This window comes from Acetomicrobium flavidum, assembly GCF_900129645.1.
In the GTDB taxonomy this organism is placed as follows: Bacteria; Synergistota; Synergistia; order Synergistales; family Acetomicrobiaceae; genus Acetomicrobium; species Acetomicrobium flavidum.
Genome location: NZ_FSQZ01000001.1, coordinates 1,623,014 through 1,738,356, shown reverse-complemented (window position 1 = coordinate 1,738,356; position 115,343 = coordinate 1,623,014). Strand labels below are relative to the sequence as shown.

General features: G+C 45.7%; 111 protein-coding genes, 3 tRNA genes and 1 other RNA gene (2 of these 115 running past the window's edge). 21 read left to right on the top strand and 94 right to left on the bottom strand.

The genetic code is table 11. The features are described from left to right. The 5 genes in view from BUQ78_RS08610 to BUQ78_RS08590 are tightly spaced (at most 45 nt apart) and all read right to left on the bottom strand, a layout consistent with a single transcriptional unit that may run on beyond the window. On the bottom strand, positions 1–878 hold the 5' portion of the coding sequence (locus tag BUQ78_RS08610) for an HAL/PAL/TAL family ammonia-lyase (RefSeq protein WP_014807263.1). Its footprint begins 799 nt before the window's first position; the window shows 878 of its 1,677 coding nt (coding positions 1–878); the start codon lies at positions 876–878; the stop codon falls past the left edge of the window. Between the two features lie 45 nt (positions 879–923). Beyond that, positions 924–2,321, bottom strand: coding sequence for a YfcC family protein (locus BUQ78_RS08605; protein ID WP_074199927.1), 1,398 nt, complete (start codon positions 2,319–2,321; stop codon positions 924–926). Positions 2,322–2,347: 26 nt separating this feature from the next. Continuing rightward, positions 2,348–4,639 (bottom strand): xanthine dehydrogenase family protein molybdopterin-binding subunit, encoded by a 2,292-nt coding sequence (locus tag BUQ78_RS08600; protein ID WP_318259593.1) that lies wholly within the window; start codon positions 4,637–4,639, stop codon positions 2,348–2,350. After that, positions 4,627–5,493 (bottom strand): FAD binding domain-containing protein, encoded by an 867-nt coding sequence (locus BUQ78_RS08595; protein WP_084532315.1) that lies wholly within the window; start codon positions 5,491–5,493, stop codon positions 4,627–4,629. Before BUQ78_RS08595 ends, BUQ78_RS08600 begins: the two co-directional genes overlap by 13 nt. Further along, positions 5,484–5,957: a (2Fe-2S)-binding protein gene (locus BUQ78_RS08590; protein WP_074199925.1), complete on the bottom strand. Its 474-nt coding sequence runs from the start codon at positions 5,955–5,957 to the stop codon at positions 5,484–5,486. Before BUQ78_RS08590 ends, BUQ78_RS08595 begins: the two co-directional genes overlap by 10 nt. A gap of 250 nt (positions 5,958–6,207) precedes the next feature. Between BUQ78_RS08590 and BUQ78_RS08585 the strand changes: the two genes are divergently transcribed. Continuing rightward, the gene (locus BUQ78_RS08585) at positions 6,208–7,365 is read left to right on the top strand and encodes a DUF3798 domain-containing protein (protein ID WP_318259653.1); all 1,158 of its coding nucleotides are present in this window, start codon (positions 6,208–6,210) and stop codon (positions 7,363–7,365) included. 82 nt (positions 7,366–7,447) lie between these two features. On the opposite strand, the gene BUQ78_RS08580 is transcribed toward BUQ78_RS08585, so the two are convergent. From BUQ78_RS08580 to BUQ78_RS08535, 10 genes are all read right to left on the bottom strand, one after another. Further along, positions 7,448–7,524, bottom strand: a tRNA-Arg gene (locus BUQ78_RS08580). Between the two features lie 15 nt (positions 7,525–7,539). Then, positions 7,540–7,633: transfer RNA gene (locus BUQ78_RS08575), tRNA-Ser, on the bottom strand. A gap of 81 nt (positions 7,634–7,714) precedes the next feature. Continuing rightward, complete coding sequence (icd, locus tag BUQ78_RS08570) at positions 7,715–8,977, bottom strand: isocitrate dehydrogenase (NADP(+)) (protein ID WP_143228365.1); 1,263 nt, start codon at positions 8,975–8,977, stop codon at positions 7,715–7,717. 6 nt (positions 8,978–8,983) lie between these two features. Continuing rightward, the gene (locus tag BUQ78_RS08565; protein WP_074199923.1) at positions 8,984–10,921 is read right to left on the bottom strand and encodes an aconitate hydratase; all 1,938 of its coding nucleotides are present in this window, start codon (positions 10,919–10,921) and stop codon (positions 8,984–8,986) included. A gap of 54 nt (positions 10,922–10,975) precedes the next feature. Further along, positions 10,976–12,487, bottom strand: a complete 1,512-nt coding sequence (locus tag BUQ78_RS08560; RefSeq protein WP_074199922.1) for a tripartite tricarboxylate transporter permease — start codon at positions 12,485–12,487, stop codon at positions 10,976–10,978. Positions 12,488–12,504: 17 nt separating this feature from the next. Continuing rightward, positions 12,505–12,939, bottom strand: a complete 435-nt coding sequence (locus tag BUQ78_RS08555; protein ID WP_074199921.1) for a tripartite tricarboxylate transporter TctB family protein — start codon at positions 12,937–12,939, stop codon at positions 12,505–12,507. 68 nt (positions 12,940–13,007) lie between these two features. Further along, entirely contained in the window at positions 13,008–13,838 is an 831-nt protein-coding gene (locus BUQ78_RS08550; protein WP_318259592.1) for a tripartite tricarboxylate transporter substrate binding protein, read from the bottom strand. 213 nt (positions 13,839–14,051) lie between these two features. Further along, the gene (locus tag BUQ78_RS08545) at positions 14,052–14,384 is read right to left on the bottom strand and encodes a DUF4387 domain-containing protein (RefSeq protein WP_074199919.1); all 333 of its coding nucleotides are present in this window, start codon (positions 14,382–14,384) and stop codon (positions 14,052–14,054) included. Positions 14,385–14,386: 2 nt separating this feature from the next. After that, complete coding sequence (locus BUQ78_RS08540) at positions 14,387–15,742, bottom strand: acyclic terpene utilization AtuA family protein (protein ID WP_074199918.1); 1,356 nt, start codon at positions 15,740–15,742, stop codon at positions 14,387–14,389. Positions 15,743–15,747: 5 nt separating this feature from the next. Then, complete coding sequence (locus tag BUQ78_RS08535) at positions 15,748–16,461, bottom strand: GntR family transcriptional regulator (protein WP_074199917.1); 714 nt, start codon at positions 16,459–16,461, stop codon at positions 15,748–15,750. 168 nt (positions 16,462–16,629) lie between these two features. On the opposite strand from BUQ78_RS08535, the gene BUQ78_RS08530 reads away from it, so the two are divergent. Both BUQ78_RS08530 and BUQ78_RS08525 read left to right on the top strand, forming a co-directional pair. Continuing rightward, the gene (locus tag BUQ78_RS08530) at positions 16,630–18,507 is read left to right on the top strand and encodes a thiamine pyrophosphate-dependent enzyme (RefSeq protein ID WP_200779705.1); all 1,878 of its coding nucleotides are present in this window, start codon (positions 16,630–16,632) and stop codon (positions 18,505–18,507) included. Between the two features lie 34 nt (positions 18,508–18,541). Continuing rightward, positions 18,542–19,108, top strand: a complete 567-nt coding sequence (locus tag BUQ78_RS08525) for a 2-oxoacid:acceptor oxidoreductase family protein (RefSeq protein WP_074199916.1) — start codon at positions 18,542–18,544, stop codon at positions 19,106–19,108. 50 nt (positions 19,109–19,158) lie between these two features. On the opposite strand, the gene BUQ78_RS08520 is transcribed toward BUQ78_RS08525, so the two are convergent. Then, positions 19,159–20,271, bottom strand: coding sequence for a SurA N-terminal domain-containing protein (locus tag BUQ78_RS08520; RefSeq protein ID WP_074199915.1), 1,113 nt, complete (start codon positions 20,269–20,271; stop codon positions 19,159–19,161). A 155-nt stretch (positions 20,272–20,426) separates the two neighbouring features. Between BUQ78_RS08520 and BUQ78_RS08515 the strand changes: the two genes are divergently transcribed. Next, on the top strand, positions 20,427–21,911 hold the full coding sequence (locus BUQ78_RS08515; protein WP_074199914.1) for an ABC1 kinase family protein: 1,485 nt from the start codon (positions 20,427–20,429) through the stop codon (positions 21,909–21,911). 3 nt (positions 21,912–21,914) lie between these two features. Here BUQ78_RS08515 and polA read toward each other — a convergent pair whose 3' ends face one another. Beyond that, positions 21,915–24,479 carry a DNA polymerase I gene (gene polA / locus BUQ78_RS08510; RefSeq protein ID WP_074199913.1) on the bottom strand — a complete coding sequence of 855 codons (2,565 nt, stop codon included), beginning with the start codon at positions 24,477–24,479 and terminating at the stop codon, positions 21,915–21,917. A 134-nt stretch (positions 24,480–24,613) separates the two neighbouring features. Between polA and gltX the strand changes: the two genes are divergently transcribed. After that, positions 24,614–25,924 (top strand): glutamate--tRNA ligase, encoded by a 1,311-nt coding sequence (gene gltX / locus BUQ78_RS08505; protein ID WP_074199912.1) that lies wholly within the window; start codon positions 24,614–24,616, stop codon positions 25,922–25,924. A gap of 52 nt (positions 25,925–25,976) precedes the next feature. Here gltX and BUQ78_RS08500 read toward each other — a convergent pair whose 3' ends face one another. The 21 genes from BUQ78_RS08500 to BUQ78_RS08400 form a co-directional block, all read right to left on the bottom strand. Further along, a complete protein-coding gene (locus BUQ78_RS08500; RefSeq protein WP_014807275.1) occupies positions 25,977–26,384 on the bottom strand; it encodes a 4Fe-4S binding protein in 408 nt (135 codons plus the stop codon). Positions 26,385–26,396: 12 nt separating this feature from the next. Continuing rightward, positions 26,397–27,392, bottom strand: a complete 996-nt coding sequence (locus BUQ78_RS08495; protein ID WP_074199911.1) for a respiratory chain complex I subunit 1 family protein — start codon at positions 27,390–27,392, stop codon at positions 26,397–26,399. Further along, complete coding sequence (locus BUQ78_RS08490; RefSeq protein ID WP_074199910.1) at positions 27,389–28,624, bottom strand: hydrogenase large subunit; 1,236 nt, start codon at positions 28,622–28,624, stop codon at positions 27,389–27,391. The genes BUQ78_RS08495 and BUQ78_RS08490 overlap by 4 nt, the downstream gene beginning before the upstream one ends. A 14-nt stretch (positions 28,625–28,638) precedes the next feature. Next, positions 28,639–29,184 carry an NADH-quinone oxidoreductase subunit C gene (locus BUQ78_RS08485; RefSeq protein WP_074199909.1) on the bottom strand — a complete coding sequence of 182 codons (546 nt, stop codon included), beginning with the start codon at positions 29,182–29,184 and terminating at the stop codon, positions 28,639–28,641. Beyond that, positions 29,177–29,653: an NADH-quinone oxidoreductase subunit B family protein gene (locus BUQ78_RS08480; RefSeq protein ID WP_074199908.1), complete on the bottom strand. Its 477-nt coding sequence runs from the start codon at positions 29,651–29,653 to the stop codon at positions 29,177–29,179. Before BUQ78_RS08480 ends, BUQ78_RS08485 begins: the two co-directional genes overlap by 8 nt. 13 nt (positions 29,654–29,666) lie before the next feature. Continuing rightward, on the bottom strand, positions 29,667–30,008 hold the full coding sequence (locus BUQ78_RS08475) for a membrane-bound hydrogenase complex subunit MbhI (RefSeq protein ID WP_074199907.1): 342 nt from the start codon (positions 30,006–30,008) through the stop codon (positions 29,667–29,669). Further along, positions 30,005–31,567, bottom strand: a complete 1,563-nt coding sequence (locus BUQ78_RS08470; RefSeq protein WP_074199906.1) for a proton-conducting transporter transmembrane domain-containing protein — start codon at positions 31,565–31,567, stop codon at positions 30,005–30,007. The genes BUQ78_RS08475 and BUQ78_RS08470 overlap by 4 nt, the downstream gene beginning before the upstream one ends. Further along, entirely contained in the window at positions 31,564–31,911 is a 348-nt protein-coding gene (locus tag BUQ78_RS08465; protein WP_014807282.1) for a sodium:proton antiporter, read from the bottom strand. The genes BUQ78_RS08470 and BUQ78_RS08465 overlap by 4 nt, the downstream gene beginning before the upstream one ends. After that, positions 31,904–32,395 (bottom strand): MnhB domain-containing protein, encoded by a 492-nt coding sequence (locus BUQ78_RS08460; RefSeq protein ID WP_014807283.1) that lies wholly within the window; start codon positions 32,393–32,395, stop codon positions 31,904–31,906. Before BUQ78_RS08460 ends, BUQ78_RS08465 begins: the two co-directional genes overlap by 8 nt. A gap of 6 nt (positions 32,396–32,401) precedes the next feature. After that, positions 32,402–32,671: a hydrogen gas-evolving membrane-bound hydrogenase subunit E gene (mbhE, locus tag BUQ78_RS08455; RefSeq protein WP_014807284.1), complete on the bottom strand. Its 270-nt coding sequence runs from the start codon at positions 32,669–32,671 to the stop codon at positions 32,402–32,404. Further along, positions 32,658–32,933, bottom strand: a complete 276-nt coding sequence (locus BUQ78_RS08450) for a Na(+)/H(+) antiporter subunit B (RefSeq protein ID WP_074199905.1) — start codon at positions 32,931–32,933, stop codon at positions 32,658–32,660. The genes mbhE and BUQ78_RS08450 overlap by 14 nt, the downstream gene beginning before the upstream one ends. A 2-nt stretch (positions 32,934–32,935) precedes the next feature. After that, positions 32,936–33,304, bottom strand: a complete 369-nt coding sequence (gene mnhG, locus BUQ78_RS08445; RefSeq protein ID WP_014807286.1) for a monovalent cation/H(+) antiporter subunit G — start codon at positions 33,302–33,304, stop codon at positions 32,936–32,938. A 1-nt stretch (position 33,305) separates the two neighbouring features. Beyond that, positions 33,306–33,560, bottom strand: a complete 255-nt coding sequence (locus BUQ78_RS08440) for a monovalent cation/H+ antiporter complex subunit F (protein ID WP_014807287.1) — start codon at positions 33,558–33,560, stop codon at positions 33,306–33,308. Beyond that, the gene (locus BUQ78_RS08435; protein ID WP_014807288.1) at positions 33,557–34,045 is read right to left on the bottom strand and encodes a Na+/H+ antiporter subunit E; all 489 of its coding nucleotides are present in this window, start codon (positions 34,043–34,045) and stop codon (positions 33,557–33,559) included. The genes BUQ78_RS08440 and BUQ78_RS08435 overlap by 4 nt, the downstream gene beginning before the upstream one ends. Positions 34,046–34,246: 201 nt before the next feature. After that, on the bottom strand, positions 34,247–35,185 hold the full coding sequence (locus BUQ78_RS08430; protein ID WP_074199904.1) for an ABC transporter permease: 939 nt from the start codon (positions 35,183–35,185) through the stop codon (positions 34,247–34,249). An 8-nt stretch (positions 35,186–35,193) separates the two neighbouring features. Then, the gene (locus BUQ78_RS08425; RefSeq protein ID WP_074199903.1) at positions 35,194–36,126 is read right to left on the bottom strand and encodes an ABC transporter ATP-binding protein; all 933 of its coding nucleotides are present in this window, start codon (positions 36,124–36,126) and stop codon (positions 35,194–35,196) included. A 2-nt stretch (positions 36,127–36,128) separates the two neighbouring features. Continuing rightward, positions 36,129–37,394 (bottom strand): COG1470 family protein, encoded by a 1,266-nt coding sequence (locus tag BUQ78_RS08420; RefSeq protein ID WP_074199902.1) that lies wholly within the window; start codon positions 37,392–37,394, stop codon positions 36,129–36,131. Positions 37,395–37,538: 144 nt separating this feature from the next. Beyond that, positions 37,539–37,892, bottom strand: a transfer-messenger RNA (tmRNA) gene (gene ssrA, locus BUQ78_RS08415). Beyond that, positions 37,893–38,351, bottom strand: a complete 459-nt coding sequence (gene smpB / locus BUQ78_RS08410; RefSeq protein WP_014807292.1) for an SsrA-binding protein SmpB — start codon at positions 38,349–38,351, stop codon at positions 37,893–37,895. Positions 38,352–38,414: 63 nt separating this feature from the next. Further along, positions 38,415–38,492: transfer RNA gene (locus BUQ78_RS08405), tRNA-Pro, on the bottom strand. A gap of 94 nt (positions 38,493–38,586) precedes the next feature. Next, positions 38,587–39,915: a pyrimidine-nucleoside phosphorylase gene (locus BUQ78_RS08400; RefSeq protein WP_200779704.1), complete on the bottom strand. Its 1,329-nt coding sequence runs from the start codon at positions 39,913–39,915 to the stop codon at positions 38,587–38,589. Positions 39,916–40,075: 160 nt separating this feature from the next. On the opposite strand from BUQ78_RS08400, the gene BUQ78_RS08395 reads away from it, so the two are divergent. The 4 genes from BUQ78_RS08395 (at position 40,076) to nhaC (BUQ78_RS08380) (ending at position 44,406) form a co-directional block, all read left to right on the top strand. Beyond that, positions 40,076–40,459, top strand: coding sequence for a 4Fe-4S binding protein (locus BUQ78_RS08395; RefSeq protein ID WP_014807294.1), 384 nt, complete (start codon positions 40,076–40,078; stop codon positions 40,457–40,459). 18 nt (positions 40,460–40,477) lie between these two features. Next, complete coding sequence (locus BUQ78_RS08390; RefSeq protein ID WP_014807295.1) at positions 40,478–42,646, top strand: aldehyde ferredoxin oxidoreductase family protein; 2,169 nt, start codon at positions 40,478–40,480, stop codon at positions 42,644–42,646. Between the two features lie 12 nt (positions 42,647–42,658). Beyond that, a complete protein-coding gene (gene thiS, locus BUQ78_RS08385; protein WP_014807296.1) occupies positions 42,659–42,856 on the top strand; it encodes a sulfur carrier protein ThiS in 198 nt (65 codons plus the stop codon). Between the two features lie 125 nt (positions 42,857–42,981). Next, positions 42,982–44,406: a Na+/H+ antiporter NhaC gene (gene nhaC / locus BUQ78_RS08380; protein ID WP_074199901.1), complete on the top strand. Its 1,425-nt coding sequence runs from the start codon at positions 42,982–42,984 to the stop codon at positions 44,404–44,406. A gap of 46 nt (positions 44,407–44,452) precedes the next feature. Here nhaC (BUQ78_RS08380) and BUQ78_RS08375 read toward each other — a convergent pair whose 3' ends face one another. After that, positions 44,453–45,088, bottom strand: a complete 636-nt coding sequence (locus tag BUQ78_RS08375) for a hypothetical protein (RefSeq protein ID WP_014807298.1) — start codon at positions 45,086–45,088, stop codon at positions 44,453–44,455. Between the two features lie 139 nt (positions 45,089–45,227). On the opposite strand from BUQ78_RS08375, the gene BUQ78_RS08370 reads away from it, so the two are divergent. The 3 genes from BUQ78_RS08370 to BUQ78_RS08360 all read left to right on the top strand — a co-directional run bounded on the left by BUQ78_RS08370 (position 45,228) and on the right by BUQ78_RS08360 (position 47,853). Next, a complete protein-coding gene (locus BUQ78_RS08370) occupies positions 45,228–45,785 on the top strand; it encodes an isochorismatase family protein (RefSeq protein WP_074199900.1) in 558 nt (185 codons plus the stop codon). Between the two features lie 73 nt (positions 45,786–45,858). Beyond that, positions 45,859–46,596, top strand: coding sequence for an MBL fold metallo-hydrolase (locus tag BUQ78_RS08365; RefSeq protein WP_318259652.1), 738 nt, complete (start codon positions 45,859–45,861; stop codon positions 46,594–46,596). Between the two features lie 12 nt (positions 46,597–46,608). Continuing rightward, complete coding sequence (locus BUQ78_RS08360; protein WP_074199898.1) at positions 46,609–47,853, top strand: NAD(P)-dependent malic enzyme; 1,245 nt, start codon at positions 46,609–46,611, stop codon at positions 47,851–47,853. Here the strand turns inward: BUQ78_RS08360 and BUQ78_RS08355 are convergent. Genes BUQ78_RS08355 through BUQ78_RS08315 form a run of 9 tightly spaced genes read right to left on the bottom strand, consistent with a single transcriptional unit; the run spans position 47,830 to position 54,267 of the window. Continuing rightward, on the bottom strand, positions 47,830–48,342 hold the full coding sequence (locus tag BUQ78_RS08355; protein WP_074199897.1) for a methylated-DNA--[protein]-cysteine S-methyltransferase: 513 nt from the start codon (positions 48,340–48,342) through the stop codon (positions 47,830–47,832). The two genes, BUQ78_RS08360 and BUQ78_RS08355, sit on opposite strands and share 24 nt — an antisense overlap. A 3-nt stretch (positions 48,343–48,345) precedes the next feature. Next, positions 48,346–48,912, bottom strand: coding sequence for a methyltransferase family protein (locus tag BUQ78_RS08350; protein ID WP_318259589.1), 567 nt, complete (start codon positions 48,910–48,912; stop codon positions 48,346–48,348). Beyond that, positions 48,899–49,939 (bottom strand): lysylphosphatidylglycerol synthase transmembrane domain-containing protein, encoded by a 1,041-nt coding sequence (locus BUQ78_RS08345; protein ID WP_074199895.1) that lies wholly within the window; start codon positions 49,937–49,939, stop codon positions 48,899–48,901. The genes BUQ78_RS08350 and BUQ78_RS08345 overlap by 14 nt, the downstream gene beginning before the upstream one ends. A 57-nt stretch (positions 49,940–49,996) precedes the next feature. Then, complete coding sequence (locus BUQ78_RS08340) at positions 49,997–50,548, bottom strand: D-glycero-alpha-D-manno-heptose-1,7-bisphosphate 7-phosphatase (RefSeq protein ID WP_074199894.1); 552 nt, start codon at positions 50,546–50,548, stop codon at positions 49,997–49,999. A 4-nt stretch (positions 50,549–50,552) separates the two neighbouring features. After that, a complete protein-coding gene (locus BUQ78_RS08335) occupies positions 50,553–50,987 on the bottom strand; it encodes a DUF8042 domain-containing protein (protein WP_071778405.1) in 435 nt (144 codons plus the stop codon). Continuing rightward, the gene (locus BUQ78_RS08330) at positions 50,965–51,951 is read right to left on the bottom strand and encodes a GDP-mannose 4,6-dehydratase (protein ID WP_074199893.1); all 987 of its coding nucleotides are present in this window, start codon (positions 51,949–51,951) and stop codon (positions 50,965–50,967) included. Before BUQ78_RS08330 ends, BUQ78_RS08335 begins: the two co-directional genes overlap by 23 nt. A gap of 11 nt (positions 51,952–51,962) precedes the next feature. Beyond that, positions 51,963–52,691: a nucleotidyltransferase family protein gene (locus BUQ78_RS08325; protein WP_074199892.1), complete on the bottom strand. Its 729-nt coding sequence runs from the start codon at positions 52,689–52,691 to the stop codon at positions 51,963–51,965. Continuing rightward, on the bottom strand, positions 52,684–53,262 hold the full coding sequence (gene gmhA / locus BUQ78_RS08320) for a D-sedoheptulose 7-phosphate isomerase (RefSeq protein WP_014807309.1): 579 nt from the start codon (positions 53,260–53,262) through the stop codon (positions 52,684–52,686). The genes BUQ78_RS08325 and gmhA overlap by 8 nt, the downstream gene beginning before the upstream one ends. 12 nt (positions 53,263–53,274) lie before the next feature. Further along, the gene (locus BUQ78_RS08315; RefSeq protein ID WP_074199891.1) at positions 53,275–54,267 is read right to left on the bottom strand and encodes a glycosyltransferase family 9 protein; all 993 of its coding nucleotides are present in this window, start codon (positions 54,265–54,267) and stop codon (positions 53,275–53,277) included. Positions 54,268–54,415: 148 nt separating this feature from the next. Between BUQ78_RS08315 and fliD the strand changes: the two genes are divergently transcribed. Beyond that, a complete protein-coding gene (fliD, locus tag BUQ78_RS08310; protein WP_074199890.1) occupies positions 54,416–55,885 on the top strand; it encodes a flagellar filament capping protein FliD in 1,470 nt (489 codons plus the stop codon). 54 nt (positions 55,886–55,939) lie between these two features. Here fliD and BUQ78_RS08305 read toward each other — a convergent pair whose 3' ends face one another. The 6 genes from BUQ78_RS08305 to BUQ78_RS08280 all read right to left on the bottom strand — a co-directional run bounded on the left by BUQ78_RS08305 (position 55,940) and on the right by BUQ78_RS08280 (position 63,334). Then, positions 55,940–57,301 (bottom strand): sodium:solute symporter family protein, encoded by a 1,362-nt coding sequence (locus tag BUQ78_RS08305; protein WP_074199889.1) that lies wholly within the window; start codon positions 57,299–57,301, stop codon positions 55,940–55,942. A 197-nt stretch (positions 57,302–57,498) separates the two neighbouring features. Further along, positions 57,499–58,281 (bottom strand): SDR family NAD(P)-dependent oxidoreductase, encoded by a 783-nt coding sequence (locus tag BUQ78_RS08300; protein ID WP_074199888.1) that lies wholly within the window; start codon positions 58,279–58,281, stop codon positions 57,499–57,501. Positions 58,282–58,359: 78 nt separating this feature from the next. Beyond that, positions 58,360–59,472, bottom strand: a complete 1,113-nt coding sequence (locus BUQ78_RS08295) for an ATP-NAD kinase family protein (protein ID WP_074199887.1) — start codon at positions 59,470–59,472, stop codon at positions 58,360–58,362. Further along, positions 59,465–61,036 (bottom strand): aminomethyl-transferring glycine dehydrogenase subunit GcvPB, encoded by a 1,572-nt coding sequence (gene gcvPB / locus BUQ78_RS08290; protein WP_074199886.1) that lies wholly within the window; start codon positions 61,034–61,036, stop codon positions 59,465–59,467. The genes BUQ78_RS08295 and gcvPB overlap by 8 nt, the downstream gene beginning before the upstream one ends. Positions 61,037–61,115: 79 nt before the next feature. Beyond that, on the bottom strand, positions 61,116–62,516 hold the full coding sequence (gene gcvPA / locus BUQ78_RS08285) for an aminomethyl-transferring glycine dehydrogenase subunit GcvPA (RefSeq protein ID WP_074199885.1): 1,401 nt from the start codon (positions 62,514–62,516) through the stop codon (positions 61,116–61,118). Positions 62,517–62,686: 170 nt separating this feature from the next. Continuing rightward, positions 62,687–63,334 (bottom strand): GntR family transcriptional regulator, encoded by a 648-nt coding sequence (locus tag BUQ78_RS08280; protein WP_074199884.1) that lies wholly within the window; start codon positions 63,332–63,334, stop codon positions 62,687–62,689. Between the two features lie 70 nt (positions 63,335–63,404). On the opposite strand from BUQ78_RS08280, the gene BUQ78_RS08275 reads away from it, so the two are divergent. Then, positions 63,405–64,148, top strand: a complete 744-nt coding sequence (locus BUQ78_RS08275) for a tRNA 2-thiocytidine(32) synthetase TtcA (protein ID WP_014807318.1) — start codon at positions 63,405–63,407, stop codon at positions 64,146–64,148. Here the strand turns inward: BUQ78_RS08275 and cdd are convergent. From cdd to BUQ78_RS08250, 5 genes are all read right to left on the bottom strand, one after another. Further along, on the bottom strand, positions 64,138–64,524 hold the full coding sequence (cdd, locus tag BUQ78_RS08270) for a cytidine deaminase (RefSeq protein WP_074199883.1): 387 nt from the start codon (positions 64,522–64,524) through the stop codon (positions 64,138–64,140). The two genes, BUQ78_RS08275 and cdd, sit on opposite strands and share 11 nt — an antisense overlap. 6 nt (positions 64,525–64,530) lie before the next feature. Next, complete coding sequence (locus BUQ78_RS08265; protein ID WP_014807320.1) at positions 64,531–65,466, bottom strand: SufB/SufD family protein; 936 nt, start codon at positions 65,464–65,466, stop codon at positions 64,531–64,533. Beyond that, positions 65,453–66,205, bottom strand: a complete 753-nt coding sequence (locus tag BUQ78_RS08260) for an ATP-binding cassette domain-containing protein (RefSeq protein ID WP_014807321.1) — start codon at positions 66,203–66,205, stop codon at positions 65,453–65,455. Before BUQ78_RS08260 ends, BUQ78_RS08265 begins: the two co-directional genes overlap by 14 nt. Positions 66,206–66,278: 73 nt before the next feature. Next, positions 66,279–67,652 carry a glucose-6-phosphate isomerase gene (locus BUQ78_RS08255; RefSeq protein WP_074199882.1) on the bottom strand — a complete coding sequence of 458 codons (1,374 nt, stop codon included), beginning with the start codon at positions 67,650–67,652 and terminating at the stop codon, positions 66,279–66,281. Between the two features lie 28 nt (positions 67,653–67,680). Further along, positions 67,681–67,926: a glutaredoxin family protein gene (locus BUQ78_RS08250; protein WP_014807323.1), complete on the bottom strand. Its 246-nt coding sequence runs from the start codon at positions 67,924–67,926 to the stop codon at positions 67,681–67,683. 185 nt (positions 67,927–68,111) lie between these two features. On the opposite strand from BUQ78_RS08250, the gene nuoE reads away from it, so the two are divergent. Genes nuoE through BUQ78_RS08235 form a run of 3 tightly spaced genes read left to right on the top strand, consistent with a single transcriptional unit; the run spans position 68,112 to position 73,610 of the window. Beyond that, positions 68,112–68,600 carry an NADH-quinone oxidoreductase subunit NuoE gene (gene nuoE / locus BUQ78_RS08245; RefSeq protein ID WP_074199881.1) on the top strand — a complete coding sequence of 163 codons (489 nt, stop codon included), beginning with the start codon at positions 68,112–68,114 and terminating at the stop codon, positions 68,598–68,600. Positions 68,601–68,604: 4 nt separating this feature from the next. Then, positions 68,605–70,377: an NADH-quinone oxidoreductase subunit NuoF gene (gene nuoF, locus BUQ78_RS08240; protein WP_074199880.1), complete on the top strand. Its 1,773-nt coding sequence runs from the start codon at positions 68,605–68,607 to the stop codon at positions 70,375–70,377. Between the two features lie 17 nt (positions 70,378–70,394). Beyond that, a complete protein-coding gene (locus tag BUQ78_RS08235; protein ID WP_074199879.1) occupies positions 70,395–73,610 on the top strand; it encodes an FAD-dependent oxidoreductase in 3,216 nt (1,071 codons plus the stop codon). An 81-nt stretch (positions 73,611–73,691) separates the two neighbouring features. Here BUQ78_RS08235 and fusA read toward each other — a convergent pair whose 3' ends face one another. The 11 genes from fusA to miaB are packed head-to-tail and all read right to left on the bottom strand — an operon-like array spanning position 73,692 to position 87,789. Then, positions 73,692–75,788, bottom strand: coding sequence for an elongation factor G (gene fusA, locus BUQ78_RS08230; protein ID WP_014807327.1), 2,097 nt, complete (start codon positions 75,786–75,788; stop codon positions 73,692–73,694). A gap of 17 nt (positions 75,789–75,805) precedes the next feature. Further along, complete coding sequence (gene gatB / locus BUQ78_RS08225) at positions 75,806–77,266, bottom strand: Asp-tRNA(Asn)/Glu-tRNA(Gln) amidotransferase subunit GatB (RefSeq protein WP_074199878.1); 1,461 nt, start codon at positions 77,264–77,266, stop codon at positions 75,806–75,808. Further along, on the bottom strand, positions 77,263–78,744 hold the full coding sequence (gene gatA, locus BUQ78_RS08220) for an Asp-tRNA(Asn)/Glu-tRNA(Gln) amidotransferase subunit GatA (RefSeq protein WP_074199877.1): 1,482 nt from the start codon (positions 78,742–78,744) through the stop codon (positions 77,263–77,265). Before gatA ends, gatB begins: the two co-directional genes overlap by 4 nt. Continuing rightward, complete coding sequence (gene gatC, locus BUQ78_RS08215; protein ID WP_014807330.1) at positions 78,734–79,051, bottom strand: Asp-tRNA(Asn)/Glu-tRNA(Gln) amidotransferase subunit GatC; 318 nt, start codon at positions 79,049–79,051, stop codon at positions 78,734–78,736. The genes gatA and gatC overlap by 11 nt, the downstream gene beginning before the upstream one ends. A 17-nt stretch (positions 79,052–79,068) precedes the next feature. Further along, a complete protein-coding gene (gene ligA / locus BUQ78_RS08210; RefSeq protein WP_074199876.1) occupies positions 79,069–81,081 on the bottom strand; it encodes an NAD-dependent DNA ligase LigA in 2,013 nt (670 codons plus the stop codon). A gap of 5 nt (positions 81,082–81,086) precedes the next feature. Further along, positions 81,087–82,607, bottom strand: coding sequence for a lysine--tRNA ligase (gene lysS / locus BUQ78_RS08205; RefSeq protein ID WP_074199875.1), 1,521 nt, complete (start codon positions 82,605–82,607; stop codon positions 81,087–81,089). 15 nt (positions 82,608–82,622) lie between these two features. Then, positions 82,623–83,582, bottom strand: coding sequence for a tRNA dihydrouridine synthase (locus BUQ78_RS08200; RefSeq protein ID WP_074199874.1), 960 nt, complete (start codon positions 83,580–83,582; stop codon positions 82,623–82,625). Further along, on the bottom strand, positions 83,563–84,327 hold the full coding sequence (locus tag BUQ78_RS08195; protein WP_074199873.1) for a type III pantothenate kinase: 765 nt from the start codon (positions 84,325–84,327) through the stop codon (positions 83,563–83,565). Before BUQ78_RS08195 ends, BUQ78_RS08200 begins: the two co-directional genes overlap by 20 nt. 18 nt (positions 84,328–84,345) lie before the next feature. Then, the gene (locus tag BUQ78_RS08190; protein ID WP_074199872.1) at positions 84,346–85,755 is read right to left on the bottom strand and encodes a ComEC/Rec2 family competence protein; all 1,410 of its coding nucleotides are present in this window, start codon (positions 85,753–85,755) and stop codon (positions 84,346–84,348) included. Continuing rightward, positions 85,752–86,399 (bottom strand): helix-hairpin-helix domain-containing protein, encoded by a 648-nt coding sequence (locus BUQ78_RS08185; RefSeq protein ID WP_074199871.1) that lies wholly within the window; start codon positions 86,397–86,399, stop codon positions 85,752–85,754. The genes BUQ78_RS08190 and BUQ78_RS08185 overlap by 4 nt, the downstream gene beginning before the upstream one ends. A gap of 37 nt (positions 86,400–86,436) precedes the next feature. Then, positions 86,437–87,789, bottom strand: a complete 1,353-nt coding sequence (miaB, locus tag BUQ78_RS08180; RefSeq protein WP_074199870.1) for a tRNA (N6-isopentenyl adenosine(37)-C2)-methylthiotransferase MiaB — start codon at positions 87,787–87,789, stop codon at positions 86,437–86,439. Between the two features lie 424 nt (positions 87,790–88,213). Between miaB and greA the strand changes: the two genes are divergently transcribed. After that, on the top strand, positions 88,214–88,708 hold the full coding sequence (greA, locus tag BUQ78_RS08175; protein WP_014807338.1) for a transcription elongation factor GreA: 495 nt from the start codon (positions 88,214–88,216) through the stop codon (positions 88,706–88,708). Positions 88,709–88,772: 64 nt separating this feature from the next. On the opposite strand, the gene BUQ78_RS08170 is transcribed toward greA, so the two are convergent. The 17 genes from BUQ78_RS08170 to BUQ78_RS08090 all read right to left on the bottom strand — a co-directional run bounded on the left by BUQ78_RS08170 (position 88,773) and on the right by BUQ78_RS08090 (position 105,517). Next, on the bottom strand, positions 88,773–89,732 hold the full coding sequence (locus BUQ78_RS08170) for a D-alanine--D-alanine ligase family protein (protein ID WP_074199869.1): 960 nt from the start codon (positions 89,730–89,732) through the stop codon (positions 88,773–88,775). After that, positions 89,729–91,444: an LPS-assembly protein LptD gene (locus BUQ78_RS08165; protein ID WP_014807340.1), complete on the bottom strand. Its 1,716-nt coding sequence runs from the start codon at positions 91,442–91,444 to the stop codon at positions 89,729–89,731. Before BUQ78_RS08165 ends, BUQ78_RS08170 begins: the two co-directional genes overlap by 4 nt. A 75-nt stretch (positions 91,445–91,519) precedes the next feature. Then, positions 91,520–92,065 carry an LptA/OstA family protein gene (locus tag BUQ78_RS08160; RefSeq protein ID WP_074199868.1) on the bottom strand — a complete coding sequence of 182 codons (546 nt, stop codon included), beginning with the start codon at positions 92,063–92,065 and terminating at the stop codon, positions 91,520–91,522. Next, a complete protein-coding gene (locus BUQ78_RS08155; RefSeq protein WP_318259588.1) occupies positions 92,055–93,164 on the bottom strand; it encodes an NTF2-like N-terminal transpeptidase domain-containing protein in 1,110 nt (369 codons plus the stop codon). Before BUQ78_RS08155 ends, BUQ78_RS08160 begins: the two co-directional genes overlap by 11 nt. A gap of 165 nt (positions 93,165–93,329) precedes the next feature. Continuing rightward, positions 93,330–93,761, bottom strand: a complete 432-nt coding sequence (locus BUQ78_RS08150; protein ID WP_014807343.1) for a hypothetical protein — start codon at positions 93,759–93,761, stop codon at positions 93,330–93,332. Positions 93,762–93,804: 43 nt separating this feature from the next. Further along, positions 93,805–94,845, bottom strand: a complete 1,041-nt coding sequence (locus BUQ78_RS08145) for a cupredoxin domain-containing protein (RefSeq protein WP_074199866.1) — start codon at positions 94,843–94,845, stop codon at positions 93,805–93,807. 25 nt (positions 94,846–94,870) lie between these two features. Beyond that, positions 94,871–96,469, bottom strand: a complete 1,599-nt coding sequence (locus tag BUQ78_RS08140) for a CTP synthase (protein WP_014807345.1) — start codon at positions 96,467–96,469, stop codon at positions 94,871–94,873. A gap of 126 nt (positions 96,470–96,595) precedes the next feature. After that, on the bottom strand, positions 96,596–97,972 hold the full coding sequence (locus BUQ78_RS08135) for a phosphohexomutase domain-containing protein (protein ID WP_084532309.1): 1,377 nt from the start codon (positions 97,970–97,972) through the stop codon (positions 96,596–96,598). 5 nt (positions 97,973–97,977) lie between these two features. Further along, positions 97,978–99,405, bottom strand: a complete 1,428-nt coding sequence (locus tag BUQ78_RS08130; RefSeq protein ID WP_074199864.1) for a LysM peptidoglycan-binding domain-containing protein — start codon at positions 99,403–99,405, stop codon at positions 97,978–97,980. A gap of 87 nt (positions 99,406–99,492) precedes the next feature. Then, positions 99,493–100,863, bottom strand: a complete 1,371-nt coding sequence (gene rho / locus BUQ78_RS08125; protein WP_014807348.1) for a transcription termination factor Rho — start codon at positions 100,861–100,863, stop codon at positions 99,493–99,495. Then, positions 100,826–101,485, bottom strand: coding sequence for a fructose-6-phosphate aldolase (gene fsa / locus BUQ78_RS08120; RefSeq protein WP_074199863.1), 660 nt, complete (start codon positions 101,483–101,485; stop codon positions 100,826–100,828). The genes rho and fsa overlap by 38 nt, the downstream gene beginning before the upstream one ends. Before the next feature lie 3 nt (positions 101,486–101,488). Continuing rightward, complete coding sequence (locus BUQ78_RS08115; RefSeq protein ID WP_041459794.1) at positions 101,489–101,929, bottom strand: hypothetical protein; 441 nt, start codon at positions 101,927–101,929, stop codon at positions 101,489–101,491. A gap of 238 nt (positions 101,930–102,167) precedes the next feature. Next, entirely contained in the window at positions 102,168–102,857 is a 690-nt protein-coding gene (locus BUQ78_RS08110) for an energy-coupling factor ABC transporter ATP-binding protein (RefSeq protein ID WP_074199862.1), read from the bottom strand. After that, entirely contained in the window at positions 102,854–103,570 is a 717-nt protein-coding gene (gene cbiQ / locus BUQ78_RS08105) for a cobalt ECF transporter T component CbiQ (RefSeq protein ID WP_074199861.1), read from the bottom strand. Before cbiQ ends, BUQ78_RS08110 begins: the two co-directional genes overlap by 4 nt. Beyond that, positions 103,563–104,123, bottom strand: a complete 561-nt coding sequence (locus BUQ78_RS08100) for an Ig-like domain-containing protein (RefSeq protein WP_014807353.1) — start codon at positions 104,121–104,123, stop codon at positions 103,563–103,565. Before BUQ78_RS08100 ends, cbiQ begins: the two co-directional genes overlap by 8 nt. After that, complete coding sequence (gene cbiM, locus BUQ78_RS08095) at positions 104,120–104,722, bottom strand: cobalt transporter CbiM (protein WP_074199860.1); 603 nt, start codon at positions 104,720–104,722, stop codon at positions 104,120–104,122. Before cbiM ends, BUQ78_RS08100 begins: the two co-directional genes overlap by 4 nt. Beyond that, a complete protein-coding gene (locus tag BUQ78_RS08090) occupies positions 104,723–105,517 on the bottom strand; it encodes a DUF4198 domain-containing protein (RefSeq protein ID WP_074199859.1) in 795 nt (264 codons plus the stop codon). A 164-nt stretch (positions 105,518–105,681) separates the two neighbouring features. Between BUQ78_RS08090 and BUQ78_RS08085 the strand changes: the two genes are divergently transcribed. Both BUQ78_RS08085 and BUQ78_RS08080 read left to right on the top strand, forming a co-directional pair. Beyond that, positions 105,682–106,251 carry a flavodoxin family protein gene (locus tag BUQ78_RS08085; protein ID WP_084532307.1) on the top strand — a complete coding sequence of 190 codons (570 nt, stop codon included), beginning with the start codon at positions 105,682–105,684 and terminating at the stop codon, positions 106,249–106,251. Between the two features lie 173 nt (positions 106,252–106,424). Next, positions 106,425–107,726, top strand: coding sequence for an L-cysteine desulfidase family protein (locus BUQ78_RS08080; RefSeq protein ID WP_074199858.1), 1,302 nt, complete (start codon positions 106,425–106,427; stop codon positions 107,724–107,726). A 54-nt stretch (positions 107,727–107,780) separates the two neighbouring features. On the opposite strand, the gene BUQ78_RS08075 is transcribed toward BUQ78_RS08080, so the two are convergent. Beyond that, entirely contained in the window at positions 107,781–108,224 is a 444-nt protein-coding gene (locus tag BUQ78_RS08075) for a hypothetical protein (RefSeq protein WP_014807358.1), read from the bottom strand. 301 nt (positions 108,225–108,525) lie between these two features. After that, positions 108,526–108,903, bottom strand: a complete 378-nt coding sequence (locus BUQ78_RS08070) for a RidA family protein (RefSeq protein ID WP_074199857.1) — start codon at positions 108,901–108,903, stop codon at positions 108,526–108,528. 167 nt (positions 108,904–109,070) lie between these two features. On the opposite strand from BUQ78_RS08070, the gene BUQ78_RS08065 reads away from it, so the two are divergent. Beyond that, positions 109,071–109,379, top strand: coding sequence for an MTH1187 family thiamine-binding protein (locus BUQ78_RS08065; protein WP_014807361.1), 309 nt, complete (start codon positions 109,071–109,073; stop codon positions 109,377–109,379). Between the two features lie 50 nt (positions 109,380–109,429). Here BUQ78_RS08065 and BUQ78_RS08060 read toward each other — a convergent pair whose 3' ends face one another. The 5 genes from BUQ78_RS08060 to BUQ78_RS08040 all read right to left on the bottom strand — a co-directional run. Next, on the bottom strand, positions 109,430–109,870 hold the full coding sequence (locus BUQ78_RS08060; RefSeq protein WP_014807362.1) for a hypothetical protein: 441 nt from the start codon (positions 109,868–109,870) through the stop codon (positions 109,430–109,432). Positions 109,871–109,895: 25 nt separating this feature from the next. Beyond that, positions 109,896–111,407: a Na+/H+ antiporter NhaC gene (nhaC, locus tag BUQ78_RS08055; RefSeq protein ID WP_074199856.1), complete on the bottom strand. Its 1,512-nt coding sequence runs from the start codon at positions 111,405–111,407 to the stop codon at positions 109,896–109,898. Positions 111,408–111,595: 188 nt separating this feature from the next. Then, positions 111,596–112,435 carry an SDH family Clp fold serine proteinase gene (locus BUQ78_RS08050; RefSeq protein ID WP_074199855.1) on the bottom strand — a complete coding sequence of 280 codons (840 nt, stop codon included), beginning with the start codon at positions 112,433–112,435 and terminating at the stop codon, positions 111,596–111,598. A 119-nt stretch (positions 112,436–112,554) separates the two neighbouring features. After that, complete coding sequence (locus BUQ78_RS08045; RefSeq protein ID WP_074199854.1) at positions 112,555–115,044, bottom strand: ATP-dependent Clp protease ATP-binding subunit; 2,490 nt, start codon at positions 115,042–115,044, stop codon at positions 112,555–112,557. 20 nt (positions 115,045–115,064) lie between these two features. Then, positions 115,065–115,343, bottom strand: partial view of a protein arginine kinase gene (locus BUQ78_RS08040; RefSeq protein WP_074199853.1) — the final stretch only. The gene runs 780 nt beyond the window's last position; the window shows 279 of its 1,059 coding nt (coding positions 781–1,059); its start codon lies beyond the right edge, outside the window; the stop codon is at positions 115,065–115,067.

The following is a 115,343-nucleotide window of genomic DNA, read 5'->3' as shown; positions in this document are numbered from 1 at the left end:
GAAGCTTTAAGCATTCCCGGAAAAGGGCGAATCTCCGTCGTGGCCTTTAGAAAAGGGGCTATATTACCGTTAAGTCCTTCCAAAGTTAAACCAAATACCACTATAGCTTTATTGGCATAATTTTTGGCTTCTTCAACAGCCAATACTGCTTGTCCTGCTGCTACCGCATTAGTACTAAGCATGGACAGAAAATCTTTGCCCACCGGCTTGATCGGAGAAAGACCAGCTTCCTTCAAGGCGTCAGCAGCCGCCATACGTTTCCCTCTATAATCAACCTGCCACTCCCCTATCATCGCAAGGCCTATATGAGATGCAATGGTAATATCAGCTTCTCCGACGGAGCCCCTTGAAGGCACAACAGGCGTGATCTTTTTGTTCAGAAAGTCCCGATACTGGTTAACAACGGCAGGTTGCACTCCCGGGATTCCTGTCAGAAAAGTATTTAGGCGTATTAACATGGCTGCCCGAACGACATCTGCGGGAAGGTCAGGTCCAACACCGCCACCATGAGCGCGCAACGAAAGAATGTTAAATTCCCTTGAGCGCGCCAAGAGCTCCTCTGACAATACCTTCTTGCCGTCCCTTTCTTCGAAAACTGACTTATCCTTGTTCCACCCCACTCCAGTGGTTAGGCCATAAACGGGTTTTCCCTGTAAAGCTGCCTCCATCACCACAGCAAAGCCGGCCTCAACCTGCTTCATCGCTTCCGGTGATATTGCGACCTCAACTTCTCCCTTTGAAACGCTAAGAACTTCGTCGATTGTCAAACTGTGTCCATCCAGGACAACTTTTGTCGTGGCCGCCATCGATGGCAACGCAAAAAGCATCACTACGATTGACGACAAAAAAGCTATCCTAACCAAACTCTTTCCTCGCATCGTCCTCACTCCTTTTCCCTATATTAAGATTAATTTGCTTTAAGCCTAAAAAGGCCCGTAGTCCATCCAAGTTGCAATCAACAATAGGATAATTGCCAATAACCAGGAGCTCCACATAAAAGGCATGATGAACCTAAGCCACCGATTAAAAGGAACCTTTGTGTAAATGAGATAGGCAATTAAAACGCCAACGGTCGGATAGCAAAGATTTGATAACCCATCTCCAAATTGGAATGCTAAAATTGCAATCTGTCTATTGAGGTTTATTATATCTGCCACTGGCAACGCTATCGGCAAAGTTGCCAAAGCCTGACCGCTGCCGGAAGGAATGAAAAAGTTGATGAAGGTCTGCATTACAAACATTCCGATCGCACACAACCACGAGGGAAGGAAATCCATCACACGTGCAAGTCCCATGACTATAGTATCTATGATTTTGCCTTCCTCCATAACTACGCTGATACCCCTCGCAAGGCCCACAGCAATGGCACCAACAAATATGGATTGGCCTCCCCCTATCAGCTTCTCGGCGATCTCATTGCCGTCATAACCTGCTATTATGCCACCAATAATAGAACCTATGATGTACACCGCCGACATCTCGAAAAACCCGAAGTTCCATCTTATGGCTCCATAGACTACGACGAAAATTGTCGCGGCGAAGGTCAGTAAAATAAGCCCGTGCCTGGTCGTAAAGGCTTCGACATTCATATTTTGTAGGTCTCTCAGATGAGACATATCCAGGCCATCGGCGATGCTTAAAGTTGGATCCCTCTGTACCCGTTCGCCATATGCTAGTACAAACCTGATCGCTAGCATCATCAACGCTACAAAAACCACGAGCCGATAACCAAGCCCCGAAAAAAGCGGAAGCTCGCCTAAATTTTGACCGATGCCCACGGTCCATGGGTTAGTTGGCCCCGCGGTCCATCCTACGACGATGGAAATTACCGGAACAGATATTCCTACCAATACATCGTAACCTAACGCCAAAGCGATACCTATACAAAGCGGCGCAAAGGGGATAGCAGCTTCAAGCATGCCGGGAAAAGCCCCAAGGCAACCAAAAAACAACATGATTACCACTATTACCCAAGACTTTCTTTGTTGACCTATTATGTCCAATAGCTTAAATACTGCAGCTCTAATGGCTCCGGTGCTATCGAAAAGCTGAATGGAAGCACCTATTATCATTATCATGAACAACAAAGACGAAGCCGAATTTATGCCCTTCGGAATCGCTACGAACATTTTAAAAAAGCCTACGGGCGAACGCTGTATATAATGAAAGCTGGATGGGTCCACTATAGTCCGCCCACCGACCTGAACGCGAGCATATTCCCCTGCCGGTATTATCCATGTCATTATTGCCATCAATACAATGATCCCAAAAAGCAAGACATAAGCATGAGGGAATGCCTTAAACATCATCTTTTTTCTCATCTCTCTTTTCTCCTTTCACGTATGGATTATTTAATAGATGAAATGATACTGGCAGGAGTCAGTGGCAGCTGTGCTAAATGAGTCCCAAGAGCCCAATTTACTGCATTGACAACCGCAGATGCTACAGGAACGGTCGCTATCTCTCCAACGCTTTTGGCCCCAAACGGCCCGGATGGTTCTTCGTCTTCAACAAGCATGACCTTGACGTTGGGCATTTCCGGAGCATTGACCATGGTATAACGACTGAAGGATGCATTTCGAGGGTTACCTTGCGAATCATACGTAAGCTCCTCAAATAAAGCCATTCCTATGCCCATTTGAACCCCACCGTAGATTTGCCCCTCGACCAATTTGGGATTAATTGCCTTACCCACGTCATGAACAGCCAGATAGTCAATGACCGCAACAGATCCCGTCAGCGTATCGACCTCAACTTCAGTAAAGTGCGCAGCGTAAGACCCAGGATTTGCCACCGACTTATACGATAGGTATCCCCCCACCTCTTCCTGTAAGGTCCTTCCGATCTCAGATATAACTTCCCCGTAAGAAAAAGCCCTATCTTTATTTGACTTCACTATGATATTGCCATCATAAAACGTTATCTCATTTAAAGGCACCCTTAAAACGATAGAAGCCAGTGCGCGAAACTTTTCTCTGATTTCCTCGGCAAGCTTTTTCGCACAATTTCCGCATACATAGGTGACCCTGCTTGCTACGCATCCTACATCATATGGAGAATGCGTGGTGTCCCCTTCGCTAACCACGACTTTCTTAATATTTACATCAAGGACTTCAGCTACAATCTGGGCGATGACCGTCAAAGTACCGTTGCCTAATTCATGAAGTCCGGCATTGACCAAAACAGCACCATCTTCTGTCAATCTCATATTCATGGCCGTGAAATCCGGATATATGGACCCCGCGTATCCGTTACTGTGAGTGGAACAGGCCATGCCAACGCCACGCCTAAACCTACCTCCTTGGGGAACGAACGAAAACCTTTCTTTCCAACAAAAGGCTTCTGCACCACGATTAACGCATTCGATGATCCTGGCATTTCCCAAGTTAGGGCCTCCAGAAGGATCATCGTCAAAAGGAACTACAAGGTTTCTCAACCTTAGCTTGACGGGATCTAGCTTTAACTCTCTTGCGATATGATCCACGTTTATTTCGGTGATAGTATGTATTTGAGGGGAGCCATAACCTCGGCAGGCACCTGAAGGGGTCGTATTCGTCCGCACTGTCGTTCCCTTATATGATTGATGAGGTATACGATAAAGTCTAAAGAGTTTTTTACCCATGGCCGTAGTAACGCGATGTGCACCTGTCATATAAGCTCCTGCATCTGTGACTATATCGACTTCACGACCGATGAATCTGCCAGCTTTTGATACTATTGTCTTGACCTTGCCCACAGTTGCCGCACGGGTCCGTGTTGCCACTATGGTCTCGCTGCGATTTAACGATAATTTAACAGGGCGACCCAAATCTTTAGCTATATAGGCGCATAATGGTTCAAGGATCACTTCCTGTTTACCTCCAAAAGTCCCACCCATTGCCCACTTGATAACCCGAACCTTGCTAAGGGGATGATCTAAAACCTTAGACACGATATATCTGACTCCAAAAATAAGTTGGCATGGCGACAGCACCGTCACGATGTCCCCAGGTTCCATATAAGCGATGCAGGCGTGAGGCTCGAGGGCTGCATGATGAATCTTCTGTGTACGTACTTCATCTTCTACGACAACCAGATCAGTCGTATCGCCTTTTATCTTCTCAATGTCACCGCAGGAGAGATTGACTTCCCGACGCTCCTCATGTTGTTGGTCCAAAGCTTTGACCGGATCTAGGAGGGGAATAAGCTTATCGTACTCCACTTTAAGCCTGTTCATCCCCTCCTCGGCAGCTTCTTTAGATTCAGCCACTACGGCAGCTACTCTGTCGCCCACATATCGCATATGTTCCGAAAAGAGCGTTTCGTCTTCCAAGTCCGTTTGGCCAGGATAAAAAATCGCACTATTGTAACGTATTTTAGGGGTATTAACCCAGCTATACACTTTAACGACGCCTGGCATGGATTCTGCTTCTGTTGAATCGATTGACTTTACAATTGCATTTGCATAAGGAGAAAGAAGCAGCTTAATGTGGAGCATCCCTCTCATGTCAATGTCATCGATATACTTTATCGCTGCGGTTATCTTTTCTTTGGCATCCAACCGGGTGACATTTTGCCCTACGTATCTATAGGCCTCTTTTCTATAAGCATCTTTTTGGACTTCCCTAATCGTCTTCCCTTGAGCACTCAAAGCATACACCTCCGTCCAAACAGGACATCTAAAACGTCAATGCCCAGACCTCTTACGGCCGTTCTTTTGTATGCCCTGGATGGTCTGTTTGGTATGGCCAGATCTACTACATTAGTCAAGAGGTTCAGAAAAAAATCAATTGGAAAGTCTTTGGTGCTTATGCCCTTGAAGTCGCGATCTATATTGGCGATCAGCAGCGGACGGGGCCCCAAAGTGCCAAGGCAGACATTAACGTCGCTTAAACCTTCCCCGCTAAACTTGGCAGAAATTGCTAAATTAAGACGTGATATGGTTACGCGCTTCCTGCTTCCAATCTTCACAAATGCCGAACGCACATGCGGTCGTATAGGGATATGAAAAGCCCATATCACTTCATAAGGCCTTAACGCACTAACTCCCACGTCTTCTATAACATCCAAGACAGAAATCATTTTGGATTGGCCATTTGGGCCCAAGATTTCAACCTCAGAATTCAGCAAGGCCAACGCAGGCAAGGAGTCAGCTGCAGGCGAAGCGTTAGCTACATTTCCTCCTATGGTCGCTCTATTTCGAATTTGTACGGAACCTATTTGAGATGCGGCCATTGATAGGGCTTGCGCATATGTTCTAATAAATTGATTTCTTGCGATGTCAGAGAAAGTGGCTGTAGCTCCTACAATCACTTTATCTTCGGTCACCTTAATTGCATCCATGTCACTAACATGCGTTATATCGATATACGTAAATTTTTTTAACCCTCCTTCAAGGGAAGGTAGTACATCCGTTCCACCGGCAACAAAACGGGTATCCTCGTTCATTTGCGACAAACACTCTATGAGCTCTTTCTTATCTTTTGGCATCAAATTCATGATATCTAAAGACATTCTTTACCTGCACCCTCTCTAACGATTTGCAACACCGCTTTCACTATCGGGAGATAGCCAGTGCATCGGCACAAGTTTCCCTCTATTGCAATGTATATATCTTCAGCGGTAGGATTTGGATTTTCTTTAAGCAAGGCTTTGACTGCCATAATCATGCCTGGAGTACAAAAGCCACATTGGACTGCATCGTTTTCGATAAAAGCTCTTTGAATCACATCTAATTCTCCATCTTTTTGCAATCCTTCTAGCGTTGTTATCTCATGTCCATGTGCTTGAAAGGCAAATAGAGTACAGGCGGTGACGGCTTTGCCGTCCAACAAAACGGTACAAGCACCACATTCGCCCTCGCCGCAACCCTCCTTAACGCTTGTAAGCCCTCTCGACCTTAAAAAATCTATCAACCTTATGCTCGGATCCACGTCAAAAAACTCGTCCCTGCCGTTTAAAATCATCTTTATCTCCATTTCAAGCTCTCCTTCAAAAAACTGCGTTCGAATTGTCTGTTAATATGACATGTTGCCGTCTATGAAACGTCAAAAATATTCCCTAGGATATTTAAAGATCCCCAATGCCATGATATGTTGCCCAAATTTGATACCCGACACTAACAAGCGATTGACAACCAAATACGGCATAGGATAATTTAAATCAATATTTACATTTCGTTTGGAGGGATAAGGGATGAAGAGGTTTTTTGCATTTGCATTTATCTGCATGATGATTTTTGGGTATTTCGTGCTGCCAGCCTCAGCAAATGCTCCCTATCACATCGGCATTTGCACCGAGACGGTATCGCAGGCCGAGGATGACTTGCGAGGAGCGGAGCGAGCCATACGCGAGTATGGCGATGTAGCTCGCGGCGGCATGATCCAACACATCACATATCCCGATAACTTCATGCAGGAGATGGAGACGGTCATAAGCCAAATTGTAGGTTTAGCTGATGATCCTTTGATGAAAGCTATAATCGTCAACAACGCTATCCCCGGCACTACCGAGGCCTTCAGGCGCATAAAGGAAAAAAGGCCGGACATTTTGTGCATTGCGGCAGAGGCACATGAAGACCCGGGAGTTATCGGCTCCATAGCGGACCTAATCACCAACGTCAATAACATTCATAGGGGATATTTGATCCCTATGGCAGCTAAAAAGATGGGCGCGACCGACTTCGTCCACATCTCCTTCCCCCGCCACATGAGTTATGAGCTTCTTTCAAGAAGGCGCAACATCATGGAGGTAGCATGTAATGATCTAGGCCTCAAGTTCCACTTCGAGACGGCACCGGACCCGGTCAGCGACGTAGGAGTAGCCGGAGCTCAGCAGTTCATACTCGAGAAGGTCCCTGCATGGCTGCAGAAGTACGGCAAAAACACTGCATTTTTCTGCACCAACGATGCCCATACCGAACCTTTGATCAGACAGATAGTGGCTTACGGCGGTTATTTCGTCGAGGCCGATCTTCCTTCCCCTCTCATGGGATACCCCGGAGCGCTGGGAATAGACCTGTCTGCTGAGAAGGGAGATTTTCCTGCGATAATAAAAAAGATCGAGCAAGTCATTAAAGAGAAGGGCGCATCGGGGCGGCTGGGAACATGGGCCTACTCTTATGGATACACCAATTCCGCCGGCCTGGTCGAACTTGCCAAGCGAGTGATAGATGGCAAAGCCAAGCTAGATCTCGAAAGCTTAGTGGTTGCCTTCGAAAAATATACTCCGGGAGCTAAATGGAACGGAAGTTACTATGTGGACTTAAACACCGGCATAGAAAACAAGCGACATATACTCCTATATCAAGATACTTATGTCTTTGGAAAAGGATTTTTGGGCATGACAAACATCCAAGTGCCCAAAAAGTACTTGAGCATTCGCTAACCTTAAAATATTAGGCTCTATGACGATAAAAATGCTCCATCGCTTCATAGCGAGGGAGCATTTAATTTTGATTTCGTAATCATGGCGCGCCGGAGAGGACTTGAACCCCCAACCTTCGGATCCGTAGTCCGATGCTCTATCCAGTTGAGCTACCGGCGCACCCCCTAGGAACTATGGCGGTGGGAGAGGGATTCGAACCCTCGAGGGCGGTTTTAGCCACCCTACTCGCTTAGCAGGCGAGTGCCTTCAGCCGCTCGGCCATCCCACCCTGCATAGTCATTCTAGAAATTAACCAGCTTTGTGTCAATCCCTATTTTACAAACAAGCATGATTGCCCATCGTAGGTCTTTTACATATTCTTGCATATTGTCTCTGCATACTTAGAACACGACACTTCCGTTGCATTTTCCATTTGCCTTGCCAAATCATAAGTCACGATTCGAGATTGTATAGCCCTTTCTATGCCCTTAATGATAAGTGCAGCTGCCTCTTTCCAGCCAATATGCTCCAACATCATAACAGATGAAAGGATCAATGAAGTCGGATTTACTTTATCCATACCTGCGTACTTTGGAGCTGTACCGTGGGTGGCCTCAAACACAGCCACTTCGTCGCCAACATTGGCCCCAGGAGCAATGCCCAATCCTCCAACCGTAGCTGCTATTGCATCGGAGAGGTAGTCTCCGTTTAAATTGGGAGTAACTATGACATCGTAATCTTCAGGTCTGAGCAAGATCTGCTGGAACATGGCATCCGCAATCCTATCCTTTACCAATACCTTACTACGAGGCAAACTACTCGTCGCCTTTTGTTGAGCTTCTTCCTCAATAACAGTTAGACCTGAAAATTCTTCCCTTGCCACCTCGTAACAACAGGCTCGAAACAACCCTTCGGTATATTTCATGATGTTTCCTTTATGTACTATTGTTATGCTCGATCTGCCTTGTTCAATGGCATACTTCAATGCCTTTCGCATAATTCGTTTAGACCCAAATACCGATATAGGTTTAAGGCCAAGCCCAACATCTTCTCGCAAAGTAATTCCCATTTCATTCGTTAAAAAATTGCGGACTTTCGCGCAGTCGACGCTGCCATTTGGCCATTCTATACCAGCATAGACATCTTCCATATTTTCCCTAAATACCACCATGTTGACTTTCCAGGGTTCTTTTAGAGGAGACGGTACTCCATCAAAATAACGAACCGGTCTAATGCATGCATACAACTCAAGCGCTTGCCTGAGTCTGACGTTGATGCTGCGTATACCTTCTCCTACGGGTGTCGTTAGAGGTCCCTTGATAGCAACCTTGAAATACTTAATTGCCTTCAAAGTATCATCAATTAGCCAGTTACCAAACATTTTATTACACTTTTCGCCAGCATATACTTCCCAAAAGAAGAGCTGTCTTTTACCATCGTACGCCTTATTAACCGCACTTTCCACAACAAGCTTCATTGCTCTAGTTATATCAGGACCAATACCATCTCCTTCGATAAAAGGAATAACAGGATCGTCTGGCACAACTAGCATACCCTCATCTGTCACGGTAATTGGAGAACCAGCAGAAGGCGCATCGATATTACTAAGTTTAAGTCCTGGGAAACTCAACATTTAATGTTACCTCCTGTCATTGGAAGCGTTTAATTTTATCCAATTAAGCCTGCCGCCAGCCTTTACGACCTTCAAGTCGTCAGCACTTAGGGGGCATACGACCTCAATTTCAATATTTTTAGTCAAATCGTGCAAAGTTCCGCGAAATTCAGCATCCAATTGAGTGACATCGAAGAAAAAGTCATCTCCTTGATCTATTTTTTCATAATCTTTGACATCAGCAAAAATCAATGGGAGTATCCCAAAGTTAACTAGATTCGCTAGATGGATGCGCGCAAAGCTTTTGGCGACAACGGCTTTGATTCCTAAGTACTTGGGCGCCAGTGCTGCGTGTTCCCTGCTTGACCCTTGTCCGTAATTTGCTCCAGCTACTATGAATCCACCGTTTAATTCCTTAGCCCTTTTAGCAAAGGTGGGATCCAAGACCTCAAAGACGTGGTCTGAGATCGCAGGAATATTGGATCGCAACGGCAAAAACTTGGCTCCTGCTGGCATGATGTGGTCTGTAGTGATATCGTCACCAACTTTTATCAAGGCCTTTCCTTCAAGCTTGTCGGGCAATGGACCCATTTCAGGCAAAGGCTTGATGTTTGGCCCTCTTCTAACGACAATCTTTTCAGGTTCTGGCGAGGGTGCTATGAACATTCCTTCATCTACGATAAGACCCGAAGGCATCTCAAAATAAAATGGCTCCACAAATACGTCCCTAGGGTCAGCTATTTCACCTGTGATGCACGCCGCCGCCGCCACCTCAGGGCTAGCAAGGTAAACCTTGCCGCTGGTATGCCCACACCTCCCATAGAAATTACGGTTTATAGTCCGAACAGAAACGCCCTCCGAGGGAGGAGCAAATCCCATACCAACACAGGCCCCGCAGCTTGCCTCTAAAATTCTCACTCCTGCAGTGATCAAATCTTCAAGTGCACCTTCAGCTCCTGCTTGTAGTAAAATTTGCCTGCTTCCGGGGGAAAGACCGGCATCAACATTAGGGTGTATTCTTTTGCCCTTAAGCATATGAGCTATAGTCAAAATATCCCGTAGCGAGGAGTTTGTACATGAACCGAACATTACCTGGTCAACCCGAATACCTGTAACTTCCTTAACTGGCACTACGTTGTCAGGCAAGAATGGCCTTGCTACAAGTGGTTCAAGCAATGACAGGTCAATATTGATCTCTTCGTCGTAAACGGCATCTATATCTGGGTGTAAGGAGACCCACTCACGCTCTCTTCCTTGTGCTCTTAACCATTGACGAGTTACTTCGTCGCTTTCAAAGATAGATGTGGTAGCTCCAGTCTCTGCTCCCATGTTGGTTATCGTAGCCCTCTCACTCACGCTTAAGGATTTAACGCCAGGGCCGCAATACTCAAAGACCTTCCCCACTCCACCTTTGACCGAAACACGACGCAGTACTTCTAATATTACATCTTTTGCCGAAACGAAAGATGGAAGCTTGCCTATTAGGTTCACTTTAACAATCTTTGGCATTATCAACGTAAATGGTTCACCAGCCATAGCAAGTGCCACATCCAAACCTCCGGCACCAATGGCAAGCATGCCAATGCCACCTGCCGTTGGCGTATGAGAGTCACTGCCAAGGAGCGTCTTACCTGGAACTGCGAAACGCTCGAGATGGACATGATGACAAATACCATTACCAGGCCTTGAAAACATGACCCCATATTTTGCAGCCATATCCTGCAAAAATCTATGGTCATCGGGATTTTTAAAGTCCTCTTGAATCATGTTGTGATCAATATAAGCGACAGATAGGTCTGTTTTAACACGTTTAATCCCCGTGGCCTCAAGCTCTAACATGGCCATAGTTCCTGTCGCATCATGGACCAAAGTTTGATCTATCTTGATTGTTATAGGTCTTCCCCTATCCAATGTCCCATTTATTAAGTGATGTTTTATTATCTTTTCAGTTATAGTTAAAGCCACAAAAAATACCTCCTTATTTAAATTTTGTTCTTATTATTTTAAATAATATTCACACTAACTAACACCTTTGGTTGAAACACGCCGCATTTTTATATTTCTTGATATTATGGGCCATATTACCGACAACAAAGTTAGTACCATAAGCGTTATACTTATACCTGACCTTAGAAAAATCGTTAAACTTCCGTCCGAAAGCATCAGCGACTGACGAAACGAATTTTCCATTGAAGACCCCAAGACAACTGACAATACCATGGGTGCCAATGGAACTTTATACCTTCTCATAAAATATCCTACAAATCCAAAGATAAGAAGCAAATAAAAATCTACGATCGAAAAATTTATAGTGTACACTCCAAAGAAAGCTATTACAACTATTAGCGGATAAAGTAGACGCCCTGGTACTGACAGCAACCTGACCAATAATCCCGCCAATGGGAGGTTAATTATTATACAAATCAAATCTCCCACAAATAAGCTTGCTATTACTCCCCATGCTATCTCAGGATGTTGCTGAAAAAGAAGAGGGCCAGGCTGCAATCCATAAATCATCAACGCACCTAGCATTACCGCCGTTGTACCCGAACCGGGTACACCAAGCGTAAGCATTGGTATCATTGCCCCAATAGAAGCTGCATTATTGGCCGATTCCGGAGCCGCCAAACCTTCCGGTACACCTGTACCAAAACGTTCTGGCTCCTTAGACAATCGCTTTTCGTTACTATAAGCCATCATCGCCGCAATGGTTCCGCCAGCGCCAGGCAAAACTCCAACAATAAACCCCACAATAGACTCTCTAAGTATAGGCCACACACACCTACGCCATTCTTCCAACGTGAACCATATGCGTCCAAAAGTCGTTTTTAAAGCATACATTCCTGTTTCTTTTATGTTTTCATAGTTCTTGAATACTTCTCCTATACCGTATATTCCTACAATAACCACCACAAAATCGATCCCTGTCTGAAGTTCGGGAATCCCGTAAGTGAAACGCAAAACTCCCGACTGGAGATCTATTCCTATGGTCGTTATCATAAGACCAAAGAGCAATGACATAAAACCTTTTATAGGGCTTTCTTCAGTTAAAGAGGCAGTAGCAGATAGGGCAAAGACCATCAACATAAAGTACTCGGGAGGCCCAAAACGCAGAGCAAACCTGGCCACAGGCATTGCCAAAAAGAGAAAAATAACTGCAGCAACCAAGCCACCTATAAAAGAAGCCACCGCAGATATGGCCAAAGCAGATTCAGCTTTTCCATTCATTGCCATGGGATATCCATCAAAGCATGAAGCTACCGCAGCGCCATCGCCAGGGACATTTAAAAGTATCGCACTTCTAGAACCACCAAACATCGCACCATAATATACTGCTGCCATAGTAATCAATGCTGTCTCGGGCTCCATAGTAAATGTTAACGGAAGCAATAAAGCTACTCCAGTTGCCGGACCGACCCCTGGCAACATTCCAAGTACCGTTCCAAGGATGCACCCTATTGACATAAAAATTATATTAACTGGTTGAACGACAATAGATAATCCATATAATAAATTATTAATTGTCTCCAATATCGCCCACCTCACCGTTAAGGCAATGTAATATACAAGACCTTCTCAAAGCAATACCAAACACTTAGCGTTAAACAAATCGCCAACACGATGTTTAGAAACCAGCCCTTTGTACCGTTAACCAAAAATAACATTGCTCCTATGAATATAATGGTAGATGAGATAAAGCCTATTCTATTAAACAAGACAGCGTAAAGAGACCCTATTGCTATCGTGCCCATAATCAGAAACCAGGGGGCTTTAGTGCTTAACTTCATACCTTTCTTTTTTTGTCGCAAAGCCTGAAACAAAAGCATGATACTACACAAGGTCATTAAAGCTCCTAAAGACAAAGGAAAATAAATAGGTGCCCATGGATTACCTATAAATGCTTTCGGTATGCTAAGGCTTTGAATTAGGTAAGATATTCCAAGGACAAACCCTGCAATGCCAACGATAATATCAGGATTCATCTTACACTGCCTCCTTTTACAAGAGGACAGCCTTTTATATTCCAAGCTGTCCCCTTGTATCTTAAAAATTACTCGCCTTTATAGAAACCTATTGCTTTCAAAACTTCTTTATATTCGTCATTTGTCCTCGCTAAAAATGCCTTGAAATCACTTGAGGGCATAAAACTCTTATCCCATCCGTTCGTTCTGCATACTTCATCCCACAGTTTCGTCTTTTCCATTTGTGCGAGCTTTTCTTCAAGATATTTGACTGCATAGTCAGGCATTTCTGGAGGGCCAAACAAGCCTCGCCAATTTATGAATTCGGCATTAATTCCAGCCTGACGAAGGGTAGGAACCTCTTTGAAAGGACCATCCGCATACGGTTCGGGCCTTGAAAGAGCCAGCACTCTGATGTCACCCGACAGCATGGGTCCTTGCACTTCAGCTAATCCTGTGCTCAAAAGATCGATATGCCCGCCAAGTAGGGCGGCTAAATGCTGACCCTCCTGGAAAGCGATATAGGGAATCTGTGCCAAATCTTTTACTCCTGCAGCCTTGGCGACAATGAGAAATTGCACGTGGTCCATTGATCCAGGAGATGAGAGGCCTCCAATTTTAACGCTTTTAGGATCTTTCTTTAAAGCATTCATAACATCATTGATCGTTTTATAAGGAGAATTTTTTGGCACTGCGAAAGCACCATAGTCACTGATCAGCATGGCTATTGGAGTGGTATCCTTAAAGGAAAGCTTGGTTTGACCTGTCAGGTTAATTAACAAGAGTGGCGGTGAATAAACTGCCACAGTATATGGATCTCCCTTACGCTGTTGCAGATAAGCCAAAGCAACACCGCCACCCCCTCCCGGCTTGTTAACAACCGGCATCGGAACAGGTACCAACTTTTCCTCCTGCAACACCCTTGCTACCATCCTAATGGTAGTATCCCACCCCCCACCTGGACCGGCCGGTGCTATAAACTCGAAGGGTTTACTGGGATATTCCTGCTTTGCGACAGCCATAGTCCCTATAAGGAGAACAGCTGCGACGATTCCTATGATCCAGACCGCCTTCCCTTTCATTGCCATACCTCCCTTATAATGTATATTTTTGTATTGCCCCATAAAACAATGTCATGCACCTATCGGGACTTCAATGTCAAATAGTGGCACATATTGCTGTGCGCCGTGCATATCAACCTCTCCAACTGACCCTTGAGGTCGCATTCGCGGTATGGTGATCTTTACGGCGTTGGCTGCATCATAAAACACAAATGTTAAAATTCTTTGCGGATCTAAGCTATATATACGGGCTATAAGTTCTTTGTTCAGCACACCTGAAGCTTTGACCTTTTCGTAATCCTCTTTCGTTTTGAATATTATGTCGAAAGTTATCTCAAATGGACCAGCGTTTTTGCTCCTTATAACCTTTGCTATATCTTTAAGTTTTACAGTTTTTTTATTCATACCTACACCTCCAAATACTTGACGGGAAAAAGATTTGCAGGATTATCAATCTCCATAAGATGATAAACATTAAAAGCACATACTTCTCCTAAAGGGATCTCAAGAGGTGTAAATGGAAGTGCTATGTTGCCCGCTGTACCTATGCGTCCTTCATAAGGACAATGTAAAAGTTCCGTCCTAGCCCTAGAGCATATTGCGGTGGCCAATTCCTGTGTAGATGCAGCAACCTCTAAAATAATGCATAATTCAAGAGGCTTGAAATCCTTCATGGGCTCATATTCGGCCATAACCCCATTTTTGCCATATATGTGATATATCATCTTATATTGATCAGCCGATATGTCTTTGAAATAATCCTTTACATCTTCAGTAACCTGAGTTATAACATCATCGATATGCTCTATTAAAATGGGGTCTCTGACCCCGGCAATAAATATCGAACGAAACCCAACTCTTTTAGCTCCTTCTAGTTTAACTGTATATTTATCAGAAGGTATAAATTTACTGCCAGATACCTTAACCCTTCGATCATCTACCTGTTCAAACTTGGCATTAGACAAGTCTAACGTACCACCGGGACCAGGCAACATATAGGGGTGAGATTTTTCATATAAAGTATGCGCAGCCACCGACCATGCAGTGCATCGCTCTTCAAGGCTGCCAGGTTCTAGAATAAAGTGATCTTTACGTATTATTCCAAACATCACTTTGCCTGCTGGTTCAGCGCAAAGGGCTCCACACTCCATAATTTTCCCCATATGCCAGGCGAGTCCCGGATCAAATCCATTATTAATAGGGATGGCTGCTATCGAAACAGGGTCGTAGGCTCTACCAGCAACTACAACATCTACTTCACTTTCATTTAACACCTTTAAAAGTGGTTCTACTCCCATTTGAGCTACTATAGTTGTAGCCAAGTCTATTTCCTCTTCTGTAAGAGGTGAAGCCGGTCCACACGGAGCGATCTCGTTGTTTCTCAGTTTTTTCTTTATGATTTCTTTATTTATTTCACTATATATAGCCGCTATTCTGAAGTGGTAGCCTCTTTCTTCTGATATAGCCCTAATGATATCCAAAAAAATGTCAACTTGATCATTAGTACCGGCCCCACCAGCTGAAGTGATAAAAAGAGGAATTTTCTTTTCGTTCACAGCATCCAAAAGAAGTGATATGTCCTTAGTATAAGCCGCTCTCGAACAAGTCATGACACCAGTCGCAAGTTTATGGGGACCACTGTCTGTAGAACCAGAATCTACTGCTATAACGTGAGGATTCATAGATAAAGCCCGCTCAAACCACTTAACAGGAAAACCATAACCCAACATTCCATTTGGCGTAAGGACACGAATTTCATCCATGATTTCTATTTCACCACCTTTTTATCTGCTTCATGCTCTTCATAAAGCCCTTCTTCCTTCAAGAAAGACTCTAAAGCCCCTTGTAGATGCTTTCTAACTGCTCTTTCGGCTTTTTGCGGATCTCTATCGATTACAGCCTGCAAAATATCTTCATGTTCTTTCAGAGCTGCTACTTGTCTTTCATGCTTTGCCATCGAGATGGCACGAAAATCTTCCAAGTATTCCATATAGACTTTGACAAGTTTGATTAGCCTTGGCATTCTGCAAGCTCTAATCAGGATGTCGTTAAACTCCTGGCAAACTGAAAAAAGCTTCTCTGATTGCCTGGAATCCGTATATTCTTTCATTTGTTCGACAAGAGATTTAAGTCTGTTTATCTCTGGCAAGCTTATGGAGTTGACGGCCTTTGAAACGGCTAGCGTTTCTAATGCAATACGAATTGAATAAATTTCCACTACATCTTCAATCATAATGCCTTTAACAAATAGACCTTTCCTCGGCGCTCTCTTTAAAAGGCCTTCGGCTTCAAGAACTCGCAAAGCTTCACGTACCGGAGTGCGGCTGACGTTTAGTGCCTGAGCAAGTTCAGATTCAACTATACGATCTCCTGGCTTTAACTTTTTATTAAGTATTGCTTCACGTAAACGTTCGAGCACTAAATCCCTTATTGGTCGGAATTCATCGTAAGATATCGGTTCGATAAACTTCAGTTCGCTCATTAGTACCCCCTCCAAAAGAACAATGAATGTCGTATTTATAAATGTATTCCAGGATCCTGGATACAAGGATACGCATTATATGATTTTTTGTCAAGTAATATTTCTTTATAAAAGTATCTTGATGTTTATGCTAAAATAAATTTAGTTCAATTAACACGAGGCGAGGTGATGGCCTTGAAGGATATGGGAGAAATGCTTTTGAGGGAGGAACCCTTCAGCGAGATAGTTATGGGTGACACTGCCATAGTTAGAGCTATGGTGGAAGCTGGCGTTAGGGTAGCTTCATCCTATCCAGGATCTCCAACCCCTGAGATCGCTGAAGCAATAGCTTCCATTCCACACGAAAGACGCCCATTTTACTTTGAGTTTTCGACAAATGAGAAAGTTGCACTTGAAGTAGCGTTTGGCGGTAGCATAAATGGACATCTGTCTTGTTGCTTTTTTAAAAGCGTAGGGTTAAATGTCGCTGCCGACTCCTTCGTGCAATTGTCGATGATGAATCTTCTGGGGGGGATGGTAATAGTATTGGGCGACGACCCTGGTGCAAACTCCTCTCAAAACGAGCAGGACAACAGACATCTTGCTCGTTTGGCGTATGTGCCTGTTTTCGAACCTGCATCGCCCAAAGAGTCATACGAGATGTTTCTTGAGGCAGCAAAGTTGTCGAAAGAACATAACATGCCCGTCATAGTAAGGCTCACGACGCATGTATGCCACGCCAAGGAAAAGGTGCGGTTTGGTCGCTGGAATCCCAAACCTCTCGATCCCACGCCGCGATTTGATCCAAAATCCGATAGCTATATCCCTCTAACGGCAGCTACCGTGTACCCGATGAAACGAAGGGCGCTTGAAAATGTCGAAAGACTTCGAGAATACGCCGAATTTTCGCCTTTTAATTTGTTTGTTAAAAACGACAACAACAGGCGCGGAATAATAACGGCAGGACTTCCGTTTCTTTCTTTGATGGACGTCCTTCAATTTGCTGATGAAAAGCCGGACATCTTAAAGTTGGGCATGGCCTACCCCTTACCCCGAAAGCTAGTTGCCGACTTTTTAGCCTCTCACGATGAGGTCAAGGTTCTTGAAGAACTGGATAACTTCATAGAAGTTGAGGTAAAATCCATAGCCTTTGATTCAGGCATAAAAAGCAGGATCATCGGTAAAAAGGACCTGGAAGATTGGGTTGGCGAATACGTGCCGGAAAAGGTCTACAGTGTCATGAAAAAGACTTGGCCGGACATGCTTCCGGATATGGGCTTCTCGCCTAAAGGCCCTATGCCCTCGCCGAGACCCCCTCAGCTATGTCCTGGATGCGGGCATAGATCTGCATTTTACGCGATAATACGCGCCTTAAAAGATACCGACATAACAGTGGCAGATATAGGTTGTCACACTTTGGGCTACCTTGAACCTCACGAGATGGGGCAAGTTATGTTATGCATGGGACATTCCACAGGCACAGGGTCGGGGCTTTCGCTTTTTAACGATGAACGAAAGGTCGTGGCCTTTATAGGCGACTCCACCCTATTTCATGCAGGGCTACCAGGGATTATCAACGCAGTCTTTAACCGCCACAATATGACGCTGGTAATAATGGAAAATGGCACGACGGCAATGACGGGTCATCAAGATCATCCCGGATCGGGAAAGAATTTTAATGGTCCCACGGACGCAATCTCCATAAAGAAAATGCTCGAAGGCCTTGGGGTCAAGTCCATAAGGGTGGTCGATGCCTATTCACAACAAAAACTGACAGAGGCAGTCCGAGAGGCAGTATTAGAGGAAGGGTTTTCCGTCGTAATTGCCTCACATCCATGTATGCTCAAGTTCACGAGAGAACAACGCCGAAAGGGCAAATTGACAAAAAGACAGGTATCCGTTGATCAAGAAAAATGCAAGCGCATATATGAATGCGTAAAGGCCTTTGCATGCCCCAGTTTTCAGTTGAAAGATGACGGCTCGGTTGAGGTATCAGAAGAGTTGTGTATAGGAGATGGCTCTTGTGTTCAAACCTGTCCCGTAAAGGCCTTAAGGTACGAGGACTAGTCGTATTTTGAGAGATGACTGGAGGGGGATAAAGATGAAACGGGACATCTTTGTGATCGGCGTGGGGGGCCAAGGTATAGGTCTGCTAAGCGAAACAATAATACGGGCTGCAAATTACGCGGGCTTGCCGGTAAAAGGGGTAGATACACACGGATTGGCTCAACGAGGGGGCATGGTTACATCGCATATTAGAATAGGAGATGGGGCTTTTTCGCCTCTGATCATGCCTGGACAGGCGGATATGGTTTTGGCCTTGGAGATACACGAAGCCTTAAGAGGGTTAAGCAGCCACCTTAAGGATGGTGGTATACTGGTTTACTACAATGTATCATTACAACCTCTAAACGTTCGCCTTGGCAGGGAAAGGCCTGTAACATGCGAAGATATAACCAGGGAATGCAAAAGACGCTCCATCAAAGAATACTCAGTGACGGCAAAGGTGCCCGATCCGCGAATGCAGAACATGACGATACTTGCCACCCTCGCAAGGGAAAACCTTATCCCTACGATTGACGTAAAGCACTACGAAATGGCCTTAGAAGACCTTTTATCCGGGAAAGTGCTTGAGTCAAACCTTGCTCTTTTTAGGTCTCTTCTATGAGAATAGCCGAAACAAAGATCATGAGGGGGCAAATGCCCCCTCATGATTAACTACTGCTGAGATTGCTGGTTATCGGGTTGAGACGTCGGAGCTTGAGAGCCGTTTTGCGTTGTTGCTTCTTGCTTTCCGCTTTCTTCCTGATCTGCAGGTTGCCCACTTTGTTGCGGGGCTTCAAAGACGGAAGGATCGACTATCTCGATATTAGCGCTATCGATCAATCCCTGTAGATATGCCTGTCGCTGTGCCTGAACCTTCTGTTGGCTTAACGCCAATTTGATATTGTCCTTTACTTCTTCAAAAGGAATCTTTTCCTGATTCTGATATTTTTTAACCAAATATATTGCCACGTGATCAGAATCCAGTTGAATGGGCTGACTTATCTGTCCGACTTTCAGATCTTTCAGGGGAGCCAGTTCCTTCTGTGCTTCAATCGTTGTCATTGGCACCAACAAAGGATTGTCATAGGGAGTGCTATGTACTATCTTGTCGGCATAGCGCTTCATGACATCATCCCAAGGCTGCTTTGCAGCCAAGGCATCTCTTGCTTCCTGTGCAACACTACCCTCAGAGAAGACAACGTAATTAACCCAAAGCCCCTCCGGCCTGACAAAGTAGGTATCCCCATTATCCGCATAGAACTTCTTTACATCTTCATCTGTTACAGTTTCATCCACTTTCACGGCAACCTGAAGCAATTTCTGTTGAGCGAGTTGCCTCTTGAGTTCCTTCTTCAAATCCTCTTCCTTGATGTTGTAGGATTTTAGGTAATCCTGATAGGCTTCCTTTGTTGGAAACTGGGCTATTATCCGGTCCATAGCTGTCTTTATTTCGTCATCCGTGACTTCTATCTTATTTTTCTTGACTTCCTTATCCAACTCCATATCCAGGACCATCTGATCCAAAACATGCTTCCTTAACACATAATACTGCTCTTGAGGCAAATTGCTTATCCCCATTTGATCCATAAGCTGCTTAACCCCGGCATCGATCTGTGAAAGCGTAATTTTAGTGCCGTTGGCCTTTGCCACCACATGATCCTTTCCAGCCGACTGGGTTCCCCTCCTCGTATAGATACCGTATCCGGCAAAGATAGAAATCACAAATGCCACAGCCACGGCAATCATGATCCCTTTTGTCCTGGTACGAAGTGCTTTTAAAATCATTACTACCTTCCCCTTTCTTCCCTTCTGATTCGCAAACCATGATACGCCAAAGTCAATTTAGGCTCAATAGATTATAGTATATGCCAGCGATTATTGTAACAAAATAAGTACATTTCCGTATATAATATATTCATCGAACGAAGAGGTGGTAACCTTTGAGCATTTTAACGAGAGGTAGCGAATTAGCCCTAAACGCCATACCTTTATTTGTAAAGCTTCGTCGCTTAAGCATGCGAAGCTACAAGACCATCCCAGAAGAAGAAGTAGAAGACCTCAAGGCAAGGTTTGAGCGCCTGGGGCCTTCCTTTATAAAGCTTGGCCAAATGTTGAGCTGTCATTACGACGTATTGCCTCCAATTATCGCGGAGGCCTTGTCGCACTTATTGGACGAATTGCCTCCATCCCCCACCAATAAGGTTTTAAACTTGGTTAAAGATGAGCTGGGAGGATCCATGGAAGAGGTCGCCTACTGGGATCCCCAACCCATCGGAGCCGCAAGCCTGGCTCAGGTGCACAAGTGCAACTTGAAAAACGGTCCGGTCGCTGCCATGAAGATTTTAAGGCCCGGCGTGGAACAGGTAATCGACGAGGACATCAGGATAATGCGCTTTCTGATAAAAAGGCTCCCCGACACCCAAAGTTTTCCCATAGACTTAAAGGATATGGTAGATGAGTTCTCGACAAACATCATCAAGGAGTTGGACCTGCTTAGGGAGCTTGCCTGCATGAGAAAATATGGAGAGGGACTCCCCGTCGAATGGGAGGTCAAGGTTCCAAAGGGATATCCCTCATTATGCACTAAAAATATTTTGACCATGACCTTTCACAGCGGACAAAGGCTGGACAGGGCGGTACCTGCCTTGTCCAGGTTCAGGCGTCGTTTCCTGGCCCTATCGCTAACTAAAACTTACCTGTACAAATTCCTGAAGGACGGCATGGTCCATTCCGACCCACACTTCGGCAACATACTCATAGACGACGATGGACATCTCGTACTGCTAGATTATGGCGCAACCTGCTTTTTGTCCGAAAAGATAAGGCATAAATCGATGCTATTGTTTTGGGGGCTTTTGCGCAGAGATATAAGCTTGGTTTACAGCAGCCTGGCATCGCTTGGGGTGATCCAGGGGCACGTCGATCCCATGGCCATAGAAAATGAGATATACGACTTCCTTGAGGACTACCTGCACAGGCCCTTGGGCCAGCTTTCCCTGCCTGACATGTTGAAGGATATGGTCTCTCAAAGCCAGATCTGGGGTATAAAGATCCCCAAGCCGCTTCTCTATCAGGTCAAGGCTTTGTCTATGCTGGAGGGAACACTGCATACGCTTGACCCGAATATAGGTTTCGAAGAGCTGTTGGACGAAAGCTTCCAAGAGGTTACGTCTATATTGCATCTTAAACCCCTGCTCATGATGGAGCTTGGCAAAGAAAAAATTAAACAGGCCTTCTTCGACATATCCATGACGGTATCCGTAGGAGCAGGCAAAAAGACGGAAGAAAAATCCGGTAGCATCTCCCGTCTTTCCATGGCGTTCATGTTTCTACTTTTCGGAGCGGGTTTTTGGATCTTGCCGCAAGGGGCACATTTCTATTGGTTTGCCCTATGGATGCTGATGTGTGCATTTATCGTAAGATGACGGTTACACTTCTGCCAAGGAACGCCCGCTTTTCAGGTTGACTTCCAAGGGCACTGAAAGCCTTATGACGTGCTCCATGCTTCTTTTAAGCAGATCAGAAACCGCCCCTTCGTCTTTCTCGTGACACTCGCATATCAGCGAATCGTGGATTTGCAGCACCAATGCAGCGTCGATATGCTCTTTTTGTAAGGCCTCGTCAAAACGTATCATGGCCATCTTTGCTATATCCGCTGCACTGCTTTGAATTGGCGTGTTTATGGCAACCCTTTTTAGTGCAGCAGTACTGTTTCCCTCTACGGTTGTCACCTCGTTCAATGGCCTTCTCCTGCCAAAGATTGAAAGGCTATAACCTCTATTTTTGGCTTCCTCGTAACTTTTCTCTATGTACTCCTTTACCCTTGGAAAACCAGAAAAATAGCGGTCTATTATTGCCTTGGCTTCGTCCCTGCTTATTCCAAGCCTCGAAGCCAAGCCGTAGGGTGTCATGCCGTAAAGCAGTCCGAAGTTTATCATCTTGGCCATCCTTCTAAGCTCACTTGTGACATCTTCCGGCTCAACTCCAAATACCCACGCCGCCGTCTCGGCATGAATATCCCTTCCTCTTTCAAAGGCCTCTCGGAGCTTCTCGTCACCCGATATATGGGCCAACACCCTAAGCTCTATCTGCGAATAATCTGCTCCAATGAAAATCCCGTCAGAATTGCTGGGGATAAAGGCCTCTTTCAGTTTTTTAGCCCAATCTCCATATGCAGGAAGGTTTTGCAAGTTTGGATCCCTGCTGCTTAAGCGACCCGTACCGGTGCTTGTATGTTCAAAGGTAGTGTGTACCTTGCCGGTCTTGGGATCTATGGCATCGATTAGCGGTTGAACAAAACCCGACAACATCTTGGAAAGCTCTCTATGGTCCAGTAATAATTTCGCAACCAGGGCCTCGGGCCTGTTTAAACGGCTTAGTTCCTCAAGTACCGTCACGTCAGTAGAATAACCTGTCTTGGTCCTCTTTATGACGGGCAACTTCAGATGATCGAAAAGGAGCCACCCGACCTGCTTCGGGGAATTCAGGTTAACCTTAGATCCGGCAGCCATATCGATGGATGCCTCGACGTCCTCAAGTGTCCTTTCAAGTTCGCCCTTAATCTCCCACAGGAGGTCCAAATTCAGTCGTATGCCGTGTACCTCCATCTTGGAGAGCACGACCGATAGGGGCATATCTATCTTATACATGAGTTCGTTAAGTTCCTGATCGAACTGTGATGTTAGCTTTTCGTATATATCAAAAAGCGATAGAGCTTCCCTATCAAGCCCCATCTCGCATTGTCGAAGTCTTTTTATCTCGCTTAATCCTTCCTTGGAGGTGGCATAATCCGGATGGAGAAGATAGTAAGCGATTTTTCCGTCCCATGCCTCATGGGGGGCACAGGGGGGACGCCTCAGGGCAGTGGTAAGCTCCTTGTAACCCCAAAGCAACACCTTTCGGCCTCTGATCTTTTCGATCAAAGCCTCAAGGCCTGCCGTCTCCGTCAGATCAACCACATTCAGCGAGTCGTCGCCTTCAGCTATGACGCATTCAGAAACCTTGTATCCTTGGGGGTAACGTCCCTCGCCGGCATAGGCCAAGGCAACAGCTTTGCCGCTGTATACATCTGGCCTTATGTCCTCGGTCTCGCTTAAAGTCCCTGAAACGCCCCTTCTTGCTTCTTCTTTTTTCGCCGTTAGCCCAAGCCTCTCGGGTATTTGTTTAAAACCCAGCTTGTTAAATATCTCGACCAAGGCCTCGTCATCGCGTCTACCGTTATGTTCTAATGTTTTAGGATCTATGTTTAGGGTATCGCGCAGACGGATAAGCTCCCTCCACTGAAACAGCTCTTCTTTTCTGTCCCTCAAAAGATGAGCTATCTTTTCGGGAAGCTCGTCCAGGTGCTCAAATAAATTCTCCAAGGTACCGTATTTTTGGATCAACGCTGACGCCCTTTTAGGTCCGATCCCAGGAACCCCCGGTATGTTATCGACCTTATCACCGATCAGGGCTAAGTAATCAGGGAAGGAAGAAGGCGGAAAGCCGAACTCGTCTTCAAAGGCCTTTTCGTCATACGTCTTAAACACCGAGACACCCTTTATCGGCCTTAATACTTTGACGTTTGTTCGTATCAGTTGAAGCATGTCCTTATCAGCCGTTAAGACGAGGATTTCTCCCTTTTCTTTCAAGCGATGGGCACATGAAGCTATGGCATCATCCGCCTCAACCCCCTCGATCTCAATAACGGGGTAGCCGAAACGCTTCATGAGTTCCTTGATTATGAAGATCTGAGACTTAAATTCCTCCGGTGCGGGGGGTCTATTTTCTTTATATTCCTTATATGCCTCGTGTCTAAAGGTTTCGCCCTTAGCATCGAAAAATACCACTACACGATCGGGAGCTTCGTCGTTTATTATCTTAAGAAGCATGTTTATAAAGCCAAGCACGGCATTGGTAGGAGTGCCATCTGGGGCATTAAGTTCGGGCAAGGCGTAGTAGGCCCTAAACGCCAAGGCATGTCCATCTACCAAAAGGATCCTTTCTCCGCTCAAAAGATGATGTCCTCCTTGTTGTTTTTGATACAATTGTAGTATATGTAATATTTTACGGCAAAGGTAATTCCTGTGGCGTTTCGGCATTTACTGACATATAGCATCAGACGTCTTCAGCATAGGAGGTATACGTCATGAATGAAGAGGTAAGGGTTCGTTTTGCTCCAAGCCCAACGGGAAACCTTCACATTGGAGGTGCTCACACTGCTCTTTTTAACTGGCTCTGGGCCAGGCACACGGGCGGCAAATTTGTGCTTCGCATAGAGGACTCGGACAGAGAACGTTCAACCAAGGAATTTGAGGAAAGCATATATTTGGGCTTAAGATGGCTGGGATTGCTTTGGGACGAAGGCCCTGAGGTTGGTGGCCCTCATGGACCTTATCGGCAATCAGAAAGGCTAGACATCTATCACAGCTATGCAGAAAAACTCTTAAACGATGGGCTTGCCTACAGAGAAGGAGAGGCCATCATTTTCAGGGTAATTCCCGGGGAAGTCGTATCCTTTGATGATATCGTCTATGGCCATATCGAGGTCAAAAGCGAGACCTTAAAGGACATCGTCCTCATAAAAAGCGACGGCATGCCCACATACAACTACGCCGTAGTCATCGACGATTTTACAATGTGGATCACTCACGTGATAAGGGGCGAGGATCATATAGCCAATACCCCAAAACAGATTTTGCTATACAAGGCCTTTGGCTGGGACGTTCCTCAGTTTGCCCATCTTCCCATGATACTGGGAAAGGACAAAAAGAAGCTCTCCAAGCGCCATGGAGCAACAAACGTCCTCGAATACAAGGACATGGGCTTTTTGCCGGAGGCATTGTTCAACTTCCTATCACTACTAGGTTGGTCGCCGGGAAATGACAGGGAGATATTTTCCATTCAGGAAGCGATCGAATGGTTCGACATAAAGGACGTAAACAAACGTGCTGCCGTTTTCGACATGGACAAATTACGCCACATTAACCAGGAACACATCAAGCTCATGGACCCGCAAAGCCGGCTTGAGGCAGTTAAACCTTTTTGGAAGGCCCTGGGTCTCCCCTTTGAGCAGCATGACCCTCAATACCTTGCAAAGGTCCTGGAAATAATGGAAGGAAGAGGGCAAACTTTAAGGGAGCTTGCAGAGTATACAGACTACTTCCTTACCTTCGAGCCCGTTAAGGCAAGGGTGGACAGGGAGTATGTCGAAACTTCAAAGGATATCCTTCGCCCTTTCTGCGAGGAGATGATAAAGCTTCCTCAATGGGATACCAAGACCTTGGAGGAATTTGCCAGAAGGTGGAGCGAGGAAAGACAAGTGCCGCTTAAAAAGATCGCGATGCCCTTAAGGATACTTTTGACCGGCACCAAAGTCAGCCCAGGCATATTTGAGGTAATAGAGCTGCTCGGTCCGGAGGAAACCAAAAAGAGACTTGCTTACTGGGAAATTTTATGATCTTCATAAACAATATGGGCCTCGATAAAGTCATCGAGGCCCATATTTAATCTTAGCCGTTATTTCCCGTCACAACCTGCTCTTTTCGATTGTAAGAGGCCAACAAGAACTCATCGCTCATGGACAAACACTGCACAGGACAAATCTCGGTACACTGGGCACAAAAACAGCATCTGTCCACATGCACTTTGATCTTCTTCTCCTCAGCAACGTAGGATATGGCATTTGCAGGACATACTCTGATGCACAACCTGCATCCTATGCATTTGTTTTTATCGTACGAAATCCTTCCCCTGAAGTTTTCGGGAGTAGGCAGAGGTGGATTGATCTCGAGCTCGCCGGATTCAGCTTTTTTTATCACAGTGGACAATCGATCCGGTATATGCGCAAGGGGAAACAGGTTAGTAAAGGGCTTCTTAAAAAGTTGCTTTAAGATGATGAACAACATTTTGTTTATCAAAGTTTATCCCTCCTAAAAGAGCACCACATCGAGCGTAACGAGTATCATGCCCGCCAATGCCAGTCCCCCCATTTGAAACCAGTAAAACTGTGAGGCCTGCCATATTTTAAATCTTCCGTACATCGTCCTAACTATCGTTATGGCCGCAATTTGAACAAGTAAGACCTTTACCCAAAACCATAAAAAGTCAACCACAACAAAGTATGCGCCGTGCAGGCCAAGGATTTTGCCCAACGAGAAGGGGAAAAACAAGGGAACCAGCAATGCCGACATCGCAAGGGATCTCAAGGCAAAGGTCAGCTTAAAAAGCGCTAAATTTCTCCCCGAATACTCGACCAAAAGACCTTCGAGGATCTCGGTCTTCGCCTCAGCGATATCCATGGGAACCTTGCCCACCTCTGCCGGAACCACGCCAAGCAACGCCAGAAGCAAAGAGAACAAGCCCATGCCGCCTATGAACCCGACGGTGTTCCAAACCGGCACGGTAACGAACGTCTCTAAGCTAAATGGCGCTCCAGGGACTCCCTTTTTATACATCACCCACGCTAAAGTAAGCGTCACTAGAGCTAAAGGAAGTTCATAGCTCATCATGAGGACCATCTCACGTTGAGAACCAACGTTCGCGTAAGGCGAACCGCTGGCGAATCCTCCAATGACCATCATCACTGCCGATGCCGCCAGCAGGTAAAGGATCAGGATGATGTCGCCGTTCCCGGCCATTATGGGCGGGATGGACCCAATGGGTATGTAAAGAAATATCAGTAACACCAATGCCATAGACATCCACGGAGATGCCTGAAATATAGCCCTTACCGCCCTCCTTGGGACTATCGATTCCTTACCAAGAAGCTTTATCACGTCATAAAATGGCTGCAGCAGGGGCGGACCAAAGCGTTTCTGCATCCTGGCGTGCAGGATCCTGTCGATCCCCTCATACAGAAGGGCAATGATTATGACGAGACAAAAGAGAGCAAAGCCGGATATGATTTTGGAAAAAAGCAGGTTCATCGACGCATCAGCCTCCTAGTCTTGTCGCGACACATCTTGATAAGCTCTTCTTTAGTTGCTACAGAAGAGGAACCTTTTTCGTCCACAACCAGCACTCTTTCCATGCAGGATATGCAGGGATCTATGCTATTTATGATCAAAGGCGCATCGGCTATTTCCTGGTTCTTAAACATTATCGGCCATGACATTGCGTTGGCGTAAGTTGGAGCCCTGACCTTCCACCATGTCACGTTTTCCTCGCCTTTTTTCAGCCTAATGACGTGGGTGTCATCGCCCCTTGGAGCCTCTATGGAGGACTGCCCCACCCCGTCTGCATCTTTCAATATGTTCAGCAGCTTTGCAGGCTTTGGCTCATGCATGATGGGCCCTTCCGGCAGGCCGTCCATGCACTTCTTTATTATCTCCAGGGACTGATAGACCTCCATTACCCTCACAAAAAATCTGTCAAAGATATCTCCGCGGGCCTTCCCGAAATAATCCTGAGGGACGATAGGCTCTACTTCGAGATCTGCGTAAGCCTCGTAAGGAGACGACCATCTAAGGTCGGTTCGAAGCCCACTTGCTCTGGCAGTGGGCCCTACCGCACAATACCTAACGGCATCTTCATAGGACAATACGCCTATATCTCTCATCCTAGCCTTTACGATAGGGTCTTCTGTAACGGCATTATAGAAGTACGAGAACTCGCGATTGTAGTAATCGAGCATTTCTTTTATGGCATCTGCTACTTTAGGTGTAATATCGCGTCGCACTCCCCCAACGGTGCCTACGCCATAGTTTACCCTGTTGCCCGTCATGGCCTCCAATACGTCCATGACTTTTTCCCTGAGGAGCATCCCAAGGTTAAAGGCCGAGTCATAACCAAAGGTATAGCATGCAACCCCAGCCCACAATATATGAGAATGGACACGCTCAAGCTCCAATAATATGGTCCGTATATATTTCGCCCTGGACGGCACGGGGATGCCCGCCGCATCCTCCACAGCTCTGACAAAGGAAATGATATGAGCAAACGAACAGATACCGCATATCCTTTCTGCCAGATATATGACCTGTATGGGATTCCTTTCCCTTGCCATATATTCTATTCCCCTATGTATTGCACCCGGCCTGATGCGCACGTCGACTATCCTCTCGCCGTCCACTTGCAACCAAGCGGTTATGGGCTCCTTTAAGCCGACGTGAACGGGGCCAATTGGAATGGTGTAGGTTTTATTTTCACCAAGAGCCATCATTCATCACCTTTTCAAGAAAGTTCCCTAATATGTTTAGGAGAAAGCCCCGAATCGTCCCGCCTCCAGGGATGGACTTTCTCGTCCCAGTTCTCCGGCAAAAACACCAACGACTGATTTGGCAAGCCATTGAAGGACACGCCAAGCATTTCGTGCATCTCACGCTCGCTATACTCTATACCAGGAATCTTGTCGTACAAAGAAGGCATGACTAAATCCTCTTTGGGCACCTCAACGGACAGAACTACGCCGATCCTCTTTCCTCGACCGGCCCCGGAAAACAGCGAAAAGTGATAGTTCAGCAACACAGCATTCCCAATGTCGTCCCCCGACATGACATGGAAGATGGGGAAATCGAATGAAAAAAGAAATTCGACTAGTTCTTCTAAATCGTCCTTTCGACAGGAAATCCAAACATCGTAAAACGAAACTTCGTCTTGCTTGCCTGCCACTCTGCCCCTTACCTCAACGTTATGGATTTTGTCACCGAACTTCTTCTCCAATGAGGATTTAAACTCCTCGGGCGATTTGGCAACCACGTTAAGCATCGCTTTATGCATTTGTGGCGCCTCCAGTCTTTAAAAGTTCCTCTCTTTTTTCCTCGAGCTTTAAGATGGCCTTTGCCACGCCATCTATGATGGCCTCAGGCCTTGGCGGACAACCATGGACGTATACGTCAACGGGAAGTATCTGATCGACAGGTCCGTCCAGGTTGTACGACTTATAGAATACATCGCCCGATGCACCGCAGTTGCCTACGACTATGACGACCTTCGGATTTGGCATCTGGGCATAAATCCTCCTGAGACGATCCGTCATGTACTTCGTCACAGGGCCAGTTACCAAAAGCGCATCGGCATGCCTGGGGGTGCCGACCAGCTTCATCCCGAAACGTTCTATGTCATACCTCGGTGTAAGAAGAGCTACTATCTCTATGTCGCAACCGTTGCAGGATCCGCTGTTGCAGTGAAACGCCCAAATCGATCTGGGCAGGATTCCTAGTTCCTTCTTTATATCCACCTTAAACATGTCTAGATCCTCCCTATAACAAAATTAATATCGAAATGACGGCTGCCGTAGCGATCAAAAGCCCCATGTAGTCCGAAAGAATTCCTGTGTGAACGCCCACGAGCAGGTTATAAAAGGAGGCGATGGCCTTAGTAAATCCCCAATAGGAAGAGCTGGCTGGAACGGCCAAATCTTGCCCATTTTGCGGAACAGGGTTGCCACCGTAAAATACCTCGTCCTGGTATGTGCCCTTCTCGTAGTCGCTTCTGCCCGTCGAGCGAATGTATAGAACTATTAATGCCCCAAGGGCAAAAAACATCATCCAGGCATATACGTTCCAAAACCCGAAACCCGTGTATACGGTCCCAATCGTCATTGTAAACCACTCCCCATCACTGCCTGAATGTAGCTGGCCTGATTGACCAAATCTCGCGCAGCAGGCTCAATCAAATTGGATAATACCCAATTAGGCATTAAGCTCAAAGTCAAGATCATCAGACACAAGACCGACATGCCTATGATCATGCTCAGTGGGACTTCCCTTACGTTCGTCATGTTCTCCCTGGATGGCCCCAAAAATCCCGACTGGAAGACCTTGACGAACGACGCGAGCGTCAGTATGGATGTCACCATAGCTACGACGGCCAAAAAGGGGTGTACGACGAAAGAAGATTCATATATCAAAAGCTTTGAGACAAAACCGTTGAAAGGCGGCAAACCGGCAATGGCAGCAGCTGCCACTGCAAACATGACAGTGGTGTATGGCATATTCCTAGAAAGGCCACCCAGTTTGTTCAAGTCCGTCGTTCCCGTAGCGTAAAAGAGGGAACCTGCTGTCAAAAACAACAATCCCTTATACATGGCATTGTTAATGATGTGAAAGATGCCACCTTTCATAGCCGTAAAGCCAAACTCGCTCATTGCTTGTGGACTTGACAGGGCAAGCAGGCCCAGGCCAATTCCCATGAGCATATAGCCGGTCTGCGAGATACAATGGTAAGCCATTAACCGTTTTGCTTCCTTTTGTATGACCGCCATGACGACGCCTATGAACATCGAAAGCAAGCCAAAGACCACTACGATCCATGCCAGGATTGATCCATGAAAGGCCTGCCCATATATCGAAAATGCAATCCTAAACATGCCGTAAAGGGAAGCCTGGCCAACCACGACCAAAAAACAAGGTATTCCTGCCGGTGCCTGGCCGTATGCATCCGGTTCCCACATGTGCAGCGGAACGGCTCCGCACTTCATGGCCATTGAGGTGATAAAGAGCACCAATGCCACCTTTTCGAGGAAACCAACCTGTATGTTCTTGGCAAGCGCTGCCATGTTAAGCGTTCCATATACCCCGTAAAGGATGCCTACTCCGATGAGAAACAGAAGGGCAACGAAGGTAGACAAAACTGTATACTTGAAGCTGGCTTCAATTGCCTCCGGCGTATCTCGCCAAAAAGCTATGAGGCCATAGGATGCCACAGAGGCTATCTCAAGAAATACGAAGAAGTTAAAAAGGTCTCCCGTAACTTCCAAGCCCAGCATCGCCGTAAGAAGCAGGAGAAACAGTGATACGAATTTGTTTCCGTCATGAACGCGGTCCAAAAACCTGATGGAAAACAAACCGCTGGCTAAAGCGCTTATAGAACCTGTCAAGACCATAAAGGCGCCAAAGGCGTCGACTTCCATGATGATACGTATAGGCAAAGACATGCCCGAAGGCAACGTAAAATTCCAACTCTGCCCCCCCATGACGTATATCAAAGTGCCATATATCCCAACTCGCCTCCACAAAAGAAAGGCCAATACAGTAGTTACAGCCAAAATGAAGGTGAACCAAAGGTTGCGCAATAGCGGTTTAGTCAACGCTATTGACACAAAAGCCCCCAGCAAGGGAATAGTCAAAATTAGGGCGGGAAGGTGTACTTGCCAGCTCATCCCCTTAGCCTCCTTATCTCGTAGACATCCAAAGTTTTATAGTGTTTATATAGAAGCATTATCAAGGACAACAGTAGAGCTGTGGTAGCCAACCCAATAACGATAGCCGTAAGCGTCAAAGCCTGTGGGGTGGGCAAGACCATTTTCTTGAACTCTCCAGCCAGGGTATATACCGGAATAGACCCTCCGGTCCTGTAGCCCAACACTATCAGGAAAAGATTCGTGGAAGATTCAACTACGCTCACTGCAATCGCTATTTTTATAATATTGCGTTTGAACATGATTCCGTAAAGTCCTATGACAAATAGAGCACCGACTACGATCATGGGCAAGTTGTCAATCATTTCTCTTTACCCCCTTGCGGCTTTCGATGACGTGGCGCATTCCCAAAAACATGAACACAATTATCGTGGACAACCCACCGACCACTTCAATGCCTACTGCCATGTTTGCAAAGGCGATCGTACCCGCGCTGTTCAGGACACCTGCATTTGGTCCAAGGGGTACAGGACTGCCAAATAGACCACCTTTCAGCGCCAAAAAATTGTACAAATATGTGGTGCGCAATCCCAAGAATCCGATCCCAATAAAGGCGATCAATCCAACGCACTCAAATACCGTTAAAATATCGCTCCTAAGCCATTCCATAAAACGCTTCCCGCCGTGGGCCACGAGCAAAAGAGCGACAAAGGTCGCAACAATGGCACCGCCCTGGAATCCTCCTCCCGGGGAAAGATGTCCGTGTATGATCACGTAGGCACCGAAGACAACCACAAACCAGGCAAATATATTGCATATAGTCCTTACAACTATCGACATAGGCTTCATGTCCACCTACTCCTCCTTTCGAAAGAGCGCAGCGACGGACATCACTGCTGTAAGCAGCACAGCAGCTTCGCCCAATGTGTCGAAACCACGGTAATCAAATACTATTGAAGTAACTACGTTGTTAGCTGCACATTCGCTTTGAGCGTTAGCTATGAAATAATCGTCCATGCTGGAATCTCTGGGCTCTCCAAAGGGATGAATATCGAGCAATCCCTGGCAAAAGATCCCCGCGAAGACCACGAAAAAGATCAGAAAAAGCACCCTAGGACCTTTCATCTTGATCGTTCCCCTTTCTGCGCCATCCAAGCGAGTTGCAAGCCCTTAAAGCCATAATATATATGGCGGTAGACAACCCGGCTCCAATAGCAGCCTCAGCTATAGCCACATCCGGTGCCTGGAGAATGTAAAACTCCAAGGAAATGAGGAGGCTCATCACACATGAGGATATTACCGCATTCAGCAAATTATCGAACCATATTGCAAAGAACCCGCTCACTGCAATCATCAGCAATATGAAAATATGACCTGCGTCCATCATGGCTATTTTTCACCTGCCTCTTTCTCGGCCAACCTATCAATATTACCTAGAGGTTTTACTCCACTCCTGTGAGCTGCACGCGCTATGGCATGCGCACCTGTAGGGTTTGTTATCAGAAGTGCAAATATCGCAACTACTACATGGATGGCAAAGGTCATAAACCTGGCTTCACCTGTCATTGCGTATTTAGATATCGCATATACCAGCACTGATAGAGACGTAAATATAGAACCAAAGGTGGTGCATTTTGTCGTTCCGTGAAGACGGGTATATACATCTGGGAACCTATACAACGCAATGGTACCTAGCACATTGAATACCAATCCTATTCCCAAAAATAATTTAATAAGGAACTCCGTCGATCCGCTCAAGCTAAAACCCCCCTTCGATATAACGGGCGATGAACAATGTGCCAACAAAGGACAGGGCAGCATACACTATAGCTATATCTACCATGACGATGGAGTCATATACAGCTCCAAGAATTATCATCATCGCCACAACAAAGGTATTCATGGTATCCAAAGCTACAACCCTATCGGGAACGGTGGGCCCCATCACCAAACGAACAGACATGGAAAAAACGGAAACACTTAGAATCAGGAACGCAAATACAAACGTACTCACGACTCAACCACCCTCTTTGCCCACTCCTCAAAGGAGCCATAAATATCCTCGCCTGTCGGCTCGACTTTAGTGATATTAATCCAGTGTATGTAATAGGTACCGTTGTTTTCGTCTACATCGACCGTTAAAGTGCCAGGAGTCAATGTTATGGAATTGGCCAACATGGTCATCGCGTAAGAATTTTTCAAAGAGGTTTGAACGCGTACGATCCCTGGATTGATCTTTCCGGTGATCACTCTGTAAGCCACATCGAGATTTGCCTTCGTCATTCCCCATAAAAAGGGGCCAAAAATAAACGCGATTAGCTTAATCCATCGATCCGGCCGCAGAGCCGTTAATCTGTATAATCCCGGACTCCACGAACGACAAGCCAAAGTGATTACTACACCTAAAGCAACTGCTATCACCAACTCGTTTAGGGGAATTGCCCCGCCCGACCAAACAATAAGCAAATACATGACAACTGAGGCTACGAAAATAACCATATGACGCACACCCCCTCTTGGTCCTGCTTAAAAGCGAAAATCATAATGTATACTGCGCAATGAAAAACTTTAAACCACAAACAACAATAAGTTTAATTAAATATATTTATTTTACAAACATTTTATATTTTAAATAACGACTTATTTTACCACTATTTCAACCAAAAATAAAAAATACGTGCCATTATAATGCAACACATATTAGACTGACCTAATTTCTTTTCTCATAAAGGCCAGGTATGACACGGCAAAGCACACTATAGATGCTGCAATCAGGGCAACAAATTGAGGCCATATGACCAATACGCTTTGGCCAAGCGAAAGTGGGGTCAAGATCAGGCCTTTAAGCTGGCTTTCAAACATCGGGCCAAATACCCTAACGGTGGGATTCAAAAGGGCAATCGATATCTCCTCAAGCAATACCGCCGGCGAAAATCTAAGCAACATAGTCCGCAAACTTTCATGTTTTGCTAACAATTCAGGATCAGATTGCTGAGTTATGGGATATACCTCATCTGCTATGACACCCGCTATCATGTAGACGAAAAAGGCCAAGAATATCCAAAGGGCTATTGACATCAAGGCAGAGGTAGAGCTTTTTTCGAAAACGATGGAAAAAAGAATCGCAAGGCTAGTCCAAAAGGCCACATACAGAACGCAAGCCACAAAAAACAGCAAAGCCCTCATCACTTCTTGGCCATTAGGCACCACTCCAAGCTTTGCGATCGATATTCCTGCGATCATGACCATGATGCTGGCTATCATTATGGCAACGGTGGCTATAGAGGCAAGAAACTTCCCGTTTATTATGACATCACGATAAACTGGTTGAGAAAGTATTAGGCTCAACGTACCTCTTGTGCGCTCTCCATTAATGGCGTCAAATCCAAGGATAATCCCCAGCAAAGGGCCAAAAAAACTGATAAAAAATAGAAATGAAGGGAGACCTCCCCCTGCCGAGGTAAACAAGTTCAAAAACAGATATTCCTCACTTAAGAATTGCTCCTCGCCTAACGCTCCCGAAGCTGTGTATGAAGAAAACAATCCTGTTATCACAATTATTAAAGTTATCAGCATAAAGCGCCTGCTTCCGAATTGATCCGTTAATTCCTTGAGGAACACTGGCAGCAAACCATTCATTTTTCCGATCACCCCTCTCGGAAATAGCGAATGTAAATTTCTTCCAGGCTGTACTCCTTACCCTTAACCTCTATAGGAAGAAATCCCCTCATGACAACTTCTCGGACTATATCAAGCTTTCTAGTTTCATCAAACTTCACAATTATAGTGTTGTTTGCGATTCTTTTTTCTGTTATGCCTTCTATTCCATCGAGCTTCTTTAATGCTTCTTCATTAATGAAACTATATGTCAACTTCATAACGCCCTCTCGTTCGCCCAAGACCTGTCTTCCGATATCTTCTATGCTTCCTTGAGCTACCATCTTGCCCTTGAACATTATTCCCACTCGATCGCAGACCTGCTGGACTTGATAAAGGAGATGGGAGCTCAGCAAAATGCTTACGCCCATCTCCCTGCTCATCCTACGTATAAGATCCAGCACCTGTTCCGTGCCTTCGGGGTCTATGCCAGTCGTAGGTTCGTCCAAGATCACAAGCTTTGGATCTTTTATCAAGACAGAGGCTAATCCAAGCCTTTGTCTCATCCCCTTAGAATAGGTGCCCACCAATTTGTCTCTTACATCCAAAAGACCTACCGTGGCCAAAACCTCATCGATCTTCTTGAGTGCCACGTCCTCCTTAATACCGTTAAGTTTAGCTAGATAGAGTAGGTTTTCTTTGGCCGTCAAATCCTCGTAAAAACCAACGTTTTCCGGCAAATAACCCGTAATTCTCTTCACTTTTAGGGGTTCCTTGGTTGGGTCATATCCACAAATGCGAACGACCCCAGATGTCGGCTCAGTCATCCCCAAAAGCATAAGTATGGTCGTCGTCTTTCCGGCACCGTTAGGTCCCAATAACCCAAAGATCTCGCCTTGAGCTACGCTAAAGCTTACGCCATTAACGGCTCTAAAACCATTGTAATCCTTTACCAGATCCTGGGCTTCGACCACGACATTCATATTTACCGCCTCTTCAGCTTAGCAAATATCCCAAACAGCAAAGCTATTACCACTACGATAACGCCAACGCCTATCCATCCCCACGTGGTTGGCACTTTAACTGTTGCCCTAAGCTCTATGGTTCGTTTGTCCTGATCACCAGCTGCGGTAAGGACTACCTGATAGTCGCCAGGGATAGTCCTTTCGGGGGCTTTAAAGGTGATCTGAATTGTCTCAGGTTTTTCCGTCTTGGCCAGCGGCTCAAGCACTCCCAGCTTGTCGGGCTTAAAGGTTATCTCCCAATCCTCAGGCTTGCTTGTGACCAAAAAGGATATATTTTCGATGGGAGCGGAACCTTCATTCCAAACATAAAATATCTGTTGGCTTTCCTTGCCCGCCACCATGTCGAAGTTAAGCCTTCTAGTTTCAGGAGCAATTTGGAGCTTATAAGTGCCCTCCACTTTAACCTTGAGGTTCAACTTTGTATCGCTATTTCCAACTTTAGCGTGAAATTCTAGAGGATACTCTCCCTTTTCTGCCTCTATGGGAGGAACAACAGTGAAATTAAGGGTCTCGCTCGAGTTCGCACTGATCTTTATCGAGTTTACTCGCTTATCGGTCTCCCATCGCGGAGTTATATAGGAATTCCAGCCAGATGGGGCTACAGTGACAAAATCCACCACCGTATCCTTGTCGGAGTTGTTGTTGACCTTAATCTCAAAGCTAATAGGTTGGCCGGCAGCGCCTTCCAGGACAGGATATTTGGACTCCAGCTCTATTAGTTTCCCAGCCCCCGCATTTACGGCTACTTTACCGCCCTTAAGATATACATAGATCGGATATTCCCTCACAGTCCCACCGCCTGAAGCCTTTACCACAAACCTATAATTCCCGGGATGTGCGTTATCCCCTGGTTTAATGTGCAATTTTATGTTGACTTCTTTGTTTTCGTTATTTTCACTTCCGCTTCCTGCGTCCAAGCGGACCCGGTTAACTCCAAAACCGCCCCATTGAGAGCTAACGAATTTGACATCCCAGTTTTTGGCTTTGGGGTCGCGCTCCAGATCGAGCTTGACTTCCATTTCGGTGTTAGTTGGATTTCGAAAACTGACATCTATGTAGACCTCATCTTCCGTGCCCATCTCTATACCGGTAAACGGAATATGAACAATAAAACTCCCTTGCTGAGCAAAGGCCTTATCGTAGGCACATAAGGGAAATAACAAACCAACTATAAAAATCATCAGAAATATAGAACGAAATTTTTGTGCATTAGTTATCATATTCATGAATGTCCCCTCACCCTCCAAAGTTGGTTGAGTTCATATCAATGGAAAGGATACCCCACTATTTTCGAAAGTTCAAGGAGATTTAAGGATCTTTACAATAAAAAACGGCCCTTGCAATCTTGCACAAGGACCGTTTTTATTTTCTGGTGGAGGCGGGGGGAATCGAACCCCCGTCCGACAAGGGCCAGCCGTGAAGTTCTACGGGCGTAGTCCCTGTTTTAGGTTTCGGCTAAGCGCTCTCCCAGGGACAGGATCGCGTTAGCCTATCCTCCTGCGGTGTCCCCTTCAGGCAGGGAGGAACTGCCTGAAAGCTAGCCACCTTTTGTGACGCCTGTCGACGCCGCGGTGGCGACGGCATCGCAAGCGTGACCGCTAACTAAGCAGCCAGTGCGTAATTTTCGTTGGCACTTATTGTTTTCCCGCCTGTTTTACGAGGCTTGCGGGGACCTCGGCCCGCTCCTCACGACCCTCCACATGCCGTCGACACCATTCGCCCCCTTAACGTTTTGCGACCTTTCGTGCCCTTTCCATTTCAATGCGTGCATCTCTTTCAGCGATAGCATGACGTTTGTCGTAAATCTTTTTACCCTGGGCCAAAGCCAGTTCAACCTTTGCCCATTTACCGTCTTTTATGTATATCGAAAGCGGTATGAGAGTTAAGCCTTTCTGTTGTGTTTTGCCGATAAGCCTTCGAATCTCATCTTTGCGAAGCAACAACTTCCTTGGCCTTAAAGGATCGTGATTGTAGTAAGTTCCTTTCTCATAAGGTGATATATGGACGTTATATAACCAGCATTCACCATTTTCTATCTTGGCATACCCATCTTTTAGATTAACCCGCCCTTCCCGTACCGATTTAATTTCGGTTCCAGTAAGGACGATGCCGGCTTCGAATGTCTCTAATATAAAATAATCATGACGAGCTTTTCTGTTTTGGGCAATTATCTTTTTGTCCATCACCTTTCCTCCAATGCAAAGTATACCGAAACCCGCTAGAATAGTCAATATTGATCAAAAAAATGGTCGGGGCGAGAGGATTTGAACCTCCGACCTCCTGGTCCCGAACCAGGCGCGCTAACCAGGCTGCGCTACGCCCCGAACGCGATCATATTATCATTAACAAGCACGGCTTTCAACCACAAGTTTCTAAAAATCTCGCAGTAACCCATCGAACTTAACCCGACCTGGTAGATCAAAGAAATTGCGCCAAGCCTCGTTGGACTACTGCATGTATTAACTTTCCTTTTGCCACCTTTTGTTTCGACGTTTTAACTGCACTTTTGATCTCAGGCAACACTTCTTCGACAAGCCTTTCATCATTTCCATGAATGGTAACGACGCTTTCACCGCTACTAACGTAATCTCCAACCTTTTTATTGACGACCATGCCAACGGCAAGGTCAATTTTATCTTCCTTTTTAGCTCTTCCCGCACCAAGCTTCATGGCGCACAGCCCAAGCTTTTCCGCATCCAGCTCCGAAATATAGAAGTCTTCCTGAGCCTTTAACTCATACTTTATCTTTGCTTGGGGCAACAAGGAATAATCTTCTAAAGCGTTAATATCACCGCCTTGCGCTTTCACCATCTCCTTCAGTTTGTCCATCCCTCTTCCACTCACCAAAGCATCTTGCAACATCTTTGAGGCAATATCAAAACTTTGCGCTATACCAGCTAAAATAAGCATATAGCTACCAAGAGCCAGACACACTTCCATCAACTCGGATGGCCCTCTGCCCTTTAAAGCCTCACATGCCTCTATTACTTCCAAGGAATTACCTATTGCCCTGCCCAGAGGTTGATTCATGTCCGTCAAAACTGCCACCGTACGCCTGCCAGAAGTTTCACCGATGTTTACCATCATCTTAGCCAACGCCATGGCGTCCTTCAAATCCTTCATGAAGGCGCCCTTGCCGACCTTTACGTCCAAAACAATGACATCAGAACCGCCGGCGATCTTCTTGCTCATGACGGAACTGGCTATGAGGGGAATGGAATCGACAGTGGCCGTAACATCTCTTAAGGAGTAAAGCTTTTTATCCGCGGGAACGAGATCGTCAGTCTGGCTTATTATCGAAATTCCAACTGAATTTACGATATTGACGAACTCATCAAGCGTTAGAGAGACCTTCATGCCGGGGATCGCTTCGAGCTTATCGAGAGTACCTCCAGTATGACCGAGCCCCCTGCCAGACATCTTGGATATGGGCGCTCCGCATGACGCGACAAGTGGACACACGACTAAGGTCGTGGTATCGGCCACTCCGCCAGTGCTGTGTTTATCTACTTTCGTGCCTTTAATGCCAGAAAGGTCAACCACTTTGCCAGAACGTACCATAGAATCAGTAAGCGAGAATACTTCTTTCTCGTTCATTCCCCTAAAATACGTGGCCATTAAGAATGCTGCCGTTTGATAATCGGGAATATCACCACTGCAGCAGCCCTTTAGAAAGTAATCTATTTCATCGTCTCCCAGGGGCACACCGTCCCTCTTTTTTCTAATGACATCCACAGCTCTGATCATGAAAATTGCCTCCCATAGGCTTTATTTTTTTATCTTATATGAATCAACGTAAATTGCACCTTCGATAGTAGTTTCATAATAATTTATACGGTATAATTACCATTAAGTATACTACCTTAGGGGGAAATGGTTTACATCCGAAGAACAAGGGGGGGAAGCCATGAAGCGGCTTGCAGCTTATCCGGAACGATGCGTAGGATGCGAAAGCTGTATGTTAACTTGCTCCAAGACTTGGTTCAAAGAAGAAGATAAGGAGCTGTCCAGAATCAGGGTGACACAGGGCGATTCGGGGTACGTGATTAACGTATGCAACCAATGCGGTGTGTGTATCGATACCTGCCCCACTCTAGCCATAGGTAGAGATGCTCAGGGAGTTGTCAGAATTGACGAGAGCAAGTGCGTAGGATGCCTTATGTGTGCCGGGTTTTGTCCAACGGAAAGCATGTTCACTGCCGATAACAAGGAAAAACCCTTTAAGTGTATAGCCTGCGGCATCTGCAGTAAGATATGTCCGCCAGAGGCACTAGTATTGGAGCAAGATTAGCGAAAGGGGGAAAATTTAATGGACAAGATGAGGCTCCTCGCAAGATGGGAATACAAACCTGTGAATATTTATAGAGGATACGCCGGAAGGACGCTTTACGTTAACATCAGCAATTTTAGCTTCGAGGAAAGACCCGTATCTGAAGATATGAAGGAAAAGTTCATAGGAGGAAGGGGCTTTGGCCTTAAGCTGCTTTGGGACGCTGTGAAGGATACGACAAAATGGAACGATCCCGAAAATGAAATTGTAATATCAGGGGGACCTTTGTGTGGAATAACCCAGTACCCTGGTTCAGGCAAATGTTATACAGTGTTTATCTCACCATTAACGGAGCAAACATACGATAGCAATGCTGGCGGTTACTTTGGCCCGCTACTTAAATTCTCGGGGTGGGATGCACTGGAAATCCAGGGAAAAGCCGATCGCGACATCGTCGTCTTCATCGATGGAGATAACAATAGAGTTGAGATTTATGAATCGCCCTTTGAAGAAGTAAATGCCGTTACGGTGACCGAAGCCTTGCATGAATATTTCGCGGAAGACGAGGAGGATAAGCGAAACATATCGGTGGTGTCTACCGGCAAGGGCGCAGAAAACAGTTACTGGGGATGTCTTAACATGAGCTTCTACGATCTCCGTCGAAAGACACCTCGTCTAAAACAAGCCGGAAGAGGCGGAGGCGGCACGGTCTTTCGCGACAAAAAATTAGCAGCTATCGTGGTCAAGAAAAGAGGCATTGGGCCCTCGAGCAATAACCCAGCGGACCTAACCACACTTCAACGGGTTGGCCTAAAACTCCACAAGGAGATTCGAGACCTTGATGACCAGCAAAACAAGATGCGCAAGGTTGGTACTCCACATTTAAACGAGATAATGAACGAATATCACCTCCTCCCAGTGCATAACTACAAGTTCGGCCAACACAAGGACGCCTCAAAGATCCACTCAAAGGTCTTTGAACGGATATTCACCCAAGGAATCCCCGATGGATGTTGGTATGGATGCTCCATGGCTTGCGCTAAAGCTGCCGATAAATTCGAGCTCAAAACCGGCCCCCTAAAGGGCAGGAAAGTTACGGTAGATGGACCTGAGTATGAGACCTGTGCCGGTTTAGGTTCCAATATTGGCGTTTTCGATCCCGAATGGATCATCGAGGCCAACTTCTACGCCGATCATTACGGACTGGATACCATATCCTTGGGAACGGGCATAGCTTTCGTGTGCGAATGCTACGAGCTTGGTTTCCTTAACAAGGAAATCACTAACGGACTTGAGTTGAAATTCGGGGCAAAGGATGACATCATGGAGCTAATACACAGGATGGGGCGTGGCGACGACGAGTTTGCCCGCATTGTTGGCCTTGGTATCCACCGGATGAAAAAGATATTTGCCGAAAAGTATGGAGCTCCTAGCGATGTTCTCGAAAACATAGGCATGGAAGGTCAAGGCCTGGAGGTATCGGAATATGTACCAAAGGAATCTGTCGCTCAATGGGGCGGATATTTCCTCACGCTAAAAGGACCGCAACACGACGAGGCCTGGCTGATCTTCATGGACAGAGTGAACAAGCAATTACCCACGTTCGAGGATAAGGCCGAAGCTTTGCATTACTTCCCCAACTTCAGGCTATGGTTTTCTTTGGTGGGCTTGTGCAAACTACCATGGAACGACATTGAGCCAGCCGACAACGCCATCAAATATAAAGGCATTGAAGCTGCCAAGGTGCCTGAACACGTCCAAAATTACGTAGACCTTTTTAACGCCGTGACCGGAAAGAAAATCACCAAGGAAGAGCTGATAATACAATCCGAAAGGGTTTACAACTTCCAGCGGGTCTTTCAGTTAAGGCTAGGCAGGGGGACTCGAAAAGACCACAACATCCCCTTGCGGGCAATAGGGCCGGTGTTTCCCGATGAATGGGAAGCAAGAAGCGACTACTATGACAATGAGCTGAAAGCTGCAGGCATCGACCCCGAAAATCTCTCGACGGAGGAAAAGATCAAAAAGCTGCAAAATTACCGTTTGTCCCAATGGGAGCAGCTCGTCGATGCCGTATACAGGCGCAGAGGGTGGAACAAAAACGGCATACCAACAATCGAGACGTTAAGGCGTTTGGGGATCGACTATCCGGAAGTTGTTGAGGTAGTAAAAAGACACCTTAAGCCCGAGGATGAATGGGAAAGTTAAGGAGGGGCAAACATGATAAAGGTAAACGGCGAGGAAATGGAGTGGCATCCAGGGATGACCGTCAAGGATATCCTGGAAGCCAAGAAATTTATATTTCCCATGATTGGGGTTTGGATAAACGACAAACCGATTCCTCGCGACAAATTTGAGACTACCGTTGTTAATGACGGCGACGACGTCCAGGTCATCCACATGATAAGCGGCGGGTAAAATTGGTTACTAATTAAATAGTCTGCTCGATAATGAAATAGCTTATAAAGATTTGAGGTGCTCTAGTGGAAATTTGCCGTTAGAGCACCTCATTTAAAAATCATAAGGCAGAGGGGGTATTGATAATGGGCACGAAGGAAGAGCCTAGACCAAGTATCATCGATTCTTTGGTTTCAATAGGGCTGCTGGTAATTGTGATGGCAGTATGCCTTGCCGTCTACCATACGGATCCCCACGTTCCGCTGATGATGGGATCGCTTTTTGCGAGCATCATCGCCCTAAAAGTCGGATACAAATGGAAGGACATAGAAATGGGCATGATGCAGGGTATTACTCAAGCATTACAAGCGATAGTCATATTGGCAATCATAGGAGTTCTTATAGGAGTTTGGATAGAAGCAGGCGTAGTACCCTCCATGATTTACTATGGACTTATGATAATTTCTCCAAAATTCTTTTTAGTTGCAACTCTATTAATTTGCTCGATAGTATCCCTGGCCACCGGGACGTCATGGGGTACCATGGGCACAATGGGAATTGCACTGATGGGCATTGGGGCCGGGCTTGGAATACCGCCTGCTCAAACTGGCGGTGCCATCGTAAGTGGAGCCTACTTTGGCGACAAAATATCGCCTTTATCGGATACGACTAACTTGGCTCCTGCCATGGCTGGCACCGATATATTTACACATGTCAAACACACAATTAAGGTGAGCGCGGTATCCTATCCTTTGTCTCTTTTGATATTCTTTCTTTTGGGAATGAGGTATTCCTCTTCAAACATGGATATGTCTCAGATAAAGGCTATTCAAGATGCGCTGTCGGCGCAGTTTAACATCAATCCTCTTCTATTGTTGCCCCCGCTCATTGTCATAATCTGCATAGCACTGAAGGCTCCTGCAATCCCAGGGATAACGATCGGCATCATAGCCGGAGCCATAGCAGCATTCATATTTCAGGACGTCAATTTCGGCAACATAGTAAACGCTGGATATGGAGGTTATGTGAGCCAATCAGGCAACGCCATGATAGATGGACTTCTTACTGCCGGAGGGCTCACGGGAATGATGTATTCGATATCCCTTACCATAATAGCAATGATGTTTGGAGGCATAATGGAAAAGACAAAACAACTCGAAGTATTGGTAAATGCTCTTCTCAAAAAAGTTAAGACCGTTGGAAATCTGGTTGCAGCAACTGCAGCTACATGCATAACATCAAACATGCTGTTGCCGGAACAATATATTTCAATAGTCCTGCCTGGTCGCATGTATGCAAATGCCTACAGAAAGATGGGGCTTCATCCCAAAAACCTTTCAAGAGCCCTGGAATGCGCTGGAACCGTAACCTCGCCATTGGTTCCATGGAACACATGCGGTGCTTTCATAAAGGGAACGCTGGGCATAACTCCATTCCTTTATGACCCCTATGCGTGCTTTAACTACCTAACGGTACTGACATTACTCGTTTTCGGTTATTTTAATATAACTATGACCAGAATTGATGAAGAACCTGAAACGGTCCTCCAAATTAACCAATTGACCGAATAATAACAGCTATAATAACCATAGAGGGGCAACTTGCCCCTCTATGTAACTATGGCGTCTTTCCTTCGTCGTTTCCCTTTGGCAGATTGTTATTTCTCTTTTTATGCCTTTCCTTCCAAAGCAGGCCACGCTTTTCGTCACCGCTTATTTCCTTAAAGAGAGGAACCTCCGTCCACCCCCAAGGCGTCAGAAGGAGAAACCTTATCGATACGCCTATCTTTGCAAGTGCCTTTATATGCTTTGAGTACTGAAGCACCTCACTCAAATCCCAGTTTTCTCCTAAGATCCATATCCTGCGGCAAATACCGCGGGCAAACAAGGCTGCATGATCAACGGCCCATCTTATTGCCTCATCGTTATCTATAGGGGTAAACGATAATATAACAGCCTCTTCACGATTGCATTCCTCAATCTCGGGAGTTATCAAATCGGCATATTCTTTAATCCATGCTAATTGCTCGAGCAAATATTGAGGATCATCGAGATCATATCCTTCAGATGCAAGCTCCTCTACCCTTTTAACCTCCTCACCGTCAGACACAAATCCCCACATAAACCCCTGCATTTGAGAGAGCAATCTCTCGATGAACGGCGGATAGTCTTGCAATGACATCATCTTGAGCAAGTCCTCCACATAAACTTGTTCATCATCGTTTGCATTATGCTTATCTTTCTTACCTGCCATGGCTTATACACCTCCTGCCATCATATGCAACCGATGGCCGAACGAGAATAACATAACGGGAACAAAATTTCCAGTAGAAAAAATACTACTTTTGAAGCAAAATAAATATAAGCATACCTTAGAAAGGAGATTATATCTTATGACGTCTTACACGCTCAAGAAAAATCTGTCCCAACTGGTGATTATAGATGTCCAGGAACGTTTGCTGCCAAACATAACAGGCAATGAATCAATTATAAAACACATTAAGCTTTTATTAAAAAGCGCACAACTGCTGTCTATCCCCATAAAATACACTGAACAGTATCCTAAGGGGCTTGGCCATACAGCTTCGGACATATCATGCCTCCTTGCTCCCGAAACGCCTCGTTTCGAAAAGGTGCATTTTTCCTGTTGCGATGAACCGGGATTCATCGAGTTCTTGGGCAAAGAAAGGGAACAAATAGTATTGGCCGGCATAGAAACCCATATATGCGTATTAGCTACTGCCCTTGATCTGTTAAAGGAAGGTTACTCCGTGATAGTGGCATCGGAGGCATCGGGTAGCAGGCGTGAGCAACATCACCTAGCAGCCCTTGGAACGCTTTCTCAATGTGGCGCCCTTGTATTGCCAACTGAAAGCATAGTTTATCAGTGGCTTGGCGTATCTGGCACGCCAGAATTCAAACAGCTGTTACCCTACTTTAAGGAGCAATGATCATATGCAGCAAAACCGGCTCTACGATGGGGCATTTTTAAAGTTTCTAGGTACCGGAGGAGCAAGGTTTGTGATGATTAATCAAACCCGCTCAACTGGTGGTATATGGTTGGGGCTTTACGGATATCATGCCATAATCGATCCGGGACCAGGTTCGCTGGTCAGAATTTGTGAGGCTGGCAAACCCTTTAACCCGGAAGATATAGAAATGATCATCTTAACCCATAAGCACCTGGACCACAGCAACGATATAAACGTCATGATAGAAGCCGTTACGCATGGAGGTTTTAAAAAGCGGGGAACGCTCCTCTTGCCAGAAGACGCCGCCTTGGGAGAAGGGCGCGTGTTACTTTCCCATTACCACTCGAAAATAGGATGCATTAGCTACTGGCAGGACAAAAAAATGGTGTACATACCCGATGGAAATATTGAAGCTATCAAGCTCATACATCACGGCGTAGAGTGCTATGGTTTCATATTGAGACATTCTAAATTGAAAACTCTGGGGTTTATCAGTGATACGCGATATGACGAGGAAATCATAAGAAGGTATAGCGATTGCGAGCTTTTAGTAGTCAATATGACATTTCATCACATTAGAAATGGAATAGACCATTTAGCCGCAGACCACATAGCATTGATAAGAGATATCATTGCACCTAAGGCTATTATACTGAATCACTTTGGTAAAGGCGTGATAGAGGCCGGGCCGGAAAAAATAGCCCATAACTTGACAAATGACAGTTGTAAGGTAATAGCGCCATTTGACGGACAGGAGTTTGATTTAGAGGATATCGAGTCTAATTTATGAGGAGGATAATTTATGTCAACTGAATGGCATCGCGCAATCGAGTTACACAAGCGAGTTAAAGGCAAGGTAACAGTGTATCCATCTAGCAGGCTTCGCACGACGGATGACCTTGCCTGCAACTACTTTCCCGGAAGTCTCGCTGTAGCAAATATCATAGACAAGGACCAAGACGCCTCCTTCGAATACACGGGAAGGGGTAATTGCATCTTTGTGGTATCCAATGGGTCTTCCATATTAAATTTTGAAGAGCCAAATCCTTACGCCGTGCTGCCGATACTTGAAGGGAAATGCTTGATATACAAGACCTTTGGGGACATCAACGCCTTCCCTGTCTGCCTTGAAGCCAAAAGCGCTGAGGAAATCGTACAGATGTGCAGGTTTATCACTCCGACCGTAGGCGGCCTTAATTTATCCAACATAACGTCGGTAACTTCCTTTAGGATTTTGGAGGAGTTGCAAAGCACTTTGGACATCCCCGTTTTTTCGGATGACCACTACGGGATAGCAGTAGCGCTTCTTGGAGCCCTTAAAAACGCCTTAATAGTGGTCGGAAAAAAACTTCAAGATATAAAAATAACGATATGGGGGGCTGGCAAGGCAGGCATATCAACGGCACGACTACTCCTTGATGCGGGTGCAAGACAAATCGTCATGGTCAATAGCCATGGAATCCTTACGCCTGCAAACCCATTTATGAACCAGGAACAGGCTAAACTGGCTGAAAGGCTTGGCATAGACGCTGACTATCAAGATCTAAAACTGGCCATGAGCAATGCGGACGTATTTATAGGATTATCGGCCAAGGATGCGCTTGACCCAGATTACATAAAGCTTATGAATAAGGAACCCATTGTCTTCAGCATGGCCATGCCCGAACCGGAGATAAGCCCTGCTCTCGCCAAAGAAATTGGAGCCGCGATAGTGGCAAGCAGCCAATTTTGGACCGCGACGATCAATCCAATCGCCAGTTTCCAGGTATACCCTGGCATAATGAGAGGAGCTCTTGATGTACGTGCCGCTGCCATAACAACAAAAATGCTGTTAGAGGCAGCAGATGGCTTTGCCAACTCCGTAGACCAAAATCGCCTTTCTCCTGACCATATAGTGCCTCCCATATTTTGCGATGAGACAACTCCTCGAATAGCCGAAGCCGTTGCTCAGGCCGCTGTCGAGGAAGGCATAGCGCTGAATCCCATACCTAAAAATAAAGTGTATGCACAAACATGGGAAAGATTATACGGATGGAGGATAGTATAGACTACGACATTTGTCAGCTTCGTAAGCCAAAAGGCGTCCCTTTAATTCGATTCCTTGCGCTCCGCCATAACCTAAAAGTTTGCCGCTTTTACCTATGACCCTATGACAGGGTATAAAGAGGGGCCAGGGGTTACTTCTCAAGATCGAGCCTACAGCCCTTGCCCCTTTTGGCTTGCCGACTAAAAAGGCCACCTCGCCGTAAGTTTTGGTCTCCCCAATGGGTATCTCTCTCACAATGCGATATACTTTTTGGGCGAAATCCGAAATTCTTTTGGTCGTCCCCAATATCACCTCAGGCATTTCGCCATTCCAAATTGCATCCCAAGCTTCCTTCAACCAGGATGGAGCTTCACATTGTGTCAACTTGTCGGTTGGGCCAACACTTAAAATTATCTCATTGCTATATATGACTTCGAAACGGCAAACGGGGCTTCCCAGTACGCATAACGTGGGCACTATGGACCTTGGATCTACTAGAATAATTTCCACGTTTTACCACCACAATCTCGTTATAAGTAATATTGTCCCAACTAGGGTAACGTATATAGAATGCTTCTCGCTTTTCAGCAATACCTCTAACGAAAATGGCCCGCTTATTTCATCTTTTTTTGGCCATCTTCTAATTAAAAGAGCTCCAGTTCTTGCCTTGTATCTAAGATAGCTGTCGCCAAATTTATTTTCCAAAAAAGCTTCTTCATAGGGGATTATCAAAAAGCAGTAGATTATCACAAACGATGTGACAAATAAAGAAACGGACCATCCGCCGGCCATAATGGCCCACCCAAACCCTATTAGACCATTACCAAGATATAAGGGATTCCTGACAAAGGCATAGGGGCCCCATGTAACCAGTTTGGATGCTTTAACTTCAACACCTCTATAAAGCCCAATGGAGCCGGCTGCCCAACATCTTACCATCTGTCCTGCAATTACAAAGATGAGCCCAAAGAATATGCCTTCGCGCGTAGGCTTAGCAAGCAATAAAATTATGAGGTACAGAACAGTCCACAATCCGCCTCTCCATTTAAATGCGACACTTCTTATATCAGTTAAGTTCATCATCCTTGCCTCGCATGATCTTAGACATTATTTCTAACCCTATCATTTCGACCGCCATAACTGCCCCAATAAGGGTCGGTAAATAGTGGACTAAAAAACGCCATCCTATCGAAAGGACCCCCGTCATGTTGAGGGGGAATAAGACCTTGTAAACAGCCACGCCTCCTCCTTCCGCTATTCCGCTGGCTCCAGGAGTAGGAACAAAATAAAGCACAAACAAAAACAACCCTTGGACAAGGATTGTCTTTTCAATGGATACATGCATTCCCAATGCCCAGGCAAGTGCTGGTAAAGTGCCTATTAAAGAAACAAGATATAAGGCTGTCAATAAAACGACCAACAGGAACTTCAAAACCCCACCCCTGAAGAGCAATTTCATGTTTTGTTTATACAGGTCAATTTGTTTGTTTAAAAAACGAACTGTTGAGAGTACGCTCATCCTAAATAACTTCAACCGATCCATCCACAGGGTAACGATCTTCGCGATGCGTTTGACGGTTTCGGATTTGGTTATGCTTACGACTATCAACCCGCCGAACAAAAGCCCAAATATTATTGCATACAAAAATATACCAGTCATAGCTGCGCTTTCCTTTAATACTTCCGGAACAAAAAGAAAAGATAACGGCACGAACAAACCTAACATTAAAACCGTAAAGATAGTCCTAACCAAGGTTAAAGCTACTCCCTTTCCAATGGGAATGCCCTTACCGTGAAGCACATATATTAAAAGGGGTCCTCCGCCACCTTGAAAAGGGGTAATGGCAGAACCAAAGGAATTTAAAAAGACCAATTGAAGAGACGTCTTAAATTCTATGTGTTCTTCCATGATATCGGCTATTACCTGTATGCGAAGGGCATCAGATATCCATCCTACGGCTGATACAATAAAAGCTACAGCAATTCCAGAGCACCTCGCCCTAGAAAGTATATGCCATGTCTCATTATCGCTGGTGTAATACAATGCTAAAGCGCCTACACCTACGGTTAATCCGATGAAGTACAATAAACCCCTCTTCAGCGACAAAGGATCAGGCCTCCCATTTGGCTAGAATCATCTGGGCATCACATATCAATGCAAAATTTAGCGCAAAGCACCTTGAGATGCTATGTAACTGGCTGCTTCCCAGAGGTCAGGTTTTACTATGCAGCAAGGAGGTAACAACAAGTCACAGTCCACTTTAAGGAAGATGCCCTTGCAACCAGCGTTCTGGGCAAGCTGAGCGTCAACCAAAGAATCCCCAATCACCCAAGATCTGGATATATCAATGTCATGTTCACTTGCGGCTTTCTTCAACATGCCCGTTTTGGGCTTCCTGCAGTCACAGTCTATATCATATGGCGGCTTGCCCTCGGTTGGGTGATGAGGACAGTAGTAAAAGGCATCTATCCTAGCACCTTGTTCGATAAACCTTTCCTGAAGGACGCTGTGAACTTGCAAGACAAAGGGTTCGTCAAAGAAACCCCTTGCAACGCCACTTTGATTTGTGACGATTATCAAGAGATATCCTAATGATTTGAGTAGTTTAAGAGCCTTCGGCACATCAGGCAGTATTTCTATTTGTGTCAGAGAAGAAAGATAGCCAACCTCTCGAATTAGCGTCCCATCCCGATCCAGGAAAATCGCAGCCCTCAAAGATTTACTCCTCCTTTGTGGCTATGTCGTGGAGTTCATCAACGTAGGGCTTCATATCCCTGAACCTGGGCAATATCTCTTCCCTTAATCGATAGGCCAATTCAAAGAATTTACCATCCTGGAGGGAGGGCATGGCATCCTCAAGTGAATGGGTTAACGCCTGGCTGGCCTCAATCAATTTTCCGTCAGCTACATTTTCCCCCTTAAGCCCGAGCAACATTATGCTGTTTTGAATGACCTTCATAACCCAGCTGATGCCCTCCATCAATTTGGCCATCAAATCCAGCGCTTCCTGCGTTTCCTCCTTTTCAAGTTTATCGGCAACCAAATCTACACCCTGAATGACGACCGGAATATACTTTTTTGTCTCTTCCAAAGCCTCTATGACCAATTCCCTAACGTCGCGCTTTTCACCGTCAATTTCGACATACACAACCATCGCCCTCTCTCTTTTTTAAGTTGTCTAACCACCATTTCACCATATCTTCAACCGTTCGTTCTAGCGGTATCCTTTGGGTAAAGCCCGTCTCTCTTTTTATCTTGCTCAAGTCGTTCCAATAAATTGGCTCGTCCTTCTCGCGAACAAGGTCTTGGTCGACTACGACTTTTACCCTTACCGGACAACTTTTTAGTACAACTTCCAAGAGCTCTTCAATGGAACAAGGTATTTCACCGGATATGTTATAAGCCTCACCACTTTTGCCCCTCTCTTGAAGGAGCAAAAAGCCTTCTACGGCATCCCTTACATCGAGGAAGGCTCGTTTGGTATGAAGGTTCCCAACACGAAAGATCGGCTCGATAATTCCAAGCTCAATTTGAGCTCGCCTGTAAGTGAAATCGGACACAACTTCTCCTTTTCTTCCGGGACCTACGCAGTTGCCTATTCGAAGCCTTATTATATCAAGGCCGTAGGCATTAAAGTAGGTAAACCCGAGCAGATCCTGGGAAGCTTTGGAAACCCCATACACATGGGCGGGCCTAAAGGGTTGATCTTCTCTAACAGGGGTCTCCGAAGGATCAATAAATCCATATGCGGCTGTAGAAGAAGCTAGCATTATCCTTGAAGATTTTAACCCTAGCTCTACAAGTAACTCAAATAAATTTACCGTGCCCAGTACATTAGTTTCCATGGTGTAAAGAGGTTCTTTAAAGGACACCATAGGATAGCTTTGGGCGGCAAGATGATATACCACATCAGGCCTTACTTCGGCCAAGGCTTCCTTGAGGTGTGGCTTGTATCTTACATCTACATTATAAACTTTGGTAGCTGAGGAAAGGACATTACCAATATCCGAAGTCGGACGAAAGTATGAACCGTAAACCTCATATCCCATTTCAGCCATGTGCTTGGCAAGATGAGATCCTATGAAACCACCGATGCCCGTGATAAATACCTTTTTCAACTGAATACCCCCTAAGGCCTTAAAATCTCCGGTATCTCTCTTTGCGCCCGGAAATAATCATCGGGAACCCCGATATCTATGAAGTAACCGTTCGATACATAAGCATACACGACACCTCGTTCAACAAGATCAGGTATCACGGTTGCTTCCCATGATAAACGCTTCAGAGGAAGTCCTTCTACTATATCTTTCTCAACCACATAGAGGCCACCATTAACCAGCCAAAGCCCATCGTCTTCCGATGGAACGTCTTTAACACCAAAGGTGGTAATCTTAAATTCATCATCTATTTTGACGGGATCGACGCGAGAAAGATCCTTCCAGGGCCTAACTGCTATGGTCAGCTTTGCTTTCTTGCTAAGGTGAAAGGAAAGCATCTCGTCAAAATTGAGATCCAGCAATGTATCTCCGTTTAAAAAGAAAAAGGTTGGTCTGCTTATCAACGATAAAGCATTCCTTAATGCCCCGGCTTTATCCAGCGGCTCATCTTCTAAGCTGTAAGTCACCTTAATTCCCCATTTACTGCCGTTGCCAACGAAGGCCTTGATCTTTTCGGCGCCATACCCTAAAAGAAGCAATACCTCATCCACACCCTTCCGGCAAAGCGCCATCAGCAACCAATCCAAGAAAGGCCTTCCCGCTATGGGCGCCAGCGATTTTGGCACATCAGAGACGACCTTTCTAAGCCTAGTGCCCAAGCCACCGGCAAGGATGACGGCTAGTTTACCGTTGTTAACCATGAAAAAGCTCTCCCTCCACCAACCCGCAGATGATATGCCCCCAAAGCATATGTACCTCCTGGACCCTAGGTGTGTCGTACGACGGTACCCCTAAAACGACATCGCAAAGGGGCGTGACCCTTGAATCATCCATCCCGACAAGAGCGATTGTCTTTAAACCCTTATCCCTGGCTCGAGCCAAGGCCCTTAGGACATTTTCGCTCTTGCCGCTGGTGGAGATGCCAACCAATACATCTCCTTCCATACCAAAAGCTTCAAGTTGTCTTACAAAAACCTCGCTATAACTGTAATCGTTGGCTATTGCAGTCAAAGCGCTCGTATTGACGTGTAAAGCAATGGCCGGAAGGGCCCTTCTTTCCTTTTTAAACCTTCCAACAAGCTCAGCTGCCAAGTGCTGAGCGTCTGCAGCAGAACCGCCATTCCCACAGAAAAGCACCTTGCCGCCATGTCTATAAGCCTCTATCATTAAGTTCGCGGCTCTTTCAACCGCTTCTAGATAAGGTTTATCCAGGATCATCTTTTTAACCTCGATCGAGGCTTTGATCTGTTCTTCTATATTTGAAAGCAACAAAATTCACCTCTCCTAATGTAAGAGCTCTTCGCAGGCGTTAAATACCTCTTCAACCTTTATTTTAGAGATACAGGCAAAATCCCCGTACAAACACTTTTTACCTATGCACGGAGCGCAGGGAAGGGAAGGCGCAACTATGCGATGTCGCGTGCCCCAGGGGCCATATCGTTCGGGACTTGAAGGACCGTAAAGTCCAACCATTGGAACACCAACAGCGCTGCCTATGTGTAGCGTCCCAGTATCGTTGGTAACAAAGAGAGATGATGACTCAAGTAATGCCCCTAGCTCTTTCAAAGGCAATTTGCCCGTTAAGTCTAATGCGCTATTTTTATCGAGTGCGCTTAAAACTTGTTTGCCCAATCTTTCTTCCTCATCGGAGTAGCCTATAACTCCTATAACGGCATTATATTTCGATATCAACTTAACGCCCAGTCCCACAAAGTTGTCCACGGGCCACCTCTTTGGAGGCCAATTTGCGCCTGGATTAAATATCACCAATTTTCGCCCTTGCAGTTTATCCATGTATTTTGCCTGAATCAACTCTTTAAGCTCTTGCGGTATGTAAAACCTCAACTGTCTGATCCTTATGGGCACCCCAATTGAGGTCATCGCCTGAAGCGTCCGTTCCGCTTCATGCAGGCTCTTTGGCAATAAACACTCTCTTAAGCCCCAAAGAGGGGCATAAATCGCCCCTGAAAACAAGGGCATCAGCGTAGACCTAAGATCTATCACCAAATCATAACTGCCAAGCCTCATCAGTTTGCAGGCCTTAATTCTTCCAGGAAGACCGGCAAATTCTCCACCCCTATCATACACAAAAATTTCATCCCATAGAGGATCCTCCGAGACTGCACCCAGTGCTCTCGGGCCTACCCAGACCGTAAATTTGGCGCTAGGCAAATAAAGCCTCAAGTTCCACAGGGCAGCTGATGCCATTACCATATCGCCGAGGCACGAAAGCCCTATGACCAAGACTTTTCTGATTTTCTGCGGGTTTATCTTCAACTGAGTTCCTCCAAAAGAACTACATACACTTATACTCGCAGTAATATATTTTACCATTAGGCAATACCGTACAACTTAAGATTGTGGCATTATACGTCGATATAATTTATAGCAGTTTAGATGATTTCCCATAAGGGAGGATATTCTCATGGCTACAACTGATCCCCTTTTTCAAGTTACCGGACTTGCCTCCGGCATAGATTGGGGAACAATGATAGACAAAGTAATGGAACAGGAACGAAAGATCACAGACATTTGGACTGCAGAGAAAGAAAAGCTGGAATTCAAAAAGGACCTATATGATGAATTCAGCGCAAACTTCAAGACATTACGCTCAAGCCTGACGTCGCTTAAACTTTCTTCCACCTACCTCGCAAAGACAGCGGAGATGACTAACCTTGGAAGCTCGTTAGACCCATCGTCTGTATTGAGCATAACAGCGACGCCCGACGCTGAAATTGCAAGATACGACATCGAGGTCTTGCAGTTGGCACAGGCACATAGCGTAGCAAGTGCGCGGATCGATGACCCGACAAAGACCATGGCAGACCTCATTCAGGACTTTACCAGCGGAAGCTTTACCATAGGGACCGGAGACAATATAGCAACAATTCAGGTGACAAGCAGCGATACGTTGTCATCTTTGGCCTCTAAGATCAATTCTGCTAAAACCAGCGAGGGGGAAAGCATCGGCGTAACGGCAAAGATATTGGACAATCGGCTAATATTGACCAGTAACAGCACCGGGGAAGCCAACGCCATAAAGGTCACAGACACCAACGATATTCTTGGTGCTATTCAAATTTGGGACGGCTCGACCTTTACCAACACTCTAAAGACAGCACAAGATGCCAAACTTAAAATAGACGGCCTAGAGGTCCAAAGGTCCGGAAACGAGATAAGCGATCTAATAAACGGACTTACGTTTAACCTAAAAGGAACAGGACATGTTGTCGCCGATGTAGTGCTGGACGCCGAAAAAGCGGTAAATGCCATTAGCGATTTCGTAGAAGCTTACAATAATGCCATAGACTGGATAAACATCAGAGTTTCCGAAGAGCCGATCGAAGATCCTACGGAAGATTACCAAAAAAGAATAGGCATGCTTAGAGGAGACCCCTTGCTATGGCAAACTAAATCTCGGCTACGGGCCATTATTTCAGACCCCATAGCCACGAGTGGCGCCTTTAAAATGCTATCTCAGATTGGGATAACGACTGAATCCACGGATTACGGCAAAAGTGGAAAGCTCGTATTCGACGCCGATAAATTTATGGAAGCGATGACCACAAATTCTAATGATGTCTCTTCTCTCATGACCACGGTCATGACTAAACTCGATAATTTCATAGGTGATACCGTAGATAACGTTCCTGTCACAGTAGGCTCTACAGTCGTAACGAAGGGACGGCTTGCTAGCGAGGTTAACTACCTGAATGATCGGATAAACGCAATAGATAAAAGGATTGCCGACTTCGAGAATAGGCTTGCCATAAAAGAAAAGGGATTGATAGAACAATACTCGCAAATGGAAACAATTTTATCCCAACTAAGCCAACAGGCAAGTTGGCTGTCTGGGATCGTTTCTCAACTTGGATCCGTCGGCAAGTCATCATAACTACAAAGGCACACAGCCAGTAAAGCACAAGTTCACAAGAAGACACGTGAAACCTTAACGTGTCTTCTTGTTCCTGTATATGTCGAACGCGGCTATTGCGGCAGAAGCGCATACGCCAAGTAAGATGCCCTCTCCAGGAAGCATCAATATTGGCCATAGGCAAGCTATTGTTATGCCGACAACGCCCGATAGCAGTGCCATGCCGGGAGAAAGGACACCAAAAAATATAGCCGCCATCAACGGCACAAAAACGCTTGCACCTCTTAATCCCATACTAAGATAGCTCCACTGTAGTATAAGAGAATTAGCTGCCTTTAAACTAATTATTAACGATACGACGATCACGCAAAGCAGACTGACTCTATTTATTAAAAGCATCTTACTGCTAGATGCTAGTTTCCTTTTAAATGAAAGGTAAAGGTCGTAAGATACAGTCGTGGCAACTCCCAAAGACAGACCAGCTGCGGTTCCTAGGGAAGTTATGAAAAGGGTTGCCCAAGCGATGCCGCTAAAGGCTTTAGGAAGATATGTACACAAAAAATAGGGAAGAGCCTGCGCAGGTTCTATTACAACGCCTTCTTTTCTTAGTGTTAGTCCAACCCAAATCCCCAAAAGTCCAATAGGAGGCATTAAAATCGCCGAGAGCAACGCCCCTCTTTTCGCCGTCCTTTCGCTCGATGCCGAAAGAACTGCCTGAGCATAAATCTGCGTGCCTAAAGTCCCGACAATCAGCGATAGACAGGAATTAAGCTCCTTGGATATTCCCCTTGCAAAAAGCGAAAAATATGGGAATCTCGGTAGCTCTCTAACAAGCGCTAGTGGTGTGCTGCCTAATCTATAGGCTACTACGCCACAAACAATTAAAGTCAAGTACAGCAAGATCAATTTTACCTGTCCAATAGCGCTGTAACTTTTAGTGCCGCCCGAATATATAAAAACAAGGATTAAAATGGCAATCATCACATTCAAGGTCCAAGAAGGTAACGGTACAATAGCCGATAACAAAGCGGAGGCGGCAAGGAATTGCGCCACGATAGCCATCAGAGTGCCGATGACGGAACCTATTGCAGCCAGACGGCTCATCTGTAAACCGTAATGCTTCGACAAAAATTGTGCTAATGTAGTAACTTTAGAATTCCTTAATGGCTCAGCGATAAATAGAGCTAACAAGAGCGACCCTATCCCCCCGCCTAAAGTAAACCACCATGCAGATAAGCCGTAAACGTATGCCATTTCCGTGGTGCCTACGGTAGATGCACCACCAACTAGGGCACCGAGCAATATTCCAGAAACGGCAAAGGGGTTTGCCTTTCGACCAGCTAACGAGTACCCTTCTGCATCTACTTTCCTGCCCGAAGCTATGATGCCTATCGAAATGACAAATATTATTGTAAGAGCTATCGATAGGAAAAACATCTTTGCTGTTCCTCCAATCACTTAATTATCATGCTTTTTCCGGGTTATTGGACGTCGGATCATGCACCTAATATACCAGGTCTCAATACCAACTCAAGTGGTGTTTATAAAAACAACAAAGGGACATGCCTTTTTAAAACATGCTCCAAATATATGTAATCTTTACATAGTTTTAATAATTATTGGTTCGGTTATTATTAGGCTAACCCACCGCCATCCACTACCAATACAGCACCCGTTATCCATTTAGATAGATCGCTTGCCAAAAACAAAACTGCATTAGCTATATCTTTAGGAGTTCCTATCCTTCCCAAAGGCCTTTCTCTGGCAGAGGACTGCAGAAACTCTTCTTCGTTAACCCCAAGTTGACGTGCTTCTCCTCTAAGCAAAGGTGTATCTATGTCGCCGGGACAAACACAATTTACCCTGATATTATCCCTCCCATGATCTATGGCCATCGCACGCGTGAGGTTTACAACGCCGCCTTTCGCAGCACAGTAGGAAGCTGCCTTTTCCCCACCTTTTAGACCCCATCCAGAGCCGGTGTTTATGATGCTGCCTCCACCACCTGCAGCCATAAGCGGTATGGCATGTTTTGAAAGCAAATATGTTCCCTTTAAACAGACATCTACAGCCAGATTCCATTCCTTCTCATCTAATTCGACTACGGTCTTCCTAATGATGATGCCCGCATTGTTATGTAAGATATCGAGCCTGCCAAATTTGTCTTTTATCTCTTCAATGACCTTTTTGCAGGCTTTTTCCGAAGTAACGTCGCATTTCATAAAACATGCTTTCCCGCCCTGATCCACTATCTTTTGGGCAGACAACTCGCCTTTTGCTTCATCGACATCGAGTAAAACTACCTGTGCACCAAATTTTGCAAGAAGTTCGGCTGTAGCATGCCCGATGCCCGATGCAGCACCTGTAACTGCGGCTACTTTTCCTTCCAGCGACAGAACATCTCTATCTTTCATCATTTTCTTCACCTTCTGTTTGAAAGTATCTACTTGAATTAAGGGCATTTGGTAGAAACTATGATTTGCCTCAGCCCCATCCTAAAAAGAAACAAGATATATGGCGTATTCTTTATAGCCAGTAATAACCTTTATATATCCGACAAGCATTTCATCGACTTCGCCGTCGCCGCTATCCACAAGAAGTGGAGCCCCTTTCAAGGAATGCAGCTTGTCCTTGGTGGAAACGACTATTATGTTGTCCTTTCCTATCTTTTTGATGATCCTCGGGCTCAATTGCTGATTTCCTCGACCTAAGATATATCCTTGTCCTCCAATAGGTGTGACTATCAGTTTGGAACGTTTGTCGTCGATGATTTCTAACAGTTGTTTTTCCGAGACGTCCTTGGCAAGAAGTTTTCCGTTGCTTACAACATCCACTCCAAGCAAACTGTAATCTAAACCCAATAACTGCATAATCTGCCTCGTAGTGGTGCCTGGACCTACTATGTAAATGCAGCCTTGTTCCATATTTTCTACTACCTCAGCGGCAATTACTTCCTGTTCGTATTTTTCACTTGGAGGGGTGGCAGCCTTTACGTTTTGGACATATCTTCTTTCGAAGGGGATTTTTAAGTAACCGTAAAGCCTGGCGCACACAACGCCTTTTCTAAACAGCTCTTCATCGATGTCCATAACTTCCGCCTCTCTAAGCTCTTTTACCTTTCCGGTCAAGTAAAGAAGAGCTAACTCTCCTGCCCTTTTGGGATTGAGTGCAAAGATCGAGGAGTGCATCTTTACCCCGGCAGGTATTCCTATGACTGGCCCTGAATCCTTTATTGAGCTGTATATGTCGCGGGCCGTTCCATCGCCGCCGGCAAAGAGCAACAATTCAATTTGCAGCTTCATCATTTCCGATGCTGCTCGACGTGTATCTTCGGCAGAGGTTTCTTCCTTCGCAGGTCCTATGATGCCCACTTTAAACCCGCACTTCTTCGCTACGCTTTCCCCCATAGCTCCAGGACATGCTATTATCTCTATGCTATCTTTTAAAATCTCAAGCTCCTTTAGAGCTTGTAGGGCACGAAAAGGTGCTTCGGCGGTAGCGCCAAGTTTTCGCGCAAGTGCTACTATTTCAGAGCCATCAGTTCCTTTTAAGCCTACCTTTCCGCCCATGCCCGCTATGGGATTTACGATCAACCCTACCTTATGCATCGATATCCTTCCCGTGTTTTTTAAGATATGAACGCCACGTTATGGCCCATTTCTTTGGATCATCCAATAACGAGGGATCTATCTTATGGATACAACTATTGTAAGGAGCGTTTTTTACCTTCTCTGGGTCTGTATAAGCTTCTTCCGAGACTTGCTTTAAAGCAGCTACATATTCATCCAGTTCTTCCTTTGAGTAAGACTCAGTAGGCTCCAAAGTAAAGGGTTCCGGGATTATCCAAGGATGATGGCTTGTCCAATAATGCATGCCGAAATCACACATTCTACGTTGGACATCTTCGGTCGTAACGCCTGTATCTTTCGTCAATTTCTCCCAACTATATCTAACTTGCTCCAACCGATGCTTGCCCGGGGCATCATAGGGAATGGTAGCACCACGTATTTTTGAAATGTTTCTCATCAAGTAATTGTTGTTCAACACAGCTATCCTTGCCACCTCCTTGAGTCCTTCTTCGCCCAAGCTCATTATCCATGCATATGCCCTTGCCACTACTGGAAGAACGCCGTAAAACATCCGCACCTTTCCGATGCTATTTTTAACATCGTAATTCAAGAAATACTTTTCCCCATCGAAGTCAATCAAGGGAACCGGCAAAAACTGCTCAAACTCCTCCCTTACACCAACTGCTCCAACAGCCGGACCCCCACAGCCATGAGGAGATGAGAAAGTTTTGTGCAGGTTGAAGAAACAAAAATCAAATCCTCCCTCCAAAGCCCTCGTCATGCCTAAAATGCCATTGGCATTGGCCTGATCATAACTGCAAAGCCCTCCTGCCTCATGAACGATCCGCGTAAACTCAGCGATCTTGGAGTTAAACAATCCATGATCTTCGGGATTCGTTATCATAAGACCTGCAGTCCTATCTGAGACAGCTTCCCTGAGAGCATCTACATCGGGATAGCCATCCTTATCAGGGTATAACGTTATGACCTTAAAACCCTTGACTGCCGCTGCTGCGGCGTTCGATGGGTGAGAAAAGATCGTGGTTATAATTTCATCCCTCTTACCTGATTCACCGCGCGACTCATGATACGCTCTTATCATAGATGCAATGGCAAATAGCCCATGGGAACCACCTCCCGGCTGAAATACGAAGCGAGACAGCCCTGATATTTCCCTTAAAAACATGTCGGTCTTGTAAAGTATTTCAAGCGCCCCTTGTACGGTACCCTCCGCCTGAAAGGGATGTAATTCCGTAACTTTCGAAGATGTGGCAAAGCTTTCATTAATTTTTGGGCTGTATTTTATGGTACACGTTCCCTGTCCTATCTCGATGTTCAGGTCAGCCCCCAAAGTTGCCTGAGAAAGATGAAGATAATGCCTTAAAACTTGTGCTTGAAACAATTCCGGCAGCGCTGGCGGCTCCTTTCTTCGAAGGTGCGCCGGAATTCTTGAAATGCCGTCTCCCACTTCTGCTTTTATTTCCTCTTCAGCCTCAGGCACGAGTATGCCCCTTGCCCCCTTGGCGCTTAATTCAAATATGACCGGTTCATCCCAATGGGCCTGATGGAAATTCCTCAATTTAGCCTTTTTATTCTCTAGCATGTTATTTCTCCCTTCTAAAAAAACTAAGATGCCCAGATTACAACTAAAATAAAGGCGTCAGAAATATCTTTCCGGAAACTTATCGTGTAAGTATTTCATTTAATGTTTCAACGAGATGGTCTATATCATTTTTTGAATGTACTTCCGTAATGCAATAAAGAGCACTTTGCCCTAAAGGAGGAAATTCCCTGGACAAATCCTTACCCCCAAAAATTCCTTCCTTGAGCAAGGCATTGTTGACCTCTTCCACAGTTATGCCCGTGGCATTAAAGTCAACTACAAACTCCTTGAAATACGGTGCATCGTGCAAGGGCGCCTTTACTCCATTTATCGCGGAAAGTTTACGGGCAGCATACTGAGCCTTTTGCATGATCGTTTTGCCTATATCCTTCATTCCCTGAGGCCCTATCAAAGCCAAGTAAACCCCTGCGGTAATGCCCCAAAGCGCAGCTGCAGTTCCAACGAATTCCTTGCCCTCTTCCCTCTTGGCGAAAGAGGTCCTTTCATATGCCACGTCCCCGAAACCCCATTCGCCTTCGACGACCGTCCTGGTTATTCCAAATAAACGTGACGGGTATTCCATCACAAATTTTTCTTCGTCACGAGTCGCGATAAAACCTCCGCATCCACCACCGTAATTCATGTGAATTCCAAGCGGTTGTATATCGCCACACACAATATCTGCCCCATAATGGGAAGGAGGGGCAATGACGCCCAAAGAAATGGGATCGACGAAGGTCACCATGAGGGCTCCCTCTTCGTGAGCTATTCGCGAAATGTTTTCGCCTTGGCATTCTATGCATCCGAAATATGTGGGATTTTCAAAGTAAATTGCGGCAGTCTTTGAAGAAACTTTTTGCCTTAAGTCCTCAAGGTCGACCTGACCTGAAACCTTATCGTAATTTACCGATATGACCTTAATGTCGGGGTTTAAATAATTCTTAATCACGAGCAATCTTTCAGGATGTATTGCACCGGCAATTAAAACCTCTTTTCTCCCGGTAATCCTTGAGGCCATCCGCAAGGAAGTCGCTGCAGCTTGCGCTCCATCATAGGTTGGTACGTTTACCACGTCCATATCGACGAGTTCTGCCATCATGCTTTCATATTCGAAGAGCGCTTGAAACCTTCCATGGTCTTCGTAGGGTTCACCTGCATAAGCCGTCAAAAACTCAGCTCTGCTGTTGATCTCGTCACAAATGGCCGGTACATAATGCCGCCAACAACCGGCCCCCAGAAAGCTGACATTTTCCTCGCATGTCCTGTTCTTAGATAATATTTCCTCCATGTGTCGTTTTAGATCCATTTCCGAATGTAGGGGCTTGGGCAAATTCATCTTTCCTTTGAATCTAAGTTCTTTCGGAATATCTTGATAAAGCTCATCTACCTCGTTTATTCCTATTTCCCTCATCATAGACTGCTTAAATTCGAGCAACGAATTTGGGATGTAGGGATAAATGAAATTATTTTTATCTTTCAATTAAAAACACCTCCCAGCTTATCAAATCCTCATATAGTATTCTTGGAATACAAGGTATTCATACATGATTTTGACAACTTTGTCAATACCGAACAAAAATTGAACGCAATAGTCTTAATTGCGAGTAGAGAAAAAATATATCTTCAGGTTAATGAGATGATACAGGCGGGTTAGTTCAGATCCTGCGCAAACCTGCAGGAGGATAGAACATGAGATCTCATTAGCTCAACTGCTTTTTTAGCATCTCGCTCTTTTAGGGCTTTGACGATTTCTCGATGTTCGTCGAGACTAGGGTTATCTTCGAGGTCAAAAAAGGACCCAAAGAGCACTAAATATACAAAGGACCGAGAAAGTATATTATCTATAAGTTCGTACAGAACTATGTTGCCACTGGCTTCCGCAATAATTTTGTGAAAGGCATTATTTACTTCCAAATATTTTTCCAGGTCTTTTTCTGGAAAAATATTTTCCTCTTTTTCTATTTCCTCTTCAAGCATGCAAATCTGTAAGGGCCTTATGTTGGGTACTGCTTTCTCGATGGCCAAACATTCCAGGTGCGCTCTAATTTCAAAAGTGTCTTCAATTTCCTTTCTTGATGGATTAGCTAGCCTGGCGCCCTCATTGGGTATTATGACAACAAGTCCTTCGCTTGCAAGACGTCTTAAAGCCTCCCTCACGGGGGTGCGGCTTACGTTCAGCTGCTCGGCTAACGACAATTCCGGAAGGCGCTGTCCGGGTTTAAATTCTTTATTCATTATCATACGACGTAATTCTTTATATACATAATCCACAGATGACAAAACTTGATAACGTCTCACTAATACACCTCCAGCTATCCCCTCAAGAGTAACCTTAATTATACATGTTTTGTTTACAGAAAAGAAAAAAATGATATGCTTTTACCTGGTGATGCGCATGGTATTTTTGCCCGAACAAATCAAGCACGCAGTAGGCGAAGCCGTATGTGCCTATTCGATGATCGAAGACGGTGACAACGTGTTGGTGGGGCTGTCTGGCGGAAAGGACAGTACCTTATTACTTTTGGCCCTAAAACACCTACAGCAAGTGAGCCCCACGAAGTTTAGCATTACAGCATTGACGGTGGATCCAACTGGAGGCAATTTTGACGCCTTAGAGCTCAGGGATTTTTGTAAAAGCCTTGACATACCCCACATTTACTACCCCTATCCCATCTTTGAGATAATAAAGCTTCGAAACGAAAGCTCGCCCTGTAGCTTTTGTGCCAACATGAGAAGGGGAATCTTAAGCGGAATAGCCCACGAAAAGGGGTTTGCAAAATTGGCGTTGGGGCATCACCTCACAGACGCTATTGTGACGTTGATGCTCAACATGTTTTACTCTGGAAGATTTCATACGTTGCAACCCAAGACTTGGCAAAGCCGGACACAAACATGGGTGATAAGGCCCCTAATATATCTGCCTGAAAAAGAGATACTGTCCGCAGCCTCCTTAGTAAAAATCCCTTTGAGTAGCCCCAAATGCCCTTACGGCGATAATACCAAAAGGAAGTTCATGAAGGAACTGTTAAACGAGATAACAAAAGAGGCTCCCCAAGGGGAGTATAGCGCGTTAACAGCCCTTAAGAGAGCCCTTTGGACTACTAGCCATTGAGGCGAAAGGCCTGAGGCAAAAGCTCCGAAATCCGCCACTTTACGTAGCTTCCTTTCGAATCAAACAAAAGGATATCAAGATCCCCAAATTCCGCCATTACTTGAAGGCATGCTCCGCAAGGAGGTACCGACTTGCTGCCGGCGTATATGGCTATCGCCTTAAAAACCCGCTCCCCCTCCGAAACGGCCTTAAAGAGGGCTATCCTTTCAGCGCACACAGTAAGACCGAAGGAAGCATTTTCCACGTTACACCCCAAATATATAGTGCCTGACTCGCCAAGAAGGGCCGCCCCCACTTTAAAGTCCGAATATGGAGCGTATGCACTCTCACGAGCCTCTTTCGCCAAGGCAAAAAGTTCCTGTTCTTGCGCAGACATAGACCTTTACCGCAAAAGGCCCGAAACTATGACGTCTATAGCTTCGTTTTCGCTTAAACCCTTGGCCATCAACCCCCAGAGCTTTTCATTCGCTATTTTGCCTATGGCTGCCTCGTGCGTTATCTCCGCCCCGGGATGAATGACCGAGACCACGGGCACAGCCTCTGCCTTGGCATATCCTTGAACTACTTCAGTGCAATCCACATGGCCCTTAGCCCCTTCCGCAGCTCCTTGCACCTCTCCATAAAACTTTCCGAAGCTATGGTCTTTTAGCACAACCCTTGCCTTGGCCAAGCCGCTTGAGTTTTCGCCTGAAAGGCGAATCACGTCCTTGACGCTGCACTGGTCGTCGTATTTGCCATAAATTTTTGACGTGATCTCGGCACTTCCCAACCGTCCTATGACGTCAACATCTACATCGAGGGACAAAATGCCTACTCGACCTTCTATAAGGGCAAAGTTACTGACATACCTGCCCTTTTCGTTGACGATGACGCGCGTCACTGGCCGTACCTCTATCTTGCCTTCCGGACCGTGTACGTGTACTTCCTCGTAGGTCATATCGGCACCTTTTCCCACGACTATATCTCCCTCCATGGCATGAAGAAACTCAATGGCATTAGGGAAAATACAGTGAGAGTAAAATTTGGCCTTAGCCCCATCTTCTAAAACGATCTTGCTTTCTATGACCTGTTTGCCCTCTTTGCCCAAATGGCCAAAACAAAGATGTACAGGTTTTTTTAAGACAAATCCTGCCTTTACGGTAAAGGTTGCCCTGATGCCATATTCGGTTTCTTCAGCGTCAATCACAAGGCCCGGCACATCCTTTGAGGCGAGAATGTTATTGGCATGAACTATCACATGTGCCTCATCGGATTTAATGGGATCCCCGGTCTTTCGAGCGATTTCTATCAAGGTTGAATATTCTTCATTTAGATTCATTAGAAGTCACCTCGCTGGCTAAGAGCGGATCGGAACATGGTCCACACAAGGACATGTAGTATTGTTTCACGGCTACCGGTTGTCCCTCGAGCATCACCTTCCCGTTACACAACAGATAAGCCCTATCGCATGCGGATGCTATATCATCCCTGTGCGTTATCACCAAGACGCTACTCCCAAAATCAGCAAGCCTCTTGAAAAGCCTAACGACATCTCCGATGGCGAGCATATCGACGCCCGAATCGGGTTCGTCAAGTATGGCAAGCTTAGGTCGCATCAAATAAACCGAGGCAAGCTCAAGCCTCTTTCTTTCCCCTCCCGATAGAGCCTTATCGACGAACCTGTCTAGGTAAAAGGCTTCCATCTGAATGAAATCCAAGGCTTCCTCCAGTTCGCGTTTTGTTGCGTCCCTTCGGGATAACCTTAAATATTCTGCTACCGTTATGCCTTCGTACCTTGCCGGGTACTGCCATGCCAAAGTTATCCCTAGCCTGGCCCTCTCCGTTATAGAAAGGCCCGTTATGTCTTCGCCCTCAAAAAATATCCGTCCCGAATCAGGCTTGTAGGAGGGCAACCCCATGATGGTGTAAGCAAGCGTCGTCTTGCCTGCACCGTTTCGGCCCAACACTCCCGTTATCTCGCCATGCCCGACCTTTATAGTAACCTTGTCAAGCAGCTTCTTACCGTTCTCTCTGCTAACTGTTATATCATCTAAGTAAAGCAATGGTGCCTCCGTCATTTATGTTTTCCTCCATCGCCTATTTCTTACTAGCCTTTTGCTTCTTCTGCAATAAAACAGGCACGTGTTGCTATTAAACTATGATCTCAAACTTGCTGCAAATTCCGAAGTATTTTTCGACTTCACTTTCATATTCCTGATACCCCGGACGTCCCATTAGGGAATATATGTAACGTTTACCCTGTTCAACTCCCGGTTGATCAAAGGGGTTAATATCCATCAAAAGCCCGACCAACGCCGTCACGTACTCGTAGAAAAAGACTAATGCCCCAACATATATCTCGGAGATCTCCGGTATCTTTAAGTAAACGACCGGCTTTCCTGCCTTGATCAAGGCGGAAGCCGTCGAACGAGCCTCTATGCTTAAAAGATCCCCCAAGGTCTTGTCGCACAGAAAGTCAAATTCCCTTAAAACATCATCTTCAATTTTTCTTGGCAACTCAAAGCCTGGCCTGTTTTGAACATCGATCATGGTGATGAGCTTATCGTCGGGACCTTCCATATAAAGTTGAAGCTGCGAATGCTGATCAATTGCTCCCAGGGCGCGAACAGGAGTTGTACCAAACCCGTTTTTACCCAAGCTTTCTCCCCATAGCTGAGCAAACCATTCGGCAAAGGCCAAAAGCCCATCTCCATAGGGCATCATGACCGCCATATTTCTTCCAAGCCTTGCATGGATGACATTTAAAGCCGCCAAGGCCCAAGCCGGATTTTCCCAAGTTTGTTGCCGCATTGCGAGCCTTTGGTCCATCTGCCTTGCTCCAAGGAGCAGCTTCTCTATATCGATACCAACTGCAGCGGCTGTTGCAAGGCCCACGGAAGTCAAAACGGAATACCTCCCACCGACGCTTTCGGGAATTCCTAGGCTCCTACAACCAGTAGCCTTAGCAAACTTTCGCAAAGCACCTTTTTTGGGGTCAGTTATCACTAAAAAGTGTTCTTGAGCTTTGTTGCCTAGTTTATCCCTGACTATCTGCCATACCCAAAGGAAATGAGCGATGGTCTCTGTCGTGCTACCGGACTTGCTGACGACAACAAAAGCGGTCTTTGATACATCGATCCTGTTTAGCACAGCTGCCGCAGTTGCCGGATCGGAATTTTCCAACAAATAAAATCTTGGTCCGCGTCTTAAGGGCGCCTCGAGTTCATTGTAAAAAGGAGGAAGAAGCGCATTTACGAGCATCCTGTTGCCCAAAGCAGAGCCCCCTATTCCGATCTGAACGATCGCATCGGAACGGGCAAGCCAATCGGCCGTCTCTATGATTTTTGTCAAATCCTGATAGGGCAAATTGACCCATCCGTAACCATCCGCATCGTCCCTGCCCTTTTCGCGTAAATGTACATCTGCTTCTTCTATTTTTATAGACAAACGATCGATCTCATCTTCTATAGAAGAGTTACCGCTAAAAATGGCACCACCTATAGACATGCTCAGAAGCTCATCCAAAGCGCGTTCCTCCTTTTTACTATTAACATCAAGCTAACAGGTCATTTTCCCTCAAAAGCTCATCAATGGCCTGCGGATCATAACCTACGACAAATTCATCGCCTATAAAAGTTACAGGCACTCCCATCTGTCCGGTCTGTCTTACCATCTCCATAGCAGCAGCCCTATCCTTGCTGACATCAATTTCATCGTATTCTACGCCCAATTCTCGCAAATGTTCCTTGACCTTAGTACACCAAGGACACGTGGGTGTGCTATAAACCTTGACTTTCATGGATTTCACCTTCCCTTAAATTAAAATTAGGCATACCAAACATCTGTCATATGGACTATAACACATTACCCCAAAAGGTGCAATAATTCAAAATAAGATATGTAGCTTTTATGCCATACAGGTTGGTGTTATATTATATGCTCGTGTTTTAGAAAAATGTTGGCCTTAATTAAGGAGGGAAGTTAATGCTTTCTGTCGAACAAGATGACGAACAGGCGATAAGAGATATCGTTGAAAGCTTCAAGGGCAAGAGGGGCATCACGATACAACTCCTATCCAAGATTCAAGACACATTTGGGTATCTACCCCAAGAAGTTGTCAGCAAGGTAGCAAAAGAGCTTGATATACCAGAGGCAACCCTTTACGGCGTAGCAACCTTTTATGCCGCTTTCAGGTTTAAGCCCTTGGGCAAGTATACTATAAAGCTATGTAGGGGTACGGCTTGTCATGTACAGGGTTCCCTGCTCATAGCACAAGAGGTAATGAGGTACTTGGGCGTTTCGGAAGGTGAGACTACAGACGACGGCCTTTTTACCCTGGAACTAGTTGCCTGTCTTGGATGTTGCAGCCTGGCACCTGTCATGATGGTAGGAGACGATGTTTATGGTCGTCTGACGCCCGATAAGGCCGTGAAGGTGCTCGAATCCTATCGAAAAGCTGAAAGAGGTGAATAAAATAATGGCTAAGATCACTGTGCGAGTGGGCATGGCCAGTTGCGGGCTTGCCTCTGGAGCTGAACCTGTTTACAAAGAGCTTAAAAAACTCCTTGAAGGCAAGAATGAGGTCATATTAAAGCAGGTTGGTTGTATTGGATTGTGTTCTTATGAACCGCTTGTGGAAGTTGACATTGACGGCAAAAGGACAATCTATGGAGATATGACTCCCGCCTTGGCACAGGAGCTTGTAAATTCGTCATTTTCGCCTACTCAAACACTAAGAGAAAAAGTTGTTTATAGCAACGAGATCGAGGAAGCCCCGGAAAACAGGAGGATGAACAAGCAGGTTCGGATAGTCCTGGCAAATTGCGGGATTATAGACCCCGAAAGGATAGATGAGGCCATATCTAGAGGAGCATATAAAGCGCTTGCAAAGGCATTGAAAACCATGCCTCCAGAAGAGGTTATAGACGAGGTCTACAGATCGGGCCTACGAGGTCGAGGCGGAGCTGGCTTTCCCACCGGACTAAAATGGAAGTTCACCAGACAGGCTAAGGAGGAGCCCAAATATATCATATGCAATGCCGACGAAGGAGACCCTGGTGCTTTCATGGACAGATCCGTACTCGAGGGCGATCCTCATGCCGTGATCGAGGGGATGATAATATGTGCCTATGCCGTTGGTGCTTCTCATGGCTACATTTACTGTCGCGCAGAATATCCGCTTGCCATAAAGAGGCTTAACATAGCCCTAAACCAGGCGAGGCAAGAAAATTTCCTTGGCAGTGACATATTGGGCAGCGGTTTTAATTTCGACATAGAGATAAAGGAGGGAGCCGGAGCCTTCGTATGTGGCGAAGAGACGGCATTAATAGCATCTATCGAAGGAAAAAGAGGTATGCCTCGTCCTAGACCTCCCTTCCCTGCCGAAAGCGGTGTCTGGGGGAAACCTACCAACATAAACAATGTAGAGACTTACGCAAACGTGCCTTGGATCATAAGGCACGGTGCTAACGAGTTTGCGCGTTATGGCACGGAAAGAAGCAAAGGAACCAAAGTTTTTGCATTGGCCGGAAAGGTGGCCAAAGGCGGGCTTGTCGAAGTGCCCATGGGAATGCCCATCAGGGAGGTAATTTTCGACATAGGCGGCGGTATTGCCGGTGGAAAGAACATAAAGGCAGTACAGATGGGTGGCCCTTCTGGAGGTTGCATACCGTCACGACTCTTGGATACTCCCATAGATTACGAGTCAATCACGGCAACGGGTGCCATCATGGGATCGGGCGGAATGATTGTCTTGGACGAGACAAGCTGCGTCGTAGACGTGGCCAAATTCTTCCTGAATTTTACACAGCGAGAATCCTGTGGCAAATGCCCATTTTGTAGGATAGGCACAAAGAGGATGCTGGAAATACTTGAGCGCATCAGCGAAGGTAAGGGTAAGATGGAAGACTTGGATCTACTTTACGAACTGGCCTTGCAGGTGAAAGAAGGTTCTCTTTGCGGACTGGGTCAAACGGCGCCAAATCCGGTGCTTACCACCCTTAAGTATTTTAGAGAGGAATACGAAGCCCACGTAAAGGACAGGCGTTGTCCTGCAAAGGTATGTCCTTCGCTGATACATTATGTCATAGATAGCGAAAAATGCATCGGATGCACCAGATGCGCCAGAATTTGCCCAGTTAGCGCCATAACTGGGAAGGTCAAGGAACCTCATGAGATAGACGACTCTAAATGTGTAAGATGCGGACAATGCAAACAGACATGTCCTGTCTCCGCCATATCCGTTGAGTAGTGAGGAGGCTTCGAAATATGGAACGAAACGTAAGGGTATTGCTAAATGGTCGTGAAGTATACGGCTTTCCGGGACAGACAATCTTAGAGCTTTGCCAGGACTGCGGCGTGGAGATCCCGTACCTTTGCTACGATCCACACTTATCGGTTCATGGAGGGTGTTCCGTATGTCTCGTTGAAGTTAAGGGCGCCAAAACCTTGGTTAGGGCTTGTTCCAACAAGATCTCAAATGGCATGGAAATATACACTGACACTGAAAAGGCCAGGCTTGCAAGAAAGACTGCCCTGGAATTGCTTCTGTCCGATCATGTGGGAGATTGCAGACCACCATGCACCTTAGCTTGTCCGGCCAGGGGAGACGTACAAGGATACGTCAATCTGGCTGTATCGGGCTTATATAAAGAGGCTTTGGACCTGCTTCACGAAAATGTTACGCTGCCAGCCTCTATAGGCAGGATCTGTCCGGCACCTTGCCAAGAAAAATGCAGAAGAAATTTCGTAGACGAAGAGCCGGTCTCCATAAGGGAAATAAAGCGCTTCGTGGGAGACTGGGCACTAAAGCGTGGCAACCTTGGGCACATAGACGATATCAAGGATAATGGTCACAGTGTTGCCATAGTGGGAGGCGGACCGGCAGGGTTATCTGCTGCCTTTTTCTTGAGGAAAAAAGGATACCAGGTCACAATATATGAGAAGGAACAAGAGCTTGGCGGCATGATGCGCTATGGGATACCCGGCTATAGGCTTCCAAAGGACGTCTTAAAGAAAGAAATAGATTGGCTGTTGTCATGGGGCATTAACGTCAAGACCAATATGGCCTTAGGAAGGAACATGACGTTGGAAGAACTTCAAAGAGGACATGACGCCGTGTTGCTTGCCTTCGGTTGTTGGCAAAGCACGCCCCTTAACGTACCCGGAGAGAATCTCAAGGGAGTATTGGCCGGGATAGAATTCTTATACGACGTAAACAACCACGTATCAGTGGACATCGGCAAAAAGGTAGCCGTCATAGGCGGCGGCAATACTGCCATGGACGCCTGCCGATGCGCCAAGAGGCTGGGTGCCGAGGAAGTAACGGTCATATATAGGCGCACGAGACAAGAAATGCCCGCTGAAGATATAGAGATAGAGGAGGCCATGGAAGAAGGCATTAATTTCATCTATCTGGCAGCTCCAAAGGAGATAAGGGGCGACGGACGGGTGCGCGAAATCGTGTGTGAAAAGATGGCCTTAGGAGAACCAGATGCATCGGGCAGAAGAAGGCCCATTCCCACGGGAGAGACCTTTGTCGTAACTGTGGATACTGTAATAGCAGCCATCGGCCAAAGGCCTGTCTTGAAAGTCCTTCCGCCTGAGATACACGATGGTCGAAGGATCCTGGTCGATGAAAACTTCGCCACCCCCATAGGAGGAGTGTTTGCCTGCGGAGACCTAAAGACGGGCCCCGACATAGCCATAGCTGCCATAGGAGAAGGCCATTTCGCGGCTGAATCCATACATCACTATATAACGAAGGGATGTGCAAAGAGCCCTTACGAGTGCGACGTAACGCGAGACGACCTAGGCCCCCAGGATTTTCTCGACAGAGAAAAACAACCCCGCGAACATCCCAAAGTGCTTCCTGCTCATGAAAGGCTAAGCATGCCATTCGAGGAATTTAACAAAGGCTTAACGGAAGAGCAAATCAAACACGATGGGAGCCGTTGCATGGAATGCGGCTGTCCCGATATATTTGAGTGCAAATTGCGCGCCTACTCAGTCAAATACGAGGCATCTCCGACGCGGCTTAGTGGCGAGAAGGTCAAGCGCTTCGAAGAAAAGCTTCGCTACTACGATAGGAACATGGACAAATGCATACTATGCGGACGATGTGTCAGGGCATGCGATGAAATAGTCGGATTGCATGCCATCGACTTCATAAACCGCGGTTTTGTATCTACCATTCACGACGCATACCTAAAGCCATTGGACGAGGCCGAATGTACTGGATGTGGAATTTGCGTGCAACTTTGTCCTGTTGGGGCATTGACCGAAAAGCGAAGGCAGCGCTGGCCGCACAGCGAGGTTCCCATGGAAACAAAAACTACATGCGGAGAATGTTCATTGGGGTGCGAAGTTGTCATAAATTCCGACAAAACTGGACGTAGCGTAGTTCGAGTTAACTCCGATTTGAACTCTGCCGTATCCCCCACAAAAGGACTGACTTGCCATAAAGCACGGACTTTCCACCTAAACTCAGCAAAACCATGTCCTGACTTTAACCCCGAAGCTTTAGAAAAGATATCGAATTTTCTGCGTTCAAACGACAATATCTCCATATTGCTCGGCAACTCCTTAAGCAACGAAGATTATGAGGCCATAAAGGACACCTTAACGAATTTGGCGCCCAATGCCGTAATATCCTTGCCCGAGGCAGACGAGTTTAAGCCCTTCTTGACCTTAACCGCCAACGAGGGGCAAAGAAGAGGTACGTTAGGACAGCTCTTCGAGGCAGACGTGGCCTTTGTGATCGACGACAATTTGGATCAAGAACTTCCACTCATCCCAACGCTTCTTCGCAAAAGAGTTCGAGCGGGAGCCCTAAAGATAATATACCTTGGAAGCACTCCGGGATTGCTCGATAAAGGATCTACGATAATGCTTAAGACAGATATGACGGACCTGTCCGCCCTGCTTGAATCCCTCGATAGCGGTCTCACCAAGGAAGCCTCGAGGCTCTACGAGATAAGCGAGGACAAAATAAAAGAGGCCAAAGATGTCTTGATAAACGCCAAACGCCCCTTGGTTTTGGTAGGACCCAAAGTAGCTTCAAGCATCGTTTCGTCGCAAGCGTTGCTGAAACTATGCAGTAAACTTGACAAATGCACTTACCTGCCTCTTTATCGTGGAGCTAATACCGAAGGGGCATTACGCATTCTAGGCAATATGCTAACGCCTACGACTGAAAACTTGAGCATGATAAAAGAAGGAAAGATAAGCAAAGTACTTTTGATAGAACCTGACCGATGGGTAAGAAAGATGTTTTTTGCAGTTGACAAAGGCGTTGATTGTGCTTTGCTGTCCTCTAAAACCTACGACGACATAAGCGCTCGTATAATCATGCCCATAACAGGGTGGCACGAAAGGCGCGGACACGTCACGAATTTGTCCGGAGCAGTGCTGGAGCAGAAGGAAGCCATAGTCCCCCCAAAAAACGTCATGAGCCTATCGCGCTTGCTTACGATGATTAAGTAAATCGCGTAAACGGGCATATAAATAAGCGGGAGTTCGCTCCCGCTTATTTATATGCGATATGTAACATGCGTTAAAGGGCAATCACTTGGACGCAGCTTCCTCCTCGGATTCTACCTGGGCCTGTGCTATGATCTTTTTGGCCAAATCCTGCGGCACTTCCTCATAGTGAGAGAATTCCATGGAAAAGTTACCTCTCCCAGAAGTCATGGACCGAAGCACAATGGCGTATCTGAACATCTCGGCCAATGGCACCTGTGCCTTGACGACCTGGAACCTTCCCCTGCTTTCGATGCCCATTATCCTCCCGCGCCTTGAATTTAAATCGCCCATTACATCACCAAGATACTCCTCCGGCACCACCACTTCGACGTTCATGATCGGCTCAAGCAATACAGGAGATGCTTCGACGAAGCATTTTTTGAAAGCCATCGAAGCGGCTATTTTGAAAGCCATTTCCGACGAGTCAACCTCATGATAGGAACCATCATAAAGGATGGCCTTAAAGTCGATCGCTGGATATCCCGCAAGCACTCCCTTTTGGGCAGCTTCTCTTAATCCCTTTTCGACGGCCGGGATATATTGTTTGGGCACTACCCCACCGACAATTCGATCCTCGAACTGTAAACCAGATCCTCGTTCCAAAGGTTGAAGTTCGAGCCATACATCCCCGTATTGCCCTCTCCCTCCGGTTTGCTTTTTATATTTGCCCTGAGCTTTAGACGGCTTTCTGATGGTTTCCCTGTAAGGTACCCGCGGAAGGCGCGTCTCAAGCTCGACACCGTAACGCTCTTTGATGCGAGATAGCACTATGTCCAGGTGGAGATCACCCATTCCGGATAACAAATGGTCTCCAGTTTCGATGTTTTTCTCATAGCGCAAGGTGGGGTCTTCTTCCAACATACGGTGAATCGCGTTGGACAGCTTATCCTCGTCGGCTCTGCTTTTAGGGACAACTGCCAAGCTGTAGACGGGATTTGGAAATTGAATGGGGGGAAACAGGAAATCTACCCCCTTAACGGCTATGGTGTCTCCAACAGCTGCGTTTTGCAATTTCGGGATTGCTACGATATCACCCACAATCACCTCTTTGACATCCTTGCCCTCTTTGCCTTTCATAAATCTTAAGGAGCTAATTCGTTCCTCCACCTTTTTGTTTACTATGTACACCGATTGATCCGATGCAAGTTTTCCGGAAAAAACCCTTATAAAGGACAGTTTTCCCACATATGGATCTACCATTACCTTGAAGCACAAGGAGCTAAACTTTTCGTCCGGATCGGGTTTTACCTCGATCTCTTTGCCTTCCGCATTTATCGCCTTTCTCGGAAACATATCCACAGGTGAAGGCAGTATGTCGCTTATGACATCCAGCAGCTGAAATACACCGACGTTTGCTATGGCTGAGCCGGGCAATACCGGCATGACAACCCTTTGAAATACGGCCTTTTTAAGCGCCGCTGTCAGCTCTTCTTCCTTTAGCTCCTCGCCGTCTAGGTAGCGCATCATCAGATCGTCGTCAACCTCAACGATCCTTTCTATGAGGGCTTCTTTGGCTGCGGCAAGTTTATCTTCAAGATCGGCCGGAGGTGTACTCTCCTCGAATTCCTTGCTTCCGCCTCCTTTATAAACATAAGCCTTGCCACTTAAGACATTTACCACGCCTTTGAAGTTGCTTTCTTGGCCAATTGGAAGGAACAGGGGAAGGGCCTTATCGGTCAAAACCTGCTGTATTTCTTTCAATGTCTTATCGTAGTCTGCATTATCCCTGTCCAACTTGTTGATGAAAAAGATGACAGGAATGGAGAAGTCGCTGGCAAAGTCATAGGCCTTCTCCGTTTGAACCTCTACTCCGTCGACGCCGCTTACCAATATCACAACCGAATCGGCCACTCTCATGCCTGAGCGCAACTCTCCGACGAAGTCTGCGTATCCAGGGGTATCAAGGACAAACAAGTTTTTGCCTTTGTAGTCGAAGGTGATCACAGACGTATTTATGGAAATTTGCCTTTTCTGCTCCTCTAAATCGAAATCGCTTACGGTGTTACCCTCTTCAATTTTTCCTAAGCGACCTATGGCTCCTGCATCGTACAGCATAGCCTCGACTAAAGATGTCTTTCCGGCACCTCCATGAGCTGCTACAGCAATAGTTCTAGTGTCTTCAGGCTTACGCGTTCCCATCGTCCTACCCCCTTAATTTAAATCTTGCTCATGATGAGCGATTGCACCTCTTTCGGATCCGCTTGACCTTTTGTCTCACGCATAACGATACCCTGTAAGAACTTCAGTTTTTTGCCTTTTGTATCCTTGCCTGCCTTGATATCTGCGACGACATCCGCATTTTCTGACAGTACTTTGTTTACCACGATTTCCAGCTCATGACCTGTAACTCTACCGGCACTAAGTCCCAGCACATTTACAGCTTCCTCTACGGTTACGGCTTTTTCCAGCATGACGCTAAAGGCTTCCTTTGCTGCTGTCGTAGAAAGATCGCCCTTATCCACCAGCGAAAGCAGCTTGGCGATCTCCGCCGTTTGAATTGGAAGCTCCTCAACAGAAATATTTTTTTCGTTTAACACTCTCAGTATTTCCGTCTTTATCCAGTTAGATGCCAATTTTACGGGTGCTCCATGTTTTATAAGCTCATCCATGAAAAGGGCAACATCTCTACGTTCTGTCAAAATCTCCGCTTCCTCCAAGGGAAGGCCATAATCGCTCATGAACCTATCTCGCGCTTCCCAAGGTAATTCTGGCAACTCCTTGCACAACTGAACGATGATCCGCTCATCCACCACTAAGGGCGGAAGATCCGGATCCGGAAAATACCTGTAGTCTTCAGCTTCTTCCTTGCTCCTGCTCGAAATGGTTACGTTGGCGCCATCATCCCAATGCCTTGTCTCTCGAACGATAGCTTTGCCCTCACTTTTAAGCTCGCTTTGTCTTTGGTATTCGTATTCTAGCGCGCGTTCCAGCGCTCGCAGGGAATTCATGTTTTTAACTTCGACCTTATCCCCATACTTGCCACCTGGCTCCATTATGGAGATGTTGGCATCCACCCTGAGAGAACCGGCTTCCATATCGCCGTCGGAAACGCCTAAATACCTCACGAGTTGACGCAACCTCGAAACGAACTCCCTTGCTTGCCTGGGAGAAGTTATATCAGGGTGTGTGACTATCTCCATTAATGGAACACCTGCCCTGTTGTAGTCGACAAGGGAGTATTCTGCGCCCATCAACCTTCCGCTTGCGGCCGAATGCACCAGCTTTCCTGCATCTTCCTCCAAATGCAGCCTTTGTATCCTAATTTTTTGGACACTGCCGTCGTCGGCGCTAACTTCGACATGCCCGTCCACGGCAAGGGGTAAATCATATTGGCTTATTTGATATGCCTTGGGAAGGTCAGGGTAAAAGTAGTGTTTCCGATGAAATATCGTATGGGTGTTTACCCTGCAGCGCATTGCCAGGGCAGTCTTTATGGCAAGCATTATGGCTTTTTCGTTGATAACTGGAAGCGATCCGGGCAATCCCAGACAGACAGGGCAGACGTGGCTGTTGGGCTTGACGCCTATATAATCGGTTGGACAGGAACAAAACATCTTGGATTTGGTGGCCAATTGAACATGTATCTCAAGGCCTATGACGGGAATGAACTTGCTCACTTTCGATCGCCCCCTAAAGTGGTTACAGCTGGCCCTATGACTTTTTCAATAACGGAAGCTGTCTTTAATATGTCGCCTTCACCAAATTTTTTCCCAACGAGTTGAACGCCAATCGGCAAGCCCGAGTGGCTAAAGGATATCTTCATGGACAAGCCCGGCAAACCGGCAAGATTTGCAGGTATCGTGAAAAGATCCGCCATGTAAGCCTTTACCGGGTCAGTCATTTTTTCTCCGCGCCTAAAGGGCAAAGTTGGCGTGGCAGGCATAAGCAAGACATCGGCTCGGGAAAAGGCGGCATCGAACTCCCTTATTATCAGTTGTCTGACCTTTTGAGCTTGCAGGTAGTAAGCATCATATCTGCTTGAACCCAAAACAAAGGTGCCGATAAGTATCCTTCGTTTTACCTCCGGCCCAAAGCCGGCACCGCGACTTTTGAGGTAAAGATCTTGCAAATCTTCTGCCTCCACAGAAAAACCGTATTGAACTCCATCGAACCGCGCTAAGTTTGAGCTTGCCTCTGCCGGCGCTATCGTGTAGTAACAGGGAAGGCCATATCTCGTCGATATCGGAAGTTTTACCTCAACTATTTCAGCACCAGCGTCTTGACATATCCTTAAGGCTTGAGTTACTCCTCTTTTAATCTCTTCATCTATTTCCATGGATTCATAACCGGACAGATAACCAACTTTAAAGCCCTTTAACGACTCCACATTTAAAAAATCCAGGTAATTTGGCCTTTCCTTTCTGACACAGGTCGCATCCCTTGTGTCAGCTTCTGAGATGACTTGTAATACCACAGCCAAGTCGCTCAAATTTCGCGCAAAAGGACCAATTTGATCCAGTGATGAAGCAAAGGCAACCAGGCCAAATCTGCTGACCAAGCCATATGTGGGCTTTAAGCCATATACCCCACAAAAGGCGGCCGGCTGCCTGATAGAACCGCCGGTATCACTCCCTAGGGATATAGGCGCATAACCCGCAGCTACAGATGCGGCGCTTCCGCCGGAACTTCCCCCTGGCACCCTGGATAAATCCCAAGGATTAAGCGTTGGCCCAAAGGCCGAAAACTCAGTGGAACTTCCCATGGCAAATTCGTCCATGTTTGCCTTTCCGATGATGACCGCGCCTGCCCGTTCCAGGCACTCCACTACATGAGCGCTGTACGGAGGTATCCAGTTTTCAAGCATTCTGCTTCCGCACGTCGTCCTAATGCCGTCTATCGTTATGTTATCCTTGACGACGACAGGCACACCAAAGAGAGGCCCCATATCCTCACCTCTACTTAGGGCAGCATCAAGCATCCACGCCCTTGAGCGAGCCTCTTCGTACATCGGCGTTATCAAGGCATTTAGGTTTCTCTCATTTGCCTCTATGTGCTCCAACGCTGTCTCTATGACATCGGATATGGTATAACTCCCTTTTTTATACCCTGATATCAGTTCAATGGCTGAGAGCTTCAAAAATTCGTTATTTTTCATCTCTATCTTCCCTCACAATTCGCGGCACTTTAAAATAACCGTCCTCAGACTCCGGAGCTTGAGAGAGCACTTCGCTATATCGATTCCATATATGTACTTCGTCGGCACGCCACGGCATGGGATCCATGTCCTCAAGCCTAAAAGGATTTATACCACTGGTATCAAGCTCACCTAACGTCTGAAGTTGATCCAGTATCATCTTAAATTGCACGGCTATTTGCTTAGATTCTTCCTCGTTCAACTCAAGCATGGCTAATCGAGCCACACGCCTTATATCTTCGATCAAATCGCCCGACGTCATGTCCATAAGCTCAACCTCCCAGTCTATTTTTTCGACTCAGCTTCCTCGACCAATTTCCAGAATGTTTGTTCATCAACAATTTTAACACCTAGTTCTTGCGCTTTAGCAAGCTTGCTACCGGGGTTGCTGCCTACCACAACCATTGTTATATTTCTGCTGACAGAATTAGTCGGAATAGCTCCCAAGCTTTTTGCAATCTCTTCAGCTTCGCTCCTTGAGGCCCTTTCAAGCTCTCCCGTAAAGACTATCCGCCATCCTTCCCAGGGGCCATGTCCCTGTTCTTTTTTTTCTTCGGTCATATTTACTCCCATCTTGGCAAGCTCTTTTATAGTGGAGACATTTTCCTCGTCTCTAAAAAACGCGACTATGGATGAGGCAATTTGAGGACCTATACCAGGTATTTCGGATAGTTCTTCTATGCTTGCCTTCATAAGCCTGTCCATGCTTTTAAAGTTTTCTGCAAGTATCTCGGCAGTTCTAAGGCCGACATACCTGATGCCCAAGGCATAGATCAATCGGAAAAGCGGCCTGGTTTTGGAATTATTTATCGCGTTGATTAAATTTTCAGCAGATTTTGGTCCAATTCTATCTAGGGACATAAGATCATCCTTGGTCAGTTTATACAGATCGGCAAAACCAGCGACCAATTTTTTGTCAACAAGCTGCTCTATGATCTTCTCCCCTAAGCCCCTGATGTCCATGGCATCACGAGAGGCGAAATGTCTTATGGCTTCTTTTAATTGTGCAGGGCAAGAGCGATTTGGACAGCGGTGGGCTACTTCCCCCATGAGTCTTACAACTTCTGCCCCGCACACGGGACAATTTTTTGGCATGGAAAACGGCATCTCATGACCCGTTCTGGCACTAAAATCCACTCGAACCACTTCGGGTATTATCTCTCCCGCCTTGCGGACGTAGACGAAGTCTCCGATTCGTATATCAAGCCGTTTTATCTCATCTTCGTTATGGAGGCTTGCCCGTTGAACCAGGGTCCCGGAAAGCCTCACCGGCTCCAATATGGCAACTGGAGTAAGGACCCCCGTCCTTCCAACTGAAATCTCTATATCTAGAAGTCGGGTCTTTTTTTCCTCTGCAGGATATTTGAACGCTATCTGCCATCTTGGCGATTTGGCCGTTGTACCGAGAATATCATAGGTTCGCAGATCGTCCACTTTCACCACAACCCCATCCGTCGCGTAGGAAAGGGCGTGTCTTTTATCTTGCCAATCGTCAATATAACCTACTAACTCATCAAAGTTTTTGCATAATTTCTCGTTTCCCTGTGTTGGGAACCCTTTTTGCCTGAGCCAGGCCAATGCTTGATACTGCGACGAAATATCATATTTTTGCGGATCGACCACCTGATAAACGAACAAACGAAGCCTACGCTTAGCAGTTATGTTTGGGTCAAGTTGCCTCAAGCTACCCGCTGCTGCATTCCTCGGATTGGCAAAAAGCGGTTCTCCCTCTTCCTCGCGAGCTTTATTGAGCATGGCAAAATCTTCCTTAGTCATGTAAACTTCGCCTCTGACCTCCAACCTGCCCGGTACGGGCTCGCGAAGCCTCAAGGGTAAGCTTTTAATCGTCCGTAAGTTATCGGTCACATCCTCGCCGGTTCTGCCGTCTCCTCTTGTGGCTCCCAATACGAACCTGCCGTCCTCGTATATGAGTGCAACGGCAACTCCATCGATCTTTAGTTCAGATGTGAAGTCCACTTCTCTTCCAAGTATTTTATATACTCTGTTTACAAAGTTTCGCAGCTCTTCTATGCTGAAAACATCATCCATGGAAAGCATGGGAACTTCATGGACCACTTTCCTAAACTCATCCCTTGGCCGTCCACCTACACGCTGAGTCGGGGAATCAGGTGTAACCAGCTCCGGAAAGCGCTTTTCGAGCTCCAAGAGTTGCCTATAGAGTGCATCGTATTCTTCATCGGTTATTAAGGGCGAATCCAAGACGTAATAGTAATAGTCGTGTTTTTCTATTTCCCTTCTGAGCTCTTCGACCTTCCTTCTGGCTTCCTCCAGATCCACAGGTATCACTCCTTGGGACGCATGGTTGGAAACAGTATCACATCGCGAATGGAGCTCGAGTTCGTAAGAAACATCGTAAGCCTGTCTATGCCTATTCCAAGCCCTCCCGTAGGAGGCAGCCCATGTTCAAGGGCCGTAACGAAGTCCTCGTCGAAAGCATGGGCCTCCTCGTCACCTGCCTCCTTTTTCTTGAGCTGATCCAAGAAACGTTCCCTCTGATCCAGGGGATCGTTTAGTTCGCTGAAGGCATTGGCCACCTCAGCGCCACATATGAATAGCTCAAACCTTCTGGTGAAATCCGGGTTATCGGGATCTCTTTTTGCGAGAGGAGAGATCTCGACGGGGTAGCCCAAGACAAAGGTGGGCTGAATGAGTTTTTCCTCCACGAAATTATCGAAAAACTCGGTCATGATTAAAAGCCGACTCTCGTTTCCCTTTATATCTAAACCCTTTTCTTTGGCAAGCCTTCGGGCATCTTCGTCAGTGATGCTCAAAAAATCGATGCCGCAGTGCTCTTTTACCAAATCTACCATGGTAGCGCGCCTAAACGGAGGCTCATAGTTTATAATGTGCTCACCGTAGGGAAGCTGCCTTCCCCCCATGGCATCGGCACAGGCAACGATTATCTCTTCGGTCAAGTTCATCATATCCTCGTAATTAGCATATGCCCAATACACCTCCATGGCGGTGAATTCAGGGTTGTGCATGGAGTCAATGCCTTCGTTTCTGAAGTTCTTTCCAATTTCGTAGACGCGTTCATACATCCCCACGATCAACCGTTTCAGGTAAAGCTCAGTAGCTATCCTAAGATATAGGTTTATGCCCAAAGCATTGTGATATGTGATGAAAGGTTTTGCATTAGCCCCTCCGGCGATTGGAGACAAAATGGGCGTCTCGACCTCGAGCGTCCCGTGAGATTCCAAAACCTCTCTAAAGGTCTTTATTATTTTAGCCCGCTTCCTAAAGACCTCCCTTACCTCGGGATTGGCAATCATATCTAAATAACGCTGCCTATAGCGCACCTCGGTATCCTTGAGTCCATGCCACTTCTCAGGCAAAGGCCTTAAGGCCTTGCTTAACAGCTTAAACTCGGTTACAAGCAAGGACAGCTCTCCCTTTTTGGTCCTAAAGGGGTAGCCTTCTATACCAAGGAAGTCTCCCGTATCAACCCATTTCTTGAACCATTCGTACTTATCCTCTCCCAACGAGTCAAAGCTAAAATAAAGCTGCAACCTGCCGGAGTCGTCCTCTAGATGCACAAAAGAAGCCTTGCCGTGTTTTCTTATGGACATGACCCGACCTGCAGTCCTTATCGTCGCCTCTTTATCCAACTCGTCAGGGCCTAGGTGAGAGAAGTGCTCATGGACAAAAGACAATTTATGCTTTTTATCCCATCTATCGATCACATAAGGGTCAAACCTTGCTTCACTACGAAGACGCTCCAGTTTCTCCATGCGCTGCCTTTTTATTTCCATCTCCGGTGTGGTACGTTCATCGTTTACATTGTTTACGTTATCGGAATCCATTTATCGCTTTCCTCCTTAAAATTGAAAGGTCAATTTTAATTCGTCTACAAAGGCATCATATAATTCCCTGGCCCTTACAATGCTTCCTGCGTTTGCTAATGAAGAACGAATATAGGAAGCCCTGGGTACATTTTTAAAAATACATGATAAAAAGCGACGAAGCAAGGGCATGGCTATATTATCTCGAATATCCCCTAAATCTTCAAAGAAGCTTCGAAAGACGTTGATCCTAAATCCAAGGGAGTCATCCATGCCAACCGAATATCCCAAGGCCTTTAAAGCTTCAGTTACAATAAAGGGGTCCTTCAATGCTCCCCTAGCAATCATGACGCCAACGCAACCCATCTCTATATATTCAAGGACATCACTTACAGAAAAGACATCCCCCGTCGCCGATATCATGCCCGGAAAGGATTCGGCAATCTCCTTTACGATCTTTCTATCCGACTTACCATTATAACCCTGCGAAGGGGTTCTAGCGTGTATTGCAACGTTATCCGCACCTGAAGCCAGAAGAAGTTCGCACCAATTGAAGGCATCTGACGGGTCATGGCTTGGAATTCTTGTTTTTACCCAAACCGGCAAACCAAGGGTTTTGAGCTCTTTCACCATGCGAGATGCTATATTAGGACGATATATTAGAGCGGCCCCTCCTCCTGAAGCCATAACCTTTCTGGATGGACAAGCCATGTTTATGCCTAAGGCATTAAACCTATTAACTTTTAATGCTTCTTTGGCCCCATTCAATAGAACGTCAATATCGCCCGAAAAAAGTTGCAGCACCAAAGCACCTTCTTTGGGATGTCTATACAGCATATCATAAGCAACATGACTTTTCTCTATGATGGCCCTGGCAGAGACCATCTCAGTATGAGCAAGCCCTACGCCAAGACCGAAAAACATCTTTCTCACAGGCCAAAGAGTAACGTCGGCCATAGGGGCAAGCCATAGAGGATTACTTGGCGTTGCGCTCATATATGAGTCTCAACCCCTCCAACGTTAAATTGGGGTCAACGGTGTTGATCCTGCTTGACCACCTCGCCACGATCTCGGCATGGCCACCGGTCGCTATGACCTTGGGATTTTCCTTTTGCTCCTGCGCCATGCGATCAACCAAGCCGTCGATCAATCCGGCATAACCGACGACTATCCCCGATCTCATGGATTCGGATGTAGACCTCCCGATAACCCTCTTAGGCGTATCCAACGCCACCAAGGGCAATTTTGCAGTTTTTCCGAATAAGGCCTCGACGCTAGCCTGCAATCCAGGAGCTATAGCACCACCCAGGTAAGCACGATCAGAAGTCACATAATCCAGGGTTACTGCCGTACCGAAATCTACCACTATGACCGGACTCCCGTAATGATGAACAGCGGCAACAGCGTTGACAAGCCTGTCGGCGCCGACTTCACTTGGCACTTCATACTGTACGTCAATCCCTAGATTCATTTCGTATTTGACGACCATAGCTTCTAGCCCTAGATATTTAGATATCCCCTCACGCCAAGCCATTTCAAGAGGCGGAACAACACTCGATATTATGGAGCCAGATATGAATTTCTGATCTATTCCGCTCATGCGAAGCAGCCCAGTAAGGTAAATCCCAAGCTCGTCTTCTGTCCTTCTCTCGGAAGTAAGCCTCCAGTCGGTAACCAAACAGGCACCGTCGAATATCCCAACACAAGTATGCGTGTTGCCTATATCCAAAACCAATAGCATCTTAGCTCCCCCCTCACATTAAGATAGCAATACACCATAAAGCATTAACCCGCAAATCGTGACACAAACACTTCTAAGACAACCTAATTCCAACTTTCTTGCCAGTATGATAAAAAATACTGCAAGAGAAATAAAGGGCCAATGCCAAGTGTCGACGATGCTCATAGGCACAAAGGATGTCATCCAATTTAATACATACTCAAACGCCAATATCGATTTTTCCACAAAGGAAATTACTGTCGCTCCTAAACCATACGGCAGCAAAGCAATGGGAACCGATAATAAGACTGCCATGAACAAAATGGCGAAGATTGGAATTGCAAATATGTTGGTAATAAGTCCGGCTATGGGCAATGTTTTAAAAGTTACAAGGACTATACCTGCGGTGATGGTCCAAAGGAAAGCGCTTGAAAGCAACAACGAAAATCTTTTAGGAAATATGTCAATACACCCTATGGCCAAGGCCGAAAGCACCGATAATTTCCAACCTACGTCCCATACAAACCAAGGCCTCCACAGAAGCAAGCATACAGCTGCCAGGCTCACCGCCTGAATGGCCTTCATTGGACGCCCGATCAACTTTCCCATGAGAATAAAGGCCACCATTATGCCGGCACGCATGGCACTGGCAGCGAATCCCGTAAAGGCCAGATAAAGAAATAACAGGAATAATGATATTTGAACCTTCCATCTTGTTCGCCTTAAAGCTCGAAAGACAATTCCGACAACCAGGGCCACATGAAATCCTGACACGGCAAGAAGATGGGAAGTGCCCCATCTTGCATGAACTTGAGCCAGGTCCGGATCTTTGACTCCAAATAATAAAGCCAGTAAATATCCCCGTACCCTTAACGGAAAGTTCAACAACACCCATTTTCTTAAAATCGATCTCCAGCAATATAAGCTAAAGGTTCGGCCCTTGTTGGACTTAAGCAGCTGTAATCCCACCAAACGGCCACTCACACCCCTGGCCCTCCAGTATGTGTAGGGATTAAATCCGCTAGTTTTCTTCTCAAGGGGTAATACCGATGCCTTGACTTTAATGCGATCTCCTTCCCTCAAAGCCAAGTTGGGCGTTACTTCGGCAACATAATTGCCTTGAGCGGTCTTTAAAATCAAGGCCCTCTTGCTTCCCCAGGGCCTTTCGAAAGATACAATCGCCGTTTCCGTCAGCCTATCGGGCAATTTTGGCTCATGCGTTACTCTCCATGTTAGCCACAAGCTACCCGACAAACCTATGAGAAAGCATAAAATCAAAATAACAAATACCTCATCTGTACCATCGTAGGAACAGAAACCTAAAGACAACATCACTGATCCTGCCACAACGCTAGCCAACCAAAACGGAAAACCCTTTGCGGTCAAAAGAATCGATATCACCAGCGAAGTTAACAGGCACAGACCCGGAGCTTCATAAAGCAATTTCATCGATATCCAACGGTAACAAAGGGCCTAATCTTCTCCATTTTCTTTGGGCCTATACCCTTGACATCGAGCAGTTCTTCTACGGAACGAAAACCACCCTTTGCCTCCCTGTAATCCACAATCGCTTGGGCCGTCTTTGGACCTATGCCAGGAAGGTTTTGCAAAGTTCCAATATCGGCATCGTTTAAATCCACAGTGGTCTTTTGTGAGCCCATATCGACAACGTGTGCAGAATAACCTTGCGAAACTGGCACATTAGATACTTCCCTGCCGACGGAAACAGTTTCCCCAACCTCGGGCACGTGCACATGACATCCGTCGTTTAGTTTTGCTGCCAAGTTGACTGCAGCCGAATCGGCTTTAGGAGTAAGTCCACCTGCCTTTTCAACTAATTGGTAGACCCTTGAGTCTTGAGGCAACCTATATACCCCGGGATTGTTAACTGCACCGGTAACATATAGCACCCACTCTTCTTGGGCAGGGCGCATTTGTCCTTCCTCGTTCCTCGCGCTAGCGCGATCTGTAACTTCGGAACCTTCGAAAGGCTTAATTGTAATTTCCTCAGCATTAAACTCGTTCCCCTTTAAACTTCCCAAGGAATAGGCAAAGGCAAATCCTAAAGCGAAGATAAAAAACGACAGAGCCACTAGGAGCCACTTTAAATTCTTAACTTGACAGTAATTTTTAAAGTTTGACTTCAAGGACATCGCTAAAATCCTTAGATGAAATTATCTCGCCATATAAGTACCAATGGGATGCGTTTGTAACATGCACCTGACATAACTTGCCCAACATATCTTCGTCGCCAGGGATAAGAACCACCTTATCGGTAGGCGTCCTGCCCTGCAACATGGATTTCCCCTTAGGAGCATAGCCGTCGATCAACACCTCGACCACATTGCCAATCAAGCTTAAATTCTTTTGTAAAGAAATGCCATCTTGCAGCTCATTGACAATGGCAAGCCTTCTTTTTTTCTCCTCCTCAGGCACCTGATCGGGCATAACCGCAGCCGGGGTGCCATTTCTGGGAGAATAAGCAGCAGTATGGACCAAGTCAAACTGCATCCTTTTTAACATCTCCAGAGTGTCTTTAAAGTCGTCTTCAGCCTCGCCGGGAAATCCCACAATCAGATCACTAGTAATGGCAACCTCGGGCACTGCTTCGCGTATGTGATTGACGATTTCTTCGTAGTGTTCAACGGTATAACCTCGATTCATCTTTTTTAATATTCTGTTGCTACCGGATTGAATTGGCAGATTTATGGCAGGGCAGATTTTCGGCTCTGAAGCCATGACCTCTATCACATCGTCAGTAAAATCTTTAGGATGTGATGTAGTAAATCGAACCCTGAGTAATCCCGGTATACGCGATACATCCCTCAAAAGGTTAGAAAACCTATACCCGTTATCAAAATCTTTACCATAGGAATCTACGTTTTGGCCAAGAAGCGTAACTTCGATAACCCCGCTTTCAACGAGCTCGTTTACTTCCTTCAAAATTTCGCTGGGATGTCTAGAGACAAACCTTCCACGTACGTAAGGCACAATGCAGTATGTGCAAAAATTATCGCATCCATGAGCAATGGTGACAAATGCCTTAAAGGGATTGTTTCTAACTAAAGGTGCCACCTCCAAGTCCACCATTTCCCTTGGATCTTCATCCAAATATGCCACTGCTTTATGGTTTAAGGCTCCCTCTAAAACATCTGGAAGGCGTCCTATATGTCTTGGCCCCACCACTGCCTTCACCTGAGGGAACTTCCGCAACAGCTCCAAACCCATATTTTGAGCCATGCAGCCTACAACAGCCAAGACAGGCCTCCCTTTTGTCCTATAAATTCGTCCGTAACGTCCTATCTCGCTTAACACCTTTTGCTCGGCCTTTTCCCTAATACTGCAGGTTATCATGATCACAATATCAGCACATGACGGATCCGTCTCAAGCCAGCCTTTTTGGGTTAGAACAGTCCTAAGGCGATCTCCGTCGTACTGATTCATTTGACAGCCATATATATCCATGGCAAAACTCAAAGCCATACTCGTCCTTCCCTCTTTCGTTACAATGATCTTGTAAGTTTGAGATTATTATAGCCTACAAACTGGGATTTATACATGAACAAAGGGGATATATCATGTAGCAATGACATGCATGCCCAACAATTGTTCTTTTTACTTGCAAAGAGCAATAGCTGATTTACATTTCGCTTAGGCTTTTAAACTATGACAAGAATAACGATAGCATTGATCATGATGTAAATGGCATTTTAGCGAAGGATAAAATTTGCTTTCTTCCCTTACCTTTTTTCTGCACGTGGATTCTATCGGTGATATATGAATTCGAAGACTTATTAGTAATATATCATATATTGATTGACATCGGCGACAAATGTTGTAAAATTCTTAAAGCTAAAAGATAACGCGACTTATACAATGAGGTTTTTCGCAAGGAGGGGCACTTAGTATGTCGATGCAAAGAACTCAACACGATGACGTTATTTTAATGACAAAGGAAGGGTATCAAAAATTAAGAGCTGAACTGATAAAATTGAGAAGTGACGGCAGATCTGAAATATCGAAACAATTAGAAGAAGCAAGATCCTTCGGAGATTTGAGCGAAAATGCCGAATATCATGCAGCCAAAGAAGCCCAGGCCAAGCTTGAGGCACGAATCCAATTCTTGGAATCGCAACTATCGAAAGCCAAAATCATCGATAACGATCAAATCGACACCAGCCAGGTAACATTAGGTACCAAAGTTACCCTAAAGGATTTAGATTTAAATAAGGAATTCACGTATGTGATCGTAAATTCAGAGGAAACTGATCCGAACAATCATAGAATATCCGTATCAAGCCCCGTCGGGCAGGCAATCATTGGCAAAGCCGTTGGCGATGAAGTAATAGCCAGGGCACCTCGTGGAATCAGAAGGCTTAAAATACTGCGCATCGAAATATAGAAGATGGCATTTTAGCTTATTCACATAAGATCTCCTTGCTTTAATTTGCCGTGTAACATTTATGCTATATGTGGTTTTCTCTGTTAATGGCGGTTGTTATCAGTTGGAAAACGAGATCCTCAAAGGACCACCCAATCGCTTTTGCCGCTTTCGGGACCAAGCTAGTAGCAGTTAAACCGGGGGCGGTATTTACTTCTAAAACATAGGGAGTTCCCTGTAAGTCGAGGCGTATATCTACCCTGCTGTACTGCCTGCAGCCTAAGCTTAAATGTGCCTTCACGGCGACATCTTGCACAGTCATTGCAATAGATTTATCAAGTTGAGCAGGCACAATATATTCACTTCCGCCGGGAACATACTTAGCTTTATAGCTATAAATAGAATTTTTGGGAACTATTTCAATTATAGGAAAAGCTTTAGGCTTACCGTCATCCCACACTGTTACCGCCAGCTCTTTGCCGAAGATGTATCGTTCAGCAAGGATGAGGTTATCATATTTAAAGGCTAAATTCATTGCCGGCGATACATCGTCTTTCTCGGTTACTGTGCTTACACCAATAGTACTCCCGCACCCTGACGGCTTGATTATCATCTTTTCATTGCCAATGGCATCGTAAAACTCCATGACCTTTCGATAGGCTGCCTCAAAGCCTTGACGCATGTCGACCTCTATTCCATCAGGCACAGGTATTTCATTGCGTCGAAACTTATATTTGCTCAAGGCCTTGTTCATCGCAAGCATGCAAGCTTCCGACATTGATCCCGTGTACGGAACGCCGTAAAATTCGAGTAATGCCTGTAACCTTCCGTCTTCTCCCCATCCGCCATGCAAGGCAATGAAGACAACGTCGAAATCGCCTTTATGTATTAAAGATATTACATCTCTCGTGGTACAAACCTGACCATCTATAACCTTAAATCCACTATTTCGAGCAGCTTCTACAACGGCCTTTCCGCTGACGAGTGAAACCTCTCGCTCCGGACTCTCTCCGCCATACAACACCAACACTCTGATGCCACTCATTTTATAAATCCAACCTCCTGAGCAGGACTCGTTATCGTCTCCACCTCTCCGCCGAAGGTAATCTTAGTCTCCGGGAATGCTTTGATAACAAGCCTAAGGCCTATCCAATCATCCTCATCGTCCGAATAATACATGGGCCTTTCGTCCCTATAAATTAACTCCCAGGCGTAACAATGTTCATCATAGACCAGGCTGCCCACAACCTCATCTAAATGTTCATCCATAAAATCATAGGCAGCCCTCACCGCCACTTTCCACCTGCTGCCCAAGGGAATGCCTACCGTTTGGTAAATTTCGCGCCTGTCGTCATAGTCATCCCACGACATGGGCGAATTCCCTGTAGTCCAGCGTTGTCCATAGCTTGTAACCATCGGAAAATCGCCGATCCTATATCGCAGTCCATAGACGGCATCTATTATCTCCTGACGTTTTAGCCTTTTTGCATCGTACCTGAAATTCTGATATTGAGCCCATATAAATGGTGTAAAGTTATTATTCTTTTTATCCAGCGGCTTGAAGGATTGAGATGCCTCAAAGCCGTAACCCCATCTATCGACGGAAGCTTCCTGTGTTCCGCTAATCCCCATTGCCTCATAATGACCCCAGTATAGCGCCAGACGGGACCTCGTATCCGAAGCTATATTAATCCAAGGCGTGAAGAGTTCAACCTCGGGGGATCGCCACAAGACCCCCTTATAAGTTACTCCCGCCTCTTTTTCGATAGATACGCTTTCAGCCTGAGACCAATAGACCTTGCCGGAAAAACCCTGATTATGATAGCTTGCCCCCCAACCTGGTCGATAGCGCTTTTCATCTTCGTCGGAGTTGTATGTATAAGCAGTACTGGCAAACAGATCCCACTGGTCATTCAAGTTATATGAGCCCGATATCATCCATTCTTCGTTCATCTCGGTCCAATAGGCAACGTGGGCATAAACCGACAACCTGTCTTCCGATATCACCGGGCCATAGGCCATAATCCCTGTTCCCCTATCGGAATCGTCCTTAAATTGATACACAAAGGATCCGCTCGTTTTTTTGTCTTTCAAGCTGATCTCATAATTGAACGGATAAGTATAAAACAATTTGCCATCGAGATATACTTTTGGGCGTCTCAATATTACCTTATTGTCAGGAATTACTGTCATTTTGGTCGTATAGAGATTATAATGCGGTTTCGGTGCATCACATGTTGTGTAATTTGCGTTTTCCCAAACGGCAATATGCGTGTCCTCTTTTACCTTTTTTATATCGCCTTTGGCCAACCAACCCTTCGCCAATGCCGCCTTGGGTGGAGCAACACTGACATTACCGTCATAAATATATACAGGGCCTTCTTGTCCTGAAGCGTCTTGCATAGTCCCTTCTTTAGTGACTAGGTTATATTCCAGCCTGCTGCCCCTTAATGTTCTATCTCCCCATATGAGCACGACCTGCTCTTCTGCTTTGCTTTCAGCAAAGACCATAGAATTTTCCACCAAATACTCAACATAGGGGGCGTTAAGGGTTATATCCTCTCGTCTAATTGTCACATTACCTTCTGCCTGTGCGCGTCCCTCAGGCTCAAAATAAACTACCCTATCGGCCTCCAACGTTATTTGCGAAGATGGGCTTTGAGCATACGTTGCGACACACAAAAGAAACAGAAAGAATATGCTGAACAATATTACGTTGACATTTTTTACCCATACATCAGCACGATTATAGGTCATAGGTGTTTCTCCTTTTATTAAGTATCAAAGCTTCCATGGTAGACTTTCTATGGTGAACAATGAAACATCGACAACTTATTCTTTAGGTGCCTTATATATGACCCTCGCTCCGCCTGACAGATACATCTCGCCCGAAAGGTGAACTTGTCCCTTTTTCGACTCTACTTCAACGGATTCTCCAAGGACACGAATGCCCTCATCAAAAAAGAAGAGCTTATCGTTTGGATTCCATTGAACCTCCGGCGATTGCCAATGAAACTCCTCCTCGTTCACCTTTGTAACACCTGTTGCCTGCTTTAGAGTAACAATACCACCAGATGTATCAGGTGTACTGCCTTGGGCAGCCTTTACATTCCAAATTTTGCCATCTTCAGTCTCAATAATAATATATACATCATCTAAAATGTACTCGTCGCTTGACCTTATGCCCTTCTCGGCATCTATAACATAAACATCGTGATCAATGATATTTTTGTAATGAACTTTTTCTACTACAAAAGTTACTTTCTCTTCATCGCTATCTACACTCGATAAACGCAAATCTCTTATCAAAAAAGCAATAAACAAACCCACCAATAAAGCCACAGATGCAATGAGGTATTTGCGCCTTTTACCAGACAACGCGCCACCTTCTCCTCTCTTGAACCAATCTTACCACCTTACTTCGTTCCACCTTAACCAAGAGCAGTTTTTGAATGCCGCTAACTTTTGCCTTCGTTTCGTCAATCCAGGTTATATTATAACCATCCTTAAAAGCCCAGCGTATGTTGGATTCCATGGCAATTTCTCTAAAATCCTTGGTAGAATACCGCTCCTTGGTAGTGGAGTCCAGAAGGCTATACATGGTATCCAGATCTCCATTGACCCAGCTTTCCACAAAAAGAGTGACCACATCTTCCTTAGACAAGGACGTCTCTCTTTCTGCATCCTGGAGCATTTCCTTAAGCTTTAAGTCCATCTCGCTTTCAACATGTTTTGTTTCCTGAGCTTTTAACAATGGATCTGGTGCCGGGGAAGGGGGAAATCCCTCCGATGCATTTGACTTGCCTTCGGAATCTAGAGAATTGTCCGAAGGTTCGATGGGCTCATTTTGTTTCATCGATGAATCTTCTTTCTTTTGTTCGGACTTTTCTTCAGATGATGGCAATTTCACAACGACCTCATCGGACCCCGAATATTGCTTTGGTTGGACTTTAGCTACAGGCTTTGATTGACTTGGTAGTTTTCCAGTCTCTTCCGTCGATCGAGTAACTTTGATATCTTCATTTTGCAATTTACTAGAATCGAACGAGAAAAACATATCCCTTGGGGAGATGCCGGTCAATGTGATAGTGAAATCTTTAGAGTCTACCTTTGGGAAAAATATCAATCCTTGCAATATGCCACTTATCGGTTCATCGAATTTACTGTCATAGGCCGATAAGGATATTTTCTTGCCATTTAATAACATAAAAAGATGCTTCGACAAAGGTTTCAGGTCCAAAGGTTTTGTCCCAAAATTATAGATGGTCATAAGAAATGGCTCGCATTCCTTCATCTTCAAGTCCTTGACAAAGGCTTGGCGATAGGCTTCCCTCTCTTCCTTGCCAAGCCCTTGTCTGGAAGCTTCTATGGAGACCCAGGGGTCAACTATGTCCTCGGGATAGTGAACTATCCATACCAGACAATCAGTTCCCCAATGAAAGGCTGTATTGCTCTCAAGCTTATCAACAAGTTCCACTTTTGCATCCTTAGCCTGCAATGGCAAACTATGCAGACAGAGTACATAAATCATCACAATGCTAGCTAGTCCTAAGAGGTATATTTTCTTGCCTTTCCTCAAAGAGCAATTCTCTCCTTTAGTGCTTGCGTGCCATTATTGCGAAATATTTAACACATGCTAAGTCTATAGCTTATAGTCAATCACTGCAGAAATTCCAACTCCCTGGACCCTCCTGAAGCGCTCTAGAGGATTAAGAGAGTCTATAGGGATTAATATCTCTATTCTAAAGCGATCTTTGAACACTGCGTCTATCCTCGCCACTGCTTTCGTCCTGTCTACAGCAGATTTTGGCCCTGAGACCTGGGCGGCACCGATTCTTGTGCCCTGCCCTGCGGAAACTATCGGCACGACTTTAGTCATATCTTCTGAAGCGACCCCTTTGTTAAGGGTAATAGTGTTTATAAAGTCATTGAGAGGCCCAGCGATGGTTTCTACTAAAAATCCTCCCCCGATGACGCCTATTATATCCGAAACATCGAGGGCATAAGTTGGGCTACCAAAGACCATAGCTGAAAATAATGCTAAACCTAGCACCAGAGCCTTAATCTTTTTCATTTAAATCCCTCCAAATATTTACAAAATTATCATATTCTCTCTATCATTGTTTAGTTCCCTTCTCAGATGGATCCTTGGGCGTCTCAGTGCTCCCATTTTCCTCCTGTGGCACAGGAACCTCTGATGGTCGAATTATGCTCTGCAACACCTCCGGTACCGGATAGGCCCTAACGCGAGCAACATCCGCTGTCTCCAGATAGAACGGCGTGCCGGCCGGAACATCCTTAACATCGCCCTTGACTAACATGCCTCCAGCAAAACCCAAAGGCCCAAGCAAAATTGCTCCAAAAAAGCTGGCTCCAGCTGCTGCTACTACCGAATCATCTGATTTGCTAGCCTTCTCTGCCTCAGGGCCTAATATGACAGGAACCTTATTTATTACATCCAGTGGAACAATATGATCGAAGGCTATTTTAATTTCCGAAGGCCTTCCGAAGCTTCTGGGAGGCTTAATGCTTTCCACGTGACCCAACACTCGGCTTCCGGATGGGGCGACCAAGGAGTTATCCACCGCAAGGTCACCCTGCATGGTAAGCTCAACTACATCCCCAACCTTGACCTCTTGAAGGGATAACGTGTGTTTTAATGCTACTTTAAAAACCTTCTGCTTTGGAACTTCAATCTCTTTCCATGAGATACCTTCAGGCAATATCATCCCAACAATGCGCTCAAGCCTCATGGCAAAAGGACCATCAGCCTTAGAGTCACCTTCCAGCAACTTCTCTAAAGCCTCAAGACGATCCTTTAAATTGCCTTCCCCAACCTGTTGGGTCACGACCCACTCTGCAACGCCCAATTTAAAGATAAAGGACGGCTGTTCTGGCAGGCCGTTTTCCAGGAAGTTTAGAAAAGCTTGTTGCCTTTCTGCTAAGCTTCCCGGCAACTCTCTTCCAAAATAAACTTTTTCTATTTCAGCCAAACGAGACATTAATCCACCGCTTTTAGGCTGACCGTAAGTCAGTGTCTCTATGTGAGATAGAATTTCGAAAGGAGGTTGATCCACAGTTTCCTCTGCGCTCGATATACTGCCCATTGAAGCAACTAACGCTACTATAAAAGCAACCGCAAGTATCCTCCCTTTCATGGCAGCTTCTCCTTTCTGTCCCTATTTACCCTTGGCAATTTTTCACAGCTGCTTCAATGAAGGATGCGAAGAGCGGATGAGGTCTTGTTGGGCGAGACTTGAATTCGGGATGAAACTGTACACCAACAAACCAAGGGTGATCCTTTAGCTCGACTATTTCAACCAGATTTCTGCCAGGACATACGCCTGATACTATCAGACCCTCCTTTTCCAATCGGTTCCTATAGTCATTGTTAAACTCCCATCTATGGCGATGTCTTTCGTAAACTATAGAAGACCTGTAAGCCCTATAGGCCAGTGTGTCTTTCTTTATTTCACAAGGATATGCACCCAATCTCATGCTTCCTCCAACGCTTTCAATTCCTTTTTGCTCCTCGAGCAAGTGGATTACGGGATTTGGAGTTCCAGGATCAAATTCGGAGCTATGAGCTGATACTATAGAGCACACATTCCTAGCAAACTCTATGACAGCAACTTGCATTCCCAGGCACAAACCAAGGTAAGGAATTGAATTTTCGCGGGCATATCGTGCTGCAGCTATCTTGCCTTCAATTCCTCTTCTGCCAAATCCCCCAGGGACCAATATTGCATTTACCCCCTTGAGTACATCCACGCCGATGCGTTCCACCTCTTCGGCCTCAACGTAACGTATGTAAACTTTCGCATCATTGACAACCGCTGCATGGCATATGGCCTCTTTCACCGAAAGATACGCATCTTTATGACCAACGTATTTGCCCACCAATGCAATTTCGATTTTTCTCGATGGCAATTTACTTCTTTGTAGATAAGTCGTCCACTCCTGCAAGTCCGGCTCGTTGGTCTTCTCTAAATTTAGCATCTCCATTACCATTGAATCGAAATCTTGATTATGCAAGAGCAATGGTATCTCATAAATATTATCAGCATCTATGGCCTCAACCACTGCCTTTTTCTTGACGTTACAAAACAATGCAATTTTATCTTTTAATTCATCGCCAAGTGGACGACTTGTTCTGCACACCACTATATCGGGCTGTATGCCTATGCGCCTAAGTTCATTAACGCTGTGTTGGGTAGGTTTGGTCTTCAGCTCTCCAGCTGTGGGAATAAAGGGAACCAGAGTAACGTGACAGTAGACTACGTTTTCCCTACCTACTCTATAGCCAATCTGTCTTATGGCCTCCAAAAAAGGTTGTCCTTCTATGTCTCCAACCGTTCCCCCGATCTCCACCAATACGACGTCATAGCCTTCTCCGGCCTTTAGGATTCGCTCTTGTATTTCGTTGGTAATGTGGGGAATAACCTGAACAGTGGCACCCAAGTATTTGCCTTCTCTTTCCTTTTTGATGACTGAAGAATAGACCTGACCTGTTGTGACATTATTTTTAGCTGTAAGGGATTCGTCTATGAAACGTTCATAATGCCCGAGGTCCAGATCCGTCTCCGCACCGTCGTCGGTCACAAAAACCTCGCCATGCTGGTATGGATTCATCGTGCCTGCATCAACATTGATGTAAGGATCCATCTTAATGGCCGTCACTCGATAACCTCTTCGTTTTAGCAATAACCCCAAAGAAGCAGCCGTTATTCCCTTTCCAAGGGATGAGACCACCCCTCCAGTTACAAAGATAAACTTATTCATCTATGGTCTACCTCCGTCGTTATCATATTTGCATTCATCTAAAAAGGCCGAGGAGGCTCATCTCTCGGCCAAGAATATCAAACAGACATCGAAATAACATGGTCAAAATTGCTTATTTTACATTTTCTAGTCCAAACCAAATATTTGCAAGGAACATTTTTTAAGTTTTTCCAACATATCATCGCCATTGGCCTCAATGTAAAGGCGCACGACATCCTCTGTTCCAGATGGGCGAAGTAAAACCCATCCTTTATCGCAAACTATCTTCAAACCATCGTCTCTCCTCAATGATAAGACATTTTCACCACAAAAGGTATCATCGTTCCATTTGTCCATCACAGATATCAACTGCTCTTTCCGTTCATGGGTAATTTTGAAATCCATCCTGATAGACACATACCTTGCTCCGAGTTTTTTGTATATATCATCAAGCAAAACTCTTAAAGGGTGCCCGCTATCACAAACAGCTTTCAGGACCAAAAGACATATCATTATTCCATCTTTTTCGGGTATATGGCCAGCTATAGAGGCACCCCCGGATTCCTCACCGGCGAGCAAAACATTTTCCCTCAAGAGCAGTTGTCCTAAATATTTAAAGCCCACAGGAGTCTCCCACGATGGTTGTCCTGCAATCCTTGCGATCTCATCCAACATATGAGTCGTGGCGACAGTCCTTGCTACACCGCCCTTCCTGCCTGATTCCAAAAGATAATTATAGAGAATAGCTAAAATATAATTAGCCGAATAAAACTCACCGTTCTCATCGACAATGCCAAAGCGATCGGCATCGCCATCAGTAGAAAGTCCAAGCGTTTTTAACTTTCTGGCCTCAGATGCAAGGTTTCCTAGAGTTTCCCTTTTGGGTTCCGGACTTAACCCGGCAAAATCAGGTCTTAACTCCTCGTTTATGGACACTACCTCGAAGCCGCATTCCCTCAAAATTCTTGGTAAATATCTCCCACCAACGCCATGCAAGGTATCCGTCACGACCACTTGACCATTTCCGCTTATTTGGACTAATGATTTCACATGAGCAATGTAATCCTCTGTCGGGTCAAATGTCCTTGCATCCCCTTCTGCTACCTTTATCTTTGCGGGAGCATCGGGAATATATGATTCAATTACCGACGTTATGTCTGGAGTCGCCGGACCGGCATAAAAGGGTATGAATTTAAGACCCTGATACTCCGGTGGATTATGGCTTGCGGTGAACATTACAGCGCCCTTGGCATTGAGATGTTTAACCGCAAAAGCACATACAGGAGTTGCAGTTGGCCCTTCCAGCACAATCGGCTCCAACCCCATGCCACTCAAAACTTGGCTTGAAACTTTTACAAACCTTTCTCCTAAAAACCTGCCATCACGGGCCACTAAAACGACAGCTCCCGGCCCAAATCTTTCAAGGACATGTTCTCCTATGGCCCAACTAACCTTTTTGACGTTCTCCATGGTGAAATCATCGGCTATTATGCCACGCCATCCGTCCGTTCCAAACTTGATCATATACATCACCTCAGATACTTCAACGGATTAACAGGCGTGTTGTTCACTCTGATCTCAAAGTGCAGATGGGATCCTGTAGCTCTACCCGTGGCACCTACAGCCGCAATGACTTGGCCTGAGCTAACTCTTTGCCCTTGTCGAACTAGTATCTTGCTGCAATGACCATAGAGTGTCCTATGGCCTCTTCCATGATCGATGACAACTGTCCGTCCATAACCGCCCATCCACCCCGCATAAACCACAACGCCAGAGGCAGCTGCTGCTATCCGGGTACCTCTCGAAGCACCAATATCTAATCCCGTATGTAAATCCTTTCGCCCGGAAAATGGGTCCTTCCTATATCCAAAGCGGCTGTTAATTCTGCCTCTCAGCGGCCATCTAAAGCCCTTAGTACTGCTACGATCACTAGCTTTAACGACGGCACCAGAGCCGGTCGACGAAGAGGTGACGATTTCCTTTGCGCCGGGCAGGAATATTTCACTGCCAGCTATTAATACCGTATCGCTGCCTATACCATTAGCAGCAGCTATGGCATCAACGTAAATACCATATTTATCTGCTATTTTACTAAGCGTATCACCCTTTGCCACCTTATAAAATATACCGTCCTGATTGGGCACTCTAAGCTTTGTGCCGGGCTTTAATACGTCTGGATTTTTCAAGTCGTTACAGCCAAACAGCGTGTTGATGTCGAGGTTAACTTTATTCGCGATGGACCAAAGGCTGTCTCCTTCTTGGACGATATAAGTAGATGTCTCTATTTTGGGCGCCTTTTTGGCCTCTTCCTCGGCCTTAGCGCGTCTCCTTAAAAGCTCCTGCAGGACCACATCAACTTTCTCCTTCGATGTGGGGATTAAAAGCAAGTCACCGACGTTTAGTTTATGAATATTGCTTATCTGATTTGCCTTAGCAATATCGTTCATAGAAATACCGTATTCGGCATATCTTTTGGCAATGGTTGCTAATGTCTCGCCTTGTTGGACTTCGTGGACACGATAATCTGGAGTTACCTCCTGAAACTCCAAATCACCTCCTGCACCTTCACCTGCCTCAGCATTTGACTCATCGCCATCCAGATATTCCTGCTTTAGTTTACTTAATTCATTCTCGACGTCTGCTGCATCATCTTTGGACTTTTTTTCACTGCCCAACGTAACTTCCTTAAAGGCAATAGCCCCGGAACCATCAGGAAGAGGACCTATGGCATCGTAATCTCCCTTTTCAGGCATGAGCAAATCTGTTACATCAACGATCAGATAACCAGGCAGGCTGTACTCTTTTCCTTCAAGTAAATCGTCCCACGCTTCAACTTTCGATCTTTGAAGGGCAGCCACAGTGATGAAGACAGTGGCTGATAACATTAACCCAATGAAAATGAAGAAATCAAATCTCTTTCTAAAGGAGTTGTTACTCATATTTTCGCTCTTTGGCATCTCTTCCCCCCCTAAAGCTAGGCTAGGATACGGTGCTACAAACAAGAATAAAGTTAACCGAAAATCGCGAAGAATGCAACCTTTAATTTATACTTTAATCGTCATCAAAAACTCCTTATTGGATGACGTCTGCCGCAATTTTTCCAATATGAGATTCAATACATCCGCCTCATCAAGGTTCGCTATCCTACGCCGCAGCGTCCATATCTTTGTAAGTTCCTCCTCGCTTAAAAGAAGTTCCTCCCTTCGAGTGCCAGACTTGAGAATATCCATCGCCGGGAAGATCCTCTGTTCGGCTAATTTCCGCGACAGATGTATTTCCATGTTGCCGGTACCCTTAAATTCCTCATAAATCACGTCATCCATTCTGCTCCCGGTCTCAACCAGGGCCGTACCCACTATGGTAAGACTTCCACCCTCTTCAATGTTTCTGGCAGCACCAAAAAACCTTTTCGGGAAATGCAAGGCTACCGGATCCATACCTCCAGACAGGGTTCTGCCGGATGGCGGCACGATTAAATTAGACGCCCTGGCTAAGCGGGTAATAGAATCTAATAACAACACGACATCCCTATGCACCTCTACAAGGCGCTTTGCCTTCTCAATGGCCAGATTTGCCACTCTTATATGTTCCTCTGCGGGCCGATCAAAGGTTGAGGCTATTATCTCTCCATCAACGGAACGCTGCATATCCGTAACCTCTTCGGGCCTTTCATCAATTAGAAGAACCATAAGAATGACCTCCGGATTGTTGATCGTGATGGCATTGGCTATATCTTTAAGGAGAGTAGTCTTACCAGCCTTTGGAGGAGAAACTATTAAAGCCCTCTGACCCTTTCCCATGGGCGCAAAAAGATCGATAAGACGCGTGGAAAGGATGTCTGGACGAGTCTCGAGCTTTAATCTCTCGTTTGGAAATATGGGCGTGAGGCGCTCAAAGTGCGGTCGCTGTCTTGCCATCTCAGGATCGGAGAAGTTTACCATCTCAACCCTTAACAATGCATCGTAATGCTCCTGATCTTTCGGAGGCCTGACCAAACCCCATACCACATCGCCGTTTCGCAGATCAAAGCGCCTGATTTGAGATGCAGAAACATAAATATCATGGTCACTGGGCAGCAACCCGGCAGGCCTCAAAAATCCATATCCCTCAGGCAAGATCTCCAATGTACCACCGCTAAAGCGCAACCCCAGCTTATCAGCTTGTCTTGCCAGAATGGCGACAACCAAGTCATCCTTTCGCCTAAGGGTCGTAACGGAGGGGACGGAAATCTCCTTAGCGATCTGCCTCAAATCTTGAATTGTCGCTTTCATCAACTCCCTGAAAGTATATCTGGGGCGGGGAACTGGAGTAACCACCTCTTGATCTTCCTCAGTGGCTAATTTCTTCGTTTCATCTGTTGTCTGATTTTCTATAGTATTAGTACCCATGATGCTTAATATATACCTCCCAATCATCTAAGAACTTCTTTATCCCTATATCCGTTAAAGGATGGTTAAACATTTGCTCTAAAACCTTAAAAGGAAGAGTGATTATGTGAGCTCCTGCAAGGGCTGCCTCAAAAACATGGCGAGGATGCCTGATGCTTGCTGCAATAATTTTGGTATCGAACTCATGGATGGAGAAAAGCTTCGCCATGTCCCTGACAACTCCTATGCCGTCCTCGCCTATGTCATCCAGACGACCAACAAAAGGGCTAACATAGCTAGCTCCTGCCAATGCTGCCAACAAGGCCTGCTGCGGAGAAAAAACAAGAGTAACGTTAACTGGAATGCCTTCTGAGACAAGCTTTTTTGTAGCTGACATACCATCTTTAGTCATCGGAATCTTTATTACTATATTTTTATCCAAGGAGCTAAGCAATCTGGCTTCCTCGACCATTTCATCGACATTCGTTGATATCACTTCGGCACTTACGGGACCTTGCACAATTTCTGCTATCTTTTTGACATGATCATGAAATGAGTCCGCATTTTCCTTTGCTACCAAGGATGGGTTCGTCGTGACGCCAGACACTACTCCCCATTCCAAACCTTTTTTTATCTCGGAAATATTGGCTGTATCAAGAAAAAACTTCACGAATTATACCTCCCCTACCGTAAAAGAAATATTGGCCAACTGTTCTCCCATGCAAATGATCGAAAACCGGTACAATCCTTTTTTGAGCGGCGCTCCATCATCACGCAAAAGATAAAAGACCTTTTTGCCTTCCCCGCTTAAATCTACTGTCTCGTTATGTATCAATGTACCCTCGTGAAACCACTCAACATAAGTTTCAAAATAGCTTCTCCCCTGAAACGCAAAAACAACACACACTTGTGTTATGCCATAGGGAAACTTTAGAGAATCTGAAGCTCTCCCGACAGGAGTCAGGTTGCTGTCTAAATCTTCACACACAACAATATCGGTAATTTTGGTTGCACTGCAAACCATTGTGCTACGCACTGTAGCAACGAAGGAAGGAACCAAAACAAAAGCGACTATAAATATGATCGTCAAAGGTCTTCTAGCCGCACTACTCATAAATAAATATCACACCTTCCTTGTTCTGGCAAGCATATATCCATGTTTTTGTATGAAATCACAAAAGATGGTACTTGAGTTTTAAACAATGTAATAATGTAGCAAGCCACCAATGCAAGTACAAAAACTAATATAACTACAGATTTTTTAGCGGAATAGTGTGACTTTAATAATACTACGATAAAAGCAATTTTGCAGCTATTTCCCGCTGGCTATCTCATGAATTGACAAAACGCATTTATTTGAAGGTTTCCGTCGCTTTATTGCAGCAATTTTTAAGAGGAATCAACTTCCCATCGGCAAGCTCGTACCAATTGGGAGTTACGCGTTCAAGAAAACCCGTGTCATGGGAAGCGATGATCATGGCCTTATTGAGGTTTTGGAGCAAGAGAACCAAATTGAGCCAGGCCTCTTCATCTAGACCACTTGACGGTTCGTCCAGCAAGAGAAGCTCGGGCTCCATGACAAGCACGGAAGCTAGGGCACCCAGGCGCTTCTGACCTCCAGATAGGGCATAAGGCGGTTTATGTGCAAGATGTGCGATGCCCAACATGCTTAAAACCTTATGTGCCTTATCAAAAGCGTCATCTCTACTGAACCCCATATTTAAAGGGCCAAACATGACATCGTCAAGCAAGGTGGGGCAAAATAACTGATCTTCCGGGTCTTGGAAGAGAAAACCAATTTTTTTGCGCAAATACCTTAGATCGTCCTTAGTCCGAATGACCTTTCCATCAAGGATGATTTCACCCTTAACCGGACGCAACAAGCCCATTATTATATAAAAAAGGGTCGTTTTCCCGGCACCGTTTTTCCCGACTATGCATACTTTTTCCCGTGGGAATATCTCAAATGAAAGATTTTTAAACACATCATGACCGTTAGGATAAGCGAAACAAAGATCCTTAACCTGCAATAAAGGGATCATACCATTAAACACCCCAAAAACAGAGCGTAAAGCGTTACCATCTTTAAGATGTCAGAAAAAGAATGTCGACAACGAGGCGCAAAGAACGGATAAGAGCCATTGAATCCCCTAAGGAGCATTGCATTATAGACGCGCTGAGATCTCATCGTGCCTTTGACCACTAATATGCCTACTAAATTGCCATAAGTACGCAACGCGGAGAATTTAATGGAAGGTTCAAAACCTCTCAACGTCATACTTTGATAAATTTTGATGGCTTCATCGGCCAGGACGTGTATATACCTATAAGTGAAGTGAAGTAACACTATCAATTTGCGAGGAAAGTGAAGTTGATCCAAAGCTTCCAAAATTTCAGGCATGGATGTGGTTTGCAGAAGGGAAATGAAAGCCAATATCGCAGCATGAACGCGAACCGTAATAATTGCTGCCGTTCTCACTCCATCTTCGCAAAAGAAAGGAAGCGTGAGCCATAGAGTCAGCACAAAGCCATCTATAAGGGCTAAGCGCTTCAGCAAAGCGATCATGGGCACTCTTGAGATTAAAGCTAAAACTATCGCGTACGCGAGTAAAAACAATTGTATAGAAAACGAATTTACCAAGGCAACGCAAATGGACACAAGCACAGCTAAGATTACTTTTAAAACTGCTGGGGAGCGGCTCATGAAGCTGTCAGGAATATCATCGTAATAACTGATTCCCCGAACATCAATCATTCTTTCCAGCCCTCCTCTCTTTGATCCAAAGGATGATCCCGACAAGGCCGAAGATATATCCAATTCCTCCAATAATTTCGCTGAACCTCGGCTTTGATAACCCCCTATGCATCTGCATTAATTCACCACGAAGCGGCTCTATTTCGCTATGAACGATCTCTCGTATTGTTGCGATCAGTTTATCTTCTTCATCAGGGACGTTCTGTTGAACAGGCCGCAAGGCATCACCGTTTATAAGAGCTTGTCCTACGTGCCCCATGCCGGCATTCACAATCACTGAGATGCTTTTACCTTCTAAACTACCTACCCTCACGGAAAATGCGCCCGATTCATCAGTATTACCCTGGCCGATTACATGGCCATCCATGTCTTTTACCAACACTTCACAGTTTTTTACCGTGGATCCATCATTGAAATAAGCTTCACCAACCACGGTGCTATCTTCCATATAGGCAAACACGTTTAATTTATGTGCATCAGCTATATGAGGTTGAGCTAAAGCAAAAGACATTAAAGCAATCATGATAAATAATGCTTTTAACCCACTTTTCATCTCTTACAAACCCCCAACGACGAAGGCATAATCTTGTATAGGTAGGCAATCACAAAGCCGCCTACTATAGACTCAATCACTACTACGGGCAAATGTGCAATTAGTACAAGCTTTGCCGTTACGATAAAGACATCCCCACTGAAGACAAGGGCCATGGCAGTAAAAATGCCAGCCATAATAACGCCTGTACCACCAGAAATCGCACCGCCTATCCAAGGTTGAATTCCCCTTTTAATAATATACCTGCCCAGATAACCCCCTATAACACCGGAGAAAGCCATGGTGCATATATTAACGCCTAGGACCGTTATTCCGCCGAACTGGAACAAGAGGACTTGCAACAATAAGGCCACAAAATAGGCAGGAAACAATTGCATCCCAAGGATAATCCCACCTACACCGTTAAGTATCAGGTGGACGCTGACTGGGCCTACATTGATATGGATCAACGATGCTACAAACAGCGCAGCAGAGACGATGCCAACGCGAGGAATATCATTCATCTCAATTTTCTTGAGGCCAACCGCAACGCCAACGGCAGCACCGACAGCTCCAACAACTAAAGGATAACCAGAAAGAACTCCTTCCGAAATATGCATCTACTTTCCCTTCTCGGTCTTTACCCAAAAAACTGCTCCGATCTCCGTCGCTACATCCCTTTTCCCATCAGGAGACTTTCGCCTTTCCGGGGCTTCCGTTAAAGCAGCAAACCCCCACCAACCTTCCCAAGGCATAGCATAAGTAAAGATTCCCCGTTCATCCGTACGTACTACCTGAGTTACGTAGGCATTCGATGGAGCTTTTATCTTTAGATTTTCGTTATAGTACTCAACTTCCACATCTGCATTTTTCAATGGTTTGCCGTCAAATAGAACCTTACCCTGAAACAAATTGCCTGCCCACAGGCCATATGGTCTGGTAAGAGGTACTATTTCCATCCTAAGGCCAAGCGGTTGATGCCAAGCATCTTCCAGACCATATGCATTCACGACAGTCTTAGCGTAATGAATTATATATTTATCTTCGGCAGGTTCCCAATAGGGAGCGGGTTCTACGAAAAATACGTGATCTCCGGGCCGTTTTACCTTATAAGTTGCTTGCCAGAAATTTAACCCCTTACCGGAGGCCTTTTTTCTCAAGGTATCGAGGAGGTTTATTTTTTCAGAGCGTATCACGACACCGAATTGACGAGGTCTTTCCATATTCATCAATTGTTGCTCGAAGGGATGGGCAAAGCATAACTTTAATTCTACGTTAGAATTATCGCCCTGAGACACAAGATTTTTACTAGGCAATACGACCTGAAAATGTGCCCACAGAGGTGAAGCTAAAAGGGAAATATAAAAGGCCAACGCCATTATAAAACATATGACTCTGCTCGATATATGCTTCATCATGCTTCCTCCAATCGATGTTACGATTTGTTTATTTAGTATTACGCATTGCATCGGATATGTCAAGAAATTTTGAATGACAGATAAAAAATTATTAAGGTTATAATGATAGCAACACAAGATTATCGTTACATACGAAGGGAGATGAAAAGCTGGTACCTCATATGCCAGCGGATATCATGAAAAAAATAGTATGCCTTCTAGGAAGTCCAAGGGTTAATGGAAATAGCGAGAGATTGGCCAAGGCATTTGTCATAGGGGCCGAATCGCAGGGCGCCAAGGTAAGGTTCTTCAGATTGCAAAATATGAACATCAAAGGATGCATTGATTGCAGACGGTGTTGGGAGAATGGCAAACATTGTGTTATCAATGACGACATGGCTCAAATATATGAAGCTATCGACGAATGTAACGTGATAGTATTCGTCACGCCTGTGTATTGGTACAGTTGGAGCGCTCAAATTAAGGTGGTTTGGGACAGGATGTTGCCCTACATCTCCGAAAAGGCAAAATTTACCCTCAAAGATAAAGAGTGCATACTACTGGCCACAGCCGGAGACGTATATGAAAGTGCCTTTAACGGGGTCCTGGAATCCTTCGACAGATCAATCTCCCTTTTGGGCCTTAAGGAAAGGGGCAAGATATGCGCATATAATGTCTATGATATTGGAGATATTGAACAGGGCGATTGGCTTGACCGTGCAAAAGAATTAGGGATAAATATAAATAAGTGACATTTATTGCTATTGCGCGCATGGAAATTTAAGCGCGCAATAATTGTTACAGGCCAAGCAACTGTGGTTTTTTCTTTCAGAAAATTTACAGTTAGCTTGCCGTCGCTTAATTTTTAAAGGATAATCCATGGCAGTAAATCAAGACATGGCAAACCATATGAGGGGGGATCAGTTTGTTCACCTTAAAAGAATTTCTCAGATCGGAAGTGGTACCTGCATTAGGGTGTACAGAGCCCGGAGCTGTGGCTTTAGCCGTGGCCCGGGCCAGAGAAGAGATAAGTTCTGGCGAGCTTAAAAAAATAGACGTTACAACCAGCATAAATATTTATAAAAACGGTTATTCCGTAGGAATTCCCGGTACTAATGGTTTGAGGGGAAATATACTGGCAGCAGCCCTGGGGGCCGTCTGTGGAAACAGCAAATATAGCCTTCAAGCACTTAAATTTTGCGACGATGAATGCCTGAATAAGGCCTTACGCCTTATAGATGAGGGTCGCGTAGAACTACATCCGGATTTTCAAAAAAAGGGCGTATATGTCCAGGCAACGGTAACTACAGATGAGCACGAATGTAGATGTATAATTGAAGGTACACACAGCAATATTACAAAGATCATGCTCGATGGAAGGCTCATACTAAATAAAAAGAAAAGATCCAGATTGCATCATAACCTCAAAGATACAAACATAATCGACCAATTAAATACAATGACATTCAATGATGTAACTAATCTGCTAGATAATATTGATAGTGAAGATATAGATTACATTTTTGAAGGAATAAAAATGAATATGGATATATCTCTAGCAGGTTTAGACCCCAACCAAAACCTTGGTTTAGGTGTTGGAAGAACGATATTGAAGCTTGTAAATGACAACGATATCTCCAGCCTTCCCTACAAAATAAAAGCTCATGCTGCAGCGGCTGCAGATGCTAGAATGTCGGGATCCCCCTTACCTGTGATGAGCAGTGCAGGTAGCGGAAATCATGGCATAACGGCTATATTGCCCGTCTATTTGACCGCAGAACACTATGGTAAAACAAAAGAAGAAACTGCAACAGCCGTGGCACTAAGTCACCTAACCACAAGCTTCCTAAAAAGCAGGATAGGGCGATTAAGCCCAATCTGTGGGTGCACTGTAGCAGCTGGAGCTGGAGCAGCTGCTGGAATTACATATCTTTTATCAAAAGATATGGCTAAAGTTGAAGAGGCGATAAAAATTCACCTCAGCAACCTCGTTGGCATGATATGCGATGGCGCCAAAGGCACCTGTGCCCTTAAGGTCGGCACCGGTGCATATGAAGCCTTCATGGCTGCAACGATGGCAATAGAAGGAACCAAGCTCGAAGCACCACAAGGCATCTTGGGCAATACATTAGAAGAGACGGTAGAAAACATTGCAGTGCTCAATAATAAAGGATTTGATAAAGTTGATGCCATGATTGTAAAACTAATATCCGGGTTATTTTGCTAAAATCAAGTATACTACCGTGAGTTCATGCGAAACTCACGGTAGTATACTTCTTGCCTATCTAAGCAACTTGCTACCAGTTTTACCGCCCTTTGTGATTTTGTCAAGTTCGCTCAAAACTGCCGGGGAGGCAACATCGAGACGTGGTTTTTTCACTTCCTGAGACGCGAGTTCACGAAGCTTTTGCTCATATTCTTCCATGCTTTTTCTTATGGTCGCGGCATCGCCTTTCAGCCATACAAGTATATTGTCAGCTATCGCCTTAATTTCATCCTCTGTCAGCTCGTTTTGAGCAATTCCAACGGCCTTCATTAACCTTCCCTGCTCCCTTACGGCATCAATTATGTCATCGTCGGTTATGATCCCCTTTTTGTAAAGAGCCCGACCTAATACATCGAATTTCGTCTTCATGCTCTCCTCAGACATGGCTACGCTATCTATCCGTGCCATCATCAAAGAGAGCATATCCTCCAAGGTCATCTGCATTGTCCTGGGTTGCATTATGTATTACCCCCTTATGGCAAAAATTTACCCCAATTACCAAATCATTTGCACTCCTCAAAGCACGTGTATTTTAACAGAAAAACACTTAGGTTGAAACAAAAAATGTAAAAGGGACCCAATGGGTCCCTTTCTTGAGGAGGAGATAGGGTTTGGATACGGATTCTCGGGTTTACACCTTTCTGACCGCACCCAGCACGAACGAGTCTAAACACCTACCGGTATTTTGTCAAGTTGAAAAGATATATTCTATATTTTCTCATTATTTTCACATATTTCAACTTCTTCTTACGAAATCAGTTTACTGTATTGCAATGACTTCCATTTCCAGCATGGCCTCTTTCCTGGGCAGGCAGCTTACCTCCACCAGAGATCTTGCCGGCTTATGGTCCCCGAAAAACTCAGAATATACTTTATTAATAGCCTGAAAATTAGCCATATCCGTCACAAAAACGGTAGTCTTTACTACTTTTGACACGCTTGAATCCGCTGCCTCTAATATGGCAGCGATGTTTCTCAAAACCGCAAGGGTTTGATCCTCCACCGACCCATCCACTATCTGTCCAGTCGCCGGATCAAAGGGCAATTGGCCCGACACAAATACAAATCCGTTTGCCTTAACTGCCTGAGAATAGGGACCTATGGCCTTAGGAGCCCTTTCACTCGTTACATATTGCATGAATATCGCCTCCTGTGCATTTTGTTTATAAGACTAAGGTATATTATCGCACCTGAGGCTCCATTTAAAAAGAAATGCTGCCCCAAAGAGATCTACTTTTTTAGCTTTACAACTAAACGATAACTAATTACCATATAATTAGCTACCCTACCGGAGGTGATCAAAAAATGGGAAAGGTCGTGGCAGAAATTACTGTGGTACCAATTGGTACAAACGGTCCCAGCATAAGTTCCTATGTAGCAGAAGTAGAGAAAACACTGAGGAGTTTCAATCTCAAAATACAATTAACCCCAATGAGCACCATCCTTGAAGGCGAATTTGACGAAGTTCTTAAAGCAGCCAAGGCAGCCCATAACTGCCTTTTTGAAAGAGGGGCTTTAAGGGTATCGACTACGCTTCGCATCGATGAAAGGCGAGATAAAAATCTGACCATGGAAGGCAAGGTTAAAGCTGTTGAAGATAAGCTAAATGTCTAGATAATTTTACATAACAAATCCCGCTATTCTATGGCGGGATTTGTTATGTCTTATCCTTTTCGCTTTGGCTTAGAACGAACATTGCTTACAACGGTCACTTCAACATCTGGAGCGTGTTTATCAAGCAACTCCCTAAGCAATCTTTCATCCTCTCGCTTGAATAAAATTTTCCATCCGGTAATTCCCTTCTCAAAGAAGGCCATCATCGAATCGCCCTTATACACAATAGTTACACCCTTGACATCTTCCCAGGGAAGAACTTCTACCGAGGTGCCAAGAACACCTCTAACCTCTCTTACCAGGCCATTGGAAGAAACATATATTTTCTTCTTATAAACGATCCCATAGAAAGCCACAACAGCTACTATGATCTTGTAAATCTCAAACGCAGAAAAGGCCGAATAAATGCAATATACCCCAAATAGGAACAACACCACTTTCATTTTAAGCGAAGCCGAATAACTTGATTGCGATTCGATGATGGCCTCCATTAAAGATCTCTCCCCACACTACACCTTAGACATTTATTACGTCTTCATCCGTCTCCTTGCGCCAGAATATGAATTTTCCCATAGCCGTCAGAACAATAGCAACAATAGGATTAAGATAATTCAAAAAAGCATAAGGGAGATATTGCAATGTGGAAACACCCAATACCCCTGTGTGATAAGCTCCGCACGTGTTCCATGGAACCAATACGGACGTGAGCGTGCCGCTGTCCTCCAGCGTCCTGGATAACATCCTTGGATGCAAGCCCTTTTTGTCGAAGGCAGATTTAAACATCCTACCTGGAAGGACAATCGCTACATATTGATCTGCCAAAAGTATATTCGTAAAGATACAAGCAAATATCACAGAGGTGATTAGGCCAGTGACGCTTTCCACGTGGCGCAAAAGCGAATCCAGCAAAACTTCCAAGAACCCGCAGCGCTCCATGACTCCGCCGAAGGAAAGGGCGCAAAATATCAACGATACCGTCCACATCATGGAATCCAGTCCGCCGCGTTGCAGTAATTCACTTAACATCTGAGCGACTTCCTTTGCAAGCTCGGGAGCAACATCCGCGATGCCCTTTGATGCAAGCAAAGCAGATACGGCATCTAAGCTTTCAGCTCCGGCAATCTCGGCGCTCAAAACAGGAGTGTAGCCGTAATGGATGGCAGTGACCATGGTGGCCAATCCGCTTCCCTGAAAGAGTATCATTATGCTTCCCAATACGACGCCTGCAAATAGACTGGGGATTGCAGGAAATCTCAAAGCAGCAAGAAGTATTACTACGATGGGTGGGATAAGCCCTAAAGGCGAGATATGAAACTCTGTGGCCAGTAGCTTTTGAAAGGCCTGTATCCTTGATACATCCAAAGTGCCACCCGCAAACTTAAAACCTATAACCAATGTTATTATAATTACAATGGCGTACGTTATCATTGTTGTGGATATCATGGCCCTGATATGGCTGAAAAGAGTAGTGCCTGCCACGGCAGGTGCCAGGTTTGTCGTATCCGACAAGGGGGACATCTTATCTCCAAAGTAAGCTCCGGATATTACCACGCCTGCGGCCAGCGGTGCAGGAACGCCTAGACCGGCGGCTATTCCCATCAAGGCCAGCCCCACAGTGCCTGATGTACCCCAAGACGTGCCCGTTGCCAGGGAAACTATTGAGCATATCAAAAGCGTGGCAAGCAGGAATATGGCAGGCGACAATAAGCTTAAGCCGTAATAAATCAGGGTCGGCACAACTCCTCCCTGTATCCAGGAACCTATGATCATGCCGACTATCATCAGGATCAAAACCGCTTGAAGCCCGGCAAGGATGCCGCGAAAAATCCCATCTTCCATATCTTTCCACTGAAAATGAAGCAGGTAACGGCCCATCAAACAAACAAAGGCTGTAGCAAATACCAGAGGAACATGCACATCGACCTCTAGAACCAAAACCCCTATCCCTATACACAAAGCTGCAGCTGCGATGGCGACGATAGCCTCAAACAACGTTGGCTTCCTGGAAGGAACTTCTGCTTCAGGCATCTCTTCCCCCCTCCTCTTATAGGAAGATAAGTTTCTAATATAGCATTGTTTTGAAATCTAGAAATACTTTATAGCTGTAGCTTTTCCTAACCACCTCCTCACGTGTTCATCAAAAACAAACACATACATATTATACGTTAATCATACTACATCGTATAAACATATAAGTTTGTTTGTGGCTTATATAATTATTTTTCTTTACCATTGGATGTCGGTCGCTGATAGGGAAGGGGGACATACTGCACGGATGGGCGCCTTTGACTTGCCTGAGGATAGAGATGCATCAAGGCAGACACCTCATTGGGTATGCCACAAGTTACGTTTAGACCAAGCTGCTTCGCCTCTTCAAACATTATTGGGTAATCATGGGTCCATCTTCCATCTGTTAAAGTGGTTGCCAATTCGTTAGCCTTTTCCTCTGGAACATCGTTGCTTATCAAGAGATCGTAGACGAACTGTCGCGTCTGAGAGATGGCTTTTTTTGACATGTCAGCTAGTATGATAGTGTTATCATCGATTTCCGATATGGGTTTTTGTTCTAAGACTTTTAATATAGATACGGCAGCGAACTGGCCAATCTGCGGATCTACAGGGCCCAACACTGCGTTTTCATCCATAACTATCTCATCGGCAGCAAGGGCAATTAGCGTGCCACCAGACATAGCGTAGTGGGGAACGAATACAGTTACTTTCGCATCATGCTTTGATAAAGCACTGGCGATCTGTTCGGCAGCCAAAAGTATTCCTCCAGGTGTATGGACTATGAGGTCGATAGGCATATCCTTGGGCGTCAGCTTAATCGCCCGCAGCACTTCTTCGGAATCCTCGATGCTTATAAAGTTTCTCGCAAACATTCCCAAAAAACCTATGGATTCCTGTCTGTGTATGAGGGTGATCACGCGACTTTTGCGGTTTTGCTCTATCTTTTTTATCAAATTTTGCCTTAACCGCTCTATGTTCCACTGTCTCAGAGAGGGAAGGACCAACATGAAAAAGAACAATAACCAGAAAATATCAAATCCATACATAACAATCACACCACCTTAGCAATAAAATAATATCACACGTTTATCCGAGCTTCATTTATTATAATAGCAAAAGGCCACGGAAAAGTAACTATCCGTGGCCTGGGATTGTTTAATTGTACTTAGGCTTGCGCAACCCCTTGACCGCTTGCCTTAATTGGGCCTTCATCTTGAATGGGCGTAAACGCTATATCATCATCGGCAACATCTACTTTGATCACCTCACCGGGCTTTATCTTGCCCTCGAGCAATATATCGGCCAACTTATCCTCAATATATCGTTGTATCGTACGCCTTAATGGGCGTGCACCAAATTTAGGCTCGTATCCCTTTTTGAGCAAGAAATTCTTCGCTGCGTCAGTAACTTCAATTATCAAGCCCTTTTCTGCTAACCTTTTCGCCACATCCTTTATCATGAGGTCCACAATTTGCAACAGTTCCTTTTCGGCCAAAGGTTTAAAGACAACTATCTCGTCGATCCTGTTTATAAACTCCGGCCTAAACGTCCTTCTAACAGCTTCAAGGATGTTTTTCTTTGCATCTTCAAAGTCTAGACCGCTCTCAGAAGTGACGCTAAATCCTATGCTTGGTCCCTTCATCAGGTCCTGGGCACCAAGGTTACTGGTCATTATGATCACCGTATTCTTAAAATCTACCACGCGACCCTGTCCGTCGGTCAACCTCCCATCCTCTAGTATCTGCAAAAGTATGTTAAATACGTCAGGATGAGCCTTTTCTATCTCGTCGAAGAGCACTACAGCATATGGACGCCTTCTGACTGCTTCGGTCAGCTTACCTCCCTCTTCGTAACCGACGTAGCCAGGAGGTGCACCAATTAGTTTTGATACCTCGTGGCGCTCCATGAACTCGCTCATGTCGAGCCTAATCATGGAATTCTCATCGCCAAATAGGAATTCGGCCAACGCCTTGCTCAGCTCAGTCTTGCCAACACCCGTAGGCCCTAAGAAGAGGAAACTTCCGATGGGTCGCTTGGGATCCTTCAGACCGCTTCTGGCCCTCCTTATTGCCCTGGCAACGACTGAGACCGCCTCCTCCTGATCGATTATGCGTTTATGGATCTCCTCTTCCATACGCAGGAGCCTTTGGCTTTCTTCCTCAGTAAGCTGCATTACGGGAATGCCTGTCCATTCGGAAACAATCAAGGCTATATCCTCTTCATCGACAATCGGCTCTTCTTGCGAGTTCTTGGCTTGCCATGCCTTGCGCTTCTCCTCGAGCTCTTCGGAGAGCTTTCTTTCTTGATCTCTTAAAGCAGCAGCTTTTTCAAACTCCTGAGATGCCACGGCGGCTTCCTTTTCCTTTCTGACCGTCTCAAGCTTTTTTTCAAGCTCCTTTATGAAGTCAGGAGGATTCATGGCAGAAAGCCGCACCCTCGCCCCGGCTTCATCGATAAGATCTATGGCCTTATCGGGCAAAAATCTGTCGCTTATGTATCGGGCGGATAGCTTGGCAGCTGCTTCAAGGGCAGCATCGGTATATTTCACCCTATGGTGCGCTTCGTACTTATCCCGAAGGCCCTTTAGGATCTCAATGGTATCTTCTATTGTGGGCTCGCCAACGTAAACAGGCTGGAACCTGCGTTCCAGGGCGGCATCCTTTTCAATGTATTTTCTATATTCATCAAGCGTCGTTGCCCCAATCACCTGAAACTCTCCCTTAGCAAGGCTTGGCTTCAAGATATTAGCTGCATCGACAGCTCCTTCTGCTCCTCCAGCGCCAACCAAGGTATGAATTTCATCGATGAACACAATAACGTCCCTTGAATCGCGAACTTCCTTTATCAACTTCCTCATCCGCTCTTCAAATTCGCCCCTGTATTTGGTGCCCGCAACAAGGTTCCCGATATTAAGCTGCACAATGCGCTTGTTCTTCAGCAACTCGGGCACCTCACCAAGGGCAATCTTTTGAGCCAAGCCCTCTACTATTGCAGTTTTACCGACCCCAGGATCTCCAATGAGGCAGGGGTTATTTTTGGTCCTGCGTGACAAAATTTGAATGACGCGCTGTATTTCCTTTTCCCTTCCGATGACGGGATCAAGTTCGCCGCGACGCGCCATTTCAACCAAATCGATGCCCAGCTGATCAAGCGTAGGCGTCTTTGTGTGAGATTTCTTCTTGGATAACCCAGGAGATTGGCTCATTTGATCCACCTCCCCTCCAGAAAGGTAACGAATAACTTCCTGATATACTTTTTGCGTGTCAAGGCCCATGCTCATGAGCACTTGAGCAGCTATGCCTTCGCCTTCGGCTAACAGCCCAAGCAGTATATGTTCAGTGCCGACATAATTGACGCCCATGTTGCGGGCTTCCCTCATGGCTAAATCCAAGACACGCTTAGCCCTTGGGCTTAAGGGAAGATCTATTGGTTTATCCTTTGGCTGACCTTTGCCCACGAGTTGTTCCACTCTTTTTCTAACTTCATCTAAATCTATACCCAGTGACATCAACACATGAGCCGCCACTCCATCGCCTTCGGCTAACAGCCCAAGCAATATATGTTCCGTGCCGATCACATCGTGACCCAATCTCAAGGCTTCACGATGAGCTAATTGAATTACCCTCCTTGCTCGCTCCGTAAAAAATTGCCACATCCTCGTTCACCCCTTTTGCTCTATTTGCCTACGATAGTTTTAAGACGCTCCCGCAAAAATGTTGCCCTGAACACATCTCTTTCACTTGGAGACAATTGTTTACCCGCATACACCTGGACATGGTTTGGCTGTACGCCCAACACGAGATTATTCCATTCTTCGACCGAAATCTTAGGAGTTATTTCCATGTCGCTTCCCATTTTGACTAGGGAAATCAATTCCAAGGCTTCTTTGCTTGTTATCATCCTCGAGTAGCATAATATGCCAAAAGCCCTCCATATCCTGTCATCTAACGATAT

What these genes read in the sequence shown, in the direction of transcription:
- BUQ78_RS08265 (WP_014807320.1), bottom strand. Translation starts at nt 65,466, where the DNA reads ATGAATCTAAATGAAGAATATTCAACCTTGATAGAAATCGCTCGAAAG.
- BUQ78_RS08295 (WP_074199887.1), bottom strand. Translation starts at nt 59,472, where the DNA reads ATGCATAAGGTAGGGTTGATCGTAAATCCCATAGCGGGCATGGGCGGA.
- lysS (WP_074199875.1), bottom strand. Translation starts at nt 82,607, where the DNA reads ATGGATTCCGATAACGTAAACAATGTAAACGATGAACGTACCACACCG.
- BUQ78_RS08115 (WP_041459794.1), bottom strand. Translation starts at nt 101,929, where the DNA reads ATGAGTAGTGCGGCTAGAAGACCTTTGACGATCATATTTATAGTCGCT.
- nuoF (WP_074199880.1), top strand. Translation starts at nt 68,605, where the DNA reads ATGGCTAAGATCACTGTGCGAGTGGGCATGGCCAGTTGCGGGCTTGCC.
- BUQ78_RS08395 (WP_014807294.1), top strand. Translation starts at nt 40,076, where the DNA reads ATGAAGCGGCTTGCAGCTTATCCGGAACGATGCGTAGGATGCGAAAGC.
- BUQ78_RS08235 (WP_074199879.1), top strand. Translation starts at nt 70,395, where the DNA reads ATGGAACGAAACGTAAGGGTATTGCTAAATGGTCGTGAAGTATACGGC.
- BUQ78_RS08530 (WP_200779705.1), top strand. Translation starts at nt 16,630, where the DNA reads ATGGCCTTGAAGGATATGGGAGAAATGCTTTTGAGGGAGGAACCCTTC.
- BUQ78_RS08335 (WP_071778405.1), bottom strand. Translation starts at nt 50,987, where the DNA reads ATGGTTGTGTATGTCGAAATTGACGGTGAAAAGCGCGACGTTAGGGAA.
- BUQ78_RS08300 (WP_074199888.1), bottom strand. Translation starts at nt 58,281, where the DNA reads ATGATGAAAGATAGAGATGTTCTGTCGCTGGAAGGAAAAGTAGCCGCA.
- nhaC (WP_074199856.1), bottom strand. Translation starts at nt 111,407, where the DNA reads ATGCCTGAAGCAGAAGTTCCTTCCAGGAAGCCAACGTTGTTTGAGGCT.
- BUQ78_RS08390 (WP_014807295.1), top strand. Translation starts at nt 40,478, where the DNA reads ATGGACAAGATGAGGCTCCTCGCAAGATGGGAATACAAACCTGTGAAT.
- BUQ78_RS08135 (WP_084532309.1), bottom strand. Translation starts at nt 97,972, where the DNA reads ATGATCAAGTTTGGAACGGACGGATGGCGTGGCATAATAGCCGATGAT.
- cbiQ (WP_074199861.1), bottom strand. Translation starts at nt 103,570, where the DNA reads ATGATTGATGTTCGGGGAATCAGTTATTACGATGATATTCCTGACAGC.
- BUQ78_RS08495 (WP_074199911.1), bottom strand. Translation starts at nt 27,392, where the DNA reads ATGAACCTGCTTTTTTCCAAAATCATATCCGGCTTTGCTCTCTTTTGT.
- BUQ78_RS08480 (WP_074199908.1), bottom strand. Translation starts at nt 29,653, where the DNA reads ATGTTTAAGGTGGATATAAAGAAGGAACTAGGAATCCTGCCCAGATCG.
- cdd (WP_074199883.1), bottom strand. Translation starts at nt 64,524, where the DNA reads ATGTCTGCGCAAGAACAGGAACTTTTTGCCTTGGCGAAAGAGGCTCGT.
- icd (WP_143228365.1), bottom strand. Translation starts at nt 8,977, where the DNA reads ATGTTGAGTTTCCCAGGACTTAAACTTAGTAATATCGATGCGCCTTCT.
- BUQ78_RS08060 (WP_014807362.1), bottom strand. Translation starts at nt 109,870, where the DNA reads ATGGAGGCCATCATCGAATCGCAATCAAGTTATTCGGCTTCGCTTAAA.
- BUQ78_RS08490 (WP_074199910.1), bottom strand. Translation starts at nt 28,624, where the DNA reads ATGGCTCTTGGTGAAAATAAAACCTACACCATTCCAATTGGCCCCGTT.
- greA (WP_014807338.1), top strand. Translation starts at nt 88,214, where the DNA reads ATGTCGATGCAAAGAACTCAACACGATGACGTTATTTTAATGACAAAG.
- BUQ78_RS08585 (WP_318259653.1), top strand. Translation starts at nt 6,208, where the DNA reads ATGATGATTTTTGGGTATTTCGTGCTGCCAGCCTCAGCAAATGCTCCC.
- BUQ78_RS08190 (WP_074199872.1), bottom strand. Translation starts at nt 85,755, where the DNA reads ATGAAATTGCTTTATGAAGCTCCGGGTCTGTGCCTGTTAACTTCGCTG.
- BUQ78_RS08360 (WP_074199898.1), top strand. Translation starts at nt 46,609, where the DNA reads ATGTCAACTGAATGGCATCGCGCAATCGAGTTACACAAGCGAGTTAAA.
- miaB (WP_074199870.1), bottom strand. Translation starts at nt 87,789, where the DNA reads ATGGCTTTGAGTTTTGCCATGGATATATATGGCTGTCAAATGAATCAG.
- BUQ78_RS08150 (WP_014807343.1), bottom strand. Translation starts at nt 93,761, where the DNA reads ATGAAAAAGATTAAGGCTCTGGTGCTAGGTTTAGCATTATTTTCAGCT.
- BUQ78_RS08045 (WP_074199854.1), bottom strand. Translation starts at nt 115,044, where the DNA reads ATGTGGCAATTTTTTACGGAGCGAGCAAGGAGGGTAATTCAATTAGCT.
- BUQ78_RS08470 (WP_074199906.1), bottom strand. Translation starts at nt 31,567, where the DNA reads ATGAGCTGGCAAGTACACCTTCCCGCCCTAATTTTGACTATTCCCTTG.
- BUQ78_RS08425 (WP_074199903.1), bottom strand. Translation starts at nt 36,126, where the DNA reads ATGAATGTCGTGGTCGAAGCCCAGGATCTGGTAAAGGATTACAATGGT.
- BUQ78_RS08555 (WP_074199921.1), bottom strand. Translation starts at nt 12,939, where the DNA reads ATGAATCCTGATATTATCGTTGGCATTGCAGGGTTTGTCCTTGGAATA.
- thiS (WP_014807296.1), top strand. Translation starts at nt 42,659, where the DNA reads ATGATAAAGGTAAACGGCGAGGAAATGGAGTGGCATCCAGGGATGACC.
- BUQ78_RS08540 (WP_074199918.1), bottom strand. Translation starts at nt 15,742, where the DNA reads ATGGATGAAATTCGTGTCCTTACGCCAAATGGAATGTTGGGTTATGGT.
- fusA (WP_014807327.1), bottom strand. Translation starts at nt 75,788, where the DNA reads ATGGGAACGCGTAAGCCTGAAGACACTAGAACTATTGCTGTAGCAGCT.
- BUQ78_RS08430 (WP_074199904.1), bottom strand. Translation starts at nt 35,185, where the DNA reads ATGAATGGTTTGCTGCCAGTGTTCCTCAAGGAATTAACGGATCAATTC.
- BUQ78_RS08140 (WP_014807345.1), bottom strand. Translation starts at nt 96,469, where the DNA reads ATGAATAAGTTTATCTTTGTAACTGGAGGGGTGGTCTCATCCCTTGGA.
- BUQ78_RS08165 (WP_014807340.1), bottom strand. Translation starts at nt 91,444, where the DNA reads ATGACCTATAATCGTGCTGATGTATGGGTAAAAAATGTCAACGTAATA.
- BUQ78_RS08110 (WP_074199862.1), bottom strand. Translation starts at nt 102,857, where the DNA reads ATGATCCCTTTATTGCAGGTTAAGGATCTTTGTTTCGCTTATCCTAAC.
- BUQ78_RS08050 (WP_074199855.1), bottom strand. Translation starts at nt 112,435, where the DNA reads ATGTATGGATTTGATATTTTCTGGTTATTGTTCTTTTTCATGTTGGTC.
- BUQ78_RS08195 (WP_074199873.1), bottom strand. Translation starts at nt 84,327, where the DNA reads ATGCTATTGGTTTTGGATATAGGCAACACGCATACTTGTGTTGGGATA.
- BUQ78_RS08400 (WP_200779704.1), bottom strand. Translation starts at nt 39,915, where the DNA reads ATGATCAGAGCTGTGGATGTCATTAGAAAAAAGAGGGACGGTGTGCCC.
- BUQ78_RS08275 (WP_014807318.1), top strand. Translation starts at nt 63,405, where the DNA reads ATGATATGCTTTTACCTGGTGATGCGCATGGTATTTTTGCCCGAACAA.
- gcvPB (WP_074199886.1), bottom strand. Translation starts at nt 61,036, where the DNA reads ATGCTAGAGAATAAAAAGGCTAAATTGAGGAATTTCCATCAGGCCCAT.
- BUQ78_RS08370 (WP_074199900.1), top strand. Translation starts at nt 45,228, where the DNA reads ATGACGTCTTACACGCTCAAGAAAAATCTGTCCCAACTGGTGATTATA.
- BUQ78_RS08450 (WP_074199905.1), bottom strand. Translation starts at nt 32,933, where the DNA reads ATGATGGACGCAGGTCATATTTTCATATTGCTGATGATTGCAGTGAGC.
- BUQ78_RS08250 (WP_014807323.1), bottom strand. Translation starts at nt 67,926, where the DNA reads ATGAAAGTCAAGGTTTATAGCACACCCACGTGTCCTTGGTGTACTAAG.
- gltX (WP_074199912.1), top strand. Translation starts at nt 24,614, where the DNA reads ATGAATGAAGAGGTAAGGGTTCGTTTTGCTCCAAGCCCAACGGGAAAC.
- BUQ78_RS08305 (WP_074199889.1), bottom strand. Translation starts at nt 57,301, where the DNA reads ATGTTTTTCCTATCGATAGCTCTTACAATAATATTTGTCATTTCGATA.
- BUQ78_RS08130 (WP_074199864.1), bottom strand. Translation starts at nt 99,405, where the DNA reads ATGCCAAAGAGCGAAAATATGAGTAACAACTCCTTTAGAAAGAGATTT.
- nhaC (WP_074199901.1), top strand. Translation starts at nt 42,982, where the DNA reads ATGGGCACGAAGGAAGAGCCTAGACCAAGTATCATCGATTCTTTGGTT.
- BUQ78_RS08170 (WP_074199869.1), bottom strand. Translation starts at nt 89,732, where the DNA reads ATGAGTGGCATCAGAGTGTTGGTGTTGTATGGCGGAGAGAGTCCGGAG.
- BUQ78_RS08145 (WP_074199866.1), bottom strand. Translation starts at nt 94,845, where the DNA reads ATGAAAGGGAGGATACTTGCGGTTGCTTTTATAGTAGCGTTAGTTGCT.
- BUQ78_RS08590 (WP_074199925.1), bottom strand. Translation starts at nt 5,957, where the DNA reads ATGGAGATAAAGATGATTTTAAACGGCAGGGACGAGTTTTTTGACGTG.
- gatC (WP_014807330.1), bottom strand. Translation starts at nt 79,051, where the DNA reads ATGGACATGACGTCGGGCGATTTGATCGAAGATATAAGGCGTGTGGCT.
- BUQ78_RS08350 (WP_318259589.1), bottom strand. Translation starts at nt 48,912, where the DNA reads ATGAACTTAACTGATATAAGAAGTGTCGCATTTAAATGGAGAGGCGGA.
- nuoE (WP_074199881.1), top strand. Translation starts at nt 68,112, where the DNA reads ATGCTTTCTGTCGAACAAGATGACGAACAGGCGATAAGAGATATCGTT.
- BUQ78_RS08520 (WP_074199915.1), bottom strand. Translation starts at nt 20,271, where the DNA reads ATGATTTTAAAAGCACTTCGTACCAGGACAAAAGGGATCATGATTGCC.
- BUQ78_RS08325 (WP_074199892.1), bottom strand. Translation starts at nt 52,691, where the DNA reads ATGGTTAACAACGGTAAACTAGCCGTCATCCTTGCCGGTGGCTTGGGC.
- BUQ78_RS08595 (WP_084532315.1), bottom strand. Translation starts at nt 5,493, where the DNA reads ATGTCTTTAGATATCATGAATTTGATGCCAAAAGATAAGAAAGAGCTC.
- BUQ78_RS08260 (WP_014807321.1), bottom strand. Translation starts at nt 66,205, where the DNA reads ATGACGGAGGCACCATTGCTTTACTTAGATGATATAACAGTTAGCAGA.
- BUQ78_RS08460 (WP_014807283.1), bottom strand. Translation starts at nt 32,395, where the DNA reads ATGAAGCCTATGTCGATAGTTGTAAGGACTATATGCAATATATTTGCC.
- gatA (WP_074199877.1), bottom strand. Translation starts at nt 78,744, where the DNA reads ATGAAAAATAACGAATTTTTGAAGCTCTCAGCCATTGAACTGATATCA.
- BUQ78_RS08065 (WP_014807361.1), top strand. Translation starts at nt 109,071, where the DNA reads ATGGGAAAGGTCGTGGCAGAAATTACTGTGGTACCAATTGGTACAAAC.
- BUQ78_RS08485 (WP_074199909.1), bottom strand. Translation starts at nt 29,184, where the DNA reads ATGCATAAAGCGATGCTTAACGTGGTTGCCAAATCGCCCGAGGAGTTT.
- BUQ78_RS08365 (WP_318259652.1), top strand. Translation starts at nt 45,859, where the DNA reads ATGATTAATCAAACCCGCTCAACTGGTGGTATATGGTTGGGGCTTTAC.
- mbhE (WP_014807284.1), bottom strand. Translation starts at nt 32,671, where the DNA reads ATGAAAGGTCCTAGGGTGCTTTTTCTGATCTTTTTCGTGGTCTTCGCG.
- BUQ78_RS08535 (WP_074199917.1), bottom strand. Translation starts at nt 16,461, where the DNA reads ATGAGCGAACTGAAGTTTATCGAACCGATATCTTACGATGAATTCCGA.
- fliD (WP_074199890.1), top strand. Translation starts at nt 54,416, where the DNA reads ATGGCTACAACTGATCCCCTTTTTCAAGTTACCGGACTTGCCTCCGGC.
- BUQ78_RS08070 (WP_074199857.1), bottom strand. Translation starts at nt 108,903, where the DNA reads ATGCAATATGTAACGAGTGAAAGGGCTCCTAAGGCCATAGGTCCCTAT.
- rho (WP_014807348.1), bottom strand. Translation starts at nt 100,863, where the DNA reads ATGATTGGGAGGTATATATTAAGCATCATGGGTACTAATACTATAGAA.
- BUQ78_RS08525 (WP_074199916.1), top strand. Translation starts at nt 18,542, where the DNA reads ATGAAACGGGACATCTTTGTGATCGGCGTGGGGGGCCAAGGTATAGGT.
- BUQ78_RS08375 (WP_014807298.1), bottom strand. Translation starts at nt 45,088, where the DNA reads ATGGCAGGTAAGAAAGATAAGCATAATGCAAACGATGATGAACAAGTT.
- BUQ78_RS08090 (WP_074199859.1), bottom strand. Translation starts at nt 105,517, where the DNA reads ATGAAGCATATATCGAGCAGAGTCATATGTTTTATAATGGCGTTGGCC.
- BUQ78_RS08465 (WP_014807282.1), bottom strand. Translation starts at nt 31,911, where the DNA reads ATGATTGACAACTTGCCCATGATCGTAGTCGGTGCTCTATTTGTCATA.
- smpB (WP_014807292.1), bottom strand. Translation starts at nt 38,351, where the DNA reads ATGGACAAAAAGATAATTGCCCAAAACAGAAAAGCTCGTCATGATTAT.
- BUQ78_RS08435 (WP_014807288.1), bottom strand. Translation starts at nt 34,045, where the DNA reads ATGGTTATTTTCGTAGCCTCAGTTGTCATGTATTTGCTTATTGTTTGG.
- BUQ78_RS08420 (WP_074199902.1), bottom strand. Translation starts at nt 37,394, where the DNA reads ATGAATATGATAACTAATGCACAAAAATTTCGTTCTATATTTCTGATG.
- BUQ78_RS08100 (WP_014807353.1), bottom strand. Translation starts at nt 104,123, where the DNA reads ATGAAAAGTGGGTTAAAAGCATTATTTATCATGATTGCTTTAATGTCT.
- cbiM (WP_074199860.1), bottom strand. Translation starts at nt 104,722, where the DNA reads ATGCATATTTCGGAAGGAGTTCTTTCTGGTTATCCTTTAGTTGTTGGA.
- BUQ78_RS08200 (WP_074199874.1), bottom strand. Translation starts at nt 83,582, where the DNA reads ATGAGCGCAACGCCAAGTAATCCTCTATGGCTTGCCCCTATGGCCGAC.
- BUQ78_RS08075 (WP_014807358.1), bottom strand. Translation starts at nt 108,224, where the DNA reads ATGCAACCCAGGACAATGCAGATGACCTTGGAGGATATGCTCTCTTTG.
- BUQ78_RS08475 (WP_074199907.1), bottom strand. Translation starts at nt 30,008, where the DNA reads ATGACGATTGGGACCGTATACACGGGTTTCGGGTTTTGGAACGTATAT.
- BUQ78_RS08605 (WP_074199927.1), bottom strand. Translation starts at nt 2,321, where the DNA reads ATGAGAAAAAAGATGATGTTTAAGGCATTCCCTCATGCTTATGTCTTG.
- BUQ78_RS08545 (WP_074199919.1), bottom strand. Translation starts at nt 14,384, where the DNA reads ATGAATAAAAAAACTGTAAAACTTAAAGATATAGCAAAGGTTATAAGG.
- BUQ78_RS08085 (WP_084532307.1), top strand. Translation starts at nt 105,682, where the DNA reads ATGCCAGCGGATATCATGAAAAAAATAGTATGCCTTCTAGGAAGTCCA.